The sequence below is a fragment of the Streptomyces sp. NPDC047982 genome, assembly GCF_043204165.1.
In the GTDB taxonomy this organism is placed as follows: Bacteria; Actinomycetota; Actinomycetes; order Streptomycetales; family Streptomycetaceae; genus Streptomyces.
This window is the reverse complement of the sequence record NZ_JBIDBS010000010.1, coordinates 110566-223228: the sequence shown is the minus strand read 5'-3', so window position 1 is coordinate 223228 and position 112663 is coordinate 110566. Positions and strand designations below refer to the sequence as shown.

The following is a 112663-nucleotide window of genomic DNA, read 5'->3' as shown; positions in this document are numbered from 1 at the left end:
TGGATCGACCGGGACGCGGCGATCATGGAGAGCCTGACGGGAATCCGGCGGGCCGGCGCGCAGATGATCCTGACGTACTGGGCGACGGAGGTCGCGCAGCGGCTGGGCGGTCGCTGAGCCCGGCCCTTTCGCCGCGCGTACGGAGCGGCGGGCCGTGGGCGAGAGCACCTGAGGCCCGCGGACTCCCGGTCGTACAGCCCCGTTGTCCGTCTGCCCGTCCGTCTGTCCGTCTGTCTGCGTGCGCGCGGCGTGCGCGGCGTGCGTGGCGTGCGAATGCCGCCCGTGACGCCGGGGGTCATGCGCCGTAATGCTCGCGGTACGGATCGGCGTGGACCTCCGCGTGGACCTCGGCACGCATCCGGCGGAGCGGAGCCGCTCACGGGAGCGGGGTCGTGCGCCGTCCCGGGGGCCCGCCGCCTATGCCGGGCCGTCGGGGGTGCGGCCCCAGGACGTGAGGACGCGGACCGCGGAGCGGCCGAGTTCGGGGTCCCGGGCGAGGGCGCGCAGGATGCCGGCGCGGGCCTCGCTGGGGCCCGCCTCTTCGAGGGCGGCGAGGGCGTTGTAGCGGACCAGGACGTCTTCGCCACTGTCTGCGTCGTCGCCTGCGCTGTCGCCGTCCTGGCCGTTGTTCAGCACGGCGGCGGCCAGGGTCTCGTGCACGGCCGGGTCGTCGGCGTAGGAGCCGAGCGCATGGACCGCGTACTGGCGGACCAGGTCCTCGTCCAGGTCGTCGAGCGCGGCCAGCAAGGCCCGTGCGACCGTGCGGGCGGTGACGGGATCGGGCGGGGGCCACAGGCGCAGGATCGTGGCGGCCTCCACCCGGGCCAGGTCGTACTCGTGCGGGTCGGCGACGACGGAGGCCAGGAAGGACGCGGCCTCGACGGCGGTGTCGTCGGTGCCCAGCTCGGCGACGATCGCCCGCCTGCGGTCGTCGTCGACGGGCAGGGCGCGGAACTCCTCGACGACGCGGGGGAGATCGCTCGCGGGCTGCGGCATGGGGGCGGGATCCTCCGGGCTTCAGAAGTGTTTCTCCGTCAGGGCCAGTCGACCATGGCCGTGAACATCAGGGTCGCGAGGAGCACGACACCGGGGGCGGTGACCGCGAGGGCGAGGCCGCGCCGGTGGTCTGCGCCGCCGGAGGACCCAGCTCGTCACCAGCGCGATCAGCGCCAGCAACAGACCGCGCCTTCGAACCCTCACTGATCGTCCACGCCCGTGCGTGCGGCCACCCGACGGACACCCCGGCGAGGGGCACCGGCTACCCGAGACAGCGCACGGTCGTGGGCTGCGCCACGAAGCCGAGACGGTCGGGGACCGGCGGGCGGCGCAGGGCCCGGGTCAGTCCCACCAGAACGACCAGGTGGACTGGTCGAGCAGGTTGCTCCTGGCGTAGTCGTCGAGGTCGTAGGGCGGGCTCTGGTTGATGTTGTCCGGGCAGAACGCGAAGTGCTCGGCGGCGAGCGCCCGTGCCTCGTCCAGGGTGGTGGGCGGGCGGCCGACGGTGACGGTCAGGGTGGCGAAGCCGAGCATCAGGACCCGTATGCCGTAGCGGTCCTCCCAGGAGCGGAGCACCGCGCTGAGCCGGGCCACGTCGTTCTCGTAGTTGAGCGGGCCCGACCAGCCGATCGCCGCGAGGACGTCCGCGCTGCGCCGGGCCGGGACGAGCGCCGCCCGTACGCTCGGGAACCAGCCCTCCGGGCCGGTGCACATGTCCGCCATTTCGGCGGCCAGGCCGTCGGGGGACCGGGTGGAGCCCGTGTCGGCCGGGGCGGGGGCCAGGCCCGGCCATTCGGCGTGTGCGGCGTCGAGTTCTTCGGGCGCGCACTCGGCCCAGTACTCGGCCAGTACCTCGGCGGCGTCGTGGTCGCCCGGGTACGAGGTGCCCTCCGGGTTGAGGTCCCAGTCCTCGAACCACTGGTTGTGCCGGCCGCCGTCGATCAGTACGGGCAGCAGCCCGAGGGGCCGCCCGGCCGCGCGCAACCGGGACCAGTCCCCGGGGACCACGGGCGCGTCGGTGTACCAGAGCAGCGGTTCGTGCCAGGTGCCGTCGATCGTGGCATCCACCAGCGAGCCGGGCGGAAGCTGGAGCCTTGACGTGGCCAGGGACGGGAGCGGGTTCGGGAGCGTCGCCATGGTGCCGAGCGTACGGGCGGTCACTGACAGCCGCGCTCGAACCAGGGGCGCGGTCTACGGGCGCGCGTGGGTCACGACGCTGCCGCTGGAGCTGGACTTGAACCACTTATGTGCGTGCTGCTGATGCTCACGGCTCCCCTCGACAGGATTCCGGGACTGAGGGGCCGGGCTTGCAGCGGTGCGTGGTGCGTGGTGCGTGGTTGTGGGGTCGGGGCGGGCCGGGCCCGAGCCGGTTCGGCGGCGGGCCGGAGGGCGGCCGGCCCGGACCTCGTTCGTGCGCCCCTGGCCGGTTGTTCAGGCGCTGACGTGGGTGGTGAAGGCTGCCCAGGTGGTGGGGGTGAGGGTGAGGACGGGGCCTTCGGGGTTCTTGGAGTCGCGGATGTGGACGGCGGCGGGGTGGGCGGCAACCTCGACGCACTGCCCGCCCTCGTCGCCGCTGTAGCTCGACTTGCGCCAGTCGTAGGCGACTTCGAGGCAGGCGCCGCCTTCGTCGCCGCTGTAGCTGGACTTGAACCACTCAAGTGTGCTGCTCATCGCTCTCCCAGCAGACGGTCCAACAGGCCCACGGTGTCTTTGGGGCTGAGGGCCTGGGCTCGCAGCATCGCATACTTCTGAGCGAGGATGCTGGTCTCGTCGGGGTCGGAAACGAGCAGACTGCCGCGCTGGGTCTCGGAGTAGGCGATGTGCTGGAAGTCCGGAGTCTCCAACAGGGTGAAGGGGCCGTTGAGGCCCGCGTGGGTACGGCTGTTCAGTGGCAGCACCTGGAAGCAGATGCCGGGGAGCCCGGCGCAGGCCCGTAGATGGCGGAGCTGTTCCCTGTGCGCCTCGTCGTCGACGAGTTGGAGCGTCAGAACCGGTTCCCAGACGACGAAGCTGATGGTCGGGGGCGAGGAGCGGTGCAGGATCTCCTGGCGCTGGAGGCGGGCCTCCGTCTGGTTCGCGATCTCCTCCTCGCTGAAGACCGGGACGCGGTTGCGGAAGACCGCTTCGGCGTACGGGGCTGTCTGGAGCAGCCCCGGCAGTACCTGGTTGTCGTACCAGGACAGGGCGAGCGCGTCATGCTCCAGATCCAGGTACTGCTCGGCCCATGCCGGGATCAGGTCCACCTCCGGCATGTTCCCCACCGCCATCTCCAGCGCGCCCTTGGTGCCGAGCAACTGGTCGAGGTGGCTTGCCAGATCGGGCAGGAGTGAGCGCCGTCCCTGTTCGATGGAGGCGATCGTGTCGACCTGATGGCCCACACGGTCCGCGAGTTGGGCTTGGGTCAGGCCGTTCGCGACGCGGTACAGACCGACGAGCTTGCCCACGAGTTTCATCGCCGACGCGTTCTTGCGCTGCCGCTTCCTGGGGTGCATACGAATCGAACTCCCACCGTTGTGCGTACGTCACGCGCGCACCGCTCGTACAACGAAGGAGTACGGATGCGCATACTGTGGCAGCGTAGTCACAGGGTGTGACTCTCGTTTCATGAATGAGACGATGCAACTCTCGTTGCTGCGCGAGCGGTTCTGTCGGCGGGAGCGCCGATCGGTGCCCGCTGCACGGGAGTTCGTGCGAGCCGCCGTGGTCGACTGGGGGTTCGGGGCGCGGCTGGACGACGTACTGCTGTGCGTGAGCGAGCTGACCACCAATGCGCTGGTGCATGGAGTGCCGCCGGGGCGTGGGTATGTGGTGCGGTTGCTGCTGCGGGAGGGCGGGGCGGTCCTGCGGGTGGAAGTGCATGACAGCGGGAGCGGGCAGCCGGTGGTACGGGGGTCGGGGGCGGGACCGGGGCCGGGGCCGGAGGGGGAATCGGGGCGGGGGCTGCTGATCGTCGCCGCGGTGGCCGACCGGTGGGGAGTGGCGGAGCGGGACCCGGGCAAGGTCGTGTGGTGCGAGTTCGGGGTGTGAGGACTTTACCCGGAACGGCCCGGACGGTCGGGGCGAAGGCGTTGTCAGAGGTCACCCCTACGCTGTGGCCCCATGGGACTTTCGATATCAGTCGGGCTCCTCTACGACCAGGCTCGTCATGACGCCGAGGGGCTCGACCATCACCGCCATGCCTTCGCCCGCCTCAGTCAGGCGCTCATGGCGGAGGGAATCAGCTGGCACGAACCGGAGCTCACCGATCCGCCTCGCACCCATACCTTCTCCGGTGGCTTCCCGTACGGATATCTGACCCAACTGCGCCGCATTCTGGTGCTCACGAACCTCGGTGAACCTGTCACGGCGGCGCTGGCGGTCAGCAGGCACCAGTACGACCTGGACTGCGAGAAGGTTCGGGACGAGACGTTGATGTTCGCCTCCCATCTGCTCTGCCACTCCGACAACTCCGGCTACTACGTGCCGGTCGATTTCGGCGATCCGCTGTTCCTCCCTGCCGAGGCGAAAGTCGAGGGCGCCGGAATGGTCGGATCCACTCGGCGCCTGCTGGCTGAACTATCGGGCATCGCGTCGTCGATCGGCATCGACCTCGACGACGAGGGCGTTCCCTCCGGTTCGGGAGAGAGTGGGCCGGCCGTGGGTCCTGCGGCTGACGGGCCGTTCGAAGCGGAGCGCTTCGCCTGGTATCAGCTCTACCGGGCATGCCTGGCGAGCGTCGTCGGCGGCCACGCCATCGTTTTCCACTGAACGGGGAACGGGGTGCGGGCCTGGCGAAGCGGGGCGGGCCCGTGGCGCAGTCCTACAGCTTCTTGCCGCACAGGACGCGCTCGTTCTTCAATTTGTCGGAGTCGAAGAGGGGATTCTCGGTGAATACGGCGTCGGCCTTGGAGTCGCACGGATCGCTGAAGCCGCCCAGGATCCGGTCCTTGAGGATCTCGACGATCTCGTGGGTGGCGCCGTCCTTCCGGCCCTTGGTCCGGCACGCGGCCTCCGTGACCGCGTCCCCCTCCTTCGGATCGCTGTGCACGCAGTCGCCGATCTCGATCCTGGGCCCGCCGCCTCCGCCCGGATCACCGGGGTGCGGCGGCTTGAGGTTGCGCATGCAGGCGTACCCCTCGCCGGTCGGCTGCGTGTGCTCCCATGCGGCGAGGCTGACCGGTACGTCGATCACGAAGTCGGTGTTCGGGGCGCAGACCGTCTCCGAGAAGGGGGTGGCGCTGCCGCTCTCCAGCCGGAGCGTGACCTGCGCGGTGGCCTCGGGGGCGCCGCAGGGGACCTCGCGGTACGCCTGCGACTCCTTGCCCTGGCCGGACTCGGGGGCCGCGCATTCGTCGTCGTCGAGGTACAGCGCGCCGTAGGACGGGTTCACGCTGGGAGTCGGGCTGGGACTGCCCGACTCCCCGCCTACGGCGTCGTGATACCCCGTGGCCTTGCCGCACCCGGTGAGAAGTGTCAACGACACGATCACCACCGTGGCTGCCGCGACCGAGGTGGCCATCGTGGCGCGTATGCGACGCGATGCCGCCGGCCTGCCACCCGTTCTTGTACGCACGCCGTCCCCTCGGGTCTTGGTCCTCGGCCTCGATTCTCAGATCTTAGGATCTACCGCCCCTTGGGGGATGGCGAGTTGTCGGGCCGACCTACGATTTTCGGCCCCGTGTACGAGGTTGCTCAGTAGGTGAGGGCGTCGTCCATCTCGCTCTGCCAGTAGGTGACGAAGCCGTTGTTGCCCCAGACGGTGTCGGCCGGGAGCTTCAATTCCGCCGGGGAGCCTGTGGAGCCCGAGTTGCTCTTCCCGGTGAAGTACACCGTCAGGTGCGTGCTCTTGTTCAGGTCGGTGCCGTCGGACTCACCGAACAGCCCGATGGAGGCGTAGGCGGACTGGCCCGGCTCAAGGGTGACCACGGCCTGCGGGATGCTGTCGCGGAGGACCGGGAAGGCGGCCTGGGCGTCGTCGAAGCGGAGCGCCGGCGCGTGGTACGCGTAGCAGGGGCGGGAGCCCGTGTTGGTCGCGGTGAGCAGCAGGTGGTTGATGGGACGGCTCACCTTGCTGACGGTGACCTTGGTGTTGTCACCGGTACAGGTGACGGGGGTGCGGTTGGTGTTGCCCCTGTTGCCGCTGTTCGTGCCGGCGTTGCCCGTACCGCTGCCGGAGCTGGTCGAGGTGGAACCCTTGGAGGAGCCGACGGCGTTCTCGGCGGGGGTGTTGGGCGTGCCGCCGGTGTCCTTCGCGTTCTCGTCGGCGGTCTTGCCGGTGTCCGAGCCGGTGGTGGAGGACTTCTGGTCGCTGCTGCTCGCCGCCGGAGCGGCGGCGCCCGCCTTTCCGGCGGCGGCTTCGTCGTCGCCGGTGCAGGCGGTGAGGGACAGAGCGGCCAGGAGTGCGGTGGCGGCGAGGGCGGTGGTGCGGAAGCGGTTGCTGCGCATGGTGAAGGTACTCCCCGTGAGTTGGTTCGAGCAGAGTCGAGTTGAGATCTGCGGTCTGCGGTCTGTGTGTGGGCTGAGGCCGTGTGCGGCGCGGTGGTGAGGCAGCTCAGTGACGGCAGCTCAGGTACACCACGATCGCGGTCGCCACGATCAACACGCCGATGGCCACGGCATCGATGGGTTCGATGCGGAAGGGGGTTCGCATTGCGTCGTCCCGGTGGTTCTGCGGTGTGGTCACAGATTGCGGGACGTCGGATTCCGGTCGCAACGCCGAACGGACCATTGGGGAAGCTGGAATGCCTGCGCGTACGCTGACCTGGGCAGATTCCACGTCCCTGGAACGGTGTTCCGGGACGGACCAGGAGGGGGAACGCCGAAGTGGCGACGCCGGAGGCCGGGGATTTCGCGGCTCTGCTGAAGAAACTGAAGGACCGTTCGGGGCGCAGCTACGGGGTTCTCGCCGGGAAACTGCACGTCAGCACGTCGACGCTCCACCGGTACTGCAACGGTGATGCGGTGCCGAACGAGTACGCCCCGGTGGAACGGCTGGCGCGGTTGTGTGCGGCGACCCCGGAGGAACTGGTGGAGCTGCACCGGCGGTGGATCGTGGCGGACGCGGCCCGGCGACGCCCTGCCGCGGCTGCTCCTGTCCCTGTTCCTGCTCCTGTTCCTGCGGAGCCGGTGCGAGGTGCGGTTGCGGACCCGGTTCCGGGGGCGGTCCGTGGCTCCGAGGCGGGGGAAGGGGGCGGGGCCGGGGTCGGGGATTCGCCGGAGGGCCGGGACGTGGAAGCGGGCGGGAACAGTGGTGGCGCGCCCGCGCCCGTGGCTGAGTCGATGCCCACGTCCGCATCCGTGCCCGCTTCCGAAGCGGAACCCGAGCCCGAACCCACGATCGTTGCCGCCGAGGTGGGCCGGCCCCGGCGGTTCCTGTCCTCCCCGCGGGCGCGCGTGCTGCTCGCGGCTGTCGCCGTTGTCGCGCTGACCGTGCCGACCTCGATGGTCGTGAGCAATCTGTCGGGCAAGGACACCGGCGATCTCAGCGACGTCCCCGCCGTGAACGCGAAGGACCCGGACGGGAACGCGCGCGTCCAACCCGGCTTCGACGCCAGCGTCACCGCATCGCCCGACGGGGCGAAGAAGTCGGGCAAGCCGGTACCGTCCGGCTCGGCGACCGTCTCGTTCCCGCCGTCCGGCGGCGCCTCGGCCACGCCCAGGAGGCACGGCACGGGAGCCGGGTCGGGTGGGCCGCAGAGCGGGGGCGTGCCGCTGAGCGCCACCATCAGCTCGTACAACTGGCAAGAGCCCTGTGGCCAGCACTACGTGCTGGACCAGAAGCCGGAGGACGTGCCTCCGCCGCCCCCGCCGCAGGACACCCGCGGCTGGGCCAGGGCGCTCGGCGGAGTGGACGGCGGCAGGATGCTGCTCGAACTCACCGTGCAGGGGAAGTCGGAGCAGGCCGTCGTGCTGAAGGGACTGCATGTGCGGACGCTGTCCCGGAAGGCGCCGCTGGCGTGGTCGGCGTACTCGATGGGGGAGGGCTGCGGGAGCGGCATCACCCCGCAGTCCTTCGATATCGATCTCGACGACGGCCGGCCGACCCTCACCCCGGTGGCGGGGCAGCAGGGGGACACGCGGGTGCCGCCGAAGGACTTCCCGTTCCGGGTGTCCTCCACCGATGTGGAGGTGTTCGACCTCGACGCCCATGTCGAAGGGCACGATGTCAGCTGGTACCTGGAGCTGGAGTGGAGCAGCGGCGACCGGAAGGGGACGTTGCGCATCGACGACGGCGGGAAGCCGTTCCGTACCAGCAGCATCCAGGCGCGGCCGAAGTACATGTACCAGCATGACACGGCCCAGTGGGTGACCAAGGAGTGGGAATAAGAGTGCCGGGCACTCTCAGACCGACCGGGTGGAACGCCGTCCCCCGAGAGCGGCACAGGCGTGCACTCACTCCCGGGTAGGTGGCGCTCCGGCCGCTGATACCCCCGCCGCGCACTGAGCGGTCCTCGTACGCTCCGCGCCGTAGACTTGTCAGGGAGCTTGAGCCTTGCCAGACGTCCGGTTCAGGCGGGTCCCGCGGGATTGATCCCGTCAGGGCGGCGGGATCGGGGTCTCCCGCAGCTCCAGCCGTCGCGGGCTCTCTCCCATGAGCGGAAGCCTCCGCCTCGCTTTGTGAGCGGTGGAATCCCCTCAGGAAGGACGTGGGCCAGATGAGCGACTTTGTGATTCGGGTGCCCATCAGTGACATCACGCTGGCTGCTTCGGCTGTGCGCTGGATTTTCCCCCTCGGTATAGCGGTGGCCGTAGTCGCTGTACTGCTTGGCCTCGCCCGGTGGGACGCGCGCCGTCGGTCCCGGCTGCAACAGCCGGGACCACGGGCCGAACATCCCTCCCGAAGCAGCGAAAACTTGAGGGCTGCGGATGATTTCGGGGAAGGTCTCAGCCCCTATGAGATCAACCGGCCCTCTTCGCCGAAGGACGTACCCAAGGACGACAGCGGTGGGGCTTTTGGCAGTGGAGGGCTAGGCGGCTGACGGCCCCGGTCAGAGGCGCTCGGGGGTCCTGATGCCGAGCAGCTCCATGCCCTGACGCAGGGTGCGGGCGGTGAGGTCCGAGAGGAAGAGGCGGTTCTCGGCCACGTCCTGCGGGACGTCGGACTTCAGGACCGGGCACTGGTCGTAGAACGTCGTGAAGAGCGACGACAGCTGGTAGAGGTACGCGGCCAGGCGGTGCGGCTCGTACGCGGCGGCGACCTCGGCCACGACCTCGCCGAACTGGTCCAGGTGCAGGCCCAGCGCGCGCTCGGCCGGGGCCAGCTCCAGCTCCGGGTGCGCCTGCGGCTTCAGGTCGCCCGCCTTGCGCTTGATGGAGCAGGAACGGGCGTGCGCGTACTGGATGTACACGCTGGTGTCGCCGTTCAGCGACACCATCTGGTCCAGGTCGAACTTGTAGTCGCGGGCGGCCGACGTGGACAGGTCCGCGTACTTCACCGCGCCGATGCCGACCTGTGCGGCGCGCTCCGCGATCTCCTCCTCGGTGAGGTCCTGGGCCTTCTCGCGCACGACGGCGGACGCCCGGTCGATCGCCTCGTCCAGCAGGTCCGCCAGCCGGACCGTCTCGCCCTCACGGGTCTTGAACGGCTTGCCGTCCTTGCCGAGCACCGTGCCGAAGGCGAGGTGCACGGCCTTGACGTCCTCGTTCAGCCAGCCCGCCCGGCGGGCCGTCTCGAAGACCATCTTGAAGTGCAGGGCCTGCCGCGCGTCGACCACGTACAGCAGGGTGGACGCCTTGAGGTTCTGGACCCGGTCGCGGATCGCGGAGAGGTCCGTCGCCGCGTAGCCGAAACCGCCGTTGGACTTCTGCACGATCAGCGGCACCGGCTCGCCGTCGGTGCCCTTCACGTCGTCGAAGAACACGCAGAGCGCGCCCTCCGAGCGGACGGCGACGCCCGACTCCTCCAGCAGGCGGCAGGTCTCCGCCAGCATGTCGTTGTAGCCGGACTCGCCGACGATGTCGGCGTCGCGGATCTCCATGTCGAGCTTGTTGAAGACCGAGTAGAAGTAGATCTTCGACTCGTCGACGAAGCGCTGCCACAGGGCGAGGGTCTCCTCGTCACCGGCCTGAAGCGCGACGACGCGGTCGCGGGAGCGGGCCTTGAACTCCTCGTCGGAGTCGAAGAGCGCGCGGGACGCCTTGTAGAGGCGGTTCAGGGAGGACATGGCGGCCTCGCCGTCGCCCTCGCGCCCGTCACCCTCGTGGTTCAGCTCGCCCGGGTGCTCGATCAGGTACTGGATGAGCATGCCGAACTGGGTGCCCCAGTCACCGATGTGGTGCCTGCGGACCATGGTCTCGCCCGTGAACTCCAGGATCTGCGCCATCGCGTCACCGATCACCGCGGAGCGGAGGTGGCCGACGTGCATCTCCTTGGCCACGTTCGGCTGGGCGTAGTCGATGACCGTGGTGCCCGCGGCGCTGTTGTACGGGACGCCGAGGCGGCCCTCGTCGTCCGCGTCGCGCGCGGCGAGCGTCTCGATGATCGCCCGGTCGCTGAGCGTGATGTTGAGGAAGCCGGGGCCGGAGACCTCGATCTCCTTGACCGGACCACCGGCCGGGACGGCTGCGGTGACCTGGGCGGCCAGCTCGCGCGGGTTGCCCTTGAGCTTCTTGGCCAGGGCGAGGATGCCGTTGGCCTGGAAGTCGGCCCGGTCGCTTCGTCGCAGCAGCGGGTCCGCGGCGCCGGCGTCCGGCAGTGCTGCCGTCAGGGCGTCCGCGAGCTGCTGCCGGAGCGTGGAAGCGAGGGAATTGACCGAGGCCATGGGCTTGGATGCCGTTTCCGTAGGGGTACAGGGGCGCAGTGACGCGGCACGACGGGGCGCGGCGCGATGGCTGCGAAGTATCACACCAGTATTCCACGGTGGGTAAACGCGTTTTCCGACGTCGGGGTCCGGGGTCGGGCAGAGCCGTTTCCCGACGTCGGGGTCCGGGGTCGGCAGAGTCGTTTTCCGGTTCGGGGCCAGGCGCCCGGCAGGGGCGTTTCCGGTTCGGGGTTCGGGGCAGGCGGAGCCGTTTCCGGTTCGGGGTCCGGCGTCGGGCAAAGCCGTTTTCGCGCTGCCGGTGGGACCTGGGAGAATGGTGGACGTCCCGTACTGGTCCGCCAGGGCCTTCCGGTCCCCGATCGGTTCCATCCGTGCCAACCGGTTCCGCATGGCTCCGACCGGCTCCGAAGGGGTCCGACCGGCTCCGAAGGGCTCCGACCGGTTCCGAAGGGGGTCCGGGTTCCGGCCGGTACTGACAGGTCTCGGGAGACCCGGTACTGACAGGTCTCGGGAGACCTCGGCAAGTCGCAACAGGTCCCCGACAAGGGTCGCCGACAAGGGTCCCCGACAAGGGCCCCGACAAGTTCCACAGAGGGTTTTGTCCCTACGAGTCCCACAAGAGAGAAGGACGTGCAGACCGTGGCTCAGAGTCAGAGCAGCACCGAGGCCGACTGGGTCTCCCGCTTCGCGGACGATGTCATCGCCGAGTCGGAGCGTCGTGCGCCTGGCAAACCGGTCGTCGTCGCGTCCGGTCTCTCCCCGTCGGGCCCGATCCACCTGGGCAACCTCCGCGAGGTCATGACCCCGCACCTGGTCGCCGACGAGATCCGCCGCCGCGGTCACACCGTGCGGCACCTGATCTCCTGGGACGACTACGACCGCTACCGCAAGGTCCCGAACGGTGTCCCCGGCATCGACGAGTCCTGGGCGGAGCACATCGGCAAGCCGCTGACCTCGGTGCCCGCCCCCGCCGGGTCGGCGTACCCGAACTGGGCCGAGCACTTCAAGGCCGCCATGACCGCCGCGCTGGGCGAGCTGGGCGTCGAGTTCGACGGCGTCAGCCAGACCGAGAAGTACACCTCGGGGGCGTACCGCGAGCAGATCCTGCACGCCATGAAGCACCGTGGCGCCATCGACGCCGTGCTCGACCGGTACCGGACGAAGAAGGACCCGGCGGACGCGGCGGCCAAGGGTGCCAAGGGCGGCAAGAAGCCGCAGCAGCAGAAGAAGGTCGACGCGGCGGAGCTGGAGGCCGAGGAGGGTTCCGGCGCCGCGTCCGAGGACGACGGCAGCGGCGGCTCGGCCGGCTACTTCCCGTACAAGCCCTATTGCGGCAACTGCGAGAAGGACCTCACGACCGTCACGTCGTACGACGACGAGAGCACCGAGCTGAACTACACCTGCACGTCCTGCGGCTTCGCCGAAACGGTCCGGCTGAACGAGTTCAACCGCGGCAAGCTGGTCTGGAAGGTCGACTGGCCGATGCGCTGGGCCTACGAGGGCGTGGTCTTCGAGCCGAGCGGCGTGGACCACTCGTCGCCGGGCTCGTCGTTCGTCGTCGGCGGCCAGATCGTCCGCGAGGTCTTCGGCGGAGCGCAGCCGATCGGCCCGATGTACGCCTTCGTCGGCATCTCCGGCATGGCGAAGATGTCCTCCAGCAAGGGGGGCGTGCCGACCCCGGCCGACGCGCTGAAGATCATGGAGGCACCGCTGCTGCGCTGGCTGTACGCGCGCCGCAAGCCGAACCAGTCCTTCAAGATCGCCTTCGACCAGGAGATCCAGAGGCTCTACGACGAGTGGGACGCGCTGGTGCGCAAGGTGGCCGACGGCTCGGCGCTCCCGGCCGACGCCGCCGCGTACAGCCGGGCCGTGGGCACGGCCGCCGGTGAGCTGCCGCGCACGCCGCGCCCGCTGCCGTACCGCACGCTCGCGTCGGTCGTCGACATCACGGGCGGGCACGACGAGCAGACGCTGCGCATCCTGAGCGAGCTGGACCCGGAGAACCCGCTGACCTCGCTGGACGAGGTCCGGCCGCGTCTCGACCGGGCCGAGAACTGGATCACCACCCAGGTTCCGGCCGAGGCCCGCACCATCGTCCGCGACGAGCCGGACAAGGAACTGCTCGGCTCACTGGACGACCAGGGCCGGGAGTCGCTGCGGCTGCTCCTGGAGCAACTGGACTCGCACTGGTCGCTGGACGGTCTCACGACGCTCGTCTACGGCGTGCCGAAGGTGCTGGCCGGTCTGGAGCCGGACGCCAAGCCGACGCCCGAGCTGAAGGTCGCGCAGCGATCGTTCTTCGCGCTGCTGTACCGGCTGCTGGTCAGCCGGGACACCGGACCGCGGCTGCCCACGCTGCTGCTGGCCGTGGGCGCGGAGCGGGTGCGCAGGCTGCTGGGCGCGTAGCGGCTTCGGGACGTCGCTGAACGCGGATCGCCGGGCGCTGAATCCTGAGCACCCGGCGATCCGCGTTCGCGTTTGTGTGCCGCTGCGTGGTGTCCGCTAAGCGATGTGGTTCTCGGCCATCTCGTTGTCGAAGCGCTGCTTGAAGCCCGGCAGCAGGCGGCGGAGCAGGGCCGCGCTGCGGGGGTGATGGACGTTGTGCACGTCCGAGAGGTGTATGTCGAGGACCTCGGCACTGGGGTGGACCTGGTGCGTGAGCGTGTACTCGGCGAAGACCTGGTACGCGATCGTCCCGAACTCGACTTCGGACTCGACCTCGGACCCGGAGGTGGAGCTGGTTTCGGAGCCGGGTTCCTGCGTCTGCTCCCGCTCCTTTGTGTGCTCCTGCTCCTGCTCCTGCTCCTGCCTCTGCTCCTGCTCGTGCGCCTGTGCCGGTTCCTGCTGCTGTTCAGGGGCCGGCGCGGGCTGAGGCTCCTGCTGGGCCTGCTGGGCCTGCGGAACCGGGTGGTGAGCCGTGGTGCGCGGCTCGGGTACGGCGCCGATCGTCCCCACATTGCCCAGCGGGCGTGTCTGGCCGCCGGGGCCCAGCGGGACCTGGACCGGCGTGGGCTCCAGGCCCTCGACGTACGTCGGGTCGTACGCGCTCCGGTGCGCGTCGTTCGGCACGGGGGATGCCGCGAACCACGGGCTCTCGTGCGAGCCGGGGCCGTCCTGGGGCCACTCCCCGACCGTCTCGGTTCCCGCCGCCCCGCCATCGATGGGGCGGGCGTGCTGCTGTTGCTGCTCGTATTGCTGCTGGGACTGCTGGGACTGCTGGGACTGGTGGGGAACCGGCTGCTGCCCGTACGGCTGCTGGGGCTGCTGCGGGGCGAGTGCCTGCGGGTGCGTCGGGGGCTGGTGCTGGGGCTGAGCCTGCGGTCCGGCGTACGGGAGCTCGGGCGGGACTTCGTCCGGCCCGGCCGCGGACAGGGCGGGCGCCGGGGGCAGGAGCGCCGGTTCGATGCCCGCCGCGGCCAGTCCGGCTCCGGCGGTCTCGGCCAGCGGAACGCCGTACTTGGCCAGGCGCAGCGGCATCAGCGACTCGACGGGCGCCTTGCGGCGCCAGCTGCGGCCGAAGCGGGCCTGGAGCCGTGCCTGGTAGATCAGCCGGTCCTGTTCGAGTTTGATGACCTGCTCGTACGAGCGGAGTTCCCAGAGCTTCATCCTTATCTCTATGTAAAACCACATCTGTGCAGGTGGAGGCGTTACAGAGAAGTCTGGGATGTGAGTTACGTGGTTACCTAAAGATGCCGCAACCTCGCTTCAAGGCGTGGCCACCTGGCTCGCGTTCCTCCAAAGCTGCAGGGGCACTTGCGTCATCAATAGAATCCAGCCACCGTGTTTGCTCGGCGCCCGATCCAATCGGGGTGGACATATCATCCCCGTACAAGTCGCAGCGAACAGGCAGTCACTTCGACCTACAGGACGGAGCTGCGACAGACACACATGGGGGAGTTTGTCGTGACAACACCGGCCGATCTTCTGCTCACAGCCGCTGCCTCCATGGGGGGAGCCATGGGTACTGAACTATGGAAGCCCGCCCTCAAGAGCCTGGTCACATTCCGACGCCGTCGTCAGGGGGGTGCAGCGGAGGGTGAAACCGAGACAGTGGCCCGACTCGACTCGCTGGAGCAGGTAGTGGCGGCTGTTGAGCCTGACCAGAGGCAGGCCATGATCCACGTCGTGGAACCACAGGTGCGCGAGATCCTGGCCTCCTGCGTCGGCGACGAGCCCGACACGATCCAGGAGCTCATCGATGCGCTGAAGGCGCAGGGTGTGGAGCCTCCTGCCGACGCCTCGGTGAAGCAGGACGTCAAGAACAACTTTGTCTTCGGTAATCAGAACGTTGCTGGTCGGGACAATAACTTCGGAGGCGCTCGCTGATGTCGACGCCGACCCCGCCTGAGCCCTCGGTGGAGCAGGACGTCAAGGGAAACATCGTCCAGGGTGACCAGAACGTCGCCGGCCGGGACAACAACATCACGAACTACCTGACCGGACTGCGGCGCTTGCGCCCGCGCGAGATCAGCCCTGACGCGTTGATGCCGGCCAACCGCTTCGTCACCCCAGGCGACGAGAAAAACACCAACTTTGACAGGGCCAGGCAAGCGCTCCGAAACTCCTTCGGGAGCGCGGCCGCCCGCATCGTGGTCCTGCTGGCTCCCGAGCAGCATGGCCGCAAGTCGGCAGCGCTCCGCTTGCTGGCCACCACAAACCTCCCGTCTGATCGCTTCTTCGAACTGCGGCCTGACTGGGACGAACCGGACGTGGATTGCCTGCCCGCAGAGCGCGGCGCGGGCTATCTCCTCAACCTGCGCGGTGTCACTCAGTCTCTCCCCGATGCTTTCTACAGCGACCTAGCGACTTATGCGTCCACGCTGCGCAATGCAGGCAGTTACATGGTCATCACTGCCACGAGGGCCGTCTGGTCCCAGGCACGAGCAGGCGGGCTCCATCCCGAGATCTTCGTGGTGGAGATCGATCTTCCAAAGCCCGATGACGTCGTCAAGAAGTATCTCGAGAGCCAAGAGGAGACGCAGGGCCGCTCTGACTGGATCGACAACAAAGAAGGCGTGTTCTACGACCTTTTGCCGGGAGGCTGCGCACCCGGTGAAGCGGTTCGGCTGGCATCGATCATTGCGACGGCCAAGCACGTCGGAGACAAGGACGCCCTCGATGAGTACAAGGGCTGGGAAAACCACCTGAGCGACTGGTTCAGCACTGAAGGCCGGGAAGCAGTCGAAACGCGAGCCGTCCGAATTGCTGGCGCCTTCCTGGACAAGGCACCCGCTGCGGTAGTGCTGAACAGTGCTGACCTTCTGCTTGCGGCCCCGAAGATTAACCTGCCCATGCCCGAGGGTGGGCTCCTCGCGAGGCCGGACGCGCCGACGCGACTCGATCCGGCAGGTATGTCCTTTGATGCGGCCACTGGCATTGCGTCACTTGTCCACGAGTCTCAAGGGTCAGCAATCCTGCGATACCTTTGGACGAAGCACACGCAGCTGACTGAGGAGGTGCTCACCCAGTGGCTCCAGGACATCAGCCAGGGGCCGGCCGAGGATCACCTCGATGCGCTCGCTTCTTCGCTCACTCAACTTGCTGAGACGGTGGGCATAGCGCCCATATTCGACCTGGCGGAAGGCTGGCTCCGTAACGGCGGTAAGCAGCACCTGGCGCTTGTCGGTGACCTCATTTCCGATCTCGCCGTGCACCCCACCCTGGGGAGTCAGGCAAGGGCTGAGTTGGCGAAGTGGGCCGCAGGGAGATCAGAACCGGCACGCCAGCGTGCCGTCGCCCGAGCTTGCGCAGGTTCCTTCGGAAAGGAATACCCCAGCCAGGCTTTGACCCGAGCTCGCTACATCATCAACTCGCCAGGATCCCAGGACCCGCAACAGGTGGCACAGCGGGAAGCCGTCGAAGCTGTGCGTACGTTGGCCGCGGATGGGGATCTCGCACCTCTCGTGACCGACACCGTCGTCCATTGGGTCACGAATTCTGGAAAGCCGACCGGCACGCCGTGGAACGTCTTCTACGATGTCTTCACTGTTCCTTCTAGCGTCGATCAGCTCGATAAGACCCCTCTGGCAGTGGTGCTCAATCAGACGGGTAAAGCAGGTGAAGTAATACGCCGACGCATTCTCGAAGGGTGGGAGCACATCGTTCAGAACGGTGAGGATCTGCCCCAGGCTCAGAAAGTTCTGCTGACCTGGCGTCGAAGTGCTGAGGACGGTTTGTTGCCAGAGGCCCCCGTGGTCGAAATCATCATCGCACTCAGCCGGATTACGGGCATCGCCAAGGCTCCTCTGCGGGATGTCGTAAAGCCTGACGGCCGGTTGAAGGACGCCCTACTAGCTTCCCTTTTTGTGGAGTACCAGAGGGCATACGGCGTGGCCCCGGGTGGGCCTGCCGTGCCGTTCGCACCCACGTCCGCACAGCAGACCGTTCCTGGCTCACCTGAGGCGGATTCCGCAGCGCAATGATTCGAGTTCTCGGCTGGCGGAGGGAGCGGCGATTCTCCAATCGTCGCTCCCTCTCGGCATCACTGGAAAGCAAGGATCGCGGGTTGTACTTCCGCGCGACCGTCCACTACCGCTGGCGCATTAACGCGGAATCCTCCGCTCCTCGACCGCTCGCTCCTGACGACCTGGCGCGCCACCTCCTCACAGCAGAGCTGGAGGGTGTGGCTGGCAAGTATCGGTTGCTGGACCGTGACGCAGCAAGGGACGCCATGAACGCCGCGCTCTGCCAGGAACTATGGGATGCCGAGCAGCGCATCGGTGTGGAGGCGAGCGTGCACCTTCGGATCACCAAGGAAGATAAACAACTGGCACAGCAGCGGGCCGAAGAAGAAGCAGTGCTGCGGTCAGCTCACGCGCGACAGACTGTCGAACTCGAGCTACTGCTCGATCGACTCACTGATCAGATCCTTGGACCGGTTTGGTGGGTCAGCCGGTATGCCGAGCTTCAGTTCGCGACCGGTGACCCGGAGAAGAAAGTCGAGTCTTTCCTGCGTGCCTTCGCCGTGCTACAGAAGACGCTCCACGCCGCCAGTATCGATCAGATCAGTGACGAAAAACTCCTCGTCCGACGCAAAATAGAGGAGGTTTTCAGCGTTATCGAGGACAAGGAATCGCTGGACCTCGCACTCCAGGTCATGAACCGCACCCTGGAGCACCTCGGAATACACGAGGTGGGCGGCGGCACGGCAGGCTTCAACGGCAGCGGACGCAACTTCACACAGGGGACGCGCGCAGAGTTTTGACCAACAAGCTCCGCATAAGGGCCCAGACGCTTCGAAGGCGGGCTCGGAGGGAAGGGCGGCACACCTCCGTTCCATGGGCGTAGAGCGGCCAGAGAGTCCGCGGAGGGTCTTGCCGGTGATGCGTTGACGCCCCGCTGAGCGCCGTCTGACCTGCATGGCCCTGGCTTCACACAGCGATGACACCGCCGCCGTTGTCGTGCACCACTTCCTGCCACGCCAGGGCCGGGCACTCGGCGACGAGTAGCGTGTCGAGTCCGTCCGGACCGCCAGCTGCCACGACCTGATCGAACGCCTCCTCCTGGACAGGGAAGTTGCCTTGGAGCGCATCGCAGTTCCGGCACCCGTTCGTCAGCTGTCGTTCGCGCATGGTCCTGCTGTATCGGGACTTGACCTGAGCTGTCAGATCCGCCCGGCCGTTTCGCTCCAGAAGCTGCAGGGCGAGTGCCATGGTTCGGGCGTTCTCCGTGGTGAAGAGCCCGCAGTAGCCGCGTGCTGGGCGGGCCGGATATAGGCCGGCGATGCAGGTGGTGTCCCTCCCGCACTTCCAACAGGATCGGTTCAGTCCGAGAACACGAAGGCGCAGGACGGGAGCGGATCCGGGCGGTGGCGCCGCGGGCAGGACGATCTCGTCCGGGTCAAAGTCATCGGCCTCGGCGAGCTCGTCAACGTAACGGCATGTTGCGCAGCGCACCTCCCATGTGCCGCTCTCAGTTCTCTGTACGAACCCGCCGCGTGCCGCGACCTGCACGGAACACAACGCGCACCCTCCTGCGAACCGGTTCTCCACGTCCTCCCCTTTTGGGATTCGGCCGCCTCAAGGCGAGCGGTTGGTTGGCATCCAGCCGTGGGCGCGAGGCCCCACTCGACACCGCTGCGTTCAGCTGTCGTTCACGAGTCTCTGAGAAGACCGCATCTCGGCGAGGAGCCTTGGGCTGAACAGGCCGGTGCGCAGGGGAGTCCGTTCCGGCCAAGGTGCCCTCAAGCGCCACAGCCATCGCCCGTAGGCCTTCCGTAGTCGGGCACGCTCAAGCTGCCAGAGACTCTCCCACTTCAGCGCTTCCCGGTAGGTGAGACCGGGGTTGTCCAGTATCCACAGGTATAGGCGCCGCGCCATACGCGGGGCCAGGAGGAAGTGGATGGGACGTACCGGGCTCTGCCGCGGGGCCATGCGCTGTTCCTCCTTCGGGCGGGGCTGTGCTCAGCACCGGCATCGTACGGGCGTTTCTGTCGCGCCGGTGCTGAGCGGTGACAGCCTGATCTGGATCTACGTGGCGCGCATCATCTTGCGCAGACTCTGTCGGGCTGCGGTCAGGTCGTCCTCCAGGTCCTCGATCGTTGCGCGCAGTGCCTTGTTGTCGGCTTGGGCTTGCTGAAGATCCTTGGTGAGAGCCGCGTTCGCGCGGTTCAACTCCTCCACGCGAGCCGTGAGTTCGCTGGCATCAGTATGGTTCAGTTCCGTGCCGAGCTGGATGCGCAGCCGCTCACGCAGCCGGTTGCGCTCTTCGCGGAGCTCCTTGACCTGCTGCTGGGCGAGTGAGAGGTCGGTCTTGAGACTGGCGCTGCTGACGCGGGTCTGTGGCGGGACGGCGTCGGCTGTCGCCTCGATGCCGAGTTCCTCCTGGCGCCGGCGGGCGGCGTCGATGTGTTCGCGCAGCCCCGGCGAGTACGCGAGCCAGCTGGAGACGCCCGCCTCCTTGGCCACTCTGGCGAACGTGATCTTTGTTCCCGTGCGCTGCAGGGAGTCGAGAACTTCCAGCACGTGGCGGCGCTTGTCCTGGCTGTCACGTGCTCGCGCAGCTTTAAGTGCGGCAGTGCGCGTTTCGTGAGCGGTCACTGGTCCTCCTCGCGAGGCTTGACCACGGTCAGCGGTAGAAGCTTGTGGGAGGCGGTGGCCCGAGACTTGCGGAGGATCTTGCTCGCTTCCTCGATTTCGTGCCGTTCGTCGTCAGGCAGCGCGGCGAGCTGGTCGCGCATGGTGGTGGCCACGTCCTGGTAGCTGTCGATCTCAGCGTTGATGTTGGTCAAAACGAAGTCGGCGGCTCCGACGGCGTCAGCTGCCTCGCGGTCTGCTTTCAGATCACGCACATGATCTTCGATTGTTGGCAAGTAGGACGGGTCGGGGCGGTAGAAGGGGCAGCCTGAGCACTGGAACCGAAGAGGACAGGAGCCGCCGCCGGCCTTGACATTGGATGGCTCGGTGCAGTTGCCGAACGGGACGGCGACCGAGGTGATCTCGTACTTGCTCTGGGCGAGAGGAGCAGACCGCCCGGTGCGGTCCACGGCCAGGGGCGCCAGGGTTCGTACGGCCTCCCGCTTGCGCTTCAAGGTCACCTGGTAGTAGCCCATGGTGGTGTCGACCGAGGTGTGATCCATGAGGTCGCGCAGGACATCGACGGGCACACCGGCGTCTGCATGTCGCTGGGCGTAGGTGTGGCGGAAGGCGTGAGCGGTGATCTGGGAGCGGTCGAAGGGCAGTGGCCGCCCGTCCGGCCCCGGGATGTCACTGTCGATGCGGGGGAGTGAGTCCACCCAGGTGCGCAGAACCGTTGAGATGCTGTCACCCCGAATGTGCCCGTTTCCGCGGCCGGAGCCGTGCATGGCACTGGGGAAGAGCCATCGTCCTGCACGCTCGGTCAGTGGGAGTTCGGCACGGCGCTGTTCCCAGCGAGTGATCAACTCGCCTGTGCTCTGCGCAATGGGCAGACGGCGGCCGTTCCGCTTGGCCTTGTGGTTGTCGTAGACCAGTTGGTAGTGCTCGTCCTCCTGCTCGACGCAGCCCACCTTGAGGCTCGCGACCTCACCCAGGCGACGCCCGGTGTCGCGCAGTACGGCATAGACGGTCTGATGGAACAACTGCGAGAGGCCTTTCGGCCAGCCTCGATGAGAGACATCCAGCAGATGCAGCTGGGCATCCAGCTGGCGAATGACGGTGTCGGGCAAGGCCCGGCCGACGTGTTCCTCATTGACCTCGACGGGAGCCACACGGTGGTGGCGGGCCCGGCTGAAGGCGCCAGGAACATCGTCCATAAGCCCACTCGCCCGCGCGACTTCCAGCACGGCGAACCATGCTCTGACCAGCTTGTCCTGGGTGGCGGACGCCCGGGGCTTCCCGTCCTTCTTCCGGGACTTCTTGATCGCGTCGACGGCCGCCGTCATGTCCGCGGCGCCGAGGCGCGAGGGAGCGTTGCCGCCTCCAGCTCTCTGGGACAGCCCCTCGGACGCGGCGGAGAAGGCGAGGAGAGAGGTGCGCAGATCCTGGATGGTCGGCCGAACTGAGCGGGCCCACTCCATGAGTACAGTGCGCAACCACTGCTGCCGGACGACACGGAAGTCGATGTCGCCTTTCACCGCGTCGTAGCGGCGATGGGTCGCGGCCCACAGCCCTACGGCGGCCGCGTCCCAGACCTCACCCGCCATCGGGTCGGCCCCCTCGTACTGCCGCCGAGCACGCTCGACCATGCGCTGGATCTGCCCCAGCAAGGCGCGCGCCGGGCTGCTGCCCTTCTCTCTGCCGAACCGCAGCGCCGACAAGTCCAGGCCGCACAGGCTGTCCACGCCGACGACGGCTGCGATGGCGAGCCGCACCGCGAGCGGACTGATGCTCAGCCCTGCCCGGTCGCGTTCCTGCAGGCCGAGCAGCAGCTCGTGTGCAACGACGGGGTGAAGGTCACCGCACCAGAACTGATGGACCTGCAGGAACGGACCGATAGCGGCTGCCCATTCCAGAAGCTCGTCGGGGGTGTGCCTGCCGCTGCTGAGCTCGCGGCGCCACTTTCCATGGTGCGCCCCACACAACCGGAGTTGTTGCTGCTCACGAACGCACCCGCCGACGAGACACTCCCCCTGGTGCGCCATCGGCCGGGGCTGCGCCGTGCGCTGCCAGTCCGCAACGCTCAGCTCGGGGCTGCGTCTTCTGCGATCGCCGAAGGTCGAGGCATGGGTGGGACAGAGCCCATGACTTACCGATTCCCGTGCGCATCGCCCCGAGCTGTCAGCAACCAGGCACGCCTCACGATCCGACATCCCGCGTACGCGTCGCTTCCGGGTCGGCTGGTACGTCGCGTCGAACTCATCGTTCGGTAGATCGCTCGACCGGGCAGCCGCCGCGCAGGGCGAGCACCGGCCGACACGACCAGGGCACGGCGTCTGGCAGGCGACAACCTTGCACCGCGACGCACCAGTGGCGTCGTTGTCCAGATCACCGTCGAAGAACATCCGCTCGTGGTCCCACTCGCCCGGACGCCAGTCGGGCTGCACGTGTTGGCGCAGCCAAGCCAACCAGCCAGCGCCCGGCGTCTCGGGCTCCGGGCGCGAGGGCAAGGGCGAAGCGAGTACCTGCTGCATCACGCGGTCACCGCCCGCCGCGCCGCCACCCGCTCCACGGCATCCCGCTTCTCACGCTCGTTGGCGTGCAGGTAGATCGCGGTGGAAGCGGCCGACACGTGCCCCATCAGCTGTTGCACGACGTCGATCGGCACGCCGGCTCGAACCCAGGCCGTCGCGGCGGTGTGCCGCAGCATGTGCGGGCGCACGACGAACCCGCACTGCCGCGACAGCCGCTCGAACATGCCCTTCGCCGCCTGATAGGTCATCGCCTTGCCCAGAGGCCGCTGGTAGAGGTTGACAAAGACCAGGTCGTTCGCCTCGGCCTCGACCACGGCATCACGGTCGGCGCGATAGGCCACGTACTCGGCCACCGCGGGCCCATCGACCGGGACGACCCGCGGATAACGGGACTTGGCCAAGGCCTTGTTCTCGTTGTCCCGGCGGTGACGCACGTGGATGTGAGCCCCGGGCACGCTGCAGCCGAGGGCACGGGAATCCGGCAGGAAGTGCATGTCCTGCCTCCGCAGCCCCAGGGCCTCCCCGATACGGATGCCGGTCGCCAGCATCAGCACCACCAGGAACCGGTCGCGAGCCGTACGACACCCGGCCACCACTGCAGCGACCTGCTCCTCGGACAGCGCCTCGTAGGGCTTCTCCACCTCGCGCGACTTGATTGCCTTCGCGCGCACTGTGCGGAACTGCCCGCGCTCACCGGTATCGAAGCCGGGCGGCGGTGTCGCGAGATAGCGCGGCTGCGACAAGCGGTCCGCCACCTCCGGCGCGACCACGCCGTGAAGAGCGCAATACCGTAGGTACTCCACCACCGCCGTGATCGTCGCGTTGACCGTCGCCCCGGAGCGTGACTTGCCTCGACGACCAGGAGTGGACTCCAGCCAGAACCGGAAGCGCGCCATCGAGGCCAGCGTGACGGTCCTCCAGTCGACCGTGTGCTCGGCGCACCAGGTCAGGAACAGGGCCAGGCGCCCGGCGTAGACCCTGATGGTGTTCACGGACCGGTCAGCACCGTGCAGGAACGTCAGGAAGTCCGTCCCCTCACGGTGGATCGCGAGCTGGGGATCAAGGATCACCCAGCGAGTGCTCTGCACATCCCCAGGGGGAGACAGGGCCCGTTCAGCTTGAAAGGTGTCGGCGTTCATGCCGTACCTAACGTGACTCCCGCGTTGTAGATACTTGTGAGCCACGAACGAGTGACAAGGCGTGCCTCACGTCCCTGACGGGTCAGTGCGGCGTAGAGATATTCATCCGCCGCCACAACCGGAACGTCGGCACCGGGGAGAGCAGCCAGCGGGTCAGGCGCACACCCTCCATGTGCTTGTCCGCCGTGATGTCGGCGATCCGGCCGACGGCGTGGCGGGCGGCCTCGACGGCGACCACGAACAGCACGGGGATGACCGCGTGCATGCCGACGCCGAGCGGGTCGGGCCAGGCGGCGGCGCCATTGAAGGCGATCGTCGCGGCGGTCAGCAGCCAGGCCGTCTGACGCAGCAGCGGGAACGGGATGCGCAGCCAGGTCAGCAGCAGGTCCAGGGCGAGCAGCACACAGATGCCCGCGTCGATGCCGATCGGGAAGACCAGCGAGAAGTCGCCGAAGCCCTTCTGCACGGCCAGCTCGCGCACCGCCGCGTACGAGCCGGCGAAGCCGATCCCTGCGATGAGCACCGCACCGGCGATCACGAGCCCGATGAGTACCCGGTGGGTACGTGTCAGCTGCATCGCGGCCACCCGCGTTCTCCTCCCTGCTCGTTTGTTGAGAGCGACAGCCTGGCACACGCGTGCGAGAAGGCGCGGGGCGGGCGTCGCGGAGCGTGGTCAGCAGCCGTGTCCGGCAGCGGGACCGTTCCGATGCCGGACACGGGAACAGACCTGTGAACGGGACGCTTCCGCCCGTGGAACGGGACCGCCCCCCGTGGAACGGGACCGCCCCCCCGTGGAACGGGACCGCCCCGCCTGGGAAGAGGACCGTTCCCGAGCAGGCCACGCCCGCCGCACAGGCCACTCAGGCCGAGCAGGCCACGTGGGCCGAGCGACCGAGCGGGCCACATGGCCGAGGGCCGAGCGGGCCGAGCAGGTGGGAGCGAGGGACGCACGCCTTCCCACCCGTCGGCATCACTGGACCGGCTTCGCCGGCCCGGCTTCATCAGCTCGGCTTCTTGTCCGTGTCCTTCTTGCTGGGCGCGACCGACTTCCCGGACCCCGTCTTCGCATCCGGCTCGCCGGACTTGTCCGGTGCAGCCGTTGTGTCCTGCTTGGCGTCGCTGGCGGCGACCGCCGCCACGGCCTCCTTGGCGGCCTTCTCGGCGCCCTTCAGGATGTCCTCGGCCGACGGCGTCTTCGAGCCCGCGTAACCGGCGCCGTTGTAGGTGAGGGTGATGACGACGTTCCCCGTACGGGCCACGACCGTCGCGTACTTGAAGTCCTCGCCCGTCTTGGCGAGGTCGTACGTGATCTTGGACGCCTGCTCGCCGATGCCGGTCAGGGGCGCCTCGGCGACCTTCTTCGCACCCTCGGTCGCCTTGGTCTTGGCGACCTGCTTCGTGAAGTCCTGCTGCGCGCGCTCGGCGCCGCTGCCCAGGGTCTGGTCCGAGTCGAAGCGGGTGAAGCCGACGTCGAGCCAGCGGTACTGGGAACCCTTCACGCCCTTGTCGTCGAGACCGTTCCAGGAGCAGCCGGCGCGGTACGAGAGGTCGCTGGACTTGGCCGCCGTGCCGCTCTTGGGCTTCGCCTCGGGAACCAGGGAGGTGATCGTCTTCTTGCCGATCGACGTGCACGCGTCGGGCAACTGGGCGAACTTCGCCGGCTCGACGCTCGGTTCCGATTTGGTCGCGTCCGGTGTGGTGGACGACGAGGAGGACGAACCCGAGTCCTTGGCGTCCTTGTCGCCGGAGTCCGACGAGCAGCCGGCGACGACGAGCATCACCGGAACGGCGGCGCAGGCGAGTATGCGGGTGAGTCGCGGGGCTGAACTGTGCATGGTTCCTTCACTCGTGGCCCGGCGGGCAGGCAGGCGCGCCGGGGTTCGGGCGTGGTCTGCCGGGTGGCCGGGCACGGTCGGTCGGCGGGTGCCGGACGGGTGCCCGGCGGTTTTCCGGAAGGCGTTCCGGACGGCCACCGTACGACGGACGGCGCTCGGGCGTGGCCCCGGCCGGGGAACCGGGGAGGGGGGTCGGCGGCGGTCCGGGGCGCGGCGGGCGCGGCTACTCGCTGAACTTCTCGACCAGCTTCTGGGCCAGCGACCTGGCTCTGTCCTGCAGTTCCTTGCTGTCGGGGACCACGCCGGGCACGGTCGGCTGCTCGGTGTAGTCGACGGTCACGATGACGTTCGATGTGCGGAACACCACGCTCACCACGCGGTTCTGGGCGGTGGAACCGGCACGGACGAGCCGGTCGTCCAGGAACGCGCTGTCCCCGAGTTCGTCGAGGGTGCGCGGCAGCAGACTGCTCTCCGAGCCTCCGTCGCTCTCGTCGTCGCCCGCGGGGCCGAGGTCGTTCTCGACGTCGCTCCCGTCGCCGCCTCCGTCGTCGTCACCGCTGGGGGACGAGCTGGACGCGGCGTGCGGGAGGGTGCCCGAAGCGGGCGGGGTCTGCTCTCCCGTGCCACCGGGTGTGGCGGACGGTGAGGCGAGGCCCGCGGCGGTCACCTTCTTCGCGTACACCTCGCGGGCGCGATCGTCGTCGCTCACCGAGGGGTCGTAGGAAACGACGCGCTCGAAGTCGACGGCGAGGGTGTGCGAGGAGCTGGGGGCCTCGGCCTTCCAGCGGCAGCCGACCCGGCGGTCCGTGTCGTACGTGACGGAGGCCGTGCCCTTGTACGCCTTCTCCTGCTGGTCCTCGGGCAGTTCGGCCGCGCCCGGGAGCAGGTCCTTCAGTGAGGACGGGGGCACGGCGCGGCAAGGGTCGAGAAGCGTGCGGTACTTGCCGGGGGGCGCCGTGGTGGCGGTCGCCTCGCCGGGCTTGCCGTCGGCGGCCGAGCCACCGGTTCCGGTGCCTGCACTGCAGCCGACGACAAGCGCCGCCAGTAGTGCGGTGCCGGGTACGTACGCCATTCGCCGCACGGTCCTGGGCTCCCTTCGCGCGAAAAACTGTTGCCGCTCGACGGCGGCTACTGGAGACAATGTGTATCGCACACGCCGCTGTGAACGCCGGTCGGCCGACTCATTTGCCGTCCTTGGCGCCGGTTTTGCTCTTTCAGGCTTTTCGGGGGATTCGAGGAACTTATGTCGTATGTAGAGGTGCCGGGCGCCAAGGTCCCGATACGCATGTGGGCCGACCCCGCATCGGTCGAGGACGTCGCGATGCGACAACTGCAGAACGTGGCCACCCTGCCCTGGGTCAAGGGGCTCGCCGTCATGCCGGACGTCCATTTCGGCAAGGGCGCGACGGTCGGTTCGGTGATCGCGATGCACGGTGCGGTCTGTCCGGCGGCGGTGGGAGTGGACATCGGCTGCGGAATGTCCGCCGTGAAGACCTCCCTGACGGCCAATGACCTGCCGGGCGACCTGTCCCGGCTGCGCTCGAAGATCGAGCAGGCCATTCCGGTAGGGCGCGGCATGCATGACGACGCCGTGGCGCCCGACGGGCTGTACGGCTTTCGCGCGCCCGGCTGGGACGACTTCTGGGCGCGGTTCGACGGAGTGGCCGAAGCGGTCCGGTTCCGTCGGGAACGTGCCACGAAGCAGATGGGGACGCTCGGTTCGGGCAACCACTTCATCGAGTTCTGTCTCGACGAGTCGGGCTCGGTGTGGCTGATGCTGCACTCCGGCTCGCGGAACATCGGCAAGGAGCTGGCCGACTTCCACATCGGGCAGGCGCAGAAGCTGCCGCACAACCAGGACCTGATCGACCGTGACCTGGCGGTGTTCATCGCCGACACCCCGCAGATGGCGGCCTACCGGAACGACCTGTTCTGGGCGCAGGAGTACGCGAAGCACAATCGCGCCATCATGATGGCGCTCTTCCAGAACGTGGTGCGCAAGGAATTCAAGAAGGCCAAGGTCACCTTCGAACCGGTCATCTCCTGTCACCACAATTACGTGGCGGAGGAGCGGTACGACGGCATGGACCTGCTGGTCACCCGAAAGGGCGCGATCCGTGCGGGCTCCGGCGACTACGGGATCATCCCGGGTTCGATGGGGACCGGTTCGTACATCGTGAAGGGCCTCGGGAACGAGAAGTCCTTCAACTCGGCCTCGCACGGCGCCGGCCGCAAGATGAGCCGGAACGCAGCGAAGCGACGGTTCTCGACGCGCGACCTGGAGGACCAGACGCGGGGCGTGGAGTGCCGCAAGGACTCCGGCGTCGTGGACGAGATCCCGGCGGCGTACAAGCCGATCGAGCAGGTCATCGAGCAGCAGCGGGACCTGGTGGAGGTCGTCGCCAAGCTCAAGCAGGTGGTGTGCGTAAAGGGCTGAGCCTGAGCCCTGGAACGCATGCCGACGCCCGCCGCCACAGGGGAGCGGCGGGCGTGGGTGTGCATGGCGGTGGAACGGAGGGTCCCGGACGCGGGTGGTGCGTCCGGGACCCTCCGGCGTTCCGGCCGAGGGCCTGCCCGGTCGTCGTTCGCGGCTCGTGCCGGGGCCGGGGCCGGGTGCGGGTGCGGGCTCAGGCGGTGCGGTGGACCTTGGTGTTGGACGCCTGGGCGCGGGGGCGGACCACCAGGAGGTCGATGTTGACGTGGCTGGGGCGGGTGACGGCCCAGGTGATGGTGTCGGCCACATCGTCGGCGGTGAGCGGGGCCTCGACGCCCGCGTACACCTTGGCCGCCTTCTCGGTGTCGCCGCGGAAGCGGGTGGTGGCGAACTCCTCCGTCCTGACCATGCCGGGGGCCACCTCGATGACGCGGACCGGGGTGCCGACGATCTCCAGGCGGAGGGTCTCGGCCAGGACGTGTTCGCCGTGCTTGGCGGCCACGTAACCGCCGCCGCCCTCATAGGTGGCGTGGCCCGCGGTGGAGGACAGGATCACGATCGTGCCGTCGCCGCTCTCGGTGAGCGCGGGCAGCAGGGCCTGGGTGACGTTGAGCGTGCCGATGACGTTCGTCTCGTACATCTGGCGCCAGTCGGCGGGGTCGCCGGTGGCGACCGGGTCGGCGCCGAGAGCGCCACCGGCGTTGTTGACCAGGACGGCGAGGCGGCGGAACGCGGTGGCGAACTCGTCCACCGCGGCGCGGTCGGTGACATCGAGGGCGTAGGCCGTCGCCTGGTGGCCCGCCGCGTTGATCTCGGCGGCGAGCGCCTCGATGCGGTCCTTGCGGCGAGCGGTCAGAACCACGCGGTAGCCGGCGGCGGCCAGCTGCCGGGCGGTCGCGGCACCGATGCCGCTGCTCGCTCCGGTGACGACGGCGATCGGGGTGGCGGCCATGGCGGTCTCCTCGGGCAGCTGATCGGTACCGGGTCAGGATAGGCAGGCGCCGGGGGAGGCGGTCGCGCGTGGTGGGGCTGGTGCTTGGTGGGTGTTCGTGCCTGATCAGTGGTCGCGACTGTGGGTGCTTGTACCTGGCCGGGGGCGGCCCCTGGTCGGGGGTGGTCCCTGGTCGGTGGGCGTGCTTGGTCGGTGGGCGTTCTCGGCCGGGGGCGCTGTCGCGTGTGGTCAGTGGTTGCGGGGGGCGTACGTGATCACGGCCATGCCGGCCAGACAGATCAGCGCGCCGATCACGTCCCAGCGGTCGGGGCGGTAGCCGTCGGCGACCATGCCCCAGGCGATCGAGCCCGCCACGAAGACGCCGCCGTACGCGGCGAGGACGCGGCCGAACTCACCGTCCGGCTGGAGCGTGGCGGCGAAGCCGTAGGCACCGAGCGCGATGACGCCCGCACCGATCCAGATCCATCCCCGGTGCTCGCGCACGCCTTGCCAGACGAGCCACGCCCCGCCGATCTCGAAGAGCGCGGCGACGACGAACAGAACGACGGAACGGGCTACGGCCATGGACGCAGCGTGTCATGACGGTGGGGAAGGGAGCAGGGGGAGGGGTGAGGCGGAGAGGAAGGCGCGCCGAACTAGTGGGTAAATAAGGATAATTCCGGATGATCTGTATCTTCGGTGTATGGCAATGACACGTAGAGCCGTGCCCATGGTGTCCGGCGTCGGTGTGGCCGTGGTCGTGGCCCTTGCCGTGGCCGTGGTGCTGGGAACGGGGCGTGCGGCCGCGGTCGGGGCTGAGGGCGTGACGGTGGCGGACTCGGCGACGGAACCGGTGGGCGGGCCCGGCGGTCCCATGACCGGTGGTATCGCGCCCGAGGCCGACGTATCGCACCACGGGCATGTCTCGCTGTGGGGAGCGGGGCTCGGGGTCTGGGTGCAGAGCCGGAACCACGGCCCCTCGGATCTGGACGGCGTGACCCTGCGGGTGCGCACGTCCGTACCGCTCTCCGGGCGGCAGGCGTTGTCGGGTGGTTGCCTCCAGGCGGACCGGTGGACCGTGCTGTGCCGGACGGCCGGACTGCGCACGGATGCCCGCGACGGACGGCAACTGGCCCTGGAACTCCAACTGGCCGGGCGGCCGGACGAGGTCGTCGTGCGCATCGACACCCTGTGGAACGGAGGGGCGACCGACCGGCATCCGGAGGACAACGAGCACGAGGTGCTGGCCCCGGCCACCGGGGACGAGTACGTGTTCTGACGTCTGGTCGGCGTCAGCGTCAGTGTCAGCGCCGACGTCGGTGCCCGTGTCGGTGTGGATGTGGGCCGGGGTCTGGGACTGGGCGTGGGCGTGGGCGCAGGTGTGGGTACGCAGTGGGTGGGCGCGGAGTGGTGTCGTCGGCGCGGTGCGGGTTCATCGGGTTGGTGCGGTGAGGTGCCGTACGGGTTCATCGGGTGAGTGCGGCCCGTAGCGCCGCCGGGTCGGGGTGGTCGCTCGCCCAGGCGATGTAGCCGTCGGGGCGGACGAGCAGGGCGGTGGTGCGGTTGTCCTTCCAGTAGGCGTGCACCAGCGGCGCGGGTGCTGCCGGAGTCGGGGTGCCGACGGGCGTGACGAGGACGAAGGCGCCGTCGCGGAGCAATGGGTGGAGGCGGCCCTCTCGCAGGCTCAGGTCGGGGGCCCGCCTCGACGTCAGGGGGTGGGCTCCGCGGGGGGCCGCGTAGGGGATCGAGAGCCCGGACACCATGCCGATGGCCTTGTCGGAGGCTGCCCGGAACGTGGACAGCACGGTCGTGGCGACCGCCCGGGCCGTCCGCTGGAGCGGCGTTCTCGCCATGGCGAGGCGGATGAGTGCTCCGCTGGAGCGAAGTACCTGGGCGCCGACCGGGTGGCGTTCCCTGTGGTAGCTGTCGAGGAGAGCCTCCGGGAAGGCCGTGTGTCCGTGCAGGACCGCGGCGAGCTTCCAGGAGAGGTTGGCGGCGTCCTGGAGGCCCGTGTTCATGCCCTGCCCACCCGCGGGCGAGTGGACATGGGCGGCGTCCCCGGCGAGAAAGACCCGGCCCGTGCGGTAGGAGGGCACCTGGCGCTCGTCGCTGTGGAAACGGGAGATCCAGCGCGCGTCGTGCATGCCGTAGTCGGTGCCCAGGGCGCGGCGGACGACCAGGCGGAGTTCGTCAAGCTCGACGGGGGCGTTGTCGGCGGGCTGGTGCATGCGGTCCCAGCCCATCACGCGGTACCAGCCGTCGCCGAAGGGGGCGATGAAGACGAAGGCGTCCCCGTCCCCGTCGACCGTCAGGACGCCGGGCGGCTCCTCGGTGAGCCGGACGTCGGCGAGGACGAGCGACCGGATCACGGAAGTACCGGGAAAGGGGAGGCCGAGCGCTTCACGGACCTGGCTGCGCACCCCGTCGGCGCCGACGACGTAGCGGGCTTCGAGCGCGCTCGTGCCGCCGTCGGCCTCGCGCAGTTCGGCGGTGACCGTGTCCGACTCGGGGTTCTGGTGGAGCGAGGTCAGTCGCGTCTCGTGGCGGAAGTGGACGCCCGCGGCGCCGGCGCGGCGCTCCAGCAGGCGCTCCACCTCGTACTGAGGGGTGATCAGCACGAACGGGAAGCGGGTGCGCATTCCGGAGAGGTCGAGCGAGAGCCCGCCGAAGAAGCGTATGGCGGAGAGGGAGGTGCCGGACTCGACGAGTTCGTCGGCCAAGCCGCGGGAGTCGAGCATTTCGAGCGTGCGGGCGTGCACGGCGAACGCGCGCGTCATGTTGCTGATCCCGTGCGGGCGGCGCTCCACGAGCGTGACCGAGAGGCCCTGGGCGGCCAGGTCGCCCGCGAGCAGCAGGCCGGTGGGGCCGGCGCCCACGACCAGTACGTCGACGGTGTCGGGTGCGGTGCTCGGGGTGGTGGTCATGACTGCCTCCTGGGCCCGGTCGTCAGCGGTCACCTTGATGCCAACGCACGTTGGTCAACGCTTGTTGGTAAAGCTAGCTCCGTCGGGGCTGGAATGTCAACGGTTGTTGGCCTACAGTTGTTGGTGTGATGAGCAAGCCCGCCGTTCCCCGCCGTTCGGATGCCACCAAGGCCGCGATTCTCGAGGCCGCGCGTGAGCGGTTCGCCGCGGACGGCTACGAGCGCGCCACCATTCGGGCCATCGCCCGCGACGCGAACATCGATCCGTCGATGGTGATGCGCTACTACGGGAACAAGGAGGGTTTGTTCGCGGCCGCTTCCGAGATCGATTTGCTCGTTCCGGAGCTGGGAGCGCTGCCGGGCAGGCATGTCGGTGTGGTGCTCGTGACGCATTTCCTGGACCGGTGGGAGGGCGACGACGTGCTCACCGCCCTGCTCAGGGTCGCCGTCACCAATGACGCGGGGGCCGAACGGATGAGAAAGGTCTTCGCTGAGCAGATCGGCCCGATATCGGCCGGTGTGTGCCCCGACCCGGCCGATGCCCCGCGCCGGGCGGCTCTCGCCGCCTCGCAGATCCTGGGGATGGCCCTCACGCGCTACGTGCTGCGGATCGAGCCCGCCGTCTCGATGTCGCGCGACGAAGTGATCGCCTGGCTCGCGCCCACCATTCAGCGCTACCTGACCGCCGAGCAGCCGTAGCGCGGCCAGGAGCGAAGGTGCGGCGAAGGTGCGGCGAGGGGGAGCGAGGAGGAGAGGACGAGGGTGGGGCAGGGGGGGACGGGGCGCGGGGACGGTGGGCCGTCAGCCTGCGGCGCCGGGAGTTCCGGAAGCCTCGGACGGGCTTGACGGTGCGCTGCCGTCGCCCTGCGGGCCGTTGCCTTGCGGAGCGTTCCTCCGGCCGTTCTCTGCGTCGGGCTCCCCGTCGGGCCTCCGGCTGATCTCCCGGCCGTCGTCCGGGGCCGCGGGCGCGAAGTCGCGAAGCGCCTTCGCGACGATCGCGTCCAGATGGGAGTGGTGGGCGCCTCGCCAGTAGACGCGGTCGCATTCCGTGCACTGCGCGAAGACGTCGTACGAGCGTCGGGTGCCGTGCTCCAGCAGATCGCTGACGGAGTCCTTGTCGGCTTGCTTCAGCGGTCCGTTGCAGGCCGTGCACCTGGTCCAGGGGGCCAGACGGGGAGTGAACCGCTCCAGCACATCGCGCAGTTGGTCTTCCGGCCGGTCGCTGTACACGTACGCCCCGGCCCAGATCTCCCGCCGGTGCAGGAGGCCGCGGTCGCGGGAGAGCAGCACCCGCCGCTCGTCCGCCGACCGGGCGGCCAGCGCGGCGTCGCCGATGTCCTCGCTCTCGTACGCGGCGTCGACGCCCAGCAGCCGCAGCCGCCGGGCGAGCGTGCCGAGGTGGACGTCGAGAAGGAACCGCAGGGGCGCCCCGGGAACGTGCTGGGGACGCTCCACGGCGCGTACCTGGACCGATTCGCCCGCGCTCGGGATGTGCGAGACGGACACAGGACGGCCGTCGACCAGGATCTGCCCGGCTTCGGTGAGCGGGATGCCGAGAGATTCCACGACATGGCCGAGGGTGGAGCAGCCGTCGGTGGTCACGGTCGAGCGTCCCCGGCGACGATCAGGCGAGACGAAGGGGCGCAGCTCGGGGGTGACTTCGAATTGGATCTCGGGTCCGTTCACCTCGTCAGGATGTCATCGGACACGGCACGACAGCCAGGGGATTCCGTGTCGGGGCCCGACCGGGGCCGTGGCCTGCGACGAGCACCTGGGCCCGACGGGGCCGGGGCCTGCGAGGGATACCAGGGCCTGACGGGGGCGGGGCGGGCGTGTCCGAGTGGCGTACCTGGTGGGAGTTGCCTGAGTGGTGTGCCTGGGTGCCGTGCCCGGTGGGCGTACGAGGTGGTGGCGCGGGAGACGCGGTCAACGGCTCCACACATGCAGGGCGTCACCGGCCTCCGACACCGTGTACCAGGTGCCGTCGCCGAGAGCCGTGGCACCGCCGGATATCGGAAAGGGGTACGTGATCCGCGCGCTCACCCGCATCCCCGTCGCGCCCGCGCTCACCAGCCAGTGGCGCGGTTCGCCGTGCTCCTCGTCCCGTTCCGACGTTCCCGCGACGACGGTCTCCTCGTCGAGGAAGCCACCCGTGTAGTCCCAGAGGAGTTCGTCGGCGTCCAGGTCATCGGGATCCGCCTCGGGGTGGCGGGGGACGCCGTCCCGGGCGTCGAGCTCGCAGAGCACGGAACCGTCTTCGATCCGGTGCACGGCGAGCGTCTCCTCGTAGTGGGTGACCGTCAGGAACCGGTCGCCCGAGGGGCTCACCGCCATCAGGATCCGCTCGTCGTCGCAGAACCGCTCGACCGAGAGCCGCTGCCCGTCCCACCGGCCCCACAGCATCGGTACGCCGTCCTGGCCCTCGCCTACGCACAGCCCCATACGGGTGGGGTCGGGGTGCGGGATGTGTCCCGAGCCCACGGCCGCGGTCTCCGCTGCGACGCGGCCGAGCACCCGGCCGTCGGCGGCATCGACGACCAGCCACTCGTCCAACGCCTCCGGATCGGGGCCGGCCGCTGCGACGGGACCCCGTATGTGGGCCCACACGAGGGTCCCGTCCGCCGAGAACACGGCGGAGCCCTTGTCGGCGTACCCGTGCGAATGGTCCGACGCGTACTCCTCGTACGTGGTGTGGAGCGTGTGGCAGTCGCTGTCCCAGCAGCCGTGCAGGATCTCCCAGCGCACCTCGCCCGCTCGGTCCATGGCGCGCAGCGCGTGCACTCCGGCGAAGACCGCGAGATCGCCGCTCGGCGCCACCGCGTAGGCGCCGTAGCGGCTGGGCCAGGGCGAGGGGAAGCGGAACGTGGTGGCGCCCTCGGCGTCCGAGCCGACGGCGTCCGGACTGGCGGTGTCCGGGCCGATGGCGCCCGCATCGACGACGACCAGTTCGGCGTCGCCTCGCTGGACGAGCAGACGCTTGCCGGGCCGACGCAGGAGCCGCGGGGTGTCCGCTGCGTCCCGGCGGCGGTCCAGCGGCGCGGCCAGCGTGATGACGGGACGTACGGCGACTTCGGCCACGGGGTGGCCCTCCCCTCGTGCGGTGGTGCTGTGGTGCGTCGGTCGCACCAGTGCGTCGGTGCGAGGAGAACCGTACGACTGAGCACTGACAGCGGTCATGCCGCCTGCGGTTCATTCATGTGTGCGCTCCAGGCGTTCGACGTAGCATCCTGCCCGTGAGCCGTGACGATGAGCCAGTCTTCATACGAAGCACGTGGGGAACGAGCCGCTACGTCTACAACTACCAAAATCCTGTCGGGCGTGCGCTGATCGTGATCGCCCTACTCGTCACCGCGGTGATGACGGTTCTCATGGCGAAGCGGGCGGGGCCCTTCGCGCCACCGGAACCCATGCCCACGAGCACCGAACCGGCGTACACACCCTGGTCGGACTCCCTCTACACCCCCGAGCCCGGCGCCACGCCCGGTGCGGAGGACTCGGACGCGCCCTGATCGAGGCTCGAGTAAGGCTTGATCGAAGGCTGTCACGGCTTGGTCAAGGTGTGATCGGTGCTTGGCCAAGGTGTGATCGGTGCTTGGTCGAGGTGCGATCGGGGCGTGGCCGAGTGAGACCGCGGCTCGGCCAATGCGCGGGCGAGGTCTCAGGCGCGGTACGTGTGCGGGACGACGGCGACCGGGCAGGGCGCGTAATGCAGCATCGCGTGGTTCACCGGGCCGAGGTGCTGTGCGTGCGCTGTGTGGTGTCCGTGCCGCCTGCCGATCCGGCTCGCGCCGACGACCAGGAGTTCCGCGCCCTCGGCGGCCTCCAGCAGCCTCTGGTGCGTCGGGCCTTGCACCACCGACCTCCGGACGGTGACATCCGAGGAGCCGGTCGGGTCCAGCTCCGCGAGTACGGCTTCGAGGTGTTCTTCGGCCTGCCGGTGATGGGCGGCGGTGGGGGAGCCGACGAGCAGCGGATGGCTCCTGGCCTCATGCGCGGGGCTGCGCCAGGCCCGTACGGCGACCAGTTCGCCATGCCGGGCCCTCGCTTGGGCGAGCGCGAAGAAGAGAGCCGCTGTCGGCTTCTCGGCGTCGCTGATCCCGACGACGACGCGACCGGGTCGCGGTGGTGTGGTCGGTGCCCGCTCCGGCACCACCACGACCGGGCAGTGGGACCGGTTGGCGAGCGTCAGACTGACGGACCCCAGCAGCATTTCGGCGATCCGGCCCCGGCCGCGGGAGCCGACGACCACCACGGCGGCCTCGTGGCTCTCCGCGACGAGGGCCACCACCGGGTCCTCGGGCAGCACCTCGGCCTCCACGTCCACCTCGGGGCCGAGCCGCCGCGCGCGTTCCCCGGCCTCGGCGACGAGATGCTCGGCCAGGCTCTCGTCGGCGGGGCGCTCGGGGTCGGAGGCGGCGTGCGCCCCTTCGTAGTGCTCCCACAGCGAGGCGTGGAGGACGCGCAGGGGAAGCCCCGAGCGTGCCGCTTCCGCCGCGGCCCAGTCGAGGGCGCGGAGGCTGCCCTCCGATCCGTCCACTCCGACGGCTACGGGGCGTCGCATCGTTTCCACCTTGCTTTCCTTGCTTCTCGTCCGCCTGTTCGAGGGCGTGCCGGTCCTAGGGTTCGATCGTCAGCACCTGATCCGTGGGGCGTCGGGGCGTTCGGGGCCCCGTGGGGCCGTACCCCAGACGGACGAGCATCTGTGCGTGCCCCGAGCCGAAGACCGGGTCGCGCAGGATCCAGCGCAGGTCCGGCCACTCGATGGGCTGGGTCGAGAACGACGTGGACACGCCGTGGAGCGTGGCCAGGAGCAGGACCCGTTCCAGGGCCTGACCGGCGCGCAGCCAATCGACGGGGTGGTCGCTCGACGTGGTCAGCAGGGCCAGCTGGGGCCGCTTCTCGAACGGCACACGTGACCGGCCGGACAGTACGCCGGTTCCCGCGAAATCGCGGGTGGTCGCCTGCTCCGAGGCGTCGCGGGGGCCGAAGGCGTAGTCCGGGATCCCGTCGACGGGAGCCTCGGTCTTCGTGTCCCGGATCCAGCGGTGCTGCTCCGCCTCCCGACCGGGATCCCCGCGGGCGTACCCCTCGGCGTCCCGGATCAGCCCGAGCACGGTCTCCAGATGCGGCGAGGCCAGGAACGAGAAGTCCGCGCCCTCGGCGCGGGCCGCCTCGACCAGGAGCGCGCGGACGTCCTCCGGGACCAGTTCGTCGTCGAACGGGTAGCGGCTCGTGTGCCGCTCCCGGATCGCGGGGTGGAGAGCGGCGAGTGTCTCGTCGCCGACGAGCGCTTCGTCCCTGGCGGCCGGCCAGGCGTCCGTGCGGACGCCGAGTCGCACGGAGGCCAGTACGGCGGGTGCCGACGGTTCCGGCAGCAGCGCGGTGACCACCTCCAGGCCGTGGTGGGCTGCGGACACCCGCAGGTTGAGCAGGGCCGCGCCGCAGCCCACGTGCAGCGCACGGGTCGCCGGGTCCTCCTCCGGCAGCGCGCGGTCGAGGTCCGCGAGGAGGGTGAGCGTATGGCCCGCGCGCGTGTAGCGGAACCGCCAAGGCTGGGCGTTGTGCATGGACGGGGCGGCGGTGGCGTCGGCGACGAGGCCGGTCAGCGTCGCGTCGTCGAGTGACCTGGGCATCGTGACTCCCGGGTATCCGGAACGATCGGTCGAGGGATTCGGTCGGTTCTGTCGGTATGTGGTGCTTGTTGTGCCGTGCCCGGCGGGGCGGATGGCGGATGACTTGCGCCCGCATCCGCAATGAGCGCTTCGCCAGTCCGTTATGGACATTTTGTCCGTCCTCACTACGAACTCTCCCACGTCCCGGGCGGTCTCACGCCTCGGGCGGCCCCGTGCACGCTGCGGCGATCTTGCGCCCCGCGCGGTCGGCCCGTACTCGCTGGGACGACCCCGGGGTGTGCTGGGCCCGCACCGGAGGAACGCCCCCGGACCCGTGCTGCCCGTGCGCCGGAACCGTGGTGCCATGGGAGGAGCCCCGGCGAACGGACCGACGAAGGCCCTTTCGCAGGCACCTGCGAAGGGGCGGCAGCCGGAGGGGCTGACCCGGCGACCGATCAAGCGGCCCATCGAGCGACCGATCAAAGGACTGGTCAAGCCACCGAATCAAAGGACTGGTCAAGCCACCGATCAAGGGACTGAGCAAAGGACCGATGAAGGGAACGTCCGCTTATGGCAGCAGCCCCGTCCCTGACGCTGCCTCTGCGCTCCGTACGGGCCGTCGTCCTCGACACCGACGGAGTGATCACCGACTCCGCCCGATGCCATGCCGCAGCCTGGAAGAAGGCGTTCGACGCCGTCCTCTCGGACGTCGAGGGGCAGCGGCCCTTCGACGCCGTGGACGACTATCTTCGCCACGTCGACGGCCGGTCGCGGCGGGACGGGGCGGCGGCGTTCCTGGCGTCACGGGGGCTGGACCTGCCGGAGGGCGATCCCGACGACCCACCGGGCACCGGGACGGTGTGGGCGGTCGCCGCCCGCAAGGACGAACTGTTCACACGGGCGCTGCGCACCGGACACGTCGACGTCTGGCCCGGCACGGTCCGGCTCCTCGACGCACTGCGTGACCGGGGGACACCCTGCGCGGCCGTCTCCGCGTCCCGGCACGCCACCGAACTGTTGACGAGGGCCGGTCTCATCGACCGGTTCGCCGCCGTGGTCGACGGGAACGAGGCGGGCCGGCTGCGGCTGCCCGGAAAGCCCGACCCGGCACTCTTTACGGAGGCGGCGCGGCGGCTGCGGGTCCCGGTCCGGCAGACGGCGGTGGTGGAGGACGCGCTGGCCGGCGTCGAGGCCGGGCGGCGCGGCGGTTTCGGACTCGTGGTCGGCGTGGACCGTACCGGCGGCCCTGACAGCGCCGCCGCGCTGCGCCGTCACGGTGCCGACCTCGTGGTGTCCGACCCCGGTGACCTGCTGAGCACGGGAGCGGCCGCCGCCGGGGAAGGCGTTGCGGAACGGGATGTCGGGGGAGCGGGTGCCACGGAACACGGCGCCGGGGGAGCGGGTGCTGGGGAACAGGACATCGAGGGAGCGGGCGCGGCGGAACAGGGCGCCGGAGAAGCGGGTGCTGCGGTCCGGGCCGCCGGGGAAGCACGTACATTGAGGGGCCGAGGGTGAGGCTCGCGCTGAATGATGGAGGGGCGTTCGCGTGATCGAGAAGGTCGTCGGTGGCATCGTCGTGGCTCTGCTGACGGCGATCGGCCGGTTGCTCTGGCAGAACAGACGGCATGTGACCCTGCTCCGTGTCCTCCTCACGCCGCGGAGCCGTACGCGCGTCTCCGTCGCCGTGCTGCTGCGTGTGCAGGATGAGGACCACTACGTCCTCTTCGCCTCGGTCACCCGCCCGGGGACGTTCGGCCCGCCCGGCGGTGTGGTCAAGTATCACGAATCGGCGAAACCCGCGCTCGAACGCCTCGGTTTCGAACCCGAACGGCGTGCCCGGGCCGAGATGCGGCACGACCTGCGGGGCTTCTTGTCGGCCCTGCGGGTCCTGGGATTCGCCCGATGGCTGCAACGGGGCGAGGGCCGTGAGGCGGCGACGGAGTGTCTGCGCCGTGAACTCGTCGAGGAGCTGGGCGAGGTGGGCCACGACGAACTCGTCCCGCTCGCCCGCGAGGCCGGCTTCCGGCTCGTGCGCAGGGTCATCGACGGCCCGCGGAAGGCGCCGGGCGAGGGATATCGGCAGATCCGCTTCTTCGAGGTGTACGACCTGGTCCTCGACAAGCCCGAGGCCGCCGAACTGCGCACGACCGTACTGGCGTTGGCGGCGGACGCCGACGAGCCCCTGGTCATCGGCGCGAGCCGGAGCGAGATGGCCCGGGGGCGCGCTCAGGCGCACGTGGTCCTTCCTCAGTCCGCGTTCCTCATGGGGGATCGTCGGGTGCGCGAGGACATGACGCCCGTGTCCTGACGGAACACGGAACGACGCCGCCCGGACGCTCCGCTCACCGCCTCGTCCCTGCCGATCCCTTTCCGCTTCTCGCCCGTCTGCCTCCGTCTCCCCTTCCCGTCTGCTTCCGTTTCCCGTTTCCTGTCTAGCGTTCCTGCGCCTGCCCCGGCTTCGGAAGCCACGCGAGAACGCGGTACGCCGACGACCGGACGCGGCCGAGCCGCTGCTCCGGAAGAGCACGACCGATCGCTGAAGAGTACGCAAAGCCCGTTGCCGGACAGGAGTGCCGATGACCTCTGCCACTGTGACCCCCGAAGAGTTCGAAGACGCGCTCGCCGTGACCAAGTCGGCCCTCCGCGATGCCCTCCTGACCGATCCCGAGCTTGAGCAGCGCCTCCCCAAGGCGAGCGGCGGCCTGGAGCGTGCCGAGGAGGAAATCGCCGCCGGAAGGTTCGTGGGACCGGTCTTCCAGATCGGCAACGCCGCACGTGACCTCGCGCTCAAGCACTACCTGCGAGAGGACCCCGAGCGGGCCCGGAAGCTGCTCCAACTGGCCCTGCGTCTGTACGAGTTCCACAATCCCACCGGGACCTATGACGGCTCGATCGACACCTGTCGCAGGAACCTCGACGCGCTCGGTGCGGCGCCGGTCCAGCGGAGTGCGGGCCCGGGCATGTCCGAGGCCCGGCCGTCGGCACCGTACGTGGCCGCGGCTCCGGCCCCGACTCCCTCGGCCCCGGTCCCCGTTCCCAGGGCGGCCGTTCCGCCGCTGCCGCGTCCCCTCGGCGAGAGCGCGCCGGCGGACGGGACGGAACTGGACGTGCCGCCGAACTGGGAGCGTCTGCTCGACGAATGGCGTAGGGGCGGGGAGGGGGAGTCCCCCGTCGAGGACCTGATCGATCGCCTGCGCACACAGATCACCGAGGTGCTCACGAGGAGCGCCCCGGCGGCCGCCGAGCGACTGACCTCCGTCATGGACGCGGACCTTCGCGGACTGGCGGAACACCTCGCCGATGTGACGGTTCCGCTGGAGGACGCTCCCGCCCTCCACCAGCGCGCCAAGGAGGCCCGGTGGGTGTCCCGGAGCGGGACCATCCAGTACGCGAAGGGCATGACCGCCGCCGAACCGAGGACGCTGCGGACACAGTGGCTGACGAGCGCGCTCTGGAACCACTGTCTGCGGCGCCACCTGCCGACGAACGACCACCAGACCGTCGCCGACGTACTGGGCTACCTCCAGGTCTTCCAGATCGAGAACCGGTACCGGAACGACCAGCGCGAGCTGCTCCTGGCCGTCACGGAAGGAGCCGCGCTGCTCGCGGTCGGTGAGCTCCAGGTCTTCGAGCTGATGCGGGTGCCCCACGTGTACGGCTGGCTGAGGCACGCGGTCGGCATCCAGCTCCACATCGGCGGGCCCGATCCCGTGGACCCGGACGGCAGCCGCTATCACGAACGGGTGCTGCTGTCCCACGACCCCATGCGCTGGATCCATCCCGAGTACTGGGCGACACATCTGCTCAATCAGTGGGCGGACAGGCGCGAGTACGGGAACAGCGTCGCCTTCATCCTGCTGATCCTCTCCGGCTGGAAGGCCGATCAGCTCGAACGCATGCTGGACGCGCTCTACCGTGGCGCGCCCGGGGCAGCCGGTGAACGGGACGCAAGGGACGACAGGGACGGGAAGGAAAGGCCCCGCGATTTCTGGTACCAGCAGGCGATGGACATGCTCGCCAGGACCCGCACCGTCCGCGTCGTCAAGAATGCCTGGGAGCCGGGCGCCGCGACGGCGTCGAGCTCGTTGTCGATGCGCGACCAGGACGAGTTCGTACAGCTGCCCAACCGTCTGCTCCAGGGCGTCGTCGCCGAACTCGCACCCCGCTCGCACGGCACCGTGGTGCAGGGCGCGCTGTTCTCGGACCGGCCGGTACCGACGTTCCTGACGTTCAACAACTTCGGTCCCGTCGGAGTGCTCAAGATCGACGAAGCGGTCAAGGTGCGGCGCGAGAAGGAGAACTTCGACGAGTTCGGCGAGCTGCTGCACCCCTTCTACCGTTCGAGCAAGTGCGTCGTCGGCACCACGACCGTCCCCAACAGCAGCAACGGCCGGCGCTACCAGGGCATTCTCACGTCGTACGTCTTCCGCGACGGCGAGGAGCCGACGACGCTGCGCGACTGGCTGTGCAAGCGCGTCGACCAGGCCGACGACGAGCCCGCCCCGCCGGCCGGACGCCCGGCGGAGCTCGGGGCCGACGACGAACCCGTCGGCCCGCGGGGCGACACCGTGGTCCGGAACGTCGTCGAGGAGCTCTTCCTCAAGGGGCTCGGGCCCTGGCTGAGCAACGCCAGCCGCACCATCGGCGACCTGCGCGGCGAGTACCCGGCCCTGCGCCCCGCCAGCTTCGAGCGGACCAGCTACGCCCCCGGGAAGGACGCCGAGTCCGAACTTGCCCACTTCCGCCTGCCCGAGGTCGCGGACACCTTCGGCATCACCGGCGGCCTGCCCGCGCGCCCCCGGTACCTGGAACCGCTGCTGAAAGGCTCCGCCCTCGGCCACAGTCCGCTGATCACGGAACGCGACCGGCGGACGACCAACCCGCTGTGGTTGGTGGCGCACGTCGCGGAGGTCCAGGCGCCGGACGACGAAACGGCCCCGCTCCTCGACTGGCTCCTGTACGACCGGCAGCACGGGCTGGCCACGAGGTCCTACCTCACCTGCGTCTCGCACGGAGACCTGCACGGCGAGAACGTCCTGGCGAGCGGCCCCGACGCCCGACGGCCCGCCTTGTACATCATCGATTTCGAGACCACGCATCGTGGCCATATCTGCAAGGACTTCGCTCGTCTCGAATCCGCCCTGTGGTCCCGGACCTTCCCCTGGAACCCGGAACAACTGGGCCAGATCAGGGCCTGGTTCGGCAGGGCGCTGCACGGTGAGGCACTGTGGGAGGCGCCGATCCCCGAGGACGCCGATCCGCACGTGCGGCGCGTGATGGTCTGCGTCACGAAGCTGCGCTCCATCCTCAAGGGCTGCGAGCAGAGGAACTGGCCGTTCGGGGACCTGGAGTACCAGTGGGCGCTGCTGGCCTCGCTCCTGCCCTTCGCCCGCTACCGCGACCACAAATCACCGGGCAACCGCTACCTGCCGTTCCTCCTCGCCGCCGATGTCGCCGAGGCCCTCGTCACCGGGGCGAGGACGTCGATGTGAGCGACGAGGGGCCCGTTCGTCCTTCCTCGGCTCCATGGGCGTCCTCCGCCTGGCGGGTGAGGGACGCTGCCGCCCAAGGGCTGCCCCGTAATCCCTGGCGGGGCAGCCCTTGGGGGACGGCGGACGATTCCGTCTCGACGACGTCCGGGCGGGCGGGCCCCGAAGGCTGCGGAGGGCGCCGTCCGTACTCCTCGGACACGAAGCCCCGGGTCAGGGCCACACCAGGCAGTACGCCTGGTGCCCGGCGTCGTGGAGGCGGTGGCTGAAGTCCTGCCACTCGTGCAGCAGCCGGTAGACGTTGAACGCGTCGCGCGGGCCGCCGCGGTCGGGGACCGTGGACCAGATGAAGGCCGCGGCGCCCACCGACTCCTCGCCGACGCCGCGCAGCGGGTCGACGACTGTCATCGGGAGCTTGACCACCGCGTAGTCGGGGTGGAGGACGACCAGTTCCAGCGGGGGGACCCGGTGCAGGGGTATGCCCTGGATGCCGGTGAGGACCATCGCCGCCACCGTCTCCGGCTTGATCTTGGTGAACATGCCGCCCATGCCCAGTTCGTCGCCGCCGAGTTCCTCGGGGCGCATCGAAATGGGCACGCGCGCCGCGGTCGCCCCGTCCGGGGCACCGAAGTACTTGTACGTCACCCCCACCCGGCCACCACTCCTGCTCCCGGCCCCGCTGCCCTCCGCACCGCCGGGACGCACGTTCCGGCGGCGCTCCCCGTCACGCCGGTGCCGACCCCGCCGGGCAGGCTCGGGGCCCAGGCCGTCGGTCCCCTCGCCCACTCCGCCACCGCGATGCATATCTCATCCACCCGACTACTACTGAGGAGACACGGCCCCCGCCGTACAACCCGATCATCGTGTCAGTGACCTCCCCCGCGGGCGTGCGGTGAAACACCTGTCCCGCGAGACCGTGCGTGCCTCTGACACCATGGCTTGTGTGAGCTTCCCCCATCAGGCCCCAGTCTCGCAGACGCGAGGGGGCTGAGCCCTTCCCTCACACGAGAAGAACACGTTCGTACGAGGAGAACACGTTCACACGAGGAGAACACGTTCACACGAGGAGAACACGTTCCCCACTCACCGCGGCCGGGATTTCCGGCCCGCACCTCCGACCCTCGAATCGCAGATCAGGACCAAAGTGGCGTACTCATATCAAGCCCCCGTTTCCCAGACGCTCTTCGACCGCGCGTCCCTCGTGACGCCCGGCGGCGTGAACTCTCCCGTGCGGGCCTTCCGGGCCGTGGGCGGTACGCCCCGCTTCATGGTGTCCGGTACCGGTCCGTACCTCACCGATGCCGATGGCCGCGAGTACGTGGACCTCGTGTGCTCGTGGGGGCCGATGATTCTCGGTCATTCCCACCCCGAGGTGATCGCCGCGGTGCAGGAGGCCGTCGCGCGCGGCACCTCGTTCGGGACCCCCGGCGAGGGCGAGGTCGCGCTCGCCGAGGAGATCGTGGCCCGGGTCGAGCCCGTGGAGCAGGTGCGGCTGGTGTCGTCCGGCACCGAGGCGACCATGTCCGCGATCCGTCTCGCCCGCGGCTTCACCGGCCGCGCCAAGGTGGTGAAGTTCGCGGGCTGCTACCACGGTCACGTCGACGCGCTCCTCGCCGCCGCCGGTTCCGGGGTCGCGACCTTCGGGCTGCCGGACACCCCGGGGGTCACCGGCGCGCAGGCGGGCGACACGATCGTGCTGCCGTACAACGACCTGGACGCCGTGCGGGCCGCGTTCGCCGCGCATCCCGGCGAGATCGCCTGTGTGATCACCGAGGCGTCACCGGGCAACATGGGCGTCGTACCGCCGCTGGACGGTTTCAACGCCGGGCTCAAGGAGATCTGCGCCGCCGACGGCGCCCTCTACATCTCCGACGAGGTCATGACCGGGTTCCGTACCTCGAAGGCGGGCTGGTTCGGGGTCGACGGGGTGCGCCCCGACCTGATGACCTTCGGCAAGGTGATGGGCGGCGGTTTCCCGGCCGCGGCCTTCGGCGGCCGGGCGGACGTGATGGCGTACCTCGCCCCCGCCGGTCCCGTCTACCAGGCGGGCACCCTCTCCGGGAACCCGATCGCCACCGCCGCCGGGCTCGCCCAGTTGCGGCTGCTCGACGACGCGGCGTACGCGAAGGTGGACGCGGTCTCCGCGGAGATCCGCGGCCTGGTGGGCGAGGCGCTCACCAAGGAGGGCGTGGCGCACACCGTGCAGTGCGCGAGCAACATGTTCTCCGTCTTCTTCACCGACCGGCCGGTGCGGAACTACGAGGACGCGAAGCAGCAGGAAGCCTTCCGCTTCACCGCCTTCTTCCACTCGCTGCTGTCGCAGGGTGTCTACCTGCCGCCGTCCGCCTTCGAGTCCTGGTTCGTCTCCACCGCCCACGACACGCAGGCCGTCGAGCGCATCGCCGCCGCCCTGCCCGCCGCCGCACGCGCGGCATCGGAGGCCACCGCATGAGCGAGAACGCGAGCCGCGAGGGGCGCAAGGACATCACCGTCGTCCACCTGATGCGGCACGGCGAGGTGCACAACCCGGAGGGCGTGCTCTACGGGCGCCGTCCCGGCTACCACCTCTCCGAGCTGGGCCGGCAGATGGCCGACCGGGTCGCGGAGCACCTGAAGGGTCGCGACATCACCCATGTCGTCGCCTCCCCGCTGGAACGTGCCCAGGAGACGGCCGCGCCGATCGCCGCGACGCACGGTCTGGAGATCGCCACGGACGAGCGGCTCATCGAGGCGGCCAACGTCTTCGAGGGCAAGACCTTCGGTGTCGGCGACGGGGCGCTGCGCAAGCCGGACAACTGGAAGCACCTGACCAATCCGTTCCGGCCGTCCTGGGGCGAGCCGTACATCGAGCAGGTCGTACGGATGATGCGCGCCCTGGACGCGGCCCGGGACGCGGCGCGCGGCCACGAGGCGGTGTGCGTCAGCCATCAGCTTCCCATCTGGATCGTGCGGAGTTTCGTGGAGCGGCGGCGGCTGTGGCACGACCCGCGCAAGCGTCAGTGCACGCTCGCGTCGCTCACCAGCTTCACATATCAGGGCGACAAGATCGTGTCGGTCGGGTACAGCGAGCCGGCGCGGGACCTGGTGCCGCCGCACCTGCGGGCCGGGGCGAATCCCGTGAAGGGGAAGACGAAGGCGTTCGGCGCCTGAGCCGGCGGCCGGGCGCGAGTCCGGGTACGAAATCGGGCGGCGGGGACGGGACGGCGTGGGCGGGGCGGCGTCGGCGGGGCGGATGCCGGGACCGATGGTGTGCACCCGCCCCGTCCCGTTCGACGATGCGTGTGTGCCGCTCGGGGTGCCCCGTCCCGTCCGACCACGTGTGCGTGCCCCTCGGGGTGCCCCGCTCCGTTCGGCGATCCGCACGTGACTGCGGCAGGTCCCGCCCACGACCAAGGGCTGTCCCGTAATCCTCTGGCGGGCGCGTGACGACGGCTGCGGCACCTCGCGCGTTGTCAGGAAATATCCGCATGCGCTCGGTATGTGGATGCTCCTTCGTCTTGGGGTGCGTCACGTCCGACGCCGTGCGCTGATCCACCGCGGATCACGGGACAGTCCTTAGGTCATACGCTCGATCGCCTTCGAGGTCTGTTCTCGCGAAGAACTTTGTGATAAATCGCGGAACCCCCGTGCTGTTTCCGCCATCTAAGCCTTCGGCAGTTTGTATGGACTTGAGGTAAAACGACCGCAGATGGGGAACGTATGCGCGAGATCAGCCGAAGGGGTTTGCTCGGAGCCGGGCTTGGGACCGCGGCCGCCATCGGTCTGGCGGGGTGCAGTTCATCCGGGCCGGAACGAGCGGGGGCTACGGAGGGGAAGGGTACCGACGGGCGCAACCGGGGGTCCGGACCCGCGAAGAAGGACGTCCGGCTGATCGGGGACGGTTCCACCGCGGACACCGGCAAACAACCGCACCAGCCCCCGGCGCCGGTCCCGCTCGAACCCGGTCAGACGCCGCCGCAGTTCGTGATCTTTTCCTGGGACGGGGCGGGCGAGGTCGGCAACGGGCTCTTCCCGCGTTTTCTGGAACTCGCCAAGAACCATGACGCGGCGATGACCTTCTTCCTCTCCGGCCTCTATCTGCTGCCCGAGTCGAAGAGCTCCATGTACCGGCCGCCCAACAACCCGGTCGGCGCCTCCGACATCGGTTATCTCACCGATGACCACGTCAAGGAGACGATCAAGTACGTCCGTCAGGCGTGGTTCGAGGGACACGAGATCGGCACCCATTTCAACGGGCACTTCTGTGCCGGTTCGGGATCGGTCGCCAACTGGACCTCCGCCCAGTGGCAGAGCGAAATCGACCAGGCGATCTCCTTCGTCACCCAATGGCGCACCCATACCGGCTGGACCGATCTCGATCCGCTGCCCTTCGACTACCGCAAGGAACTGGTCGGCGCCCGCACTCCCTGTCTGCTCGGTCAGGACAACCTCCTGCCCACGGCCAAGAAGCTGGGCTGGCGGTACGACGCCAGTTCCCCCGGCGGGACGCAGGTGTGGCCGCAGAAGCGGCAGGGGGTCTGGGACCTTCCGCTGCAGGCTATGCCCTTCCCCGGGCACAGCTTCGAGGTCCTCTCGATGGACTACAACATCCTCGCCAACCAGTCGCACAATTCGACCAAGGGGATGCCGTCCCGTTATCCGGGATGGCGCAAGCAGGCCACCGGGGCGTATCTCGCCGGATTTGAGCGCGCGTACACGACGAATCGCGCTCCGTTCTACATCGGCAACCACTTCGAGGAGTGGAACGGCGGCATCTACATGGACGCGGTCGAGGAAACGCTGAAGAAGATCGCCGACAAGCCGGATGTGCGGCTCGTCTCCTTCAAGCAGTTCGTCGACTGGCTCGACGTGCAGACCCCCGCCGTACTCGACAAGCTCCGCACACTGGGTGTCGGGCAGGCGCCCGAGGGCGGCTGGAACGCCTTCTTTAAAAAAGCCTGACAAGGGGCGTTACGGGCATCGAGGGGGGTGCCCGAGATCGCCGGAACCGCCATGCGAAACTTTTCACATGAGCTATGGCCGGGCACCTCGACGCCGCTTCACGCTGCTCGCCGTCCCCGCGGCGGCCGTCGCACTCGCGCTCACGCTGACCGCGTGCGGCGGGAACGACGAAAAGGTCGGCGGCGGTGGCAGCACGAACTTCGTCACGGGCAGTGGTGGTATCTCCACCGTGGCCAAGGCCGACCGTGTGCCCGCCCCGAAGCTCGACGGCGAGACCCTCGACGGCAAGCAGCTCGACGTCGCCGACTTCAAGGGCAAAGTCGTCGTGCTGAACGTATGGGGCTCCTGGTGCAATCCCTGCCGCCTGGAGGCCCAGCACTTCTCCCGAGTGGCGAAGGAGACGAAGGACAAGGGCGTCGAGTTCGTCGGGATCAACACGCGGGACGCGCAGAAGGGTCCCGCGCTGAGCTTCGAGAAGGACTACGGAGTTCCGTACCCGAGCTTCTTCGACCCGACCGGCAAGCTGATGCTCCGCTTCCCCAAGGGCACGCTGCGCCCGCAGTCCATCCCCTCGACCGTGGTCCTGGACCGGGACGGGAAGATCGCCGCTCGTTCCCTGGTCGCGCTCGATGCCGAGGGTCTGCACAAGATGATCGACCCGCTGATCGCGGAGAAGTGACTCCGTGCTCACCCTTGCCGCGCTTCCCGGGCAGAACGAGACCGTGATGAGCGGGGCGCTGATCGTCGCCCTGCCCATCGCGATGCTCGGCGGGCTCGTCTCGTTCTTCTCGCCGTGCGTCCTGCCCCTCGTGCCCGGCTACCTCTCGTACGTCACCGGCGTCAGCGGCACCGACCTGGCTCAGGCCAGGCGGGGCCGCATGGTGGCGGGAGCCTCGCTGTTCGTGCTCGGCTTCACCGCCGTGTTCGTCTCCGGCGGTGCGCTCTTCGGCTTCTTCGGCCAGACCCTCCAGGAACACAGCGAGGTCCTCTCCAAGGTCCTCGGCGTGCTGATGATCCTGATGGGGATCTTCTTCATGGGCCTGATGCCCTGGATGACCCAGCGTGAATTCCGCATCCACAAGCGGCCGGTGAGCGGACTGGCAGGTGCGCCCCTGCTGGGCGCCCTGTTCGGGATCGGCTGGACACCCTGTCTCGGCCCGACCCTCAGCTCGGTGAGCATCCTCGCGATGGAGCAGGGCACCGCCGGGCGCGGAGCGATCCTGACCGTCGCTTACTGCCTGGGACTGGGTGTGCCCTTCGTGCTCGCCGCGGTCGCCTTCCGCAAGGCGCTCGGCGCGTTCGGCTGGGTCAAGCGCCACTACGCATGGGTCATGCGAATCGGCGGCGCGATGATGATCGTGACCGGTCTGCTCCTGCTGACCGGTCTGTGGGCCGACCTGATGCAGGTGATGCAGGGGTGGTCCGACGGCTTCACGGTGGGGATCTGAGGTTCCATGAGCGACACCAAGACCAACACGACCGGCGAGCGTGAGGAGGAAGGACGGGACCAGAGCGCCCGCGAACTCGGCGCGGCCGGCTCCCAGCTCTCCACCGCGCCCCGGGAGGAGAGCGCGGCCGCTCTGCCGGCCATGGGCGTCGCCGGCTGGGTCCGCTGGTTCTGGCGGCAGCTCACCTCCATGCGGGTCGCGCTGATCCTGCTCTTCCTGCTGTCGCTCGGCGCCGTCCCCGGCTCGCTGATCCCGCAGAACAGCGTGGACGAACTGAAGGTGCAGACCTTCAAGGAGGCCCACCCCACCCTCACGCCGATCTACGAGAAGCTCCAGTTCTTCGACGTCTACAGCTCGGTGTGGTTCTCCGCGATCTACATCCTGCTGTTCATCTCGCTCATCGGCTGCATCGTGCCGCGCACCGGCCAGTTCATCGGCCAGTTGCGCAGCCGTCCCCCGGGCGCCCCCAAGCGCCTGACCCGGCTGCCCGCGTACACCATCTGGCGCACCGAGGCCGAGCCCGAGCAGGTCCGCGAGGCCGCGCTCGCCACGCTGCGCGGGCGCCGTTTCCGGGCCCACACGGTGGGGGACGCGGTCGCCGCAGAGAAGGGATACCTGCGCGAGGCGGGGAACCTGGTCTTCCACGTCTCCCTGATCGTGATGCTGGTGGCGTTCGCCTATGGCCAGCTCTTCAAGTCCGAGGGCGCCAAGCTGATCGTCGAGGGCGACGGCTTCTCCAACACACTGACCCAGTACGACGACTTCAAGTCCGGTTCGCTGTTCGACTACGACGGGCTGGCCCCGTTCAGCTTCAAGCTCGACGACTTCGTCGGCACGTACGAGCGCAGCGGCCCGCAGAAGGGCACGGCACGGACCTTCGAGGCCCATGTGACGTACGAGAAGGGCGCGTACGGCAAGCCGCAGAAGAAGGTCATCAGGGTCAACGAGCCCCTCGACGTCGACGGCACCAAGGTCTATCTGAACGCGCACGGCTACGCACCCGTCGTCTCCGTCAAGGACGCCTCCGGCAAGGAGGTCTACCGCAACGCCGTGCCGCTGCTGCCGAGGGACAACAACATCACCTCGACCGGCGCGATCAAGGTGCTGGACGGCTACCGGGACAAGAGCGGCAAGAAGACCCAGCTCGGCTTCCAGGCGTTCTTCGTGCCGACCTTCGCGGGCGCCGGCAAGGGCAATATGTTCTCCCAGTTCCCGGCCGCGGACATGCCCGTGCTCGCCCTCAACGCCTACCACGGCTACCTCGGAACCGACTCCGGCCTGGCGCAGAACGTGTACCAGCTGGACAAGACCAAGATGAAGGCGTTCAAGGACGGCGAGGGCGGAGACCTCAAGCAGCGCCTCGCGGTCGGCGACACGATGAAGCTGCCCGACGGCGCCGCCTCGATCACCTTCGTGGGCGTCGAGGAGTGGGCCAGCTTCCAGATCTCCGAGCAGCCCGCCAGCGGCTGGGCCCTCGGCGGTGCGGCCGCCGCGATCGTCGGGCTCGCCGCCTCGCTGTTCATCCAGCGGCGACGGGTCTGGGTGCGGGCCGTGCGCGGCGCCGACGGCGTCACCGTCGTCGAGATGGGCGGCCTCGGCCGCAGCGAGTCCGCCAGGCTCCCCGAGGAACTGGCCGACCTCGCGGCGACACTGCACGACCAGGCGCCCGCCGTGCCCGACCCGGACACGGACGAGGGGGCGGCCGACGGTCCGGACACCGGCTCCGACGGCGACGCGCCCGGCCCGGACACCGGCTCCGGCTCTGGCACGGACTGCGACACCGGCTCCGGCACGGGCCGCGACACAGGCTCCGACTCCGTCGAAGAATCCTCCGAAGAACCTGCCGAAGGGGCTGAGAAGTGAATCTCGCCGCCGCAACCAACGAGAACCTGGCGCACACCAGCAATGTGCTGATCTATTCGTCGATGGCCGTCTACACCCTGGCCTTCTTCGCGCACATCGCGGAATGGGTGTTCGGCAGCCGCAGCAAGGTGGGCCGTACCGCCGCCGCCCTGACCGAGGGGGGTGCCGGGGCCGCGGCCGCCGGTCCTGAGGTCCGGACGCGGGTCGCCCAGAAGGGCGGCGGCACCGCCGTGCTCGACCGCCCGAAGGTCGTCACGCGCGCCGCCGCGGGCTCCCGGGACGTCCCGGACGGCCCCGGCGCGGCCGGCGGCACGTTCAAGGGCGACCTGTACGGGCGCATCGCGATCTCGCTGACCATCGTCGCCTTCTGCGTCCAGGCGGGCGGCGTCATCGCCCGCGCGCTGTCCGTGCAGCGCGCCCCCTGGGGCAACATGTACGAGTTCTCCATCACCTTCTCCACGGTGGCGGTCGGCACGTACCTGGTCCTCCTCGCGCTGGGGAAGAACGTCCGCTGGATGGGGCTGCTCCTGGTCACCACCGTCCTGCTGGACCTCGGCGTCGCGACCACCCTGCTCTACACCGCCAGCGACCAGCTGGTGCCCGCGCTGGACTCGTACTGGCTGTGGATCCACGTCTCCACCGCCATCCTCTGCGGTGCCGTCTTCTACATCGGCGCGGTCGCCACCGTGCTCTACCTCTTCCGCGACAGCTACGAGGCCAAGCTGGCGGCCGGTGGGAAGCCGGGCGCCTTCGCCCGGTCCGTGCTCTCCCGGCTGCCCGCCGCCGGTTCGCTCGACAAGTTCTCGTACCGCATCAACGCCGCGGTGTTCCCGCTGTGGACGTTCACGATCATCGCGGGCGCCATCTGGGCCGGTGACGCGTGGGGCCGCTACTGGGGCTGGGACCCCAAGGAGGTCTGGTCCTTCATCACCTGGGTCGCGTACGCGAGCTACCTGCACGCCCGTGCCACCGTCGGCTGGAAGGGCCGCAAGGCCGCCTACCTGGCGCTCCTCGCCTTCGGCTGCTGGCTGTTCAACTACTACGGCGTGAACATCTTCGTCAACGGCAAACACTCCTACGCGGGCGTCTGACGACCTCACCCGCGCGGGCGTCCGAGGACCGGCCCCCGTCGTCCCCTCGCACGGGGACGACGGGGGCCGGTCCTCGTGCACGGGTGCGGATCGCGCACCCTCGGGCCACGCTGGAACCATGACCGACGCGACCCCCGTCATCGAGCACGGCACCAGCGAGACCCACGGCGACCTGCACACGCTGCGGTTCCTGTTGCGGCTGCCGCACCCCGTCCCCACGGTGTGGGGTGCCGTCGCCAGCGCCGAGGGGCTGCCCGGCTGGCTGGCCGCCGCCGACACGTTCGAACCGCGCGTCGGCGGGGCGATCACGTTGCGCTGGCTGACCACCGACCGGGACGGGAACGCCACCGTCGCCTCGGGCACCGTCACCGCCTGGGACGTCGAGCGGGTCGCCGAATACACCCTCGAAGGACCGCACGGCCGTATCCGCTTCCATCTGGAACCGCCACGCGGCGACCACGTGCTGCTGCGCTTCACCAACGAGATCCGGGGCGACGACGCACTGCGCCTGGACTCCCTCGCCGGCTGGCACGACCACTTCAGCTACCTCGTGGACGCGCTCGACGGCTACCCCGCCGACTGGTCGAAATGGACGCCGGTGCGGTGGGCGGAACTGCGTGAGGAGTACGCGGCCGACGGGCCGTGAGCCGGGACATGGGTGCCGGGGCGCGAGGCGGGGCCCGACGCGGCGTACGGGCTGACGGCAGTCCGGGCTGACGGGCTCACGGCGTACAGGCTCATGGCCGCGCGGGCTCACGGCGTACTACGAGCTGACGGGCTCACGGCCGCGCGGACGTACGGGCCCACTGCGCGCGGCCTCACGGCTCACGGGCTCACGGCCGCGCGGGCTCACGGCCGTGAGGACGGTGGCAGGCAGTTCGGGCCCGGAGGCGTCCGTTCCGGCCAGGCGATCGCCACGAACCGCTGACGGGCGTCCTCCGGTGCCAGCTCCACCACCGGCACCGCCTTGTTGTAAGGGTTTCCGTGGTTGTCCAGGCAGATCCACCCACCGGCCCCCGACACCCGCAGCGAGCCCTTCACCCTCGGCCACTGCTCGCCCACGTCCGCGGGCTCGGGCAGCAGCTTGCCCTCCGGGGTCGCCTGCCGGATGCCGCGCACCGCCAGCGACAGCGCGTCGTGCGCGATGATGACCTGCCCGTCCGTCAGGTCCTGGTGAGCGGTCGGCCCGATCGGGCCCACGGGCTCGCGCCCCACCGCGGCAAGCAGCTCCAGGAAGCTCCGGTAGTCCGCCGGGGAACCGCCCGTGAGCGCCTTCCCCTTTCCCTTCTGCTCCGTGGCCGTCCAGGCGTCCGGATGCGCCAGCGACGCGTAGCGGACCGTCACTTTGCGCCGCAGCGCGCCCCGGTCGAGCTTCTTGTCACTGCCGAGGTACGAGCCCTCGTCACCGGTCAGGATGGTGAACGGGCGGCTCTGGCAGCCCCGGGACCCGAGCGCGTTGATGAACTGCCGCAGCTGGGTGTGGCGTCCCGCGAAGAACACCGTGTCCGCGTCCGTGTCGCAGATCAGGTGCGTGATCTGCTGGAACGTGTTGGCCGTGGTGCCCTCGTCGTTCGGGTCGCTGCGCGAGGTGAACAGCTGCGGCTCGTAGCGGGTCCCCTCGACCAGCGAGGTGAACGCCGCCCGCAGCGTGTCCGTGTAGTGGTCCCCGGTACGGGTGTCCTGCACCAGCAGCGCCCTGTCCGCCTTCACCTGCCCGAAGTGCGCCAGCGCCCGGGCCTCGTCGCGGTTCGTCGGCGAGACCCGCGCCAGGCCCGGGAACGGGTCGCCGTCCGGACCGTTGGCGATGTCGTCGGCGGTGATCGTGGTGCCGACGACCGCGATGTGCGCGGCGGTCAGCTCCTTGACCGCGCTCCTGACCTGCGTACTGCTGGTCGCCACCCCCGACACCGCGCGCAGATGGTGCGGCGCCCCGGTCATCGCCTTCAGCCGCTCCACCGTCGGCCGCCACAGCAGGTTGTTGCTTCCCGTGTTGGCGAGCACCAGCCGTATCCCGGGCACCTGGCCGTTCGACAGATGGTTGGCCCGGTACTGCGCGGCGAAGGCGCCCTGCAGCTCGCGCTGCATCTTCGTCTGCATCGCCTCGTCCTTCGACGTCAGCGGCAGCAGCAGGGCGACCGTCGCGTACCGGCCGGGCTTGAGTCTGGCGTTCTCCCGGGCGATGGCCCTGGCGACCTCGGTGAGCTTCGGTCGTCCGAAGTCGTAGCCGTCGCCGGAGACCCCCACGCACTCGTCGCTGCCCGGGGGACGCTCGACGCCCGGCACACAGGTGCGGTTCTCGGGGGCCGTGAGCCGGCCGATGCCGTACCAGCCGGACGTGACGACCAGGGCGCCCGCCACCACCGAGGTGACGACCTTCTGCCGTGCCGTGTACCAGAGGCGGTACCGCAGTGGATTACGCACCCGAGCCACCCTCCCCGCGTCGCGGGCCGCGTGTGCCCGTGTACGTCGTGCCGCCGGCCGCGCCCGTCGGGCCGAGCGCGCCGTTCGACGACCCGGCGGGCGCCCCCGGCGGCATGGACAACGGCCGCCAGGCCCTGATGTCCCGAGGCCAGTGCGTCGCCGCGTCCCACAGCACGCTGTTGCCCGACGGATGAGCGCCGGAGAGCTGTCGCAGTTCGTGCGCCATCTTCTCGACGACCTCGTCGTCCGGCAGGACCAGCGGATCGGACAGCAGCCACACCGCGTGCAGCAGCCTGCGCAGCCGCCACTGGAGTTCCACGGCCCGCTCACCGAGACCCGTGAGATCCGTCTCGCCGTCCGGCAGCGCGTCGGTCGCCTCCCGGCCGAGGGCCACCGCCCGTCGCGGGTCGGGCCCCGGGCGGCCGGGCACGCGCGGGTACGGCGCCGAGGCGATGAATCGCAGCGAGTCGAGCCAGTCCGTCACCTCCGCGTCGGCGAACCGCTCCCGCAGATGCGTCACGCAGTCCCTGGTCCTGCCCAGCACCAGCTCCTGGTGCAGCCGGTGCCGGACGCTCGGCAGCCGGCCCCCGGGCGCGTAGGCGGTGCGCAGCGTCTCGTGCACCGCACGCCACACCGCGTAGTGCGGGTGGTCGTCGTCCTGGAAGCGCAGCCGGTGCAGCAGCAGCGCCCGCAGCAGCGGGTCGGCGACGAAGAACTCGGGACCGACCGGCCAGTCCTGTGCCCGCAGCGCGTCACGCACCCGCAACGCCACATCGCCCTCCAGCGCCCGGTCGCGCAGCCGGTCCGTGGCCAGCAGCCGCGCCGACTCCTCGCCGTGCCCGGCGGCCAGCACGCACAGCACGTCGAGCTGCTGCCCGGGCACCAGCCGCGCCAGCAGTTCGTCCGCCACCCGCACCGGGAGCCGGTCCTCGCGCAGTTCCACGGCGTGGTCCAGCAGCGCCCCCGGCACGAGGTCCGCCCCCACGGCCCCGCCCGGCCGCCCCGAGTCCGCCCCCGTCCCCGGCCGCGCGGCCCCCGGCGCCAGCGCCTCGCTCGTCGCCTGCGCCAGCAGCGCCACGCCCAGCGGGCGCCCGCCCGTCAGCCGGTGCACCCCGCGTGCCAGCCCGGCCGGGGCGCGGACCACCGGATCGTGCCGGTCGAACGCGGTCTGCACGTCCGCCGGGGTCAGCGCCGTCAGCTCCACGGCCAGGATCCCCGACGTCACCTCCGAACCGCGCACCCAGTGCGAAGCGTGCGCCACCTCGGGCAGCCGCCTGCGCGTCGCGTGGCTCAGCCCCTCGTGGTCGCGGGTCCGCGAGGTGGCGAACACGGCGATCCGGTCCCGCACCCCGGCGGCCCGCCGCCGCAGCAGCGGCTCGACCAGCCGGCGGCCGAGATCCGTGTGCGCGTTGTCCAGCAGCAGCACCGGACGCCCCCGCCTGGCCCCTCGCGCCAGTCCCTCGTAGGCCCGGACCAGATCCGCGACCAGCGCCAGCATCAGATGGTCCTCGGCCCGGCGGCGCAGATCACCGCCGCGTTCGAAGTCGACCGCCAGCTGCCGCAGCCCGATCCGGCCGTTGCCGCCGGCGTGCGGATAGCTCCCGTACCAGTCCGCGGTACGCCGCTGGAACCGGCCGAACGACTCCTCCAGTACGGTCTCGACCGTGGCCTCCGCGACCAGCCCGGCCAGCGGGGCCACCGCGTCGAAGGCGTTGGCGGCCAGCTTCGCCAGCACCTTGGTCACCCAGCCCGTCGCCGCGTCGCCCCGGGTGTCGACGGTCGCCAGCACCGGGCCGAGCGCCTGGAGATCCCGCTGGGCCCGGGTCTCGTCCTCGCGCGTCCAGGAGATCGAGGCGACCGCCACCAGCCCCAGGCTCAGCCGGGGGAACGGCACCGGCCGCGCGGCTCGCACCCGCGCCGTCAACTGGGCGGCGAGTTCCGGCAGCGCACCGGTGACCGGGGTCCAGCCCGGCCCCGGGTCCGCGGGCGGCACGACCGCCTCGCAGTCGACCAGGGCGACCGGGGTGACCTCGCGGTACAGCCTGCGCAACTGCTTCAGCACGGCCGTCTTGCCCATGCCGCGCCCGCCGGTGAGCACGGCGACCGGCGGATCGTCGCGGTGCTCGTAGGCGACCCGGGCGGAGCCGTACGGGGCGATACCGGTCAGGCGCGCGGCGAGCCCGTCGGCGCCGAGTATCGCCTCACGTCCGTACAGCTCTCTGTCCACAGCACCCCCCAGTCCGGTCGTCCACTCCGATCTGTCACACCGTCAACCGCAGGGTATCGGGAGGCTGTTGGGGCGGGGAGAGGATTTTCGAAGGATCAGCGAATCCGGCGTGCGAGGGGGCCGGGCGTGCGGAGGGCGCCAGTGGGCGCGCATGGTCGGGCGACGAGGCCGGGCGCACGAAGAGGCCGGGAACGCGAAGAGGCCGGGCATGGGTCCCGGTGGGTGAAGCGGCGACGGCCGATCAGAGAATCCGGTGGACGAAACGGCGACGGCCACCACGTGCCGGGTGGCAGGCGGTGGCCGTCATGACCGGTCGGACCGCGAACGGTCCCTGAACAGTGCGGTCAGGACGCGGGCGGCGTCGACCCCTCCGGCCCGGGCCCGTTCTCGCGGCGCTTCAGCTCCTCCTCGCGGCGGCGCAGATCCGCCTCCCAGTCCTTGAGGAGCGACTCGTCCTTCTTGTTCTCCTCGCGCAGCGTCTTCAGGAACTCCGGGTTGTCGTCCGGGGCCACCCACTGCGTGCGGTGGTTGCGGTGCCATTCGGACGGCGTACGACCCCCGGCGGGCGCCTTGCGCATCTTGCCCGCGGCCAGCCACACGATCGGTCCCACGATCCAGAACAGGAGGATGATGAAGACCCAGGCGATCTTCGGCAGGTGCTTGGCCTCGTCCTCGGGAGTGTTCAGGCAGTCGATGAACGCGTAGATCGTCAGAGCCAGAGGCAGGAGATACATCAAGGCCCGGAACATGATGGAAGGTCCCCCTGAGGAGCGTTGGCGGGGCTTGTCCGCCCCGGTGTGGGCCCAGGGTAACGGGTGCCGCCGACGGCCCACGGCGAGCGGGCGGAACCGGCGCCGAGCAGGGGCGTGTCACGAGGAGGAGCAGGGCAGCTTCACCGAGGAGGAACTCGCCAAGGCCCGGGCGAAGATCTTCGACGCCGCCGGCGGTGCCCGGCACACGGGCGCCGCGTGAACGAGCACGTCGAGAGTTCGGCCTTTGACGTGTCGGCATGCCGCTTGCGCGGGACGACGGGGCCGTCCCGCCACGATGCCCGCCGGGTCCTCTCGTGCCCGGCTCCGGACCGCTGGTGCCGCCTGCCCGGACCGGCCCACCCCTGGTGATCGGCGGCGGTGATGACAAACTGGACGGCATGGCTTATGACGATCTTCGTTCCCTGCTCCGGGCGCTGGAGCGCGAGGGCGACCTCAAGCGCATCAAGGCCGAGGTCGACCCCTACCTGGAGGTCGGCGAGATCGTCGACCGGGTGAACAAGGCAGGCGGTCCGGCCCTGCTCTTCGAGAACGTCAAGGGGTCCTCGATGCCCCTGGCCATGAACGTCTTCGGGACCGACCGGCGACTGCTCAAGGCGCTCGGGCTGAAGTCGTACGCGGACATCGGGGACAAGATCGGCGGGCTGCTCAAGCCGGAGCTGCCGCACGGCTTCGTTGGGGTGCGCGAGGCGTTCGGGAAGCTCGGCTCGGTGGTGCACCTGCCGCCGAAGAAGGTGAAGACGGAGAACGCCCCGGTCCAGGACGTGGTGCTGACCGGCGACGACGTGGACCTGGACCGGCTGCCCGCGCTCTTCACCTGGCCCGGGGACGGCGGCTCCTTCTTCAACCTGGGGCTCACCCACACCAAGGACCCGGAGAGCGGCGTACGGAACCTGGGCCTCTACCGGCTCCAGCGGCACGACCGCCGCACCATCGGGATGCACTGGCAGATCCACAAGGACAGCCGCAACCACTACCAGGTCGCCGCCCGGCGCGGGGAGCGGCTGCCGGTCGCGATCGCGTTCGGGGCGCCGCCCGCGGTGACGTACGCCTCCACCGCCCCGCTGCCGGGGGACATCGACGAGTACCTGTTCGCCGGGTTCCTCCAGGGCAAGCGGATCGAGATGGTCGACTGCAAGACCGTGCCGCTCCAGGTCCCGGCGCAGGCGGAGGTCGTCCTGGAGGGCTGGCTGGAGCCCGGGAAGATGCTGCCCGAGGGTCCGTTCGGCGACCACACCGGCTTCTACACCCCGCAGGAGCCGTTCCCCGCGCTGACCATCGACTGCGTGACCATGCGGCGGCGTCCGCTGCTCCAGTCGATCGTGGTGGGCCGCCCGCCGACCGAGGACGGGCCGCTGGGACGGGCCACCGAGCGGTTCTTCCTGCCGCTCCTCAAGATCATCGTGCCGGACATCGTGGACTACCACCTGCCGGAGGCGGGCGGGTTCCACAACTGCGCGATCGTCTCGATCGACAAGAAGTACCCGAAGCACGCCCAGAAGGTGATGAGCGCCATCTGGGGGGCGCACATGATGTCGCTGACCAAGCTGATCGTGGTCGTGGACTCCGACTGCGACGTCCACGATCTGCACGAGGTGGCGTGGCGGGCGCTCGGCAACACGGACTACGCGCGCGACCTGACCGTCACCGAGGGCCCGGTCGACCACCTCGACCACGCCTCCTACCAGCAGTTCTGGGGTGGCAAGGCGGGCATCGACGCGACCCGCAAGTGGCCCGAGGAGGGGTACACCCGGGACGGGGGCTGGCCGGAGATGGTCGAGTCGGACCCCGAGACCGCTGCGAAGGTCGACCGCCGGTGGAAGGAATACGGGCTGTGAGCGCCGCCGACGCGACACTGGGCTCGGAGCCCGTACGGCCGAACAACGGCAAGGTCAAGGCGTTCCTGCGGCTCGTGATGATCGAGCACTCGGTCTTCGCGCTGCCCTTCGCGTACATCGCTGCGCTGACCGCGATGTTCCGGGCAGACAAGTCGGTCCACTGGGCGGAGCTGCTGCTCGTCACCGTCGCGATGGTGGGGCTGCGGACGTTCGCGATGGCCTGCAACCGGATCATCGACCGGGAGATCGACGCCCGCAATCCGCGCACCGCGAACCGGGAGCTGGTCACCGGCGCGGTGTCCGTGCGCTCGGCCTGGACGGGGGCGCTCGTCGCCGTCGTGGTCTTCCTGGGCGCCGCCGCCCTGCTGAACCCGCTCTGCCTGGCGCTGGCGCCGGTCGCGGTCGTGCCGATGGTGGTGTACCCGTACGGCAAGCGGTTCACCACCTACCCGCACGCCATCCTCGGCATCGCGCAGGCCATGGGGCCGGTCGGCGCCTGGCTGGCGGTGACCGGCAGTTGGTCGTGGGAGGCGGTGATCCTCGGTCTCGCGGTCGGGATCTGGATCGGCGGCTTCGACCTGATCTTCGCCTGCCAGGACGTGCAGGCGGACCGGGCGCACGGGGTCCGGTCGGTGCCGGCCCGGTTCGGGATCCCGGCGGCGCTGTGGGGGGCGCGGGTCTCCCACGTGGTGACGACCGGGCTGCTGGTCTGGTTCGGCCTGGCCACCGAGGCCGGGGTGCTGTACTGGATCGGCATGGTGATCGTCGCCGTCGCCTTCGTGTACGAGCACCGGGTGGTGCGGCCTCACGACCTGTCCCGGCTGAACCGGGCGTTCTTCTCCGTCAACGGGTTCATCGGGATGGCTCTGTTCGTGTGCGCCCTGCTGGACCTCGTGGTGCGTGGCCTGACGGTGTAACACGGTCGGGCCGCGACCAGGAGGGCTGCGGCCGGCCACCGAGGGCAAGGGCCACTCCGGTCGGCACGCGGAAGGTCGACACGTCCGCGCTTCCCGCCGCCGCGAGTCAGCCGTCACACGTCCGTACTTTCCGTTGCCACGGGGGTCGGCCGTCACAGGCCGGGGCCCGCCGGCCGGTGGCGGGCGTCGCGGCGGACGACGAACGCCGCCGCGATACCTGCGCCCGGCCCGGGCCGGCCATGCGGTTCGGCCATGCGGTCATGTGGTCCCCTGCGCCCGGCCCGGTCCCGGTGTCGCCGGTGATTCGGTCCATCCTTCAACCGTCTTCCGTCGGTCGGAACGCCCGACGCCCCTTGCTCGGTTCCGGTGCCGTGCGGCCGGATAGGCTCGGGGGCGTGGAATCCGGGATTTCAGTGAGTCAGCAGCGGCGAGAGCCTTGGATCGTAGGGGTTTCCGGCGCTTCGGGCACCCCTTTCGCCGCTGCCGTGCTGCGCGGTCTGCTGGCCGCGGGGGAGAGCGTGGATCTGGTGGTGAGCCGGGCGTCCCGGCTGACGCTGCTGGACGAGACCGGGATCGCGTTCCGCGACGCGCACTGGCGGGAGGACCTGCGGACCTGGCTGGCGCGGGGGGCGGACGGGAGGCCGCACGCCTTCGACGTGGGCGGGGCGGAGATCGAGCGGGTACGGCACTGGGCGGCCGGTGACCTCGGCGCGGGACCGTCCTCGGGGTCGTACCCGGCGAAGGGGATGCTCATCGTGCCGGCCTCGACGGCGTGCGTGGCCGGGGTGGCGCTCGGGCTGTCGAAGGATCTGCTCCAGCGGGCCGCGAGCGTGACGCTCAAGGAGCGGCGGAAGCTGGTCGTCGCCGTGCGGGAGACCCCGCTGAACGGGCAGACGCTGAGGCATCTGGTGAGCCTGGACGAGGCGGGCGCCGTGGTGCTGCCCGCCTCTCCGGGCTTCTACGCGGGGGCGACGCACATCCAGGATCTGGTGGACTTCGTCGCGGGGCGGGCACTGGACGCGGCGGGGGTGCCGCACGACCTGTACCGCCGGTGGGAGGGGGAACTCGGAAGTGGCTCCCGCGGCACGTCGCACTAGGGCGTGTTTCGAAAGTCCCGCCTGGCCCGCGAAGTCCGGGCGAGTCCGCCGAGCCCCGGGGTCAGCGCTTCTTCGGAGCGCGTGCGGTGCGGGTGCGGTCGATGCGGCGCGCGGCGGCGGGCTGGTGGGCACGCGAGCGGTTGGCCAGGTCCTGAAGCTCGCGCATACGGGCGTAGGCCATCTCGATCGAGTACACGGTGTTCTCACTCCTGAAGATTCGAAAGCGTTTTTTGGACGTTCGAGAGATTTTGCAGGCGGGTGAGCCTGCATGCCTTAGATTCTACACGTAAACTCGCGATACTGCTGAACAATGGAAGGTTTCAGTCATATGGACGCGGTGGACAGACAGCTCATCCAGGCACTCAGGGAGAACGGCAGGGCCTCGTACGCCGAGCTGGGACGGCTGGTGGGCCTCTCCGGGCCCAGCGTCACCGACCGCATCAACCGGCTGGAATCCGCCGGGGTCATCACCGGGTACCGCGCCACCGTCGACGCGGCGGCCCTCGGGCTCGGAGTCACGGCCCTGATCGGCATCTCGCTCTCCGACGCGGCCGATCACGAGGACGTGGCGCGCCGGCTGAAGGACCTCGCGGAGATCGAGGACGCGTGGTTCATCGCGGGCGACGACTCGTACATGCTCAAGGTGCGGGTCGGTGACGTCGACGGACTGGAGCGGACCATCCGCCGGCTCAGCGGCACGAAGGGTGTCTCGCGCACCCGTACCACGATCGTGCTCTCCACCAAGTGGGAGAACCGGGTCGGGGAACTCCCCGAAGAGGTGTAGGCGTAACGTGGTGGAACCCCCGGGCACCCGGGGGTTTCGCCCGGTACCGCCGCGAGGTCCCCGGTACGGGGGAGGCCCGGTACGCCGGGGAGGGATTCCCGGCGTCGCCGGGAACGGCACAGCGCGTCGACAATTGGGAGGCAGGCCGCATGGACGTCGGGCTCAAGCGCGAACTGGAGGAGAAGGTCCGCGCGGGGGAGCGGCTGACCCGTGAGGACGGCATCGCCCTCTACGAGTCGGACGACCTGGCCTGGCTCGGTGGCCTCGCCCACGAGGTGCGCACCCGCAAGAACGGTGACGTGGTCCACTTCAACGTCAACCGGCACCTCAACATGACCAATGTGTGCACGGCCTCGTGCGCCTACTGCTCGTTCCAGCGCAAGCCGGGCGAGAAGGACGCGTACACCATGCGCATCGAGGAGGCGGTCCGGCTCGCGAAGGCGATGGAGGGCGAGAACCTCACCGAGCTGCACATCGTCAACGGTCTGCACCCCACCCTGCCGTGGCGCTACTACCCGCGCTCGCTCAGCGCGCTGAAGGAGGCCCTGCCGCAGGTCTCCCTCAAGGCGTTCACCGCCACCGAGATCCACCACTTCGAGACCATCTCCAAACTCTCCGCCTCCGAGATCCTCGACGAGCTGATCGAGGCCGGTCTGGAGTCGCTGACCGGCGGCGGTGCGGAGATCTTCGACTGGGAGGTCCGCCGGCACATCGTGGACCACGACACCCACTGGGAGGACTGGTCGCGCATCCACCGCCTGGCGCACGAGAAGGGGCTCAAGACCCCGGCGACCATGCTGTACGGGCACATCGAGGAGCCCCGGCACCGCGTCGACCACGTGCTGCGGCTGCGTGAGCTCCAGGACGAGACGGGCGGCTTCCAGGTCTTCATCCCGCTGCGCTACCAGCACGACTTCGTGGACATGAAGGACGGCAAGGTCCGCAACCGGCTCCAGGCGCGCACGACGATGGCGACCGGTGCCGAGGCGCTGAAGACCTTCGCGGTCTCGCGGCTGCTGTTCGACAACGTCCCGCACGTCAAGGTCTTCTGGGTGATGCACGGTGTGCAGACCGCCCAGCTCGCGCTCCAGCACGGCGCGGACGACATGGACGGCTCGGTCGTCGAGTACAAGATCACGCACGACGCGGACAACTACGGCACGCCGAACAAGCTCAGCCGCGAGGACCTGCTCGACCTGATCCGCGACGCGGGCTTCCGGCCCGTCGAGCGCAACACCCGGTACGAGATCATTCGCGAGTACCCGGGCCCGGACGCCGAGCGGCGCGAGTCGCCGCAGCCGATGCGCGTCTGAGGCCCCTGTTCCGATTCCGATGAGCGGTGAGAGAGCCCCGGCCAGCCCACGGCCGGGGCTCTCTCACGTGCCGGACGCGGTGTGAGGCGCGGTGGAGGTAATGACTAATCGGCCCTTATGGTGCTTACTTTCGAGTTGGATCCCCAGGTCGACCGCACCCTGCGGGACGGCATCACCGAGCTGTGGACCGACGTCTCCAACGCGGGCGGCTCGGGGCGACGCGTCCGGGTGTTGTAGTCGGGACGGACTGCTGTCTGCCATCGGTGAACACCACCCCGAGCGGGCGCAACGGTCAATACCGTTCAGTCGCATGACGACGGTCACAACCCGTACGGTCGAATACCCGGCCGACAACCTGACGATGATCGGATACCTTGCGCTCCCGGCCGGTGCCGAGCGCCGACCCGCAGTCCTGATCGGACCCGAGGGGGTGGGGCTCAGCGATGTCGAGCGCCGCCGGGCCGAGGCTCTGGCCGAGGTGGGGTACGTGGCGCTGGCTTTCGACCTCCACGGTGGACGCTATTTGGAAGACCCGGAGGAAATGTTGGCCCGTTGCATGCCGCTGCTCGCCGACCCCGACCGGATGCGAGGAATCGGTCACGCCGCGCTCGACGTGTTGCGTGCCGAACCACGGGCCGACCCCGAGCGGATCGCCGCCGTCGGCTACGGCACCGGGGGTGCAGTCGCACTGGAACTCGGTCGCGATGGTGTCGATCTGCGCGCGATTGGGACAGTCAACGCACTCACCACGGGCCGACCGGGCGAGGCGGCACGCATTCGCTGCCCGGTATGGGCCGGGGTCGGGTCGGAAGACCCGATCATGCCGCCCGCCCAACGGGAGGCGTTCACCGCAGAGATGGAGGCCGCGGGCGTCGACTGGCGCCTCGTGGTTTACGGGGGAGCCCTTCACGCCTTCCACCATCCATCGGTCGACCACACCGTGCGTCCCGGCGTCGGCTACCACCCACGGCACGCACAGCGAGCCTGGCGTGACGTCGTCGCTCTGCTCGCCGAGTGCCTGCCCGTCACGGACTGATCCGATCGGCTCCTGATCATCACTCCTGCCCGCCGTCGTCGTCTTCGTCCAGGTGATGCCCCGCTTGAAGCCGAAGTGCTTCGGCGACGGTGCCGCGTTCGCGGTCCGGACGGGGACGACGAACCGCAGGCCGTCCACGGAGGCGAGCAGCCCGTCGCCCCAGAACCGCACGCGACCCCTCCGGCGTCTTGAGCGTCGCCCCCCACTCGCCCGGCAACGCCGGGTCAGCGCGGCGGGCGGCACCCGCGACCGTGGCGTGCAGCCGCTTCTCCGCAACCTTCCGGGCCTCCGACACCTGCCGGGCCAGCACGCTCACCCCCGGCAGCAGCACCCGGTGACGGCGCAGCCAGTCCCCCGCCTGGTCGAACAGAGCCACCGGCCCCTCGGCATGCGTCCACGCCCGCCCGTGCACGAACGTGCGAAACCGCGGCCGACGCCTTTGGCATGGCCCTCCGAAGTGCTCGATTCCGGGGCATGCTTCACTGGTCGGGCAGGATCGCAGGACCGTCGTACGTCGAGAGAGAGGCCACTTGTGTCCGCTTCCAGGCCGAGCGCGACCATTCGGTACACCGCGATGCGCCTCAGCATCTTCGTCGGCTGCCTCGTCGTCGCAGCCGTGGCCGTCCACTTCGGCCTGTTTCCTTCCGGAGTCGACGACTCCAACGTCTTCTGGGTGATCCTCCTCGCCCTGATCCTGTCCGCGCCGCTCAGCTACGTGCTGCTGCGCAAGCAGCGCGACGAGATGTCCGCCCAGATCGCGTCCAGGGTCGACCGGGCCAAGCGGCGCCTCGAGGAGAACCGCACCCGCGAGGACAACGCCGCTTCGTGACGTCGTAAGGTTCCTCACACTTCCCGGGCCCTTTCGCGGAACCCCGGTGCCGGAGCACGCTGCTCCGGCACCGGGGTTCCGCCGTTCCCGCGTACGCGGGGCGGGTGTTCGCGTACGCGGGCGGGCGCCCGGCCCCGTGTCCGAACCCAAAGAAGACCTTTGAGGTTCTCAAAGTTCAAGTGTTAACGTGATGGGCATGAAGACAGCGGTACGCCCTCACGAAGCCGCGAGCGTCCCGCTCGTGGGGCGGCTGCATGTTGATCTCTGCCGCTGCATGTCCGCGGTCTGTCGGCCGTCACGCATGAACGCGGTCTGTTGCCGCAGCCTCTGAACAGCGTTCGAACCGGCACCATGCAGCGGCGCCGCCCCGACGCGGGCGCCGCACCCCCCGTCCCCGTACAACGTCCTGCCGCACAGCGTCCCCGTGCGCCCCGATGCGTCACATCTGGAGTGTGTCCGTGTCCGCGACCCCCGCGTCCGCCGCCGCGACCGACAGCCCGTCAGGCTCCGGTTCCGGCTTCCGCATACCCAAGGTCCCCTTCTGGGCCCAGATAGTCGCCGGCCTCGTCCTCGGCGTCGTCCTCGGGTGGATCGCCCGCAGGTACGACGTCGACTGGCTCCACGCCACGCTCGACCAGGTCGGCCACATCTTCGTCCAGCTTCTGAAGCTGGCCGTCGCGCCGCTCGTCTTCTTCGCGATCCTGGTTTCGATCACCAACCTGCGCAAGGTCAACAACGCCGCCCGGCTGGCCACCCGCACCCTGCTCTGGTTCATGATCACGTCGCTGATCGCGGTCGCGATCGGCCTCGTGATCGGCCTGGTGACCAACCCGGGTGCCGGGACCGGCCTCACGCCGAAGGACGGCAAGCTGCCGGAGCACGCCGGATCCTGGCTCGACTTCCTCACCGGCATCATCCCGAGCGACGTGATCACCCCGTTCACCGAACTGAACGTGCTCCAGATCGTGTTCATGGCCGCCGTCGCCGGTATCGCCGCGCTCAAGCTCGGTGAGAAGGCCCAGCCGATCCTCACCCTCAGCGAGTCCGTCCTGGAACTCCTCCAGAAGGCCCTGTGGTGGGTCATCCGGCTCGCCCCCCTCGGCACCGTCGGCCTCATCGGCTACGCGATCGCGGACTACGGCTGGGACCTGATCGGCAAGTACGCGACGTTCACCGTCGACGTCTACGTCGGCTGCGCCCTGGTGCTGTTCGGTGTGTACCCGCTGCTGCTCGCCACGGTCGCCAAGCTCAGCCCGCTCCAGTTCTTCAAGGGCGCCTGGCCGGCGATCCAGCTGGCCTTCGTCTCCCGCTCCTCGGTCGGCACGATGCCGGTCACCCAGAAGGTCACCGAGCGCCTCGGCGTCCCGAAGGAGTACGCGTCCTTCTCGGTCCCGTTCGGCGCGACCACCAAGATGGACGGCTGCGCCGCCATCTACCCGGCGCTCGCGGCGATCTTCATCGCGCAGATCTTCGACGTGCAGCTGAACGTCGGTGACTACGTCCTGATCGCGTTCGTTTCGGTGATCGGTTCGGCGGCCACCGCCGGTCTCACCGGCGCGACGGTCATGCTGACCCTGACGCTGTCGACGCTGGGCCTCCCGCTGGAGGGCGTCGGTCTGCTCATGGCCATCGACCCGATCCTGGACATGGTGCGGACTGCCACGAACGTCGCCGGTCAGGCGCTGGTCCCGGTGATCGTCTCGGCGCGCGAGAAGATCCTCGACCACGAGGCGTACGCCACGGCCTCGTCCTCCCTGGGCGACGGCTCCGGCGGCGCCGACGGTTCCGGCGACTATGAGGCGCGCGACGCCGAGCCGCAGCGCGTGCCGGTCACCGCGTAGCCGACGATCGCTTGCCGCGCGCGGGTCTTTCCTGCGCCCATGGGCCTCTCCTCCGGTCGGGGAGAGGCCCGCAGCGTTGTGCGGGGCGGGTACGGCGGTCGTCGCGGCCAGACACCGCGGTGCGGGCCGGGTGCCGCGGTCAGGGCTGCTGGAAGACGACCTCCGGGTTGGTCGGTGTGGGGCCGCCCAGGAGCGGCTGGTGCCGGCCCTTCAGCTGCAGGCCGAGGAAGGCCGCGACATAGTCACGGGTGATCCGGACCGAGCGGGCCCGGGAGAGCGGGCCGTCGGGATCCGCGGGCGGACCGAACTGTTCGGCGAGGGGGTCCGTGAAGCCGAAGTGCCGCTCCGGGCCCAGTCCAGGGCCCACTTTGGGCCCAGGACTGGGTCCTGTGGGTCTACTGCGGAACAAGGACGTCCGGCACGCTTGCCCCGTTCCACACATCGACGCCACCCCCCACATCCGGATCCCGACTCGGAGGACATCCGCGCATGCGCACGCGCTCGATACGTATTGCCCTGTTGGGCCTGGTGGCCCTGGTCGCGGGACTGCTGACCGCGACCCCCGCCGCAGCGGCCCCCAACTTCAAGGCACCGTTCCCCTGTGGCCAGACCTGGACCTACGGCCACCACTCGGCGGAGGTCAGACAGGCCCTCGACTTCATACGCACCGACGGCGGCGCCACGGCCGGCTCCCCCGTCCTCGCCTCGTCCGGCGGGACCGCATACCGCTACTCCCAGCCCAGCGGGGCGGGCAACTACATCGTCATCGATCACGGCGGCGGCTGGAAGACCTACTACTTCCACCTCGCCTCGTACTCCGTCGCCGACGGCGCGTCCGTGTCGCAGGGGCAGCAGATCGGCACCACCGGTTCCACCGGCAACAGCAGCGGCGCCCACATCCACTACGAGCAGCTGTACAACGGGGTCGGGCAGCCCATCGCGATCAACGGCCAGTCCCTGGCGCCGTATCCCGGCTCCTACCACAGCAAGTACCTGACCAGCGACAACGGTTGTAGCGGCGGCGGCACCGGCAAGTACTGGGTGGACACCTTCTCCAACGCCACGGGATACGCGGCCCCCAACACGTCCGACCCGCAGGGCATCCTCAACGCGGGGACGAACTACGTGTACTGCAAGGTGTGGGGAGCCCAGGTCGGTTCCGGCTCCAGCTACAACCACTGGTGGCTGAAGACCGACCTGGACACGGTGTACTCGGGCAAGAACGGACGCGGCGCGTACGTCTCGGCGTACTACCTGTCCCGCTGGGGGAACGACGAGGCCCGTGACAACAACGGCACGGTGATTCCCAACTGCTGATGGCGGGCCGCGCATCCGCCCGGGCGACGCCGCGCGTCCCGGGCGCATGCGCGGCCCCTCCCGTACGGGTGGACGTCCCGGAAGCCCGGGCGTCCCGTGAAGCCCGGGCGCCCCGGAAGCCCGGACGCCGCGCAGGCCCCGTCGGTAGGCTCGAAACATGAGCGAAGGGGTGGACCGCCGTTCCGGCTGGGCGGCGACGCGCGCGTGGGTGGAGAAGACCCTCGCGCCGGGCGAACGCATCAAGGGCGTCGAGCAGTTGCGCGGCGGCTGGACCTCGTGGATGCGCCGACTGGACGTCGCCGGACCGCACGGTGCGCGGGCGCTCGCGCTGCGGTCCTTCGTCAAGCCGTTCTACGTACGGCACGCCCCGGGGCTGCTCACCCGCGAGGCGGACGTCCTGAGGCTGCTGGCGGACGGCACCGATGTCCCGGCCGCGCGGCTGGTGGCCGTCGACGCCATGGCCGAACACTGCGACCACCCCTCGCTGTTGATGACCCTGCTGCCCGGCCGGGTCCGGGTCGACGACGCCGGGGCGCAGGAGCGTATCGGGCTGCTGGCACGACAGCTGGCCGACATCCATGCGGTACGGGTGACGGACACGACCCGGCCGCGCGCGTACCAGGCGTGGACCGCGCCGGACCGGGTCCACGTGCCCCCGGCGACCGGGCGGGCGGGACTCTGGCGGGCGGCGGTCGACGTCATCCGCCGTGAGCCGCCGTCGTACGTGCCGCGATTCCTGCACCGCGACTTCCACCCGGGCAACGTGCTTTTCACCGACGCCGGGGCGGACCACGCCGGGGTGGACCGCGGCGGGCGCGACAGCGGTGGGGCGCAGCTCCGGATCAGCGGGGTCGTCGACTGGGTCGAGACCTCGTGGGGCCCCGCCGACCTGGACGTCGCCCACTGCTCGACGGCCCTGGCGCTGCTGCACGGCGTACCGGCCGGCGTGAGCTTCGCCGGTCAATACACGCGTGCGGGCGGGCGGTTGGCGGACGACGACGCGGACCACCTGTACTGGCGGCTGCTGGACGCACTCGCCTACGCGCCGGACGCGGAGAAGCTCGCGGCTCCGTGGCGGGAACTCGGACGGACCGATCTCACCCCCGACGTGCTCGCGGCACGCCTGGAAGACTACGTCGCGTGCCTGTTCGGCCGGTTCGGCTGATCCGTACGCTCCTCGCGCCCGCGTTCCGGTCGCGAAGTGAGCCCGGGCACGCCGCGATCGCGGCCTCGGTCAACACGCCCGAGCGGCGCATGGTGTCCACCTGCGTACCCTTCAACGGGTCGCCCGGCCCGTACGCCGGGAGCCCGCGGCGCACAGCACGACGTGCGCCCTGTGGCCCCGGCGTATCCGAACCCCGAGGGCGACGCGGACACCGAACGCGATGCCCGTGGCGGCGGAGCCGTCGCGTCAGGGGCGTGACGTCGGCGGTGTGACGTCGGCCGGGGGCCGTACCGACTCGGCTTCGGCAGCGGGTGGTGCGTCAGTGAGCCACCGGGAGTTCGACGCGCACCGTGAGTCCGCCCCGGGGGAGCGCGGCCGCGGTGACCGTGCCGTGGTGGGCCGAGGTGATCGAGCGGACGATGGCCAGGCCGAGACCGTGGCCCGAGCGGTCACTGCCGACCCGTGGCCGCACCCGGTAGAAGGGCTCGAAGAGCCGGCCCACCACGGCCTCGTCCACCTGTGGGCCGGTGTTCTCGACCTCCAGAACCACCGTCGTGTCCCGTTCCCGGAAGACGGCGAGGTGGACGGAGCCGTTGTCGGGGATGTTGTGGTCGAGGGCGTTGTCGAGGAGGTTGAGGACCAACTGCCGCAGCAGGGTGGCGTTTCCGGCGATCTCGCAGGTCCCGTGGGCCGTGCAGTCGTCTTCGCTGTCCACGTCGAGGCGGATGCCGAGCTCCGCCGCCCGCTCGGAGCGCTCGGCTGCGGCCCGATCCGTCAGCTCGGCAAGGTCCACCGGGTCGGGGTCGAAGGCAGCGTGGTCGGCGCCCGCCAGGTCGAGCAGGGCGCGGACCACGCTGATGTTGCGCTCGTTGGTCTCCCGCAGCATGAGGGCGAGTTCGGCGAACTCCGCACCGCTGGGGTTGTCACCGGCGATCTGGAGGGCGGCCCGGGTGGTGGCCAGCGGTGTGAGCAACTCGTGCGAGGCGTTGGCGGCGAATCGCTGGTGCGCGGCGAAGGACTCCTCAAGGCGGGCCAGCATCGTGTCGAAGGTGTCGGCCAGTTGCTTGAGCTCGTCCTCGGGGCCTTCGGCGTCGATGCGGTCCCGCAGGTTGCCGTCCGCCACTTTCGCCGCGGCTTCGCTGATGGTGTGCAGGGGGGTGAGCAGCCGTTTGGAGAGCAGCCAGCCTGCGCCGAGGCCGACCGTCATCACCAGGAGCACACCGCCGGCGGACACCAGCAGGACCGTGTTCCAGACGTCCTCCTTGCTGGAGACGTCGCCGAGGTTCCTGGTCTTCGTGCCCGGCTGGAGGCCGGGTCCGGGGCTGCGGGTTGCCCAGGGCTGCGGGCTTGGACCTTGCCGTGGCCCGACCGCGGCTTCGGTGGCCGTGGAGCCGGGCGGGACGATGACGGTCCTACTGAAGTCGTACGTGGGCAGGTAGCGCATCCCGGTGTAGATGATGACGACCATCAGCGCGGCGCATCCCCCGAGCGCGGTTCCGAAGCCGAGGAACAGCCGGGCATGGATGCTCAGGGTCCGGGGCCGCATGTGGAAGCGGTACGTCACTCGGTCCCCAGGTAGTAGCCGGCGCTGATCGCGGTGTGCACCAGCTGGGGTTCGCCGAGTTTCTTGCGCAGGGTGTGCACCACCAGGCGCACGGCGTTGGTGAACGGGTCGGCGTACGCGTCCCAAGCCTTGTCCAGGAGGTACTCGGCGCTCAGCACTCCGCCGTCGGCGCGCATCAGCAGCTCCAGGACCGCGATTTCCTTGGGGGCGAGGCGGACCTCGGCGCCCGCGCGGGTGACCTGGCGGCGGTGCGTGTCCAGGCGCAGGTCGGCGAAGGTGAGGACGGGGCCGTGGGTCATGGGGCTGCGGCGGTACAGGGCACGCAGCCGGGCGATGAGTTCGGGGAAGTCGAAGGGTTTGGCGAGATAGTCGTCGGCGCCCAGGCCCAGGCCCTCGACCTTGTCGCCCAGGCGTGCGGCAGCGGTCAGCATCAGGATCCGGCAGCCGACGTCCATGGCGACGATCCGGCGGCACACCTCGTCGCCGTGCACGCCGGGCAGATCGCGGTCCAGGACGACCACGTCGTAGTCGTAGACGGTGAACCGCTCCAGGGCGCTCGCCCCGTCATGCACGACGTCGACCGCGATGGCCTCCCGGCGCAGTCCTATTGCCAGGATCTGCGCCATGTTCCGCTCGTCCTCGACCACCAGCACCCGCACGCGCGACAACCTTTTCTTTTCATGAATTCAGCACGGTGTTCTTGGTGCGCCGCCACTGATAGCGGTCCTGTACCGGGTCTGTCTTATCAAACAGTGGATTTGATTCGTGTATGAGAGGGCCGGGCGTCTCATACACCCCTCAAAACACCGCCTTCCTAGCGTGGTGTTCATGAATCTGTTCAAGAGAGCCTGGTGGCGGCTGTGGGCCCATCTGGGCAAGACGGTGATGCTCGTCGGCCTGTTCTTCGTCATCTGCACCCTGGTCCTGTCCGGGTTCCTGATCCAGTCCGCCGCGGCCCGCGCCGCCGACTCGGCCAAGGGCAGCGTGGGAGTAGTGGCCACGATGCAGCTGGACGTGAACGCGCTGATCAACTCGGGCGGGGCGTCGGAGAGCAACGGTGGCCGGCCCGGCATCATCGGCGCGAAGGGCGACCTGCACAGCAAGCTCGTGGACGAGATCTGCACGTCGTCGGTCGTGGCGCAGTGCAACTACACCGTGGACAGTGCCGCGGCCCCCACCGGCAAGGTCAAGCTCCATCAGCCCATTCCGGCGCCGGTCGGGCAGGACACCATGGGCACGGACCTCTTCAGGGCGTCCGGTGTCCGGGACCTGGACTCGGTCAAGGAGTTCCACCATGGCGACTCGGAGATCATCTCTGGTTCCGGGCTCAAGCGGGACAGCAAGAGCGACATGGCCGTCATCGAAGAGCGGGTCGCCAAGGACAACCGCCTCGAGGTCGGCGACAAGATCAAGCTCAGGGTGGGTGAGATCGACCCCCAGAAGGGCGGCATGAGCACCGAGGAGGTCGAGTTCACCGTCGGTGGCATCTACAAGAACAGCATCGCCGACACGGGCTCGTACGTACCGGCGATGGCCGACCCCTCGAACCAGATCTACGTCACCCCGGAGGGCGCGACACGGCTGCTGGGCAAGGAACCGACCGCCGGCGGAGCAGCTCTCAGGGAGGCCACCTTCACCCTGCGCAATCCGGACGACCTGGGCAAGCTGAAGGACGATGCGAAGGCAGCCGGCGCCGACCTAGAGATCTTCCCGCTGTCCGTCAACGACAAGCAGTACAAGACCCTGGTCGGCCCGATCAACGAGACGGCGGACTTCGCCTCCCTCACGGTCTGGCTGGTCGCGGTCGCGGGCACCGTCATCCTCGCCCTGATCATCGCCTCGAACATGCGCGAGCGCCGCAAGGAGATGGGCATTCTGCTCTCGTTGGGCGAAAAGAAGCCCAAGCTGCTCGGCCAGCACCTGGTGGAAGTGGTCGCCTGCGCGGCCCTGGCGATCGGCTTCGCCGCCGCCGGCAGCCAGGCCATCGCCCAGGGCATCGGCGACCAGTTGCTCTCCAGCCAGGTCTCCTCCGCCGAGGACTCCTCCGCCGACCAGGGCCCCCAGCAGGACCTCTCCGACCCCAACGGGCTCACGAAGGAGGAGGCCCCGCAGGCCAAGCCCATCGACTCGATGGACATCAGGCTGGGCGCGGGCGACATCGGCGCGGTCGGCGCCACCGGCCTCGGCATCGCTGCCCTGGCCACCATCGTCCCCGGCACCCGCATCCTCCGCCTCAACCCGCGCGACATCCTCACGAAGGGCGACTGACGTGACCACACCGATCCTCCACCTCTCCGGTGTCAGCCGCACCTACCAGTCCGGCAACAGCCGCCGCACTGTCCTCAAAGACCTCAGCTACTCGTTCGAAGAGGGCCGGATGTACTCCGTCATCGGCCCCTCCGGCAGCGGTAAGACGACCCTCCTCTCGCTCGCCAGCGGCCTCGACTCGCCCACCAGGGGCAGCGTCCACTTCAGGGGCGAGGACGTTGCCCGGATCGGCCTCGGCCGCTACCGCAACCGCCATGTGGCCACGGTCTTCCAGTCGTTGAACCTGCTCACCTACATGACCGCCGTCCAGAACATCACCTCCGCCATGGAGATCACCGGGGCGAAGGGCGTCGACAAGAAGAAACGCGCCACCGAACTCCTCGGACTGCTCGGCATCGACCAGGCCGACCAGCACCGCCGCACACTGGAACTGTCCGGCGGCCAGCAACAGCGCGTCGCCATCGCCCGTGCTCTCGCCTGCGAGGTCGACATCCTCTTCGCCGACGAGCCCACGGGCAGCCTCGACCAGGTCACCGCCGACGGGATCATCGAGGTGTTCCGCAAGCTGGCGCACGACGAAGGCAAGTGCGTCATCCTGGTAACCCACTCCCGCGAGGTCGCGGACGCCTCCGACGAAGTGATCCAACTGAAGCGGGGCAAGCTGATGACGATCTGAGCCGGCCCACCGGCAGACCGATGGGCGGCTGCCTCCCTGAGGGCCGGGACCGCACCCGACCCCTTGTCTGATGGGCTATCAGATACGACGATGGCCCCCGCCCGTTAAATGACGGAGCATCAGATGATCTCGGGGAGGAGGCCGTTCGGTGCCGATCACGACCACCGGGCCGCTGTCGTACGGAATGCAGCTCCCGATCCAGTCGCAGAGCGCGATCTTCGCGGAGGGGTGGGAGGCGGCGGCGACCCCGGCCGACCTCGCCGAGATCGCCCGCACCGCCGACCGCACCGGCTTCGCCTATCTGGCGAGCTGCGACCACGTGGCGATCCCGCGACGGCTCGCCGATGCCATGGGGACCGTCTGGTACGACCCGGTCGCCACCCTCGCCTTTCTCGCCGGGATCACCGAGCGGGTGCTGTTGATGAGCCATGTGGCCGTCGTCGGGCTGCGGCATCCGCTGGTTACCGCCAAGCAGTACGCCACCCTCGACCACCTCTGCGGCGGCCGGCTGATCCTCGGGGTCGGGGCGGGGCACGTGCCGGAGGAGTTCCGGGTGCTCGGCGCCGACTTCGAGGGGCGGGGCGGGCTGCTCGACGAGACCGTCGACGCGCTCAGGGCGGCGCTCGGGCCGGAGGAGTACCCGGAGTTCGCGGGGGAGCGGTACGCCTTCTCGGGGCTGGGGCAGCTGCCGCGTCCGGCGCAGGGGCGGGTGCCCGTCTGGGTGGGCGGCTCCTCGCCCGCGGCCGTGCGCCGGGCGGCGGTGCGGGGCGACGGCTGGCTGCCGCAGGGCGACCCCCGGGACCGGCTGCCCGCGCAGATCGCCCGTCTGAAGGAACTGCGCGAGGCGGCCGGGATCGATGAACCGATCGTCGTCGGGGCGATCACCGAGCCGCTGTACGTCGGCGATCCGGGGTGGTCCGTCGGTCGGCGCACCCTCACCGGGAGCCCGCAGGCTCTCGCCGAGTCGCTGCGCGCGTACGCGGCCATGGGCGTCCACCAGATCCAGGTGCGGTTCCGCAGCCGGAGCCGCGACGAACTGACCGACCAGATGGCGGCGTTCGCCGCCGAGGTCGCGCCCCATCTCGACCGGTAGTGCCGTCTCGTCTCGACAGGTAATGCCGTCCCATCTCGGCAGGCGGTGCTGTCTCGTCCCGACCGGTGGCGACACCCGTCTCGGCAGGCAGTGCCGTCTTGTCCCGATCGGTGGTGCCACCCCGCTCGACAGGTGGTGCCGCTTCATCTCGACAGGTAGCGCGACAGGCAGGAGGACTCGGACATGGGCAAGCTGGACGGGCGGACCGTGCTGATCAGCGGCGCGGCGCGCGGGCAGGGCGAACAGGAGGCACGGCTCTTCGTCGCGGAGGGCGCGCGGGTCGTGATCGCTGACGTGCTCGACGAGCAGGGCGAGGCGCTGGCCGGGGAGCTGCGCGAGAAGCACGGGGAGGGCGCCGCACGCTTCGTCCACCTGGACGTGGGCGTGGAGGACGAGTGGCGGGCCGCGGTGGCGGCCGCGAAGGACGCGTACGGGAGGATCGACGGACTGGTCAACAACGCGGGCATCCTCCGGTTCAACGAACTGGTGAGCACGCCGCTGGAGGAGTTCCAGCAGGTCGTCCAGGTCAACCAGGTGGGGGCGTTCCTCGGGATCAAGCACGTCGTGCCCGAGATCGAGGCCGCGGGCGGCGGGACCGTCGTCAACACCGCGTCGTACACGGGGCTCACCGGCATGGCGTTCGTGGGCGCCTACGCCGCCACCAAGCACGCGGTCCTCGGGCTGACCCGGGTGGCGGCGATGGAGTTGGCCGCCAAGAACATACGGGTCAACGCCGTCTGCCCCGGCGCCGTGGACACCGCCATGACCAATCCGGCGGCCCTGGACCCGGACGCGGACCCGGAGGAGACCGCGGCGGCGGTGGCCGAGCTGTACCGGAAGCTGGTGCCGATGGGGCGGATCGGCAGGCCGCAGGAGGTGGCGGCGTTGGCACTCTTCCTGACCTCGGACGACTCCTCGTACATCACCGGGCAGCCGTTCGTCATCGACGGCGGGTGGCTGGCGGGCGTCAGCCCCTTCTGAGCGGGCTCCGGGGAGAATATCTGACGGAGCATCAGGTATTGACGGGTGCGGGAGGCGGTGGAACAGTCGGACGCATCACGATCTGACGATGTGTCAGAAAAGTCAGGGCGACTGAGGACGGTGAACCCCCTTGGAATTCGGGCTCTTTGTACAGGGGTACGTGCCCGCCGCGCGGGCCAGGATCGACCCCGAGGCAGAGCACAAGGCACTGATCGAGGAGACCGAGTACGTCATCCAGGCGGACAAGTCCGGCTTCAAGTACGCCTGGGCCTCCGAGCACCACTTCCTGGAGGAGTACTCGCACCTCTCGGCCAACGACGTGTACCTGGGCTACCTCGCGCACGCCACCGACCGCATCCACCTCGGATCCGGCATCTTCAACCCGCTCGCCCCCGTCAACCACCCGGTCAAGGTGGCCGAGAAGGTCGCCATGCTCGACCATCTGTCCGAGGGTCGCTTCGAGTTCGGCTCCGGGCGCGGGGCGGGCAGCCACGAGATCCTGGGCTTCATGCCGGGCATCACCGACATGAACCACACCAAGGAACTCTGGGAGGAGACCATCGCGGAGTTCCCCAAGATGTGGCTCCAGGACGAGTACGCCGGCTTCCAGGGCAAGCACTGGTCACTGCCGCCGCGCAAGGTCCTGCCCAAGCCGTACGGGACATCGCACCCGGCGATGTGGTACGCGGCGGGGTCGCCGTCCTCGTACGCCATGGCGGGGAAGAAGGGGCTCGGCGTGCTGGGCTTCAGCGTGCAGAAGGTCTCCGACATGGAGTGGGTCGTCGAGTCCTACAAGACGGCTGTCAAGGAGGCCGAACCCGTCGGGGCCTTCGTCAACGACAACGTCATGGTCACCTCCACCGCCATCTGCGCCGAGACGCACGCCAAGGCCGTCGAGATCGCGGTGGGCGGCGGGCTCAACTACCTCCAGTCGCTGCTGTTCCGCTACCACGACACGTTCCCCCGGCCGGAGGGCATTCCGGAGTGGCCCGAGCTGCTGCCGGAGTACACCGAGGAGATCATCGAGCTGCTGATCGCCGAGGAGCTGATGATCTGCGGCGACCCGGACGAGGTGCTGCGGCAGTGCAAGCGGTGGGAGCAGGCGGGCGCCGACCAGCTGAGCTTCGGGCTGCCGATCGGCATCAGTCGCGAGGACACGCTGAACTCGATCCGGCTGATCGGTGAGCACGTGATCCCGAAGATCGACACGGACCCGGTGCACCGGACTTCGCGGTTCCGGGCGGCGGCGGGGAAGTAGACGCCGGGCGGGGCACGGCGGGGACGCGGACCCCGGACAGGGCACGGCGGGGCAGTAGCCCCCCGGCGGGGCACAGTGGGGGCGCGGGCCCGGGGGCGGGCGCGGGTGCGTCCGCGGCGGGTCCGCTCCCGGTCTGCGCCGCCCCTCCCGTGACCGGGCCCCGCCCCCGGCCCGGCTCCTCGATCGCCGGAGGGGCCGGACGAGACCAGCGGCGTCTTCCCGGACCGCCGCCGGGGGAGCCGGGGTGCGCGCCGCGGCCGTGCGCACCCCGGCCGCACACCCCGCGGCACCCCGGCCGCCCGTCCACGTCCCGGCCGCCCGTCCACGTCCCGGGCCCCGCGCACGTCCCGGGCCTCGCGCCGGCCCGCCCACGTACCCGTTCCGGCCACGTACCCGTTCCGGGCGCCGCGCCGCGCCGCCCACGTACCCGTACCTGCGGTTGGAAACACGGAAGGGAATCCCGTCATGCTCGACCACCTCATCCGCGGAGCGACCGTCGTGGACGGCACCGGCGGCCCCTCGTACCGCGCCGACGTCGGCATCCGCAACGGCCGCATCGCCGCCGTCGGCGAACCGGGCACCCTCACCGAGGAGGCCGTCACCAGCGAGGACGCCACCGGTCTGGTCCTCGCCCCCGGCTTCGTCGACCCGCACACCCACTACGACGCCCAGCTCTTCTGGGACCCGTACGCCACCCCGTCCATGAACCACGGCGTCACCACCGTCGTCGGCGGCAACTGCGGGTTCACCCTCGCCCCGCTCCATCCCGGACGCCCGGAGGACGCCGACTACACCCGCCGCATGATGGCGCGGGTGGAGGGCATGGCCCTCGCGGCGCTGGAGGAGGGTGTCGACTGGTCCTGGTCCAGCTTCCGCGAGTACCTCGACGCACTCGAAGGGCGGATCGCCGTCAACGCCGGGTTCATGGTCGGCCACTGCGCCCTGCGCAGGCACGTCATGGGCGCCGACGCCACCGGCGGGCAGCCCACCCCCGCGCAGCTCGACGCCATGCTCGCGCTGCTCCACGACGCCATGGACGCCGGGGCCTGGGGGCTGTCCACCACCCAGTCCTCCACCCACTCCGACGGCGACGGGAAACCGGTCGCCTCCCGGCACGCGCTCCCCGAGGAACTCCTCGCCCTCGCCCGCGCGGTCGGAGAACACGAGGGCACCCAGCTCGAAGCGATCGTGGCGGGCTGCCTCGACCAGTTCTCCGACGAGGAGATCGACCTCCTCGTCGACCTGACCGCCGCCGCCGGGCGCCCGCTGAACTGGAACGTCCTCACCATCGACGCCGCCGTGCCCGAACGCGTGCCCCGCCAGCTCGTCCCCAGCGAACGCGCCCGCCGGGCCGGGGGGCGGATCGTCGCGCTCACCATGCCGATCCTCACGCCCATGAACATGTCGCTGGGCACGTTCTGCGCCCTCAACCTCATACCCGGCTGGGGCGAGATCCTGGCCCTGCCCGTTCCCGAGCGCGTCGAACGGCTCCGCGACCCCGCCACCCGTGCCGAGATGCTGCGCCGCGCCGACAGCAAGGAGGCGGGCGTCTTCCGCCGCCTCGCCGACTTCGGCCGGTACGTCATCGGGGACACCTACAGCGCCGCGAACGAAGGACTGACCGGCCGGGTCGTCGGCGACATCGCCGCCGAACGCGGTCAGGACGCCTTCCACTGCCTCGTCGAGATCTGCGCCAACGACGACCTGCGCACCGTGCTGTGGCCCATGCCCACCGACAACGACCCGGCCTCGTGGGAGCTGCGGCGGCAGACCTGGGCGCACGAGGACGTCCTGCTCGGCGGCTCCGACGCGGGCGCCCACCTGGACCGCATGTGCGGCGCGCCGTACACCACGCGCTTCCTCGGGGACTGTCTGCGTCGGCGCAAGCTCGTACCCCTGGAGCAGGCGGTCAGGATGCTCACCGACGACCCGGCCCGGCTGTTCGGGCTGCGCGAGCGGGGCCGGATCGAGGAGGGCTTCCACGCCGATCTCGTTCTCTTCGACCCCGAACGCGTCGACGCCGGACCCGCCACCCTCGTCCACGACCTGCCCGGCGACAGCCCCCGCCTCGATTCCAGGGCCATCGGCATCGTGTCGGTCCGCGTCAACGGGGTCGAGACCCTGCGCGACGACAAGGTGACCGGCGCGGTCCCCGGTACGGTGCTCCGCTCCGGCCGTGACACCCGGACGGTGAGCACCGCATGAGCGACGGAAATGAGCACCGCATGAGCGCCGGAACGCGGGCGAAGCAGCGCCTCTTCATCGGCGGCCGGTGGACCGAACCGGACCGCGGCCACTACGAGATCGTGAACCCGGCCACCGAGGAGGTCGTCGGCCTCGCCCCCGAGGCGAGCCGGGAGCAGGTGTACGCGGCGGCGGCCGCCGCCCGTGAGGCGTTGGACGGCTGGTCGCGCACCCGCCCCGAGGAGCGGGCCGCGATCCTGGACCGGGCCGCCGACCTGATGCTGCGCGACCTCCCCGCCCACGCGGCGCTCGCCCAGGCGGAGAGCGGCGCCACGACGGGCACAGCACGGGGCATGCAGGTCGCGGTCGGCGCCGCCCGCTTCCGCCGGTACGCCAGGGGCGCCCTGGAACCGGTCGAGGAGCCGGTCGCGCCGCAGATCAACGAGGCCGGACCGATGGGCCGGGCCGGTGTCTTCGGGGCGCTCGCGGTGCGCCAGCCGGTGGGTGTGGTCACCTGCATCACCTCGTACAACAACCCCTGGGCCAACCCGGCCGGGAAGATCGCACCCGCGCTGGCCATGGGCAACACGGTCGTCGTGAAGCCCGCGCCGCAGGACCCGCTCTCCGTCTACCGGATGACCGAGGCGCTGGAAGCCGCGGGCGTCCCGGCGGGCGTCGTCAACGTCGTCACCGGTTCCGGCCCCGAGGCGGGCGAGGCCGCCGTCGACGCGCCGGACGTCGACATGGTCAGCTTCACCGGCTCCACCGCCGTCGGCCGGCGCATCGGCGAGGTCTGCGGACGCGCCATGAAGCGGCAGTTGATGGAACTGGGCGGGAAGGGGGCCGCCGTCGTGCTGGACGACGCCGACCTCGACTCCGCGGCGGCGGGCATCGGCACCACCTTCTCCTTCTACAGCGGCCAGATCTGCACCGCGCCGACCCGGGTGCTCGTGCAGCGCGGTGTCCACGACGCCCTGCTCGACAGGCTCGCCGCGTACGCGAACCGGCTGATGGTGGGCGATCCGACGGACCGGGGCACGGTCGTCGGCCCGGTCATCTCCGCCGCCCACCGCGACCGCGTCGAGTCGTACGTCGAACTCGGCCGCAAGGAGGGCGCGCGGATCGTCACCGGTGGTGAGCGGCCCTCGGGGCCCGGACTCGGCCGGGGCTTCTACGTGGCCCCCACCCTCCTCGCCGACTGCACCAACGACATGCGCGTCGTCCGCGAGGAGATCTTCGGGCCGGTCGTCGTGGTCGTCCCCTTCGACGACGAGGAGGAGGGCATCGCGCTCGCCAACGACAGCGACTACGGGCTGATCGACTACGTCTGGTCCTCGGACGTGGCCCGGGCCTTCCGGATCGCCCGCCGCTTGCGCGCCGGAGGGGTCGGCGTGAACACGGTCGGACGGAACATGGAAGCCCCGTTCGGAGGGTTCAAGAAGAGCGGGGTGGGCCGCGACGTCGGCTCGTACGCCCTGCACGCGTACAGCGAACTCCAGGCGATCGTCTGGCCCGGCTGAGGCCCCCACACGGCCATGGGTGTCCGTTGGTGTCCGCTGAGCGGACACCAACGGGAAATTTTTGAATGCGCACAAAACGGACAGGGGTGCGGTTCTCGTATGGTGTCGCGAATCAAGTCGACCTTCGTATCGGAAGGAATTTCGCGCGTGCGCCTTTGATTGAGGTCAACTTCGCCTGACTGTAACGAAAAATTCAAGGATTGGGTGACGGAGTCTCATAATCCGGATGTGGAAACCGCAGGGCTTAACGTCCTTTCCATGACACAGCTGGACGTACGGCCGCAGGCCGGAGACACGGTAGGGGAAGCCGCCCCGGCGGACGGCGGTGTGCGCGGCAAGGGCCTGGGCGGGAACTCCGTCGGCCTGATGGGGAGCGCCGTCATCGGCGTCTCCACCGTCGCCCCCGTCTACTGCCTCACCTCGACCCTCGGTTCCACCGCGGGCGAGGTCGGCGTGCAGATGCCCGCCGTCTTCCTGGCCGGTTTCCTGCCGATGCTGCTCGTCGCCTTCGCGTACCGCGAGCTGAACAAGGCGGTGCCGGACTGCGGCACCTCCTTCACCTGGACGGTGAAGGCGTTCGGCCCGCGCGTCGGCTGGATGTGCGGCTGGGGCCTGGTCATCGCGACGATCATCGTCCTGTCCAATCTGGCGGGCGTCGCGACCTCGTACTTCTGGCTCCTCGCGGGCGAGATCACGGGCAACCCCTCGATCGCCGCCCTGGACGACAACAAGCCCGTCCACATCCTCACCTGTCTGACCCTGATCGCGGTCGCCACGGCGATCAGCTACCGGGGCATGACCGCCACCAAGGGCGTCCAGTACACGCTGGTGGGTCTCCAACTCGTCGTTCTCGCGGTGTTTGTGGCAATGGCGCTGCAGAAGGCGGGCAGTGGGGAGTTCGCCACCTCGCTGGACTTCTCCTGGTCCTGGCTGAACCCGTTCGCGGTGGAGTCGTTCGCGACCTTCACGGCGGGGCTGTCGCTGTCGATCTTCATGTTCTGGGGGTGGGACGCCTGTCTGACCGCCAACGAGGAGACCGTCGGCAGCGAGAAGACCCCCGGACGTGCCGCTCTCATCGCGATGGTCGTGCTCGTCGGCTCCTACCTGGCGACGGGTATCGCCGCCCAGATGGCCGTCGGTTCCGGCACCTCCGGCCTGGGCCTGGCCAACCCGGACACCTCCGACAACGTCTTCGCCGCGCTCGCCGGTCCGGTGATGGGCCCCGGCCTCGGGATCCTGCTGTTCGTCGCCGTCCTGGCCTCCGCCGCCGCGAGCCTCCAGACCACCTTCATCCCGGTGGCCCGCACGGTGCTGGCGATGTCCACGTACGAGGCCCTGCCCGCCTCGTACGCCCGCGTCCACCCGCGTTTCCGGACCCCGGGCAAGGCCACGGTCACGGCGGGCGTGGCGACCGGCATCTTCTACGCGGTCATGACCCTGGTGAGCGAGCACGTCCTGGTCGACACGATCTACGCTCTCGGCCTCATGATCTGCTTCTACTACGCGCTGACGGCCTTCGCCTGCGCCTGGTACTTCCGCGCCGAACTGACCCGTTCCTTCCGCGACCTGGCCTTCAAGGGACTGTTCCCCGTCCTCGGCGGCATCCTGCTCAGCGCGGTCTTCTGCAAGACCCTGTACGACATGTGGGACCCGGCGTACGGCTCCGGCTCGTCCGTCTTCGGGGTCGGCTCGGTGTTCGTGATCGGCGTCGGGCTGCTGCTGCTCGGCCTGGTGCTGATGCTGGTGATGCGGCGCCACAGCCCGGCGTTCTTCCGCGGCGAGGTGCTGACGAAGGAGACCCCGGCGTTGGTCATGGCGGACTGAGGGGCCATTTCGGGGGCGGCCCAGATGGGGCGGCCCCATGCGGCGCGCGGCCCCGTCCGGGCCGCCGTCGCGCGGTGCGCTTCACGTGGGGCGCCTCGCGCGGTGCGCTTCACGCGGGGTGTCTCGCGTGGTGCGGCGCCTCGCGACGTGCGCCTCGCGCGGTGCGCTTCACGTGCTGTGCTCGGCGTGCTCGATGACGTCGTCCACGACGTGCTTGTCCAGGGCGGCCCGCACCAGGGCCGCCGCGAGCGCGGCGGTCCCGGGCGTCCCGTGCTCGGGTCCTGCGCCGTGCTCCGCCTCCTCCGCCAGCCGCGCGAGCTCCGCAGGCGAGGTGGGAAGCCCGAGCCTCTCCGCGCCCTGGAGGGCCTTCTCGTCCACGAGGGGGGCCGCCTCCGGCCACACGGCCTGCACCTCGCGCAGGAAGATGTCCGCCCCGGCCGGACCGATGCCCGGGGTCCGGCGCAGTCCGGCCCGCAGGGCGTCCAGGTCCCCGTCGGCCTCCGCGCGCAGCCGCCGCAGGTCGCCGCCGTAGTCGTCGAGCAGGCGCTGCGCACCCTCGCCGAGCTGGGTGGCGGTCCGCTCGTCGTAGCGCCGGTAGCCGCCCTCGCCCAGCGCGTCGACCCGTTCCTGCCAGGTCGCGTCCCGCATCCGGTCCGGGGAACGCAGGCCGTGGGCGAACAGCGCGCGGGCCGCCGCCACCGCCACCGACGCCCGGATGCGGGCGCTGAGCAGATCGCTGAGCACCAGGAGCTGGTAGAGCGGCTGCGGGGTGTTCCGCAGCCGGATGCCGGCCTCGGCCGCGTACGTCGTTCCGTAGCGGTCCAGCAGGGTTGCCACGGTTTCGCGGGCGGTCGTGGTGTCGCGCGAGGTCACGGGGACCCGCCTCCTTCCTCGGCGGCGACCTGCGCCAGGGTGCGTCCGGTACGGGCGGAGCGGGCCAGGTACGGGTCGGGGGCGTCCGGTCCGTCGTGCGTGGCCTGCCCGTCCCTCGCCTTGATCAGCAACCACACCTCCTCGCCCGGCACGTCGTGCCCGCTGCCGCCCTTGAAGCGGGTCAGGGCGAACTCGCCGTGCAGCTTGGTACCGTCGAGCCAGAAAGTTGCGTGCCCGTCTTCCAGAGCCTGCTCGAACGGCACGGGGGTGCCCCATCGGTCGTGGCTGAGCGGGTGGTAGGTGCCCTGGTCCCAGACGATCACCGTGCCACCGCCGTAACGGCCCTTCCTGATGACCCCCTCGAACGTGCGGTACTCCAGAGGGTGATCCTGCGTGGCCACGGCCAGCCGCCGCTCGCGCGGATTCTCCGAGGGGCCGCGCGGCACCGCCCACGACTTGAGCACGCCGCCGACCTCCAGCCGGAAGTCGAAGTGCATGCGCCGCGCCTGGTGGATCTGTACGACGAAACAGGGCGCGGACGCTTCGGGGTCCCGTGCCGCTCCGGAACTCCCGCCGTGGTGGTCCCGGAGCCGCTCGTCGCCCGCGCCGGTCGCGTTCATCCCGAAACCTCCTCCGGAAGCCCCCGGTGCCCCCTCTTCCACTGTGACCCTCCTGGCGGCAGGGCGCACCGGCACTGTGACGCTCCTGGCGGCGGTGCGCACCGCTTGCGAAAAATTAGGGTAGCCACACCTAAATTTCTCTGGAGTGCCCCTCATGGACCACTGGGATCTGGCGGGTGTCGTCCTCGCCTCCGCGCTCGTGCTGGTCGCGCTGTTCACCGCAGTCGTCGTCGGGGCCCTCCTCGCGGCCCGGGACGCCCTGCTCGCGGACTATCCGCCGGCGATCCGGGAGCGGTACGGGAGCCAGAGCGAGCGCGGGAGGCGCGTCACCGCCGCGGCCGGGCTGCTGAACGTGCTGGTGTTCGTCGCGGTGCCCGTGGGCGGCGTGCTCGCGCTGCGCGACCGGGCGGACGGTCCGCTGGGCTTCTGGCCGCCCTTCGCCCTCGGTGCGTTCTGTTTCCTCGCCCTCGTACTCTTCGACCTGCTGGTCCTGGACTGGTGGCTGTTCTGTCTCGTGCAGCCGCGCTTCATGGTGCTGCCCGGCACCGAAGGCATGCCCCAGTACCGCGACTTCGCCTTCCACGTACGCGTCCTCGTCCCCCGGCCGGTGCCGTGGCCGCTGCTCGCGATCCCCGGCTACGGGACGGGCGTGGGAGCGGTCACCTGTCTCGTCGAGGCCATCGCACGCTGAAGGTCGTCCTACGCCGACGACGGCGCCGTCTGCCGACGACGGCGCTCGGTTTCGCGCGAGGTACGGCATACGTTGGGGCCGTCACCGGACCCGACCACGACGGAGGTGTCCTTCCCATGCGGATCGCCACGACCATCTTCCTCACCGATGAGACGATCACACCGCTGCGGCTCGCCCGTGAACTCGAACAGCGCGGGTTCTTCGGGCTCTACCTTCCCGAACACACCCACATCCCGGTGAGCAGGCAGACCCCTGCTCCCATGGGTGGCGAACTCCCGCGCGAGTACGGCCGCACCCTGGACCCCTTCGTCGCCCTCGCCCAGGCCGCGGCGGTCACCGAACGACTCGCCCTCGGCACCGGCATCACGCTCGTCGCCCAGCACGACCCGATCGACCTCGCGAAGCAGGTCGCGACCCTCGACCACCTCTCGGGCGGCCGGTTCACGCAGGGCGTCGGCTACGGCTGGAACGTCGAGGAGGCTGCCGACCACGGGGTGGAGTGGTCGACCCGCCGCGCCCTCACCCATGACCGGCTGGCCCTGATGCGTGCCCTGTGGGCCGACGAACCGACGGCGTACGAGGGCGAGTTCGGCTCGGTGCGGGCCAGCCACGCGCACCCCAAGCCGGCGCAGAAGCCGCGCGGCCCGGTGAACGGCCCCCGCACCCTGTTCGGCGGTGCGGCGGGCCCGAAGCTGTTCGCCCACATCGCCCGACACGCCGACGGCTGGCTCCCGATCGGCGGCCACGGCCTCACCGAGTCCCTGCCGAGGCTGCGCGCCGCTTGGGAGGCGGCCGGCCGCGACCCGAAGCGACTCCACGTGGTCCCGTACGCGGTGGTCCCGAACCGGGGGAAGCTGGCGCACTACGCGGAACTGGGCATCGACGAGGTCGTGCTGCAACTGCCCGCGGCGGGGGAGGCGGAGGTGCTCCGGGCGCTGGACGCGTACGCGGAGTTCCTGTAGCGATCCGTACGGCGGTCCCGGCCGCGCCGCGCCGTGACGCGCCGTGACGTGACGTGGCGCGCCGTGACGTGACGTGGCGCGGCCGGGAGGTGTCCGGCGAACCCTTGTCGGCCGGACGGCGCCGGGCGGCAGCGGGCCCGGCGCGGCCTCGCGTCACAGCATGAGCAGGGCCCGTACGGGGACGGCGGTGCCCGCCAAGGGGGCGTACCGCCATCCGCATCAGCGCGAGGGCGTTGTCGTCCCCCGCGATGCGGTTGACGCTCAGCTCGCCGCAGGACAGGCACTCGTGGATGAGCGCCCATTCCCCGTCCGGGCGGACGGACAGGCTCAGCGCCGCCATCCTGCCGCCGCAGTCCGATGCCCGGTCGTGCGGGGTGCTCCGCCACGAGCCCCCGCCTCGTCGTGAGCCGCCCCCGCCGAGGCCCTGGTCCGGGGTCAGGCTCTCGCTCGTATGCTCGATCCATGACCGATCCCCAGAGCGGACGCCCGACCACCAACGCCATGCGACGCGCACTCAAACGCGCCCGTGACGGCGTCGCCCTCGACGTGACCGAGGCCGCGGTGCTGCTCCAGGCGCGGGGCGACGACCTGACGGATCTCGCCGCGTCGGCGGCCCGGGTGCGCGACGCCGGTCTCGAAGCCGCCGGGCGGCCCGGAGTCATCACGTACTCGCGCAAGGTCTTCATTCCGCTGACCCGACTCTGCCGTGACAGGTGCCACTACTGCACCTTCGTCACCGTTCCCGGCAAGCTCCGGAGCGCCGGCCACGGGATGTTCCTGTCGCCCGACGAGGTGCTGGCCATCGCCCGCGAGGGCGCGGCCCTGGGCTGCAAGGAAGCGTTGTTCACGCTCGGCGACCGGCCCGAGGACCGCTGGCCCGAGGCGCGGGAGTGGCTGGAGGCCGAGGGGTACGACGACACCCTCGCGTACGTACGCGCCATGGCGATCCGGGTCCTGGAGGAGACCGGCCTCCTCCCGCACCTCAACCCCGGCGTGCTGACCTGGACCGACCTCCAGCGCCTCAAGCCCGTCGCCCCCTCCATGGGCATGATGCTGGAGACGACAGCCACCCGCCTGTGGTCCGAGCCGGGCGGCCCGCACCACGGCTCCCCGGACAAGGAGCCCGCCGTACGCCTGCGCGTCCTGGAGGATGCGGGCCGCTCCAACGTCCCGTTCACCACCGGCGTCCTGATCGGCATCGGCGAGACGTACGAGGAACGCGCCGACGCCCTCTTCGAACTCCGCAGGACCGCCCGCGCCTACCACGGCATCCAGGAAGTCATCGTCCAGAACTTCCGCGCCAAGCCGGACACGGCGATGCGCGGCATGCCCGACGCCGAACTGGACGAACTCGCCGCGGCCATCGCCGTCGCCCGGCACATCCTCGGCCCGTCCGCCCGCATCCAGGCCCCGCCCAACCTCGTCGAGGCCGAGTACGCGCTGCTCATCGGCGCGGGCATCGACGACTGGGGCGGCGTCTCCCCGCTCACCCCCGACCACGTCAACCCCGAACGCCCGTGGCCGTACATCGACGAACTCGCCGCCAGGACCGCCGAGTCGGGCTTCACGCTGCGCGAACGCCTCACCATCTACCCGGAGTTCATCCGGCGCGGCGAACCCTGGCTCGACCCCCGCCTCCTCCCGCACGTCCGCGCCCTCGCCGACCCGGAGACGGGGTTGGCGAAGGAGGGCGCGATCCCCTCCGGCCTGCCCTGGCAGGAACCCGACGAGGAGTTCGGCGCCACCGGCCGCACCGACCTGCACCGCACCATCGACACCGACGGCCGCACCGGCGACCGCCGCGCGGACTTCGACGAGGTGTACGGGGACTGGGACGCGCTGCGCGAGGCAGCCGCGCCCGGCATGGTCCCGTCCCGCATCGACACCGACGTACGCCAGGCCCTCGGCCAGGCCGCCGACGACCCGACGAAGCTCACCGACGACCAGGCGCTCGCCCTGCTCCACGCGGACGGCCCGGCACTCGACGAACTGTGCCGGATCGCGGACACGCTGCGCCTGGACGTGGTCGGCGACGACGTCACGTACATCGTCACCAGGAACATCAACTTCACCAATGTCTGCTACACCGGCTGCCGTTTCTGCGCCTTCGCGCAGCGGCGCACCGACGCCGACGCGTTCACCCTCTCCCTGGACCAGGTCGCGGACCGGGCCGCGCAGGCGTGGGACGTCGGCGCCGTCGAGGTCTGCATGCAGGGCGGCATCCACCCCGACCTGCCCGGTACCGCGTACTTCGACATCGCCCGCGCGGTGAAGGAACGCGTCCCCGGCATGCACGTGCACGCCTTCTCCCCGATGGAGGTCGTCAACGGGGCCACCCGCACCGGCATGTCCATCCGCGACTGGCTGCTCGCCGCGAAGGAGGCCGGGCTCGGCTCGATACCCGGCACCGCGGCCGAGATCCTCGACGACGAGGTCCGCTGGGTCCTCACCAAGGGCAAACTGCCCACCGCCACCTGGCTGGAGGTCATCCGCACCGCCCACGAGGCGGGTCTGCGCTCCTCCTCCACCATGATGTACGGGCACGTCGACCAGCCCCGCCACTGGCTGGGCCACCTCAGGACCCTTGCCCGCCTCCAGCAGGAGACGGGCGGCTTCACGGAGTTCGTCACCCTCCCGTTCATCCACACCAACGCCCCGGTCTACCTGGCGGGCATCGCCCGCCCCGGCCCCACCGACCGCGACAACCGGGCCGTCACCGCCATGGCCCGACTGCTGCTCCACCCGTACATCACCAACATCCAGACCAGTTGGGTGAAGCTCGGCACGCAGGGCGCGGCGGAGATGCTGCGCTCGGGTGCCAACGACCTGGGCGGCACGCTGATGGAGGAGACCATCTCCCGTATGGCCGGGTCGAGTTACGGCTCGTACCGGTCGATCCAGGACCTGGTCGCCATCGCCGAACTGGCCGGCCGCCCGGCGAAGCCGCGTACGACGCTGTACGGGGAGGTGCCCGAGGAACGGGTGGCGGCGGCCACCGCGTCCGACGGACACCTCCCGGAACTGCTGCCCGTGCTGCCGGACTGAGCCCTGCGCCGTCGTCCCGGCCCGGAGGCCATCAGGCGGGACGGGCGCCCCGCCGGGCCGAGACGACCGCCCCTCGGCCCTGTCCGCCTCGGGCAGTCCGGTACGACCAGGATCTCGATGTCCGTGGACGGTTCCGTCCAGCAGGCTCTTGCGCTGCTCGCGGAGCGCCAGGGCACGAGCCCGTCACCGAGGCGCCGAAGCGGGCCCTGGGCACCGTGCGCCAGGGCATACCGGGCCCCGCGCTGATCGAGTTGCCGGCCCCCGGCTGTCCGCATGCCTGACCCGCCCGCCCCGTGTGCGCCCGGCGTGGGGGAGAGAGGGGCGGAGCGGCCCATGGAGGAACCCTCGAACGGGCGCGGGGGAACCCGATCTTCTGTCGCTGATCTGGAGCCGTTCGGCGGGGCGGGGTTGTTGTCAGACCTGTGTGCGAGCGTGTGGGTACGGGGCTCGTGCGGAGCCGTTCCGATCGCTGGAGGGGGGCATGGTGACAGCGCAGGGAGAGGGCTGGGACCGTATGGCCTGGGACTGGACGGACCACGACGAGATCCGCCGACTCCTCGACCAGGGCGCCGACCCGGAGGCATGGAGCGGGGGGCGGCCGCTGCACCGTGCGGCGGTATTCGGCTCTCCGGAGGTCGTGGCGGAGCTGGCCCGCCGGGTCGCGGACGTGGACGCGCTGGAGAACGGGGTAACGGCGTTGTGGGAGGCCGTCGTGTCCAGGAAGCCGGACAACGCACGGGCCCTCGCCGCTGCCGGGGCCGATCCGTGGCGGCGGTCGATCGGCGGCTGGTCGCCGGGGCGGCTGAGCCTGGCGGGGCCGACGCCGGGCCTGTTCGCCGTGCCGGCCGGTGAGCGCCTGACCGATGCGGAGCGTGTGGTGGCCGAGGAGGGCCGACGGCTCACCGGGGTACTGGGCAGCCTCGACTACGACGGCACTGGCCTGGCCTGCGTGGCCGGGATCGACGCGGCCGAAGCGGTCCGCCGCCTGGAGGCGGAGCCGGTGCGGGAGGGGGTGACCGACGAGGTGCTGGACGAGCCGTACGCGTACGACATGGACGAGCTCATACAGGTCGTCGGTGTGACGTCCGTGCCGGGCGGTTGCGTCGTGACCCAGCCGTGGGGGTACGCGCCGCAGATGCCGGGCGTGCTGACCCGGCTGTCCGGCGGGACCCTCTGCTACGGCCTGTACGCCAATCCCAAGAGCGGCGATCAGGGCAGCATCGCCCGTGACGGGTCCCTTGTCGCCTGGGACCTGCACCCGGGCGGCGGGGCGATCGAGGGCGACACCTCCGAGGAGGTCCTGGCCTCCTACCTCTATCAGTACGACGCGGTGGCCTTCTCGTGCGCCTTCGCAGGGCTGCGCCTGACCGATGCGCGCGCGGTCACCGGGCCGCCGGATCTGTGGGTCCGCCTGCCACGGCGCGACTACTGGAGCCACTGACACCGGCGGAACCGGCCAGCGGCCACCACCTGCCGTCCACCGGCTGCCGGTCACCACCTGCCGCGCACCGCCACGACGACGGTCTTCCCCGTGAGCGGCATTCGTCCTCCCGGCTCTGGCATATGACCTGACGGAGCGTCAGAGTGGGTCGTCGTGAGGGAGTACGGAAGGGACAGGGGCGCGGAAGGGACGAGAAAGGGAGCTGGCATGAGCGACGAGACGCGCAGCGACACCTACGCCGAACTGGCCGCGCTGGGACCGTACGGAGTCCGCCCCGGCCATGCGCTGATCACCCTGGTCGAGCCGACGGTCGCGGAAACCGGGATCGGACGGGTGGAGTTGGTGGCGCCGTTCATCCCGACCGTGCCCGGTACGGACGCGTACGTCGATCAGCTGCGCTGAGGCCCGGCCCGTGGTTCTGGAACCGGGCGGCCGTCGGGCGGGTCGGGTGGGTGCTGGTGCTGGTGCTGGTGCTGGTGCTGGTGCTGGTGCTGGTGCTGGTGCTGGTGCTTTGCGCCGGGGCGAGGTGCCGCGGTCGGGCGGTGAGCCCTCTCGGCCAGGACGGCGAACGAGTCGAGAGGGCTACCGGCAGCACCGGACCGGGGCTGCGACGCGGGCTCCGGGCGACATCGATCAGGCGTCGACAGCGCCCTTGCCGATGTCACGGACGAAGGCGTTCCATGCGGCGGGGACGAAGTTGATCGAAGGACCTTCGGGCGCCTTCGAATCGCGTACGGCGACGGCCTGCGCGAAAGGCGACCTGATTTCGACGCAGGCGCCGTTGCCCCCGGAATACGAGGACTTCGTCCACTTGTCCGTAGCGCCCTGAAGAATAGCCATGTTCACTCCGCTTCAGATTCAGAGATTCGTGTGGTCGTGCGAAAGGTGCCAACAACGTTTTCGGTCAACGCTTTTTGTTGGCGTGATCGACGCTACTCGGCAACCTCCGGGAGTGAAGGGGGCGTTCACTCGACCTAGTGGTATGTACTAGTCAGGTCTTCCCTTGTGGGGCGACGGCGGTGTATCTTGCCGTCGCCGCCCCGAGGAATCGTCTCATTTCCAGCATCCCACGCTTTTTGGATCGCGGATCACAGGTCGGTGCGCTGAGCATATTCCTTGGCGATCTCGCCGATGAAAATTCGGCTCTGTTCCACATTCATTGACTGCGCCCGCAGGTGTTCGTACATGAAGCTGTACCGCTGTACGTCGTGGGCCTTCTCCAGGTACAGATCGCTGGTGACGCCCTCGATGTAGACGACGCTGGAATCCGCGGCGTCCGGGAATTCCAGAATGGCGTACTGTCCGTTGATGCCGGGGTGGGCGCCCATGTCGAACGGCAGCACCTGCACGGTGACATGCGGCAGGTGTGACAGCTCGACCAGCTGTTCCAACTGCTCGATCATCACCTGCTTGCCGCCGACCATGCGGCGCAGTGCCGACTCGTCGATGACCGCCCACAGCCGCAGCGGCTGCTCGGGCGTGGTGATCCGGTCCTGGCGGCGGGCCCGGACGGTGACTCGCTTCTCGATGTCGCTCGGCGGGGCCTCTGGCAGCGCGCCGTTGATCAGCGCCTCGGCGTAGCCCCGGGTCTGCAAGAGGCCGGGAACCACCTGAGGCTCATACACGCGCAGCGACTCGGCGTCGGTCTCCAGGCCGATGTAGACGCTGTACGGGATGTCGCCGAAGGCGTGCCACCAGCCCTGCTGGCGCGAGTCCTTGGCCATCTGCATGAGTGAGTCGACGATCCGGTGGTCCTCGACCTCGTAGACTCCGCAGAGGTCGCGGACGTCACGCTGGCTGATGGAGCGGCGACCGTTCTCCAGGCGGCTGATCTTCGACTGGGAGACCAGCAGTCGTTCGGCCACCTCCTCGGCCGTCATGCCTTTGAGTTCGCGCAGGCGGCGCAATTCCTGGCCCAACCGGCGTCGCCTGACGGTGGGATTGACGTGGGACGGCACGGAAACAGCACCTCCGGCTATGTAGCTGTACGTCGTAGCTGTGCGTATCTACTGCTGAGCAGATTGCCACCCCCGGCGGGGGGCGCGCTGGGAAATGGGCACAGACGAGTGCGCGGGGCAGCCGTGTTTGACGGCTGCCCCGCGCTCGGTGCGGCTCCCGGACCGGCTCGTGGGGATGACGGTACGGCGGTGTTCGGTTGCTGGTGTTCTCGTGGTGCTGAGGGTGCTGATGGTGCTGGTGGTTCTGGGGTTCGACGTGGTGCCGCGGTATACGGCGCCTTGACGTCGTGCGGTGCTGCGGTGCTGCGGTTGTGCGATGTTGCGGTGGAACGACGTGGTGCGATGTGCGGCGGTGGTGCGGTGCGTGGGCCGGATGCGGCCCTAGCGGGCCGCGGTGTGCGCCATGCGCCCGCGGCGCGACTGCGCTTGCGGTTGCAACGGCATTCCGCCCGTCTGGACGCGACGCGGTTGTGCGACCGCGCCGTTCTGGACGTCCATCACGGCATGCGCCACGAGTCCGCCCATCGGGTCGTGCCTGATCAGGTCCCGGAGCCGGGAGCGCGATGAACGCCCCTCGTTCCCGGGGTACAGGTGCTTGCCCAGTCCGACCGCGTGGGCCAGAGCGGCGAGCGCCGCGGTCCGCGCGTCCGGTGGTACGCCGGTGCGGATCGCGCTGTCCAGCCTGGCTCTGATGTCCCGGCTGATTGCCGTGTTCGTCGCCTGGTAGCGAGTCGTCGGCAGCACTCCGCACATCTGGCCCGCCACGGCATGCACCATGCCGCACCGCTCCAGATGCGCGAGGTAGATCTGACGGAGCCCCAGCCGGGGTCCGCCGATCCAGTGGACCGCCCGGACCGGGCTGCCGCGTCGGCGCAGCAGTTCCAGTGCGGAGTCCAGAGTCGGATCTCCTGTCGGCCGTGGCATCACCACGGCGATACGATCCCCGTCAGGGGCTATCCGTCCTGCCAGAGCCAGCTCCACTAGCTGAGCTCCGGCGAGGCCGAGGTCGAGCGACTGCGGCTGCGCTGTGGTACCCGTGGCCGGGTCCAGAGCGAGCAACAGAAGCTCCTCCGGAATTGTTCTGCGGCTCCTGCCCATCCATGCCTCCCCGCGTGGATGAATGACAGGGTGACGCCTCTCACATTGGTCTGTCGAGAGTGCCTGGGCGCTTTGCATGGGAACCGGTAGGTATGTCGTTCTCGTCTAGCAGCCGAGGCCGGTGGTTCACCCAGGACACTGGTAGATGGTTCGGACAGTGCGGGAATCCACCCGCGGCGCATGGAGGAGGCATCGGTGGCGGGCGAGTCCCCCGACAGGTCGAAGCAGCAGAAGTCGTCGGGCACGGCTCGGAGCGAGAGCGATCCGAGGCTCGCCGTCTCCCGTGAAGAGTCCGCCGGGGGCGAGGAAGGCGGCGCCACGGACAGCGCGACGGCCGTCTTCCGTACGGAGCCGTCCGGCAACGGCGACGGGGGCGGTGACGGCGTGGGCGAGGGCGCCAACGTTCAGGGCGCCGGGAACGGCAAGGCGGACACGGCGACGGCCGTCTTCCGTACGTCGGCGTCGGCGTCGGCGTCGGCGTCGGCGGGGGCCGAGGGCTCCGGGGGCTCCGACGGTTCCGACGAGCCTGCTGGGCGCGTTGCCGGGGGCCCGAAGGGGGCGCGGGACTCGGAGGGCCCGAAGGGCTCTGAGGGGGCGTCCGGTGCCGATGCCGAGGGTTCGGCGGGTTCCGGCGGTGCTGCTGACGCCGACGCGGTGAAGGCCGAGCCGGGTGACGCGCGGCTGGGTGAGGCGGTCGCGGCGCGGGCGGCCAAGGACGACGCTTCGAACAGCGACGGCGACCGGCCCGTCGCGGCCGAGGCCGACAACGGTTCGGAGGAGGCCGGCAAGGGCACGGACGCCGCGAACGCCGCGGAAGAACCGGACGAGGCGGAAGAACCGGACGAGGAGCCGGAGGCCGGGACCGGGACCGAGTCCCGGACCAAGCCCGAATCCGGGCAGAAGCCCGACTTCGAGGCTGCCGACGAGGCCGGCGGGGCCGAAGGGGAGGTCAAGGGCCCCAAGAACGCCCAGGGCCCCAAGGACGCCAAGGACGACGAAAGCGACGCCGGTGAGGCAGCCAAGGGCGCCAAGGAGGCCGAGGCCGACAAGCGGGGCGTCGATCAGCCGACCGCCGTCTTCAGGACGCCCGCCGCCAAGGTCGACCAGCCGACGACCGCGCTGAAGATCACCCCGCCCGCGCCGACCCCGAAGCCGGTCTCGGAACCGAAGCCCGAGTCCGACGCCGAGCGGACGAGCAAGTTCGTACCCCTGCGACAGGACGACGTACGACCGGCGCAGAAGCCGGCAGCCGCCCCCGCCGCGACGCCCGGCGCGAGCCCCGCCGCCCCCTCGCTCGCCACCGCCGAGCGGACGACGCAGCAGCCGACGCCGCCCAAGCCGCCGCTCGACCTGTTGGCCGAGCTGACGAACACGCCCCCGCCGCCGGACACCCCGGTCCGCGTCGCTGTCCGCAGGGTCAAGATCTGGACGCCGCTGGTTCTGCTCCTGCTGATCGTCTTTGCGATCGTGCAGATGGTCCGCCCGCTTCCGGCCCCCGAACTGGGGCTGTCGGTGGACCCCGCCTACACCTTCAAGGGCGAGCCGCTGGACCTCGACTGGCCGTCGCAGGGGCAGTCCGCGGTGAGCGTGGACGGCGTCGGCTCGATGGGCAGTTCGGGTGCGCAGAAGCCCGCGCCCATCGCCAGTGTCGCCAAGGTCATGACGGCGTACGTGGTCCTCAAGGACCACCCCCTCACCGGCAAGGAAGAGGGCGAGAAGATCACCGTCGACCAGCAGGCGGAGGACGAGTCCAAGCGTGAGGACGAGTCGACGGCGCCGATCACGAAGGGCCAGCAGTTCACCCAGAAGCAGCTGCTCCAGTTGCTGATGATTCCCTCCGGCAACAACGCGGCGCGGCTGCTCGCCCGCTGGGACGCTCCGTCCGAGAAGGAGTTCGTGGCGAAGATGAACGCCGCGGCCAAGGAGCTCGGCATGACGAACACGACGTACACCGACCCGAGCGGCCTGGACAAGGCCACCGTCTCCACCGCTGAGGACCAGATCAAGCTGGCCCGGGCGGTCATGCAGAACGACGTGTTCCGGGAGATCGTCGACACCCCGCAGATAAAGATCCCGGGCATCGACCAGCTGATCTACAACAACAACACCATCCTGCTGGAGCCGGGTGTGAGCGGCATCAAGACCGGCTCGTCCACTCCGGCGGGCGGCAACCTGCTCTGGTCCGCGAACACCGTCGTCGACGGCAAGAAGCTCTGGATCTACGGCGCCGTCATGGGACAGCAGGCGGGCACCGGCCAGCCTTACGACAGCCTCGCCATGTCGCTGGAGAACAGCCGCAAGGTGATCAAGGGCGCGCAGAAGGCCGTCACGTCGGCTCAGGTCGTGAAGAAGGGGGACGTCGTCGGATATGTGGACGATGGACTCGGCGGCCGTACCCCGGTGGTCGCGACCCGCGACTTGAAGGCGAAGGGCTGGACGGGTCTCGAGGTCGAGCTCTCCGTCTCGGACAACGGCAAGACGATCCCGCACAGCGCGCCGGCGGGCACCGTGGTGGGTGAGGTGACCGTGGGCACCGGACCGGGCAAGGTCAGCGCCCCGGTGGCCCTCCAGGAGGAACTGAAGTCCCCGGGCTTCGACCAGAAGCTGACCCGGCTCGGCTGACCCGCTGCATCGGCGTCGAACGGACGGCGGCTCTGGGGATTTCCCCTCGGAGCCGCCGTCCGTTCATCCGTGAGGTCAGTCGCGGTGTTCCCAGTTGCTGGGTGCAGGTGGCCTCATCGATGCCGCCGCCCCACATCGCACACGTGCCGCTCGCGGCGACCCGGCCGGGGCCGGCGTACATCGATGACCTGGAGCATCGGCTTCATGCCGGCGTCTCCCGCTTCCCCGGCGCTCACAGCGCCGGGTCGGAGCCCCTTCTCGCCGGGGAAGCACGCTGGGCCGGGACCTTGCTGCGGCGAGGCGACAGAACTCGGTGCCAGGCCGGACCATCGCGCCGTTGAAAGTGAGCCGGCCGACGAACGCGGCGCGGATCCAGGGCACTTCCACGGCATGGTCACATCCGCAGCGCTCCGGCTCACGGCTCCGCCCATGAGCCGCCGGTCACAGCACTGGCCGTATCGCCCTGTGCGTCTGGGGGCGCGGTCGGCGGGCCGGGGCTCCGGTGGGGCATGTGGGTGGAGTGGTGCGTCGTTCCCGCTCCGAGCGATGAGTGTTCATGCTCCGAGCGGTGAGGAAGGGCGCGAGCCTGTGCGCCGCACGCGATTCGAGTCGGGTCCCCGTGAGCCGCGTCCCCGACGGGATCGTCCACGTACGCCCCGTACGAGGACGACCCTCCGCCTTGCGATGCACCGCACCGGACGCCGAGGGCCCCGCCCTTCGGGTGGACGACGCCACTTTCGAAACACGCCCTAGTAGTACTTCGTTAGGTTGGTTTGATCTTGGTGGTTGCGGTGGTGCATGCTGCGGCCTGTGGATCTTGGTGAGGTGGAGCGGCTCCGCGAACACCTTGGCGCGTTCGTGGCCGAGGTGTTCGTGTCTCTGGCGCGCAAGGACCAACGCCGGCAGGGGAATTGCTATCTGCGCGGGCTGATGCTGGACGGGCGGCGCAAGTCGATCCAGCCGATGGCCGAGCGGCTGCCGGACGGGAACATGCAGGCGTTGCAGCAGTTCGTCAGCCAGTCGCCGTGGGACCACACCCCGGTGCTGCGGCAGATCGCCGGGAAGATGACCTCCGCCCTCGCGCCGGAGGCGTGGGTGATAGACGACACCTCGTTCCCGAAAGCCGGGGATCAGTCGGTGGCCGCTTCGCGGCAGTACTGCGGCGCGCTGGGCAAGCGCTCGCTCTGCCAGGTCGGTGTGAGCGTCCACGCCGTCACCGACAAGGCTTCCAGCCCGTTGTCCTGGCGGCTGTTCGTGCCGCCGGACTGGGATGACCGCGACGATGTGCGTCGGCGACGCACCGGCCTGCCGCCGGAGGTCGGGCACATCGAGAAGTGGCGGCTGGCCATCGACGCTCTCGAAGAGTTGATCTCCTGGGGGCTCGCCCCGCAGGTCGTGGTCGCCGACGCGGGCTACGGCCAGTCGGCGGCCTTCCGTCATGCCCTGCGCTCGCGGGATCTGGACTACATCGTGGCGGTGCGCGGGGACGAGACCGCACACCGCCACGACTCGCAGCCCGAGGCGCCCGCCTACGGTGGCGCCGGCCGCAGGACACTGCCCCGCTACCGCACGGATTCCGTCGCCCTGCACGAGCTCGCCGCCGCGGGCGGCCGCCGGGCGTTTCGGCAGGTCACCTGGCGCCAGGGCAGCCGCGGAGCGATGCGCTCAAGGTTCCGTGTCCTGCAGGTACGGCCCGCAGGGAAGATCCCCCGGGCGCTCGCCGCCGCCGACGCGGGCGGAAGCGCCTCCTGGGACGGCGTCCTGCCGGCCGAGACCCTCCTGGTCGAATGGCCGCCGGACGCGAACGCACCCACCGAGTACTGGCTGACCAGCCTGCCGCCCGAGACCGCGGTCCGCCAACTCGTACGCCTGGCCAAGATCCGCTGGCGCATCGAACACGACTACCGCGAGATGAAGCACGGCCTGGGCCTGGACCACTTCGAAGGCCGCACCTGGCGAGGCTGGCACCACCACGTCACCCTGGTCACCGCTGCCCACGCCTTCCTCACCCTCCGGCGCCTCGACCCAAAAGTCGAGACGCCGGCCTGACCTTCTACCGAGTCCTCGACGCCGTCCAGGACCTGATACGGGCCTGGACCGGCGAATGCCCCACCTGCCACCGCGAGTTACCCACCACACGCCAACCAAGGCGCACCGGACCACTTCAGACCTAACGAAGTACTACTAGCAGGCGGGCGCCGTGCTCTTTGACGGGCCCCCGTACGTGGAGCTGATCCGGACCTGGCCCGCCTTCCTCACCGTCAGCCGGGTGAACTCGCCGTCGGCCGCCAGGCATCCGTTGTCCGCCCACAGCCACGGCGAATACGCGATCCGCACGGTCACCGAGCCCGCCTCCGGCATGCGTACCACGAGGTTGGCGCCGTCGGAGCTGACCACGGATGCGGGCCGTTCCACCAGCGGCGTCGCGTCCTTCACCCGGTAGATCCGCCAGTTGACGTCCTCCCACACCCGCTCCAGGTAGTCGGGCTCGCTCGTCACCAGCGCGTGTTCCAGTTCCGCCGGGCCGTCCGGTTGCCCGTTGGCGACGACCACGAAGCCCACGGCCCACTGCGAGAGCCAGGCGCGGTAGGAGGCGGGGGAGAAGGTCCCCTTCGGCACGTCGGTTCCGCGGTGCCCGTCGTAGAACAGTCGCCCGCGCTCGACATCGGCCTGCCGGTTCCAGCCGCGTGCCAGGTTGACGTGGGGCGCGAGAACGGCCGCTTCCCGGTGGTCGCGCGCCGGGACCACTTCGACCCGGGTGTGTTCGCTGCCCAGCCTCCGGAGCTCGGCGACGACACCGTCGGTGTGGACGGCGTACTCGGGCACCTTGGTGTTGGTGATGACGTCGGCGACCGTCTTGCCGGTCAGCCAGGTCAGGGAGAGGACCAGAGCGACGACACAAATCACCCGCTGCCACCGGGGAGTGAACCACCTCGACGACGGTCCGGTGGCGGGCGCGTTCTCCTCGTTCCGGCGAACGCCGTCCAGCACGATGGCGAGCAGCGCGGCGGGAGCCGCCAACTCCGTGAGCCGTTCGACGTTCGTTCCGATCGGCGAGGCGATCAGATAGCAGAGCACCACGCCGAGCGCGTACACCGCGCTTGCGAACCGCAGCACCCGCCATGCGCGCGGTGCCATCAGCAGAACCACCAGGCAGAGGATCACCGGCGGCCAGATCCGGACGAACGCCATGGGTTGCTCGCCCTCGAACGGGAACAGCAGAGTGGTCAGCGCGACGACGGCCGTCGGCGGTACGAGGAGCGCGGCGGCCCTGCCCCACTCGCGCGACAGCAGGAAGGCCGCTCCGACCACGACGAGGAACAGTCCGGCGACCGGACTCCCCATGGTGGACAGCGTTGCGCAGACGACCGCCACCACGATGCGCCGTCGGCCGACGAGCGCCAGCACGGCCGCCAGCCCGAAGGCCACACCCAGCATGAAGGTCGATCGCCCCGACACCACCTGGCACCACAGCGAGAACCCCACCGCCAGCGAGGGCCAGAGGGGCTTTCGCACGCCGCTGCGCACCATCAGCGCCCCCGCCAGCCAGGACGACAGGAGCCCGGACAACAGCGTCACGGGCACCACGCCGAGAGCCGCCATCAGATAGGGCGAGATCACGCTGTAGTTCGCGGTGTGCAGACCGCCGTACCAGAAAAGGTTGTACGCGGAGCCGGGGTACATCCTCGCGAACTCCGCCCACGCCACCTGCGCCGCGAGGTCGCCGCCGCCGGTCGCGAAGACCGCCCACCACAGGACGTACAGGGGCAGTACGCAGATGGTGACCAGGGCCGGTACGCGGTGGTGCCCGAGCCACGAGCCGCGCGCCTCCGCGGGCTCGTGGGCGTGCAGGCGGGGGCGGTGCGAGGGCAGCTCGGCAGAGGCCACTGCGGCGTTCCGTTCTGGTCGGGGAGCGGTCCGGGCGTTCGGTAGAACGCTAACCGGCGGGGGCAGGCGGGCCGATGGGGCATGGCGCGCGTGCGACGGGCGGACGGGCGCCACGGTCGCGCGTCGCCTGCCTGCCCGTCCGCGTGCCCGCCCGTCCCCCGTCCGTCCGTGTGCCTGCCCGTCCCCTGTCCGTCCGCCCGACGGGCCGCTCAGCGTGACAGCGTCACAAAAAAGTTGAGCCAGAAACCGAGCTTCGACAGCACCGTGCTGGCCTCGGGCCGGTTGGGGCACGGTGTCGTCGCCTCTCCGGACCGTTCGCCGCAGCGCGCGCGTCCTGCCGACCACCTGGGGTCGGCACAGCCCGGAAGAGACGGCATAGAGTGGCGAAATGTCACTGCCTGCCGACCGGACTGCCCTGGATCTGCTCGATGCGCACCTGGAGGCGCTCTGGGACGGCGCGGACCTCCCGCTTCCGCAGGGGCTGGTCTGCCTTGCAGCGGAAGGAGGGGGTGAGCTCACCCACTGGGCCCTTGACCAGTTCCGGCGCATCCCCTGTGAGCCGAAGGACGCCTTTGCCCGCCAAGTCGGCGATCTGCTGGCGGAGTTGCGCTGCCGTCGCTGTCCCTGGAACGCGGCGGCGCTGCGGCTGCTCGACGACACGTACACCTTCGCGGCCACCGGCCCCCGGCGGCACGAGGACTGGGCGCACGACGTCCACGCCGTGCTGCACCGGTCGGTCCCTGATCCCCGAGGCTGGGTCCGACTGGACTGGGACCGCACCAACGTCGCCCGCCACACGGCGCCCGCGTACCCCTTCGACCCCCCGGACGCGTCAGAGTTCCCCGACCGTCTGTACCCCCTGGAGACGGAGGCGGCGGTCGCCGCGCTCGCCATCATGGCCGAGGAATGGCAGTCGGAGCCCGCCCCCGTTCGCTCCCGCCCGGACCGGGACGCCGTGCTGGCGGACGCCCGAACCCTCCTCGGCCGGTACGGGCCCACCGCGCGCTACTGGACCAACGCGACGGCCGCCGCCTGCGACCCGGCCCGGGACTTCCTCGCAGCAGGCCTCCGGGGCACGGAATCCCATGGCTTCCTCACCTCCGAGTACCTCAACGGCCTCGACTTCTTCGAGGACCTGGGTCTGATCGCGGTGACCGACGACGAGGTGGGCGTCTTCTGGTCGTTCGGGGCGTACTGACGACGTTCGGAGAAGGGCACCCGGCGATCGTCCACCACCGTCTTGACGACCCCGCGGCCGGGCACCACCGCAGTTGAGGCGGGCCGTGCCCTGGCCGACCGCCTTGGGGTGCCATTCCACTTCGCCTCCCCGGGCGTCCCCGACGACGAGGCTCGACGCCTCCGGGCAGCCCAGGGCCTGTCCGGAAGGGCGCGCTCGACAGGCGGATCGAGACGACGCTCGGGAGCGCGCCCGCCGGCGTCCGCCACCCCAGCCCGTCGGCCCGTTCCGGAGCCCCTTCCGATCTCCCGAGCGGCACGATCCCCATGCCTCCTTCTCCTATTTCTATCGTTTCTGAAACGCTCGTTTCATTTCCGAGCGTTTACACTCAAGCGGAGAGGGATCGGCAACGGTCACCCGGACGAGCCGCCGGAGCGATGGCGCGCGTGAGGGCGTGACGGCATCACGGGGTGAAGTCGTGACGGCGTGATGCGAGAGGGCGACAGGTGACGGGACGACGCGGTGGGACGGCCGAGAAGGGCGAGGAGGAACGGTGACGGATCCGGAGAACGGGAACGGCCCCGCGCGGCAGAGCGGGCCGGTGGTGGTGCGCCGGGGGATCCCGGAAGGCGTCGAGGCGCGTGTTGCCGAGCTGTACTGGGACGCCTTCGGCCGGAAGCTCGGCCCCGCCCTCGATCCGCCCGACACCGCACGGGAGTTCATCGCCCGGCACCTCCACCACGACCGGGGTGTCACCGCGCTCCTCGACGGCGAAGTCGTCGGCGTGGCCGGATACCGGCTCGGCGAGCGCGCGCTGACCGGTGGCGGTGCGCGGGACGTGCTCGCCACGTACGGAGCGGTGCGCGGGCTGCCGCGGCTTGCGCTCCTCGCCCTGTTCTCGCGCACCCCGGCGGCGCACGAACTCGTGATGGACGGCATCGCGGTGAACCTGGCGCACCGCGGCCACGGGATCGGCAGCCTGCTGCTGAAGGAGATCGTGGCCCTCGCCGCCGACCACGGCTGCCGACGTGTCAGGCTCGACGTCATCGACGTCAATCCGCGGGCCCGCGCCCTCTACGAACGGCACGGTTTCAGCGCGGCGCGCACCGAGCGCACGCCGTACCTGCGCGGCCTGATGGGTTTCTCGGCGGTCACGACTATGTACCGTCCGGTCACGGCTGCGGCGGAGAACGGGGAGCCGCGATGAACGCCGGAAGAAGCCGGGTGGACGTTCCGACCCGTCTGCTGGTGCACGCGCTCGTGCGCGAGGACGGCACGGTGGACGCCGGGGAGCTCTACGCCGTGGCCGGCATCCTTCAGATGACCGATCAGCAGGTGAGGCTGTGCGTCAAACGCCTCGTCGCCGAAGGGCGGTTCACCCACGAGGGCCGGGGCCGCAAGGCCGTGCTGAGGGCCACCAGGGACGCCGTCGGCTCCATCGCCCCGGACGCGGGCTTCGTGCGCCACGCCTACCGGCAGGACCGGGGGCTCGCCCCGTGGGACGGCGTCTGGCACCTGTTCGCCTTCGCCGTGCCCGAGGCCAGGCGGGCCGCTCGCGACGCCCTCCGCGACCGCCTGCTCCAACTCGGCGCCGCACCCGTCCAGGGCGGCCTCTACGTGAGCGCCAACCCCATCGAGGAGTTCGTCGAGGCGGAGGCCCGATCGCTGGACCTCCTGTCCGCGGTCACCTTCCTCACCAGCGGCGATCTGCGCGTGGGCGCGGTCGACCGGCCCGCGGACCTGGCGCCGTCGCTGTGGCCGCTGACGGAGATCGCTGAACGGTACGAACGTCTCGCGGCCCTCGCTGAATCCTGCCTCTCCGAGATCGGGCGCGAGGGCGAGATCGAGAGCGAGGTCGGGCGCGGGGGCGGGAGCGCGAGCGACAGCGATGGGGGAGGGGCCGGCGGCGAGCTGTCCGAAGCCGAACGGCTGACCATGGCCGTCGAGCTCGCGGCCGAGTTCACCCGGGCCTTGGAGCCGGACCCACTGCTACCGCCCGAACTGCTGCCCCACCCCTGGCCCGGCAGCCGGGCCAGGGCCCTCACCGCCACCTGCTGGAGCCGCCTCCTGGACGCAGGGCCCGAATCGGCCGCGTCCGCGCAACTGCCGCGACTGTTCCGCCTGTACGGGGACGTACTGGGCTGAATCGCGCAGGGTTCCGGCCCATGTCGCTGACGGATGTAACGGGCACCGAGGTCGAGAAGGCGATCGAGGAGTGCGACCGCCCCGGCCGTGATGTACGTGAGCCTGCCCCCAGGCGGTCCTGGCGATCGCCGAGGCCGCAGCCCGGCCCGTACCGCGCGCCCGTGCCACCGCCGAGAACACCGCTTCCGAAGCGGAGTCCGAGCCCCCACAGCACGGAGATGCCCGATCCGGAGTTCGTGTCGGATGACGCTGATCCCTAGGGAGATTCTCGGGAGAGCAACTTCCCGTCCATTCGCGCAAACGGCCCCGGACGAGGAGTCCGAGGCCGAATAGGGCTGCTCTTTGACGGAGAAATCCCAGGTCAGAGCGGTAATGCTTGTGCCCCCGGCAGGATTCGAACCTGCGACACCCGCTTTAGGAGAAAACGTAAAGCGATCATGTGCCTCAGCGAGGCTGAGTGAGTCTCGGTGGGGCTCCGATAGCGGGGGCATGACCTCGAAGAACAGGTTTCAGTGAGCGCCGGTGAGGTTCAGTGAGGGGGTGTTGTGGACTCCATGTGGACTCTCGTGGACTCCACCCCCTACACCGCCCGCAGCTTTCGAACAGCCGGCGTTGGCGGCGCCATCATTTCCAGCACCTGGGCTGCCACATCCTCAGGCGAGTGCTGGTAGATCCACGTCACCTTGGACCCGCGGTCATGCCCGAGGATCGTCTGTGCTTCCTTCTCCTGCACGCCCAGATCCTTCAGCCACGTCGCGAAGACATGCCGCAGATCGTGCACCCGAGGCCACCACTCGTCCCGATCCGTTTCGGGATTGGTGACCTGTCGAGCCAGGCCAGCGGCCTGAATCGCAGGGATCCAGGTACGTCGGAAGTTGTGCCGGGTCAGCACACCGCCCTGCGGACCACGGAAGATCAGCTCGTCCGCATGCAGATCTCTCCCATCACCGAAGGGGGAAATCGTGTCCTTCGGCCGCCACCGGTCCACCATCGTCAGCACGGCCGCGATCGCGTCCGGCGTCAACGGCACGGTGCGGAACCCGGCCGCCGACTTCGGCGCCGGCTTCCGGAACAAAGTGCCTTTGTCCTCACTGAGCACTTCCTTGACCTTGAGGTGCTTGGCCTCGAGGTCCACGTTTCCCCACCGCAGGCCGGTTGCCTCTCCCCACCGCAAGCCGGTCTGCTCCAGGAAGACGAGCAGCGGCCGGTAGTACATCGGCGTGTGCTTCCGGATCGCCGCGCATTGCTCTCTCGTCGGTGGGCGGAGTTCGTCAGCGTGCTTCTTCGGCGGCGCCTCGATCTCGATCTCAGCCGCCGGGTTGAACGGGATTCGCTTCCCGTCTTTCACTGCGCCGCGGAGCATCGCGTTGAGGAGCTCCAGCACCTTCTTGCGGGTGTGGTGTCCCTTCACCTCACGAGTGAGCCATCCCTGGAGCTCCATGTACTCGAGGTCGCACAGCCGCCAGTTCCCCCACTTCGGCTCGATGTGGTGCTGCCAGTTCGAGAACTTCCGGTTCGTGGTCGTGACTGCTCGAGGTGGTTGTGCCGGCCACCACATATCCCACCAAGCAGCGAGGGTGATCTCGCCGCGCTTCGGGTCGTTGTAGGTGCGGCGCCGGACGCGGGTGCGTACGTCGTCGAGGAAGTCGTCTGCTTCCTTCTTCTTCGGGAAGTTGCGAGCCTTTTGCTTGCCTGCCGGATCCCGGTAGCGAGCCTGCCAGCTGCCAAGGCAGTCTCGGCGGCGATTGCGGTCGCCGTGCTCGGCCGGAGGGTATGCCTCCACGCATTGTGCGCAACCACATGACTTGCTGCGTAGCTGTCGTGGGTTGTTCGTTGCTCTACGCGCCACGGCGCATCACCTCGCCCATTCTCCGCTGGTACGGGACGCGGGGCAGGAACGAAACTGGTGCCCCGCAGAAGCAGATTGCACCGACATCGGGCTGCTCTACAGCGAGTTCACGGAGAACAGCTCGTACGACAAGGGCGGTGCTTGCGGTGGGGAGCGCGGCTGGCAGCGTGATGGTGCGTGCGAGCGGGTCCCATGGATCGGATGGGCAGTGGGCGGAAAAGCGGACGCGGATGCACATAGAGCCCCCCGGGGCGCGCAGGCAAGCGGATACCTGCGGCCGATGGGGGAGGACATCGGCCGACCGGAAGACCGTACTCCGATCTGGTGGAATATGCGACTACTGTCGGGCGTGTCGGGCTTACGCTCCGGAGCGGTTTCGGTCGACCAATGCGCGGATCTGGATCTCAGTGAACTCCTGCTGATCTTCGGTGAGTTCGTCGATCAGTGCCAGGATCCGGTCGCGTGCTTCGGGGCTGAGCGATCCCGGGGTGCGTCGGCCGGCGGCGGCGAAGATCTCGTCCACGGTGAATGCCGGGTAGGCGGCGGCCAGGGCGCGCAGCTTGTCCTTGTTGGGGCCGCGCGTGCCGCCGCGCTTTCTATGGACCCAGGAATTCACGGTGGCAGGGGCAACGCCGATCCTGCGCGCGATGTCCGAGTCGGTGACACCGTAGGTGTCTTTGAGTCGGACGATCAGCTGCGCCAGGTCCTCGGGCTCCTGCTGCTCATGCCTGTCCACAGGCATAAGACTGCCTGTTGATCTTCTACTTTTGCAAGTAAAAGTAGAGGCGTGCCGGGGTCGAGATTCGGCGCTTGACCTCCCCTGTCGTGCGCCCTGGTAGCGACATATGCAGACGATAGAACGCACGTTCGAGTGAACGCTACCCTCAAGGGGCCCTCACTGAAACTCACCGCCCCTCACTTGACCTCACTGACACTCACACAGTAGAAATGTGTCAACGGCAGCGTGAGCGGCCGAACAAGCCCCACCATGCACGAGGACCACATGACCAACCTCATCCGCACCGGCGACGGCCAGTCACTCCGAGACGCAATGCGACGCCGCGGACTGACCCAAGTCACGTTGGCCGCCCGCACTCGGGAGGTCGATCCCCACGGACGAGGAATCAGCCTCGCCACGGTCATCAAGGTCACCGGTCGGGGTCGATGGGCGAAAGACGTGTGTCGGCCTCGCACGGCGAGGCTCATCACCGCCGCACTCGGAGAACCGATCGACCAGCACTTCCGCATGCCCACAGTTTCAACCGACACAGTAGAAAGGTCCAAGTCTGATGGCCAGTCTTGCTGACCGCACCGAGGCGCTCCGCGTAGTCGGCCTGACGCCTCTGCTCACCACTGCGCAGCTCCAGGCCCGTTACGGGGTCTCGAACTGGACGGTCAACGAGTGGGTAAAGGCGGGCTGCCCCGTCGAGCCCACCGTCTTCCGTGGCCGGCGGTTCGACCTGGACAAGGTCGCCGCCTGGATGGCGAGCGCGAGGCAGCTCGCCGCGTCGGCCTGACCAACTGACCAAAACGAAGCGGGGCCGCCCTGGACCAGGCCCGGTCCGTGTTTGCAGCCCCTCGATCACCTCAACCACTCAGAAAGAAGAGGTCACCGTGAACAACAAGCCTATCCCGCAGTTGGGTGCCGCGACGGCGCTGGTGCAGCTGCTCACCGAGAACCCGCATCTGCCGGTGCTCGACTGGTCGCTGCCGGAGGACGGTGGCCCGCTGACCGGGGTCGTTCTCAACCCGGCCGTGGACATGCGTCCGGTGATCGACGCGTACGCGGCGGTCCTCGGCGGCGTGGTCCGCGAATTGGAGTTCGTCGGGTCGGCGGGCCGGATGTACAGCGCCTCGCTGTATGTGACGTGGCGGGATGTGCGGATCCACGTGAAGGGGATCTGTGCGGCTGCGGCTCACACGATGGCGGTGGCGGCATGAGCGCCGCTGACCGACTCTCTCTCCTGGGCCGAGCGATCCGGGACGGCGACGAGGACGAGTGGACCACCTGCCGTGTGAAACGCCTGTATCGGTCCTACGGGTACGCCGCGCCGAAGCGGAAGACCGCGCGGGACGATCTCGCGCGCTTCGCTCGGCGGGGCCTGCTCGTCCCTGACGACACCGACCCCGGCCGCCGCTGCTACCGCCTCAACCACGCCCACGGAGGCGCGCTGTGACCACCGACATCACCGCCCGGTTCGCCCGGGACACCGCCAACCACGCGATGACCGTCCTCCACGACGACGGCCTGTACCGACACCTGCGGTTCATGAATCCCCGGAACAGTGAGTACTGGTTCGAGATCGTCACCTGGCCCGGATCCCTGGCCATGCGGGGCGACGTCGGCGACGGCTACGTTTTCACCCGCCTCGACGACATGTTCCAGTTCTTCCGCTCCGACCGTCCGGGCATCAACCCGCACTACTGGGCGGAGAAGCTTGGCGGTGGGCGGCGCTCCGTCAAGGAGTACTCCGAGCAGCTGCTCCGTCGGCGCGTAGTCGAGCAGTTCGTCAACGACGCCCGCTGGGAAGGTGTGCCGCCCGGCACCGGCAAGCACCTGCGCAGGTGGGTCCTCAACGACGACCTGAGCGACGAGCACACGGCGCGGAACCTCATTGAGGACTTCTGCTACCAGGGCTACGAGTTCAGCGACGTGTGGGAGTGGGACTTCCACGACTACGAGCCCGAGTTCCTGTGGTGCTGCCACGCGATCCGCCACGGAATCGACCTGTACGACGCGGCTCGTCAGCAGGTGGCGGCATGAGCAACCACCCGTCCACGTTCGGCGGGACCTGGACCCGCCCTGATCAGTCCGGCATTGGCCGGTCGCAGCGGGATCTCCAGGACCGGGCCTCGTTCGACCACGGCCCCGCCGCCGGGGCGTCCTGCGCCCTCATCCTCGCTCTTCCCCTCGCCGGGCTGGCCATCCTCGCCGCCCTGATCAGCACCAACGGAGTGATCGCATGACCACCGAACTCGTCCGCCACCAGTCCTCTGCCCCGGCCTCGCTGCCCGACAAGATGCAGTACGCCAAGGCTCTTGCCGCCTCCGGCATGCTCCCCTCGCAGTACCGCAACCAGCCCGCCAACCTGCTCTACGCACTGGAGTTCGCCGACTCCCTCGGTCTCCACCCCATGACCGCGATCACCGGCGTCCACGTCATCGAGGGCAAGCCGTCGGCGTCATCGGCCCTGATCTCCGCGCTCGTCCGCCGGGCTGGCCACAAGCTGCGGGTTACCGGCGACGACACCCGAGCCGTCGCGCAGATCATCCGCGCCGACGACCCCAGCTTCACCTTCGAGTGCACGTGGACGATGGACCGCGCCCGGCAAGCCGGCCTCACCGGCAAGAAGGTATGGCAAAACTACCCGGCCGCGATGCTCAAGGCCCGCGCGATCACCGAGGTGGCGCGCGAGGCGTGCGAGGAAGCGCTGTCCGGCGTGCGCTACACGCCTGAGGAGCTGGGCGCGAACGTCAATGAGGACGGCATGCCGGTGGACGCTACGGTGCAGCAGCTGCGCCGGGTCCAGCCGGGCGAGGCCGACCGGTGGGCCACCCCTTCCGCCACCGTCCAGGCGGGCATCGCCGACGTTTCGCCGGAGTCGCTGACGCCGAGCGGGCGGGACTACCTGCACGAGGCGCTCGCCGCGCCAGACGCGGCCACGGTCCGGCTGATCTGGCAGGACGCCAAGTCCGAGGGCGCGCGGCCCGAGTACCTCGCCCAGATCGCCGATGTCGGCAAGGCCAAGGCCGCCGCTCCGACCGACACCGAGTCCCCCTCGACGGACGAGGTGGTCGACGCCGAGAACATCAGCCACGAGGACGACTACGCCGCCGCGGTCGCCGAACTCCGCGCCGCCGCCGAGGAGGCACGGCTGGAGGACTTCGAGCAGGGCACCGAGCAGGCGCTCGGCATGCCGCTCGCCGACGCCCCGGTCGACGCGATCCGGGCGCTCACCGCGCAGATCCGCCCCGCCGCCGCCTGACCACCCCCACGCAACGGGCCGCCCCCGAGGAAAGCGGGGGCGGCCCCCTCAAGGAGACCACACACATGAACTTGCAGCAGCTCGCCCTCGAAGAGGCCGCGCTCAAGGCCCTCGCCGACACCGTCAACGACCGGCTGAAGGCCGTGAAGGCCGAGATGCAGGAAGCCCTCACCACGGGCGGGGTCGGGCGGGTCGACGCCACCCTCCCCGACGGCACGAAGGTCGCCACCATCAGCCGCACGGACCCGAAGCCCGCCGCGACCGTCGTGGACCCCGAGGCATTCCTCGCCTGGGTCCGGGCCAACTCCCCGCACAACGTGGTGTCCCGCCTCGTCACCGAGGTTCGGCCCGCGTACCAGGCGGCGCTCCTCGCCGAGATGACCGCGGCCGGGACCGCCGAGGTATCGGACAAGGAGACCGGCGTCGTCGAGGAGGTGCCGGGGGTGGAGATCCGGGCGACCAGGTCGACGACGCACTCGGTCCGGCCGACGAAGACCGGCCGCGACCAGATCGCCGAGGCGTGGCGTTCGGGCGCCCTCGCGCACCTGAGCCTCCCGCAGATCACCGGCGGTGCCGCATGAGCTGGCACAACGGACGACTAGTCGGCTTTGACCTGGAGACAACCGGCGTCGACGTCGAGACGGACCGCATCGTCACCGCCTGCATCATCGGGTGCGGCGGTGGGGACCCGGTCGTCAACGCCACGTGGCTGGCCGACCCGGGCATCGACATCCCCGCCGAGGCCACGGCTGTCCACGGCGTCACCACCGCCCAGGCGCGTGCGAATGGGCGCCCGGCTGCCGAGGTGGTCGAGGACATCGTGCACGCCCTCGCCGACATCGTCACCGACGGCACGCCCATCGTCGTGATGAACGCCTCCTACGACCTCACGCTCCTGGACCGCGAGGCCCGCCGGTACGGCATCACGCCCCTCACCGACCTGGTCGGCGACGAGCTCCGTGTCATCGACCCGCGCGTCATGGACAAGGCGGTCGACCCGTACCGCAAGGGCCGCCGCACCCTCACCGACTTGTGCGCGCACTACGGGCTCCGCCTTGACGCCGCGCACACCGCCGACGCGGACGCGCTCGCCGCCTGCCGCGTCGCCTGGGTGCTGGCCGAGCGGTGGCCGCAGCTGCGCGGCACCGCCCTCGACCAGCTGCACGCCGTCCAGCAGCAGTGGGCCGCCCAGCAGGCCGCGTCGTACGCGGGCTACCTCGCCCGCACCCCCGGCCGCGAGCACGAAGCGGCCGCGGTCCGGCCCGAGTGGCCGCTCGTTCCGCACCAGAGCAGGAGGACGGCATGAACCCGCTGACCGCTGTGCGCCGCCTCGTTGCTCCCGCCGGCCAGCACCGGGCCGTGCCGATGGACTCGCCGCGGGTCACCCGCGTCGCCGGGTGCCTCTGCTGTGGCTGGGACCGGCTCACCACCCACACCGTCGACGGCGGGGTGCTGACCTGCCAGGCGTGCGGGCGCCGCACCGCCGAGATCAACGGGGCCGAACTGGTACCGGGCACGCGCTGGTTGGCGTGTGACGACCCGGTATGCGGCCACATGACCACCCGCCACGTCCCGGCCGCCGCGCCGCGGTCCTGGGCCTGCACTTGGTGCGGCACCGTGAAGGGAGACCAGCAGTGACCACTTCCGAGACCCGCATGGTCGCCGTTGATGGCACGGACGCCCTGGCGTTCGTCATCATCCGCCCCGGCAGCACCGAGGGCAGCGTCTCCATAGAGGCCGCCGCCAACGGCATGAGCAAGACGGCCGCCGCGTACGTCCTACGCCACATCGCGGACCAGTGGGACGCCGAGGGGGACAAGTGATCATTCCCGCTCGCCCTCCGCTCGTCATCGGCCTCGACCTCTCCCTCACCTGCACCGGCGTCGCCGGGGCCGGATGGTCCGACATCATCCGCACCAAGCGCCGCGGCGACGACCGCCTCAACCACCTGCTCGCCGCCGTCGCCGACTTCGTGAAGCGTGCCGACCTTGTCGTCATGGAGGGCCCGTCCTACGGGCACGCCGCCCTTGCCGGGCACGAGGACTTGGCCGGCCTGCGGGTCCTGGTCCGCCAGTACTGCTACCGGCACCGCATCCCGTACGGCGTCGTCCCACCGTCCAGCCTGAAGATGTTCGCCACTGGACGCGGAAACGCCACCAAAGGCGAGGTCAGGTCCGGTGTCGCCGACCGGTACGGGCATCACACCGAGGGCGTCGGCCGGTACGACCAGGCCGACGCGTACACGGCGATGGCGATGGGCCTGCACCACCTCGGCCACCCGCTCGCCGAGGCCCCGGAGCGGGCGCTGCAAGCCCTCGCCGGGTGCGAGTGGCCTGAGACCGTGGCGGTGGCCGCATGACCCACGCACCCGACACCCTGGCCCGGCCGACGGAATGGGTCGCCAACGCTGTGTGCGCCCGTCCGCCCTACGCGGGTTGCGACCTCTGGTACGCGGACAAGCGGAAGGCGGCCGACCGCCTCCTCGCGATCAGCCTCTGCCGCGCCTGCCCCGTCATCGACGCCTGCCGGGAAGCGACGGCCAAGGAAGAGGCAGGCAAGGGCCTGAAGCACCGCTTCGGCGTCCGCGCCGGGATGACCCCGCGGCAGCGGTGGCTCGCCGAGCAGGCCAGCAGCCAGGAGAGCTGGCCCGTCTGCGGGACGACGAAGGCGTACTACCGGCACCTCCAGTTTGGCGAACCGGTCGACGACGCGTGTCAGGCCGCAGGCGACGCGTACGAAAAACAGCTCGCACAGGGCTGACCCTCCGGCCCGGGGCCGCCGCGCCCCGGGCCACCACCCGCACAGCACGAAGCCCCGCACCTCGGTACGGGGCCAGAGAGGAGGACGGGATGCGCTCAGGGCTCGTAGTCAGCGATACGCCGTGCAGCAGCAGCGTCCCGCTCCTCGACTTCCGTCAGCTTGCGGGCCATCAGCGCCAGGAAGTCCGCCGTCCTTTCCGGCTGCGGCCTTTCCCCAGCAGCAGCGTGGAAGGCCCGGACCATGCGGTGATCCGACTGTGCCGCGTCGAATGCGTCCGGGGTGACGAGGTAGGCGCGGCGCCGGCCGCGGACGGTGAGGGCGCTGACCAGCCCGTCTTCGCGGACCTGCTCGATGAGTCGGGTCAGGAGCGCGCGTGCCCGGGTGAGCGGCACGTCCTGAATGCCGTCTTCGGCAATGCGGGGCTCCAGATCAGACGCCATGGCGAGAGTGTAAGTCATGACCATCCTTTCCATAATTACCAATCTTTAAAGTAGCATGGCAGGGGAGGGCCGGACCTGCCAAGACGCAGCCCTTCAACCACGCACGACTGAGAGAAGACAGCCCGTGGGAATCCGCTTGATGGTCGAGGTGCTCAACAGCGCACCCGAGGCCCTGACGCACCGGGAGAAGCTTCT

Annotated in this window: 100 protein-coding genes, 1 tRNA gene and 7 pseudogenes (2 of these 108 running past the window's edge); 65 read left to right on the top strand and 43 right to left on the bottom strand. The window is 69.9% G+C overall.

The genetic code is table 11. The features are described 5' to 3' along the window. Positions 1-117 carry the end of a porphobilinogen synthase gene (gene hemB, locus ACGF2V_RS15525; protein ID WP_362705932.1) on the top strand. It extends 882 nt beyond the left edge of the window, so the window shows 117 of its 999 coding nt (coding positions 883-999); the start codon falls outside the window, past its left edge; the stop codon is at positions 115-117. Positions 118-417: 300 nt separating this feature from the next. Here the strand turns inward: hemB and ACGF2V_RS15520 are convergent, their stop codons facing one another. The 4 genes from ACGF2V_RS15520 to ACGF2V_RS15505 all read right to left on the bottom strand — a co-directional run bounded on the left by ACGF2V_RS15520 (position 418) and on the right by ACGF2V_RS15505 (position 3449). Continuing rightward, complete coding sequence (locus ACGF2V_RS15520) at positions 418-996, bottom strand: hypothetical protein (RefSeq protein ID WP_362621744.1); 579 nt, start codon at positions 994-996, stop codon at positions 418-420. Positions 997-1338: 342 nt separating this feature from the next. Next, positions 1339-2133 carry a DUF4253 domain-containing protein gene (locus ACGF2V_RS15515; RefSeq protein WP_362705935.1) on the bottom strand — a complete coding sequence of 265 codons (795 nt, stop codon included), beginning with the start codon at positions 2131-2133 and terminating at the stop codon, positions 1339-1341. 294 nt (positions 2134-2427) lie between these two features. Beyond that, entirely contained in the window at positions 2428-2667 is a 240-nt protein-coding gene (locus ACGF2V_RS15510) for a DUF397 domain-containing protein (protein WP_362705938.1), read from the bottom strand. Then, the gene (locus tag ACGF2V_RS15505; RefSeq protein ID WP_362706281.1) at positions 2664-3449 is read right to left on the bottom strand and encodes a helix-turn-helix transcriptional regulator; all 786 of its coding nucleotides are present in this window, start codon (positions 3447-3449) and stop codon (positions 2664-2666) included. The genes ACGF2V_RS15510 and ACGF2V_RS15505 overlap by 4 nt, the downstream gene beginning before the upstream one ends. A 151-nt stretch (positions 3450-3600) precedes the next feature. Between ACGF2V_RS15505 and ACGF2V_RS15500 the strand changes: the two genes are divergently transcribed. After that, positions 3601-4023 (top strand): ATP-binding protein, encoded by a 423-nt coding sequence (locus tag ACGF2V_RS15500; protein ID WP_362705940.1) that lies wholly within the window; start codon positions 3601-3603, stop codon positions 4021-4023. Positions 4024-4095: 72 nt separating this feature from the next. Next, positions 4096-4743, top strand: coding sequence for a hypothetical protein (locus tag ACGF2V_RS15495; protein ID WP_362705942.1), 648 nt, complete (start codon positions 4096-4098; stop codon positions 4741-4743). A gap of 52 nt (positions 4744-4795) precedes the next feature. On the opposite strand, the gene ACGF2V_RS15490 is transcribed toward ACGF2V_RS15495, so the two are convergent. Then, on the bottom strand, positions 4796-5458 hold the full coding sequence (locus tag ACGF2V_RS15490) for a hypothetical protein (protein ID WP_362705945.1): 663 nt from the start codon (positions 5456-5458) through the stop codon (positions 4796-4798). 209 nt (positions 5459-5667) lie between these two features. Continuing rightward, positions 5668-6420 carry a DUF4232 domain-containing protein gene (locus tag ACGF2V_RS15485; protein ID WP_362621734.1) on the bottom strand — a complete coding sequence of 251 codons (753 nt, stop codon included), beginning with the start codon at positions 6418-6420 and terminating at the stop codon, positions 5668-5670. Between the two features lie 378 nt (positions 6421-6798). On the opposite strand from ACGF2V_RS15485, the gene ACGF2V_RS15480 reads away from it, so the two are divergent. Further along, positions 6799-8301 (top strand): helix-turn-helix domain-containing protein, encoded by a 1503-nt coding sequence (locus ACGF2V_RS15480; protein ID WP_362705948.1) that lies wholly within the window; start codon positions 6799-6801, stop codon positions 8299-8301. Positions 8302-8963: 662 nt separating this feature from the next. On the opposite strand, the gene argS is transcribed toward ACGF2V_RS15480, so the two are convergent. Further along, a complete protein-coding gene (gene argS / locus ACGF2V_RS15475; protein ID WP_362621730.1) occupies positions 8964-10736 on the bottom strand; it encodes an arginine--tRNA ligase in 1773 nt (590 codons plus the stop codon). 630 nt (positions 10737-11366) lie between these two features. Between argS and lysS the strand changes: the two genes are divergently transcribed. Continuing rightward, positions 11367-13142: a lysine--tRNA ligase gene (lysS, locus tag ACGF2V_RS15470; RefSeq protein ID WP_362621728.1), complete on the top strand. Its 1776-nt coding sequence runs from the start codon at positions 11367-11369 to the stop codon at positions 13140-13142. A 96-nt stretch (positions 13143-13238) separates the two neighbouring features. Here the strand turns inward: lysS and ACGF2V_RS15465 are convergent. After that, positions 13239-14345 (bottom strand): annotated as a pseudogene (locus ACGF2V_RS15465) (hypothetical protein); the annotation flags it as partial. 294 nt (positions 14346-14639) lie between these two features. Between ACGF2V_RS15465 and ACGF2V_RS15460 the strand changes: the two are divergent. From ACGF2V_RS15460 to ACGF2V_RS15450, 3 genes are all read left to right on the top strand, one after another. Beyond that, positions 14640-15062, top strand: coding sequence for a hypothetical protein (locus ACGF2V_RS15460; RefSeq protein WP_362621724.1), 423 nt, complete (start codon positions 14640-14642; stop codon positions 15060-15062). Beyond that, positions 15062-17158 (top strand): hypothetical protein, encoded by a 2097-nt coding sequence (locus ACGF2V_RS15455; RefSeq protein ID WP_362621723.1) that lies wholly within the window; start codon positions 15062-15064, stop codon positions 17156-17158. Before ACGF2V_RS15460 ends, ACGF2V_RS15455 begins: the two co-directional genes overlap by 1 nt. 83 nt (positions 17159-17241) lie before the next feature. Beyond that, a complete protein-coding gene (locus ACGF2V_RS15450; RefSeq protein ID WP_362621721.1) occupies positions 17242-17940 on the top strand; it encodes a hypothetical protein in 699 nt (232 codons plus the stop codon). Between the two features lie 166 nt (positions 17941-18106). Here the strand turns inward: ACGF2V_RS15450 and ACGF2V_RS15445 are convergent, their stop codons facing one another. The 7 genes and pseudogenes from ACGF2V_RS15445 to ACGF2V_RS15415 form a co-directional block, all read right to left on the bottom strand. Further along, positions 18107-18388, bottom strand: a complete 282-nt coding sequence (locus tag ACGF2V_RS15445) for a hypothetical protein (protein ID WP_362621719.1) — start codon at positions 18386-18388, stop codon at positions 18107-18109. A gap of 816 nt (positions 18389-19204) precedes the next feature. Then, positions 19205-19774, bottom strand: coding sequence for a DUF6262 family protein (locus ACGF2V_RS15440; protein WP_362621718.1), 570 nt, complete (start codon positions 19772-19774; stop codon positions 19205-19207). After that, a complete protein-coding gene (locus ACGF2V_RS15435; protein ID WP_362705953.1) occupies positions 19771-22284 on the bottom strand; it encodes a site-specific integrase in 2514 nt (837 codons plus the stop codon). Before ACGF2V_RS15435 ends, ACGF2V_RS15440 begins: the two co-directional genes overlap by 4 nt. Continuing rightward, positions 22284-23423 carry a tyrosine-type recombinase/integrase gene (locus tag ACGF2V_RS15430; RefSeq protein WP_362705956.1) on the bottom strand — a complete coding sequence of 380 codons (1140 nt, stop codon included), beginning with the start codon at positions 23421-23423 and terminating at the stop codon, positions 22284-22286. The genes ACGF2V_RS15435 and ACGF2V_RS15430 overlap by 1 nt, the downstream gene beginning before the upstream one ends. A 97-nt stretch (positions 23424-23520) precedes the next feature. Then, positions 23521-24000 (bottom strand): annotated as a pseudogene (locus ACGF2V_RS15425) (DUF2637 domain-containing protein); the annotation flags it as partial. Positions 24001-24424: 424 nt separating this feature from the next. Beyond that, the gene (locus ACGF2V_RS15420; protein ID WP_362621714.1) at positions 24425-25258 is read right to left on the bottom strand and encodes a DUF3558 domain-containing protein; all 834 of its coding nucleotides are present in this window, start codon (positions 25256-25258) and stop codon (positions 24425-24427) included. Positions 25259-25481: 223 nt separating this feature from the next. Then, a complete protein-coding gene (locus ACGF2V_RS15415; protein WP_362705959.1) occupies positions 25482-26330 on the bottom strand; it encodes a DUF3558 domain-containing protein in 849 nt (282 codons plus the stop codon). Positions 26331-26501: 171 nt separating this feature from the next. Here ACGF2V_RS15415 and ACGF2V_RS15410 point away from each other — a divergent pair, with 171 nt between their 5' ends. After that, a complete protein-coding gene (locus ACGF2V_RS15410; RefSeq protein ID WP_362621710.1) occupies positions 26502-27695 on the top strand; it encodes an RtcB family protein in 1194 nt (397 codons plus the stop codon). Between the two features lie 190 nt (positions 27696-27885). On the opposite strand, the gene ACGF2V_RS15405 is transcribed toward ACGF2V_RS15410, so the two are convergent. Together ACGF2V_RS15405 and ACGF2V_RS15400 are read right to left on the bottom strand one after the other, a co-directional pair. Further along, positions 27886-28644, bottom strand: a complete 759-nt coding sequence (locus tag ACGF2V_RS15405; RefSeq protein ID WP_362621708.1) for an SDR family NAD(P)-dependent oxidoreductase — start codon at positions 28642-28644, stop codon at positions 27886-27888. Between the two features lie 228 nt (positions 28645-28872). Next, positions 28873-29208 carry a YnfA family protein gene (locus ACGF2V_RS15400; RefSeq protein WP_362705962.1) on the bottom strand — a complete coding sequence of 112 codons (336 nt, stop codon included), beginning with the start codon at positions 29206-29208 and terminating at the stop codon, positions 28873-28875. 118 nt (positions 29209-29326) lie between these two features. Between ACGF2V_RS15400 and ACGF2V_RS15395 the strand changes: the two genes are divergently transcribed. Continuing rightward, the gene (locus tag ACGF2V_RS15395; protein ID WP_362621704.1) at positions 29327-29902 is read left to right on the top strand and encodes a hypothetical protein; all 576 of its coding nucleotides are present in this window, start codon (positions 29327-29329) and stop codon (positions 29900-29902) included. 187 nt (positions 29903-30089) lie between these two features. Here ACGF2V_RS15395 and ACGF2V_RS15390 read toward each other — a convergent pair whose 3' ends face one another. After that, a complete protein-coding gene (locus ACGF2V_RS15390) occupies positions 30090-31547 on the bottom strand; it encodes an FAD-dependent monooxygenase (protein WP_362705965.1) in 1458 nt (485 codons plus the stop codon). A 128-nt stretch (positions 31548-31675) separates the two neighbouring features. Here ACGF2V_RS15390 and ACGF2V_RS15385 point away from each other — a divergent pair, with 128 nt between their 5' ends. After that, complete coding sequence (locus ACGF2V_RS15385; RefSeq protein ID WP_362621773.1) at positions 31676-32245, top strand: TetR family transcriptional regulator; 570 nt, start codon at positions 31676-31678, stop codon at positions 32243-32245. Between the two features lie 258 nt (positions 32246-32503). Here ACGF2V_RS15385 and ACGF2V_RS15380 read toward each other — a convergent pair. After that, positions 32504-33232: pseudogene (locus ACGF2V_RS15380) on the bottom strand (Mut7-C RNAse domain-containing protein); the annotation flags it as partial. A gap of 240 nt (positions 33233-33472) precedes the next feature. Continuing rightward, positions 33473-34723: a hypothetical protein gene (locus tag ACGF2V_RS15375; RefSeq protein WP_362705968.1), complete on the bottom strand. Its 1251-nt coding sequence runs from the start codon at positions 34721-34723 to the stop codon at positions 33473-33475. 56 nt (positions 34724-34779) lie between these two features. On the opposite strand from ACGF2V_RS15375, the gene ACGF2V_RS15370 reads away from it, so the two are divergent. Continuing rightward, positions 34780-35055 (top strand): hypothetical protein, encoded by a 276-nt coding sequence (locus ACGF2V_RS15370; RefSeq protein ID WP_362621697.1) that lies wholly within the window; start codon positions 34780-34782, stop codon positions 35053-35055. A 149-nt stretch (positions 35056-35204) separates the two neighbouring features. Here ACGF2V_RS15370 and ACGF2V_RS15365 read toward each other — a convergent pair whose 3' ends face one another. Both ACGF2V_RS15365 and ACGF2V_RS15360 read right to left on the bottom strand, forming a co-directional pair. Beyond that, the gene (locus ACGF2V_RS15365) at positions 35205-36107 is read right to left on the bottom strand and encodes a universal stress protein (protein WP_362621695.1); all 903 of its coding nucleotides are present in this window, start codon (positions 36105-36107) and stop codon (positions 35205-35207) included. A 55-nt stretch (positions 36108-36162) separates the two neighbouring features. Then, positions 36163-37179 carry an Acg family FMN-binding oxidoreductase gene (locus ACGF2V_RS15360; RefSeq protein ID WP_362705971.1) on the bottom strand — a complete coding sequence of 339 codons (1017 nt, stop codon included), beginning with the start codon at positions 37177-37179 and terminating at the stop codon, positions 36163-36165. Between the two features lie 549 nt (positions 37180-37728). Between ACGF2V_RS15360 and ACGF2V_RS15355 the strand changes: the two are divergent. The 3 genes and pseudogenes from ACGF2V_RS15355 to ACGF2V_RS15345 all read left to right on the top strand — a co-directional run. Further along, positions 37729-38481: pseudogene (locus ACGF2V_RS15355) on the top strand (HAD family hydrolase); the annotation flags it as partial. Between the two features lie 223 nt (positions 38482-38704). Then, positions 38705-39466, top strand: a complete 762-nt coding sequence (locus tag ACGF2V_RS15350; RefSeq protein WP_362621689.1) for a hypothetical protein — start codon at positions 38705-38707, stop codon at positions 39464-39466. Positions 39467-39734: 268 nt separating this feature from the next. Beyond that, on the top strand, positions 39735-42650 hold the full coding sequence (locus ACGF2V_RS15345) for a hypothetical protein (RefSeq protein WP_362705973.1): 2916 nt from the start codon (positions 39735-39737) through the stop codon (positions 42648-42650). A 210-nt stretch (positions 42651-42860) separates the two neighbouring features. Here the strand turns inward: ACGF2V_RS15345 and ACGF2V_RS15340 are convergent, their stop codons facing one another. After that, complete coding sequence (locus ACGF2V_RS15340) at positions 42861-43451, bottom strand: hypothetical protein (protein WP_362621685.1); 591 nt, start codon at positions 43449-43451, stop codon at positions 42861-42863. A 340-nt stretch (positions 43452-43791) separates the two neighbouring features. Between ACGF2V_RS15340 and hemL the strand changes: the two genes are divergently transcribed. From hemL to ACGF2V_RS15300, 8 genes are all read left to right on the top strand, one after another. Continuing rightward, on the top strand, positions 43792-45099 hold the full coding sequence (gene hemL, locus ACGF2V_RS15335) for a glutamate-1-semialdehyde 2,1-aminomutase (RefSeq protein ID WP_362621684.1): 1308 nt from the start codon (positions 43792-43794) through the stop codon (positions 45097-45099). Next, positions 45096-45797: a histidine phosphatase family protein gene (locus tag ACGF2V_RS15330; RefSeq protein ID WP_362621682.1), complete on the top strand. Its 702-nt coding sequence runs from the start codon at positions 45096-45098 to the stop codon at positions 45795-45797. The genes hemL and ACGF2V_RS15330 overlap by 4 nt, the downstream gene beginning before the upstream one ends. Positions 45798-46346: 549 nt before the next feature. Further along, the gene (locus ACGF2V_RS15325; RefSeq protein WP_362705976.1) at positions 46347-47588 is read left to right on the top strand and encodes a hypothetical protein; all 1242 of its coding nucleotides are present in this window, start codon (positions 46347-46349) and stop codon (positions 47586-47588) included. Positions 47589-47655: 67 nt separating this feature from the next. Next, positions 47656-48267 (top strand): TlpA disulfide reductase family protein, encoded by a 612-nt coding sequence (locus ACGF2V_RS15320; RefSeq protein WP_362621679.1) that lies wholly within the window; start codon positions 47656-47658, stop codon positions 48265-48267. 46 nt (positions 48268-48313) lie between these two features. Continuing rightward, positions 48314-49036 (top strand): cytochrome c biogenesis CcdA family protein, encoded by a 723-nt coding sequence (locus ACGF2V_RS15315; RefSeq protein ID WP_389045879.1) that lies wholly within the window; start codon positions 48314-48316, stop codon positions 49034-49036. Positions 49037-49042: 6 nt separating this feature from the next. After that, positions 49043-50899: a cytochrome c biogenesis protein ResB gene (locus tag ACGF2V_RS15310; protein WP_362705978.1), complete on the top strand. Its 1857-nt coding sequence runs from the start codon at positions 49043-49045 to the stop codon at positions 50897-50899. After that, positions 50896-51990 carry a c-type cytochrome biogenesis protein CcsB gene (gene ccsB, locus ACGF2V_RS15305; protein WP_362705981.1) on the top strand — a complete coding sequence of 365 codons (1095 nt, stop codon included), beginning with the start codon at positions 50896-50898 and terminating at the stop codon, positions 51988-51990. The genes ACGF2V_RS15310 and ccsB overlap by 4 nt, the downstream gene beginning before the upstream one ends. A gap of 118 nt (positions 51991-52108) precedes the next feature. After that, positions 52109-52636 (top strand): SRPBCC domain-containing protein, encoded by a 528-nt coding sequence (locus ACGF2V_RS15300; protein ID WP_362621672.1) that lies wholly within the window; start codon positions 52109-52111, stop codon positions 52634-52636. A gap of 203 nt (positions 52637-52839) precedes the next feature. Here the strand turns inward: ACGF2V_RS15300 and ACGF2V_RS15295 are convergent, their stop codons facing one another. From ACGF2V_RS15295 to ACGF2V_RS15285, 3 genes are all read right to left on the bottom strand, one after another. Beyond that, positions 52840-54411 carry a hypothetical protein gene (locus tag ACGF2V_RS15295; protein ID WP_362705984.1) on the bottom strand — a complete coding sequence of 524 codons (1572 nt, stop codon included), beginning with the start codon at positions 54409-54411 and terminating at the stop codon, positions 52840-52842. Beyond that, the gene (locus ACGF2V_RS15290; protein ID WP_362705987.1) at positions 54404-56638 is read right to left on the bottom strand and encodes a hypothetical protein; all 2235 of its coding nucleotides are present in this window, start codon (positions 56636-56638) and stop codon (positions 54404-54406) included. The genes ACGF2V_RS15295 and ACGF2V_RS15290 overlap by 8 nt, the downstream gene beginning before the upstream one ends. Positions 56639-56982: 344 nt before the next feature. Then, the gene (locus tag ACGF2V_RS15285; RefSeq protein WP_362621666.1) at positions 56983-57387 is read right to left on the bottom strand and encodes a PLD nuclease N-terminal domain-containing protein; all 405 of its coding nucleotides are present in this window, start codon (positions 57385-57387) and stop codon (positions 56983-56985) included. 34 nt (positions 57388-57421) lie between these two features. Between ACGF2V_RS15285 and ACGF2V_RS15280 the strand changes: the two genes are divergently transcribed. From ACGF2V_RS15280 to ACGF2V_RS15265, 4 genes are all read left to right on the top strand, one after another. Then, on the top strand, positions 57422-57610 hold the full coding sequence (locus ACGF2V_RS15280; RefSeq protein WP_362705989.1) for a hypothetical protein: 189 nt from the start codon (positions 57422-57424) through the stop codon (positions 57608-57610). A gap of 178 nt (positions 57611-57788) precedes the next feature. Further along, positions 57789-59246 carry a menaquinone biosynthesis decarboxylase gene (locus tag ACGF2V_RS15275; protein ID WP_362621664.1) on the top strand — a complete coding sequence of 486 codons (1458 nt, stop codon included), beginning with the start codon at positions 57789-57791 and terminating at the stop codon, positions 59244-59246. Continuing rightward, positions 59243-60163, top strand: a complete 921-nt coding sequence (mqnP, locus tag ACGF2V_RS15270; protein WP_362621662.1) for a menaquinone biosynthesis prenyltransferase MqnP — start codon at positions 59243-59245, stop codon at positions 60161-60163. Before ACGF2V_RS15275 ends, mqnP begins: the two co-directional genes overlap by 4 nt. Before the next feature lie 413 nt (positions 60164-60576). Continuing rightward, on the top strand, positions 60577-61260 hold the full coding sequence (locus ACGF2V_RS15265) for a UbiX family flavin prenyltransferase (RefSeq protein WP_362621771.1): 684 nt from the start codon (positions 60577-60579) through the stop codon (positions 61258-61260). Positions 61261-61321: 61 nt separating this feature from the next. Here ACGF2V_RS15265 and ACGF2V_RS15260 read toward each other — a convergent pair whose 3' ends face one another. Next, positions 61322-61456, bottom strand: coding sequence for a hypothetical protein (locus ACGF2V_RS15260; protein ID WP_362621660.1), 135 nt, complete (start codon positions 61454-61456; stop codon positions 61322-61324). A 132-nt stretch (positions 61457-61588) separates the two neighbouring features. Here ACGF2V_RS15260 and ACGF2V_RS15255 point away from each other — a divergent pair, with 132 nt between their 5' ends. The 3 genes from ACGF2V_RS15255 (at position 61589) to ACGF2V_RS15245 (ending at position 64393) form a co-directional block, all read left to right on the top strand. Beyond that, on the top strand, positions 61589-62044 hold the full coding sequence (locus tag ACGF2V_RS15255; RefSeq protein ID WP_073787137.1) for an Lrp/AsnC family transcriptional regulator: 456 nt from the start codon (positions 61589-61591) through the stop codon (positions 62042-62044). Positions 62045-62193: 149 nt separating this feature from the next. After that, positions 62194-63357 (top strand): aminofutalosine synthase MqnE, encoded by a 1164-nt coding sequence (mqnE, locus tag ACGF2V_RS15250; RefSeq protein WP_362621658.1) that lies wholly within the window; start codon positions 62194-62196, stop codon positions 63355-63357. Between the two features lie 310 nt (positions 63358-63667). After that, positions 63668-64393 carry a dienelactone hydrolase family protein gene (locus ACGF2V_RS15245; protein WP_362621656.1) on the top strand — a complete coding sequence of 242 codons (726 nt, stop codon included), beginning with the start codon at positions 63668-63670 and terminating at the stop codon, positions 64391-64393. Positions 64394-64441: 48 nt separating this feature from the next. On the opposite strand, the pseudogene ACGF2V_RS15240 reads toward ACGF2V_RS15245, so the two are convergent. After that, positions 64442-64555 (bottom strand): annotated as a pseudogene (locus tag ACGF2V_RS15240) (Tn3 family transposase); the annotation flags it as partial. A 7-nt stretch (positions 64556-64562) separates the two neighbouring features. Continuing rightward, a pseudogene (locus ACGF2V_RS15235) lies at positions 64563-64820 on the bottom strand (DUF4158 domain-containing protein); the annotation flags it as partial. A 105-nt stretch (positions 64821-64925) separates the two neighbouring features. Between ACGF2V_RS15235 and ACGF2V_RS15230 the strand changes: the two are divergent. Both ACGF2V_RS15230 and ACGF2V_RS15225 read left to right on the top strand, forming a co-directional pair. After that, entirely contained in the window at positions 64926-65222 is a 297-nt protein-coding gene (locus tag ACGF2V_RS15230; protein WP_362621654.1) for a DUF4229 domain-containing protein, read from the top strand. A gap of 458 nt (positions 65223-65680) precedes the next feature. Then, on the top strand, positions 65681-67063 hold the full coding sequence (locus ACGF2V_RS15225) for a dicarboxylate/amino acid:cation symporter (protein WP_362705991.1): 1383 nt from the start codon (positions 65681-65683) through the stop codon (positions 67061-67063). Between the two features lie 139 nt (positions 67064-67202). Here the strand turns inward: ACGF2V_RS15225 and ACGF2V_RS15220 are convergent, their stop codons facing one another. Beyond that, positions 67203-67430 carry a hypothetical protein gene (locus tag ACGF2V_RS15220; protein ID WP_362621650.1) on the bottom strand — a complete coding sequence of 76 codons (228 nt, stop codon included), beginning with the start codon at positions 67428-67430 and terminating at the stop codon, positions 67203-67205. Positions 67431-67552: 122 nt separating this feature from the next. Between ACGF2V_RS15220 and ACGF2V_RS15215 the strand changes: the two genes are divergently transcribed. Both ACGF2V_RS15215 and ACGF2V_RS15210 read left to right on the top strand, forming a co-directional pair. Then, positions 67553-68380, top strand: a complete 828-nt coding sequence (locus ACGF2V_RS15215) for a M23 family metallopeptidase (RefSeq protein WP_362621648.1) — start codon at positions 67553-67555, stop codon at positions 68378-68380. Between the two features lie 157 nt (positions 68381-68537). Then, the gene (locus ACGF2V_RS15210) at positions 68538-69545 is read left to right on the top strand and encodes an aminoglycoside phosphotransferase family protein (protein ID WP_362705994.1); all 1008 of its coding nucleotides are present in this window, start codon (positions 68538-68540) and stop codon (positions 69543-69545) included. A gap of 319 nt (positions 69546-69864) precedes the next feature. On the opposite strand, the gene ACGF2V_RS15205 is transcribed toward ACGF2V_RS15210, so the two are convergent. Beyond that, the gene (locus ACGF2V_RS15205; protein WP_362705996.1) at positions 69865-71091 is read right to left on the bottom strand and encodes a HAMP domain-containing sensor histidine kinase; all 1227 of its coding nucleotides are present in this window, start codon (positions 71089-71091) and stop codon (positions 69865-69867) included. 14 nt (positions 71092-71105) lie between these two features. After that, the gene (locus ACGF2V_RS15200; protein ID WP_362705998.1) at positions 71106-71768 is read right to left on the bottom strand and encodes a response regulator transcription factor; all 663 of its coding nucleotides are present in this window, start codon (positions 71766-71768) and stop codon (positions 71106-71108) included. 169 nt (positions 71769-71937) lie between these two features. Between ACGF2V_RS15200 and ACGF2V_RS15195 the strand changes: the two genes are divergently transcribed. The 8 genes from ACGF2V_RS15195 (at position 71938) to ACGF2V_RS15160 (ending at position 82913) form a co-directional block, all read left to right on the top strand. After that, positions 71938-73377, top strand: coding sequence for an ABC transporter permease (locus ACGF2V_RS15195; protein WP_362706001.1), 1440 nt, complete (start codon positions 71938-71940; stop codon positions 73375-73377). A 1-nt stretch (position 73378) separates the two neighbouring features. Then, positions 73379-74053 carry an ABC transporter ATP-binding protein gene (locus ACGF2V_RS15190; RefSeq protein WP_362706004.1) on the top strand — a complete coding sequence of 225 codons (675 nt, stop codon included), beginning with the start codon at positions 73379-73381 and terminating at the stop codon, positions 74051-74053. Between the two features lie 184 nt (positions 74054-74237). Beyond that, entirely contained in the window at positions 74238-75146 is a 909-nt protein-coding gene (locus ACGF2V_RS15185) for a TIGR03619 family F420-dependent LLM class oxidoreductase (protein WP_392912266.1), read from the top strand. A 183-nt stretch (positions 75147-75329) separates the two neighbouring features. Further along, on the top strand, positions 75330-76127 hold the full coding sequence (locus ACGF2V_RS15180; protein WP_362621635.1) for an SDR family NAD(P)-dependent oxidoreductase: 798 nt from the start codon (positions 75330-75332) through the stop codon (positions 76125-76127). A gap of 130 nt (positions 76128-76257) precedes the next feature. After that, positions 76258-77385: an LLM class flavin-dependent oxidoreductase gene (locus tag ACGF2V_RS15175; RefSeq protein WP_362621633.1), complete on the top strand. Its 1128-nt coding sequence runs from the start codon at positions 76258-76260 to the stop codon at positions 77383-77385. Positions 77386-77850: 465 nt separating this feature from the next. After that, positions 77851-79590, top strand: coding sequence for a D-aminoacylase (locus tag ACGF2V_RS15170; protein WP_362706008.1), 1740 nt, complete (start codon positions 77851-77853; stop codon positions 79588-79590). 20 nt (positions 79591-79610) lie between these two features. Further along, on the top strand, positions 79611-81089 hold the full coding sequence (locus ACGF2V_RS15165; protein WP_362706011.1) for an aldehyde dehydrogenase family protein: 1479 nt from the start codon (positions 79611-79613) through the stop codon (positions 81087-81089). Positions 81090-81347: 258 nt separating this feature from the next. After that, complete coding sequence (locus tag ACGF2V_RS15160) at positions 81348-82913, top strand: APC family permease (RefSeq protein WP_362621627.1); 1566 nt, start codon at positions 81348-81350, stop codon at positions 82911-82913. Positions 82914-83081: 168 nt separating this feature from the next. Here the strand turns inward: ACGF2V_RS15160 and ACGF2V_RS15155 are convergent, their stop codons facing one another. Together ACGF2V_RS15155 and ACGF2V_RS15150 are read right to left on the bottom strand one after the other, a co-directional pair. Continuing rightward, positions 83082-83786 carry an endonuclease gene (locus tag ACGF2V_RS15155; protein WP_362706014.1) on the bottom strand — a complete coding sequence of 235 codons (705 nt, stop codon included), beginning with the start codon at positions 83784-83786 and terminating at the stop codon, positions 83082-83084. Further along, the gene (locus ACGF2V_RS15150; protein WP_362621624.1) at positions 83783-84406 is read right to left on the bottom strand and encodes a DNA polymerase ligase N-terminal domain-containing protein; all 624 of its coding nucleotides are present in this window, start codon (positions 84404-84406) and stop codon (positions 83783-83785) included. Before ACGF2V_RS15150 ends, ACGF2V_RS15155 begins: the two co-directional genes overlap by 4 nt. Before the next feature lie 154 nt (positions 84407-84560). Here ACGF2V_RS15150 and ACGF2V_RS15145 point away from each other — a divergent pair, with 154 nt between their 5' ends. Together ACGF2V_RS15145 and ACGF2V_RS15140 are read left to right on the top strand one after the other, a co-directional pair. Continuing rightward, on the top strand, positions 84561-85097 hold the full coding sequence (locus ACGF2V_RS15145; protein WP_362706016.1) for a hypothetical protein: 537 nt from the start codon (positions 84561-84563) through the stop codon (positions 85095-85097). Positions 85098-85213: 116 nt separating this feature from the next. Further along, positions 85214-86059 carry an LLM class F420-dependent oxidoreductase gene (locus tag ACGF2V_RS15140; RefSeq protein ID WP_362706019.1) on the top strand — a complete coding sequence of 282 codons (846 nt, stop codon included), beginning with the start codon at positions 85214-85216 and terminating at the stop codon, positions 86057-86059. Positions 86060-86336: 277 nt separating this feature from the next. On the opposite strand, the pseudogene ACGF2V_RS15135 reads toward ACGF2V_RS15140, so the two are convergent. Then, positions 86337-86399: pseudogene (locus ACGF2V_RS15135) on the bottom strand (RNHCP domain protein); the annotation flags it as partial. A gap of 122 nt (positions 86400-86521) precedes the next feature. Here ACGF2V_RS15135 and ACGF2V_RS15130 point away from each other — a divergent pair. From ACGF2V_RS15130 to ACGF2V_RS15120, 3 genes are all read left to right on the top strand, one after another. Next, positions 86522-89104 (top strand): bifunctional FO biosynthesis protein CofGH, encoded by a 2583-nt coding sequence (locus ACGF2V_RS15130; protein ID WP_362706022.1) that lies wholly within the window; start codon positions 86522-86524, stop codon positions 89102-89104. 481 nt (positions 89105-89585) lie between these two features. Next, positions 89586-90545: an ankyrin repeat domain-containing protein gene (locus ACGF2V_RS15125; protein WP_362706024.1), complete on the top strand. Its 960-nt coding sequence runs from the start codon at positions 89586-89588 to the stop codon at positions 90543-90545. Positions 90546-90752: 207 nt separating this feature from the next. After that, on the top strand, positions 90753-90947 hold the full coding sequence (locus ACGF2V_RS15120) for a hypothetical protein (protein WP_362706294.1): 195 nt from the start codon (positions 90753-90755) through the stop codon (positions 90945-90947). Positions 90948-91178: 231 nt separating this feature from the next. Here ACGF2V_RS15120 and ACGF2V_RS15115 read toward each other — a convergent pair whose 3' ends face one another. From ACGF2V_RS15115 to ACGF2V_RS15105, 3 genes are all read right to left on the bottom strand, one after another. Continuing rightward, positions 91179-91385, bottom strand: a complete 207-nt coding sequence (locus tag ACGF2V_RS15115; protein WP_362706027.1) for a DUF397 domain-containing protein — start codon at positions 91383-91385, stop codon at positions 91179-91181. A gap of 248 nt (positions 91386-91633) precedes the next feature. Next, complete coding sequence (locus ACGF2V_RS15110; protein ID WP_362621616.1) at positions 91634-92503, bottom strand: helix-turn-helix transcriptional regulator; 870 nt, start codon at positions 92501-92503, stop codon at positions 91634-91636. Positions 92504-92884: 381 nt separating this feature from the next. Next, positions 92885-93601, bottom strand: coding sequence for a GPP34 family phosphoprotein (locus tag ACGF2V_RS15105; RefSeq protein WP_362621614.1), 717 nt, complete (start codon positions 93599-93601; stop codon positions 92885-92887). Between the two features lie 180 nt (positions 93602-93781). Here ACGF2V_RS15105 and ACGF2V_RS15100 point away from each other — a divergent pair, with 180 nt between their 5' ends. Then, the gene (locus tag ACGF2V_RS15100) at positions 93782-96223 is read left to right on the top strand and encodes a D-alanyl-D-alanine carboxypeptidase family protein (protein WP_392912208.1); all 2442 of its coding nucleotides are present in this window, start codon (positions 93782-93784) and stop codon (positions 96221-96223) included. Between the two features lie 810 nt (positions 96224-97033). Next, a complete protein-coding gene (locus tag ACGF2V_RS15095) occupies positions 97034-98272 on the top strand; it encodes an IS701 family transposase (RefSeq protein WP_392912205.1) in 1239 nt (412 codons plus the stop codon). Between the two features lie 135 nt (positions 98273-98407). Here the strand turns inward: ACGF2V_RS15095 and ACGF2V_RS15090 are convergent, their stop codons facing one another. Next, entirely contained in the window at positions 98408-100111 is a 1704-nt protein-coding gene (locus ACGF2V_RS15090; protein ID WP_392912202.1) for a hypothetical protein, read from the bottom strand. Positions 100112-100499: 388 nt separating this feature from the next. Between ACGF2V_RS15090 and ACGF2V_RS15085 the strand changes: the two genes are divergently transcribed. From ACGF2V_RS15085 to ACGF2V_RS15075, 3 genes are all read left to right on the top strand, one after another. Further along, positions 100500-101309, top strand: a complete 810-nt coding sequence (locus ACGF2V_RS15085; RefSeq protein ID WP_362621612.1) for a hypothetical protein — start codon at positions 100500-100502, stop codon at positions 101307-101309. Between the two features lie 532 nt (positions 101310-101841). Further along, positions 101842-102495, top strand: coding sequence for a GNAT family N-acetyltransferase (locus tag ACGF2V_RS15080; protein WP_362706032.1), 654 nt, complete (start codon positions 101842-101844; stop codon positions 102493-102495). Then, entirely contained in the window at positions 102492-103433 is a 942-nt protein-coding gene (locus ACGF2V_RS15075; RefSeq protein ID WP_362706035.1) for a PaaX family transcriptional regulator C-terminal domain-containing protein, read from the top strand. Before ACGF2V_RS15080 ends, ACGF2V_RS15075 begins: the two co-directional genes overlap by 4 nt. A gap of 379 nt (positions 103434-103812) precedes the next feature. Here ACGF2V_RS15075 and ACGF2V_RS15070 read toward each other — a convergent pair. The 3 genes from ACGF2V_RS15070 to ACGF2V_RS15060 form a co-directional block, all read right to left on the bottom strand. Continuing rightward, positions 103813-103922 (bottom strand) — tRNA-OTHER (locus ACGF2V_RS15070). 91 nt (positions 103923-104013) lie between these two features. Beyond that, entirely contained in the window at positions 104014-105216 is a 1203-nt protein-coding gene (locus ACGF2V_RS15065; protein ID WP_362706037.1) for a site-specific integrase, read from the bottom strand. 424 nt (positions 105217-105640) lie between these two features. Next, complete coding sequence (locus ACGF2V_RS15060; protein WP_362706039.1) at positions 105641-106018, bottom strand: helix-turn-helix domain-containing protein; 378 nt, start codon at positions 106016-106018, stop codon at positions 105641-105643. 553 nt (positions 106019-106571) lie between these two features. Between ACGF2V_RS15060 and ACGF2V_RS15055 the strand changes: the two genes are divergently transcribed. The 12 genes from ACGF2V_RS15055 to ACGF2V_RS15000 all read left to right on the top strand — a co-directional run bounded on the left by ACGF2V_RS15055 (position 106572) and on the right by ACGF2V_RS15000 (position 112028). Then, entirely contained in the window at positions 106572-106799 is a 228-nt protein-coding gene (locus tag ACGF2V_RS15055; protein ID WP_362706042.1) for a hypothetical protein, read from the top strand. A 97-nt stretch (positions 106800-106896) separates the two neighbouring features. Then, complete coding sequence (locus ACGF2V_RS15050) at positions 106897-107223, top strand: hypothetical protein (protein WP_362706045.1); 327 nt, start codon at positions 106897-106899, stop codon at positions 107221-107223. Continuing rightward, entirely contained in the window at positions 107220-107459 is a 240-nt protein-coding gene (locus ACGF2V_RS15045) for a hypothetical protein (protein WP_362706048.1), read from the top strand. Before ACGF2V_RS15050 ends, ACGF2V_RS15045 begins: the two co-directional genes overlap by 4 nt. After that, a complete protein-coding gene (locus ACGF2V_RS15040) occupies positions 107456-108046 on the top strand; it encodes a hypothetical protein (RefSeq protein WP_362706051.1) in 591 nt (196 codons plus the stop codon). Before ACGF2V_RS15045 ends, ACGF2V_RS15040 begins: the two co-directional genes overlap by 4 nt. Further along, entirely contained in the window at positions 108043-108249 is a 207-nt protein-coding gene (locus ACGF2V_RS15035) for a hypothetical protein (RefSeq protein ID WP_362706053.1), read from the top strand. Before ACGF2V_RS15040 ends, ACGF2V_RS15035 begins: the two co-directional genes overlap by 4 nt. Beyond that, positions 108246-109268 (top strand): hypothetical protein, encoded by a 1023-nt coding sequence (locus tag ACGF2V_RS15030; protein ID WP_362706056.1) that lies wholly within the window; start codon positions 108246-108248, stop codon positions 109266-109268. Before ACGF2V_RS15035 ends, ACGF2V_RS15030 begins: the two co-directional genes overlap by 4 nt. Before the next feature lie 65 nt (positions 109269-109333). After that, positions 109334-109849, top strand: coding sequence for a hypothetical protein (locus ACGF2V_RS15025; RefSeq protein WP_362706058.1), 516 nt, complete (start codon positions 109334-109336; stop codon positions 109847-109849). Beyond that, the gene (locus ACGF2V_RS15020) at positions 109846-110574 is read left to right on the top strand and encodes an exonuclease domain-containing protein (protein WP_362706061.1); all 729 of its coding nucleotides are present in this window, start codon (positions 109846-109848) and stop codon (positions 110572-110574) included. The genes ACGF2V_RS15025 and ACGF2V_RS15020 overlap by 4 nt, the downstream gene beginning before the upstream one ends. Beyond that, a complete protein-coding gene (locus tag ACGF2V_RS15015; protein WP_362706064.1) occupies positions 110571-110906 on the top strand; it encodes a hypothetical protein in 336 nt (111 codons plus the stop codon). Before ACGF2V_RS15020 ends, ACGF2V_RS15015 begins: the two co-directional genes overlap by 4 nt. Then, a complete protein-coding gene (locus tag ACGF2V_RS15010) occupies positions 110903-111091 on the top strand; it encodes a hypothetical protein (protein ID WP_362706067.1) in 189 nt (62 codons plus the stop codon). The genes ACGF2V_RS15015 and ACGF2V_RS15010 overlap by 4 nt, the downstream gene beginning before the upstream one ends. Continuing rightward, entirely contained in the window at positions 111088-111627 is a 540-nt protein-coding gene (locus tag ACGF2V_RS15005; protein WP_362706070.1) for a hypothetical protein, read from the top strand. Before ACGF2V_RS15010 ends, ACGF2V_RS15005 begins: the two co-directional genes overlap by 4 nt. Then, positions 111624-112028: a WhiB family transcriptional regulator gene (locus tag ACGF2V_RS15000; RefSeq protein WP_362706073.1), complete on the top strand. Its 405-nt coding sequence runs from the start codon at positions 111624-111626 to the stop codon at positions 112026-112028. The genes ACGF2V_RS15005 and ACGF2V_RS15000 overlap by 4 nt, the downstream gene beginning before the upstream one ends. A gap of 95 nt (positions 112029-112123) precedes the next feature. Here the strand turns inward: ACGF2V_RS15000 and ACGF2V_RS14995 are convergent, their stop codons facing one another. After that, the gene (locus ACGF2V_RS14995) at positions 112124-112468 is read right to left on the bottom strand and encodes a hypothetical protein (RefSeq protein ID WP_362706076.1); all 345 of its coding nucleotides are present in this window, start codon (positions 112466-112468) and stop codon (positions 112124-112126) included. Between the two features lie 124 nt (positions 112469-112592). Here ACGF2V_RS14995 and ACGF2V_RS14990 point away from each other — a divergent pair, with 124 nt between their 5' ends. Next, on the top strand, positions 112593-112663 hold the beginning of the coding sequence (locus tag ACGF2V_RS14990) for a hypothetical protein (RefSeq protein ID WP_362706079.1). The gene runs 799 nt beyond the window's last position; only the first 71 of its 870 coding nucleotides appear in the window; its start codon is at positions 112593-112595; its stop codon lies beyond the right edge, outside the window.

What these genes read in the sequence shown, in the direction of transcription:
- ACGF2V_RS15520 (WP_362621744.1), bottom strand. Translation starts at nt 996, where the DNA reads ATGCCGCAGCCCGCGAGCGATCTCCCCCGCGTCGTCGAGGAGTTCCGC.
- ACGF2V_RS15515 (WP_362705935.1), bottom strand. Translation starts at nt 2,133, where the DNA reads ATGGCGACGCTCCCGAACCCGCTCCCGTCCCTGGCCACGTCAAGGCTC.
- ACGF2V_RS15510 (WP_362705938.1), bottom strand. Translation starts at nt 2,667, where the DNA reads ATGAGCAGCACACTTGAGTGGTTCAAGTCCAGCTACAGCGGCGACGAA.
- ACGF2V_RS15505 (WP_362706281.1), bottom strand. Translation starts at nt 3,449, where the DNA reads ATGAAACTCGTGGGCAAGCTCGTCGGTCTGTACCGCGTCGCGAACGGC.
- ACGF2V_RS15500 (WP_362705940.1), top strand. Translation starts at nt 3,601, where the DNA reads ATGAATGAGACGATGCAACTCTCGTTGCTGCGCGAGCGGTTCTGTCGG.
- ACGF2V_RS15495 (WP_362705942.1), top strand. Translation starts at nt 4,096, where the DNA reads ATGGGACTTTCGATATCAGTCGGGCTCCTCTACGACCAGGCTCGTCAT.
- ACGF2V_RS15485 (WP_362621734.1), bottom strand. Translation starts at nt 6,420, where the DNA reads ATGCGCAGCAACCGCTTCCGCACCACCGCCCTCGCCGCCACCGCACTC.
- argS (WP_362621730.1), bottom strand. Translation starts at nt 10,736, where the DNA reads ATGGCCTCGGTCAATTCCCTCGCTTCCACGCTCCGGCAGCAGCTCGCG.
- ACGF2V_RS15455 (WP_362621723.1), top strand. Translation starts at nt 15,062, where the DNA reads ATGTCGACGCCGACCCCGCCTGAGCCCTCGGTGGAGCAGGACGTCAAG.
- ACGF2V_RS15445 (WP_362621719.1), bottom strand. Translation starts at nt 18,388, where the DNA reads ATGGCACTCGCCCTGCAGCTTCTGGAGCGAAACGGCCGGGCGGATCTG.
- ACGF2V_RS15435 (WP_362705953.1), bottom strand. Translation starts at nt 22,284, where the DNA reads ATGCAGCAGGTACTCGCTTCGCCCTTGCCCTCGCGCCCGGAGCCCGAG.
- ACGF2V_RS15430 (WP_362705956.1), bottom strand. Translation starts at nt 23,423, where the DNA reads ATGAACGCCGACACCTTTCAAGCTGAACGGGCCCTGTCTCCCCCTGGG.
- ACGF2V_RS15420 (WP_362621714.1), bottom strand. Translation starts at nt 25,258, where the DNA reads ATGCACAGTTCAGCCCCGCGACTCACCCGCATACTCGCCTGCGCCGCC.
- ACGF2V_RS15415 (WP_362705959.1), bottom strand. Translation starts at nt 26,330, where the DNA reads ATGGCGTACGTACCCGGCACCGCACTACTGGCGGCGCTTGTCGTCGGC.
- ACGF2V_RS15410 (WP_362621710.1), top strand. Translation starts at nt 26,502, where the DNA reads ATGTCGTATGTAGAGGTGCCGGGCGCCAAGGTCCCGATACGCATGTGG.
- ACGF2V_RS15405 (WP_362621708.1), bottom strand. Translation starts at nt 28,644, where the DNA reads ATGGCCGCCACCCCGATCGCCGTCGTCACCGGAGCGAGCAGCGGCATC.
- ACGF2V_RS15400 (WP_362705962.1), bottom strand. Translation starts at nt 29,208, where the DNA reads ATGGCCGTAGCCCGTTCCGTCGTTCTGTTCGTCGTCGCCGCGCTCTTC.
- ACGF2V_RS15395 (WP_362621704.1), top strand. Translation starts at nt 29,327, where the DNA reads ATGGCAATGACACGTAGAGCCGTGCCCATGGTGTCCGGCGTCGGTGTG.
- ACGF2V_RS15390 (WP_362705965.1), bottom strand. Translation starts at nt 31,547, where the DNA reads ATGACCACCACCCCGAGCACCGCACCCGACACCGTCGACGTACTGGTC.
- ACGF2V_RS15385 (WP_362621773.1), top strand. Translation starts at nt 31,676, where the DNA reads ATGAGCAAGCCCGCCGTTCCCCGCCGTTCGGATGCCACCAAGGCCGCG.
- ACGF2V_RS15375 (WP_362705968.1), bottom strand. Translation starts at nt 34,723, where the DNA reads ATGACCGCTGTCAGTGCTCAGTCGTACGGTTCTCCTCGCACCGACGCA.
- ACGF2V_RS15365 (WP_362621695.1), bottom strand. Translation starts at nt 36,107, where the DNA reads ATGCGACGCCCCGTAGCCGTCGGAGTGGACGGATCGGAGGGCAGCCTC.
- ACGF2V_RS15360 (WP_362705971.1), bottom strand. Translation starts at nt 37,179, where the DNA reads ATGCCCAGGTCACTCGACGACGCGACGCTGACCGGCCTCGTCGCCGAC.
- ACGF2V_RS15345 (WP_362705973.1), top strand. Translation starts at nt 39,735, where the DNA reads ATGACCTCTGCCACTGTGACCCCCGAAGAGTTCGAAGACGCGCTCGCC.
- ACGF2V_RS15340 (WP_362621685.1), bottom strand. Translation starts at nt 43,451, where the DNA reads ATGCATCGCGGTGGCGGAGTGGGCGAGGGGACCGACGGCCTGGGCCCC.
- ACGF2V_RS15330 (WP_362621682.1), top strand. Translation starts at nt 45,096, where the DNA reads ATGAGCGAGAACGCGAGCCGCGAGGGGCGCAAGGACATCACCGTCGTC.
- ACGF2V_RS15325 (WP_362705976.1), top strand. Translation starts at nt 46,347, where the DNA reads ATGCGCGAGATCAGCCGAAGGGGTTTGCTCGGAGCCGGGCTTGGGACC.
- ACGF2V_RS15320 (WP_362621679.1), top strand. Translation starts at nt 47,656, where the DNA reads ATGAGCTATGGCCGGGCACCTCGACGCCGCTTCACGCTGCTCGCCGTC.
- ACGF2V_RS15315 (WP_389045879.1), top strand. Translation starts at nt 48,314, where the DNA reads ATGAGCGGGGCGCTGATCGTCGCCCTGCCCATCGCGATGCTCGGCGGG.
- ACGF2V_RS15310 (WP_362705978.1), top strand. Translation starts at nt 49,043, where the DNA reads ATGAGCGACACCAAGACCAACACGACCGGCGAGCGTGAGGAGGAAGGA.
- ACGF2V_RS15300 (WP_362621672.1), top strand. Translation starts at nt 52,109, where the DNA reads ATGACCGACGCGACCCCCGTCATCGAGCACGGCACCAGCGAGACCCAC.
- ACGF2V_RS15285 (WP_362621666.1), bottom strand. Translation starts at nt 57,387, where the DNA reads ATGTTCCGGGCCTTGATGTATCTCCTGCCTCTGGCTCTGACGATCTAC.
- ACGF2V_RS15275 (WP_362621664.1), top strand. Translation starts at nt 57,789, where the DNA reads ATGGCTTATGACGATCTTCGTTCCCTGCTCCGGGCGCTGGAGCGCGAG.
- ACGF2V_RS15255 (WP_073787137.1), top strand. Translation starts at nt 61,589, where the DNA reads ATGGACGCGGTGGACAGACAGCTCATCCAGGCACTCAGGGAGAACGGC.
- mqnE (WP_362621658.1), top strand. Translation starts at nt 62,194, where the DNA reads ATGGACGTCGGGCTCAAGCGCGAACTGGAGGAGAAGGTCCGCGCGGGG.
- ACGF2V_RS15245 (WP_362621656.1), top strand. Translation starts at nt 63,668, where the DNA reads ATGACGACGGTCACAACCCGTACGGTCGAATACCCGGCCGACAACCTG.
- ACGF2V_RS15215 (WP_362621648.1), top strand. Translation starts at nt 67,553, where the DNA reads ATGCGCACGCGCTCGATACGTATTGCCCTGTTGGGCCTGGTGGCCCTG.
- ACGF2V_RS15210 (WP_362705994.1), top strand. Translation starts at nt 68,538, where the DNA reads ATGAGCGAAGGGGTGGACCGCCGTTCCGGCTGGGCGGCGACGCGCGCG.
- ACGF2V_RS15205 (WP_362705996.1), bottom strand. Translation starts at nt 71,091, where the DNA reads ATGCGGCCCCGGACCCTGAGCATCCATGCCCGGCTGTTCCTCGGCTTC.
- ACGF2V_RS15195 (WP_362706001.1), top strand. Translation starts at nt 71,938, where the DNA reads ATGAATCTGTTCAAGAGAGCCTGGTGGCGGCTGTGGGCCCATCTGGGC.
- ACGF2V_RS15185 (WP_392912266.1), top strand. Translation starts at nt 74,238, where the DNA reads ATGCAGCTCCCGATCCAGTCGCAGAGCGCGATCTTCGCGGAGGGGTGG.
- ACGF2V_RS15180 (WP_362621635.1), top strand. Translation starts at nt 75,330, where the DNA reads ATGGGCAAGCTGGACGGGCGGACCGTGCTGATCAGCGGCGCGGCGCGC.
- ACGF2V_RS15170 (WP_362706008.1), top strand. Translation starts at nt 77,851, where the DNA reads ATGCTCGACCACCTCATCCGCGGAGCGACCGTCGTGGACGGCACCGGC.
- ACGF2V_RS15165 (WP_362706011.1), top strand. Translation starts at nt 79,611, where the DNA reads ATGAGCGCCGGAACGCGGGCGAAGCAGCGCCTCTTCATCGGCGGCCGG.
- ACGF2V_RS15160 (WP_362621627.1), top strand. Translation starts at nt 81,348, where the DNA reads ATGACACAGCTGGACGTACGGCCGCAGGCCGGAGACACGGTAGGGGAA.
- ACGF2V_RS15150 (WP_362621624.1), bottom strand. Translation starts at nt 84,406, where the DNA reads ATGAACGCGACCGGCGCGGGCGACGAGCGGCTCCGGGACCACCACGGC.
- ACGF2V_RS15145 (WP_362706016.1), top strand. Translation starts at nt 84,561, where the DNA reads ATGGACCACTGGGATCTGGCGGGTGTCGTCCTCGCCTCCGCGCTCGTG.
- ACGF2V_RS15140 (WP_362706019.1), top strand. Translation starts at nt 85,214, where the DNA reads ATGCGGATCGCCACGACCATCTTCCTCACCGATGAGACGATCACACCG.
- ACGF2V_RS15130 (WP_362706022.1), top strand. Translation starts at nt 86,522, where the DNA reads ATGACCGATCCCCAGAGCGGACGCCCGACCACCAACGCCATGCGACGC.
- ACGF2V_RS15125 (WP_362706024.1), top strand. Translation starts at nt 89,586, where the DNA reads ATGGTGACAGCGCAGGGAGAGGGCTGGGACCGTATGGCCTGGGACTGG.
- ACGF2V_RS15120 (WP_362706294.1), top strand. Translation starts at nt 90,753, where the DNA reads ATGAGCGACGAGACGCGCAGCGACACCTACGCCGAACTGGCCGCGCTG.
- ACGF2V_RS15115 (WP_362706027.1), bottom strand. Translation starts at nt 91,385, where the DNA reads ATGGCTATTCTTCAGGGCGCTACGGACAAGTGGACGAAGTCCTCGTAT.
- ACGF2V_RS15105 (WP_362621614.1), bottom strand. Translation starts at nt 93,601, where the DNA reads ATGGGCAGGAGCCGCAGAACAATTCCGGAGGAGCTTCTGTTGCTCGCT.
- ACGF2V_RS15100 (WP_392912208.1), top strand. Translation starts at nt 93,782, where the DNA reads ATGGAGGAGGCATCGGTGGCGGGCGAGTCCCCCGACAGGTCGAAGCAG.
- ACGF2V_RS15085 (WP_362621612.1), top strand. Translation starts at nt 100,500, where the DNA reads ATGTCACTGCCTGCCGACCGGACTGCCCTGGATCTGCTCGATGCGCAC.
- ACGF2V_RS15075 (WP_362706035.1), top strand. Translation starts at nt 102,492, where the DNA reads ATGAACGCCGGAAGAAGCCGGGTGGACGTTCCGACCCGTCTGCTGGTG.
- ACGF2V_RS15055 (WP_362706042.1), top strand. Translation starts at nt 106,572, where the DNA reads ATGGCCAGTCTTGCTGACCGCACCGAGGCGCTCCGCGTAGTCGGCCTG.
- ACGF2V_RS15045 (WP_362706048.1), top strand. Translation starts at nt 107,220, where the DNA reads ATGAGCGCCGCTGACCGACTCTCTCTCCTGGGCCGAGCGATCCGGGAC.
- ACGF2V_RS15035 (WP_362706053.1), top strand. Translation starts at nt 108,043, where the DNA reads ATGAGCAACCACCCGTCCACGTTCGGCGGGACCTGGACCCGCCCTGAT.
- ACGF2V_RS15030 (WP_362706056.1), top strand. Translation starts at nt 108,246, where the DNA reads ATGACCACCGAACTCGTCCGCCACCAGTCCTCTGCCCCGGCCTCGCTG.
- ACGF2V_RS15025 (WP_362706058.1), top strand. Translation starts at nt 109,334, where the DNA reads ATGAACTTGCAGCAGCTCGCCCTCGAAGAGGCCGCGCTCAAGGCCCTC.
- ACGF2V_RS15020 (WP_362706061.1), top strand. Translation starts at nt 109,846, where the DNA reads ATGAGCTGGCACAACGGACGACTAGTCGGCTTTGACCTGGAGACAACC.
- ACGF2V_RS15015 (WP_362706064.1), top strand. Translation starts at nt 110,571, where the DNA reads ATGAACCCGCTGACCGCTGTGCGCCGCCTCGTTGCTCCCGCCGGCCAG.
- ACGF2V_RS15000 (WP_362706073.1), top strand. Translation starts at nt 111,624, where the DNA reads ATGACCCACGCACCCGACACCCTGGCCCGGCCGACGGAATGGGTCGCC.
- ACGF2V_RS14995 (WP_362706076.1), bottom strand. Translation starts at nt 112,468, where the DNA reads ATGGCGTCTGATCTGGAGCCCCGCATTGCCGAAGACGGCATTCAGGAC.